Annotated in this window: 106 protein-coding genes (2 of these 106 cut by a window edge); 34 read left to right on the forward strand and 72 right to left on the reverse strand. The window is 73.5% G+C overall.

The window, feature by feature from the left end:
* The 3 genes from JOF36_RS31965 to serS all read right to left on the reverse strand — a co-directional run.
* Positions 1–1,160, reverse strand: partial view of an ATP-dependent helicase gene (locus tag JOF36_RS31965; RefSeq protein WP_210034257.1) — the start only. Its footprint begins 2,353 nt before the window's first position; the window shows 1,160 of its 3,513 coding nt (coding positions 1–1,160); it begins with the start codon at positions 1,158–1,160; the stop codon falls past the left edge of the window.
* Between the two features lie 104 nt (positions 1,161–1,264).
* On the reverse strand, positions 1,265–2,053 hold the full coding sequence (locus JOF36_RS31970) for a glycoside hydrolase family 16 protein (RefSeq protein WP_210034258.1): 789 nt from the start codon (positions 2,051–2,053) through the stop codon (positions 1,265–1,267).
* 950 nt (positions 2,054–3,003) lie between these two features.
* A complete protein-coding gene (gene serS, locus JOF36_RS31975; protein ID WP_210034259.1) occupies positions 3,004–4,254 on the reverse strand; it encodes a serine--tRNA ligase in 1,251 nt (416 codons plus the stop codon).
* Positions 4,255–4,332: 78 nt separating this feature from the next.
* Here serS and JOF36_RS31980 point away from each other — a divergent pair, with 78 nt between their 5' ends.
* Positions 4,333–5,172, forward strand: a complete 840-nt coding sequence (locus JOF36_RS31980; RefSeq protein ID WP_210034262.1) for an LLM class F420-dependent oxidoreductase — start codon at positions 4,333–4,335, stop codon at positions 5,170–5,172.
* 75 nt (positions 5,173–5,247) lie between these two features.
* Here the strand turns inward: JOF36_RS31980 and JOF36_RS31985 are convergent, their stop codons facing one another.
* A complete protein-coding gene (locus JOF36_RS31985; protein ID WP_210034264.1) occupies positions 5,248–8,700 on the reverse strand; it encodes an ATP-dependent helicase in 3,453 nt (1,150 codons plus the stop codon).
* A 64-nt stretch (positions 8,701–8,764) separates the two neighbouring features.
* Between JOF36_RS31985 and JOF36_RS31990 the strand changes: the two genes are divergently transcribed.
* On the forward strand, positions 8,765–9,046 hold the full coding sequence (locus tag JOF36_RS31990; RefSeq protein ID WP_210034266.1) for an MGMT family protein: 282 nt from the start codon (positions 8,765–8,767) through the stop codon (positions 9,044–9,046).
* Between the two features lie 39 nt (positions 9,047–9,085).
* The gene (locus JOF36_RS31995) at positions 9,086–10,567 is read left to right on the forward strand and encodes a serine hydrolase domain-containing protein (protein WP_210034275.1); all 1,482 of its coding nucleotides are present in this window, start codon (positions 9,086–9,088) and stop codon (positions 10,565–10,567) included.
* Between the two features lie 131 nt (positions 10,568–10,698).
* Here the strand turns inward: JOF36_RS31995 and JOF36_RS32000 are convergent, their stop codons facing one another.
* The 10 genes from JOF36_RS32000 to JOF36_RS32045 form a co-directional block, all read right to left on the reverse strand.
* Positions 10,699–11,463 (reverse strand): putative protein N(5)-glutamine methyltransferase, encoded by a 765-nt coding sequence (locus tag JOF36_RS32000; protein WP_210034277.1) that lies wholly within the window; start codon positions 11,461–11,463, stop codon positions 10,699–10,701.
* A gap of 20 nt (positions 11,464–11,483) precedes the next feature.
* Positions 11,484–12,206 carry a sirohydrochlorin chelatase gene (locus tag JOF36_RS32005; RefSeq protein WP_210034279.1) on the reverse strand — a complete coding sequence of 241 codons (723 nt, stop codon included), beginning with the start codon at positions 12,204–12,206 and terminating at the stop codon, positions 11,484–11,486.
* Positions 12,203–13,402: a uroporphyrinogen-III synthase gene (locus JOF36_RS32010; RefSeq protein ID WP_307862693.1), complete on the reverse strand. Its 1,200-nt coding sequence runs from the start codon at positions 13,400–13,402 to the stop codon at positions 12,203–12,205. The genes JOF36_RS32005 and JOF36_RS32010 overlap by 4 nt, the downstream gene beginning before the upstream one ends.
* 77 nt (positions 13,403–13,479) lie before the next feature.
* On the reverse strand, positions 13,480–13,860 hold the full coding sequence (nirD, locus tag JOF36_RS32015; protein WP_210034281.1) for a nitrite reductase small subunit NirD: 381 nt from the start codon (positions 13,858–13,860) through the stop codon (positions 13,480–13,482).
* Complete coding sequence (gene nirB / locus JOF36_RS32020) at positions 13,857–16,397, reverse strand: nitrite reductase large subunit NirB (protein WP_210034283.1); 2,541 nt, start codon at positions 16,395–16,397, stop codon at positions 13,857–13,859. Before nirB ends, nirD begins: the two co-directional genes overlap by 4 nt.
* Before the next feature lie 164 nt (positions 16,398–16,561).
* Positions 16,562–19,804, reverse strand: coding sequence for a DEAD/DEAH box helicase (locus JOF36_RS32025; RefSeq protein WP_210034284.1), 3,243 nt, complete (start codon positions 19,802–19,804; stop codon positions 16,562–16,564).
* A gap of 313 nt (positions 19,805–20,117) precedes the next feature.
* Positions 20,118–21,563, reverse strand: coding sequence for an FAD-dependent oxidoreductase (locus JOF36_RS32030; protein WP_210034285.1), 1,446 nt, complete (start codon positions 21,561–21,563; stop codon positions 20,118–20,120).
* A 150-nt stretch (positions 21,564–21,713) separates the two neighbouring features.
* Positions 21,714–23,852 (reverse strand): molybdopterin oxidoreductase family protein, encoded by a 2,139-nt coding sequence (locus tag JOF36_RS32035; protein ID WP_372447430.1) that lies wholly within the window; start codon positions 23,850–23,852, stop codon positions 21,714–21,716.
* Positions 23,853–23,855: 3 nt separating this feature from the next.
* On the reverse strand, positions 23,856–25,223 hold the full coding sequence (locus JOF36_RS32040) for a nitrate/nitrite transporter (protein WP_307862694.1): 1,368 nt from the start codon (positions 25,221–25,223) through the stop codon (positions 23,856–23,858).
* A 161-nt stretch (positions 25,224–25,384) separates the two neighbouring features.
* Complete coding sequence (locus tag JOF36_RS32045) at positions 25,385–26,212, reverse strand: TIGR02569 family protein (RefSeq protein ID WP_210034286.1); 828 nt, start codon at positions 26,210–26,212, stop codon at positions 25,385–25,387.
* A gap of 569 nt (positions 26,213–26,781) precedes the next feature.
* Here JOF36_RS32045 and JOF36_RS32050 point away from each other — a divergent pair.
* Complete coding sequence (locus tag JOF36_RS32050) at positions 26,782–27,150, forward strand: hypothetical protein (protein ID WP_210034287.1); 369 nt, start codon at positions 26,782–26,784, stop codon at positions 27,148–27,150.
* Between the two features lie 3,180 nt (positions 27,151–30,330).
* On the opposite strand, the gene moeZ is transcribed toward JOF36_RS32050, so the two are convergent.
* Positions 30,331–31,503 (reverse strand): adenylyltransferase/sulfurtransferase MoeZ, encoded by a 1,173-nt coding sequence (moeZ, locus tag JOF36_RS32055; protein WP_210034289.1) that lies wholly within the window; start codon positions 31,501–31,503, stop codon positions 30,331–30,333.
* A gap of 81 nt (positions 31,504–31,584) precedes the next feature.
* The gene (locus tag JOF36_RS32060; protein WP_210034291.1) at positions 31,585–32,577 is read right to left on the reverse strand and encodes an alpha/beta fold hydrolase; all 993 of its coding nucleotides are present in this window, start codon (positions 32,575–32,577) and stop codon (positions 31,585–31,587) included.
* A gap of 165 nt (positions 32,578–32,742) precedes the next feature.
* Between JOF36_RS32060 and JOF36_RS32065 the strand changes: the two genes are divergently transcribed.
* From JOF36_RS32065 to JOF36_RS32075, 3 genes are all read left to right on the forward strand, one after another.
* A complete protein-coding gene (locus JOF36_RS32065; protein WP_210034296.1) occupies positions 32,743–33,663 on the forward strand; it encodes a DUF8832 domain-containing protein in 921 nt (306 codons plus the stop codon).
* Between the two features lie 4 nt (positions 33,664–33,667).
* Positions 33,668–35,821: an HAD family hydrolase gene (locus tag JOF36_RS32070; RefSeq protein WP_210034297.1), complete on the forward strand. Its 2,154-nt coding sequence runs from the start codon at positions 33,668–33,670 to the stop codon at positions 35,819–35,821.
* Positions 35,822–35,924: 103 nt separating this feature from the next.
* Positions 35,925–36,557 carry a TetR/AcrR family transcriptional regulator gene (locus JOF36_RS32075; RefSeq protein WP_210034298.1) on the forward strand — a complete coding sequence of 211 codons (633 nt, stop codon included), beginning with the start codon at positions 35,925–35,927 and terminating at the stop codon, positions 36,555–36,557.
* A 103-nt stretch (positions 36,558–36,660) separates the two neighbouring features.
* Here JOF36_RS32075 and JOF36_RS32080 read toward each other — a convergent pair whose 3' ends face one another.
* Together JOF36_RS32080 and JOF36_RS32085 are read right to left on the reverse strand one after the other, a co-directional pair.
* On the reverse strand, positions 36,661–37,578 hold the full coding sequence (locus tag JOF36_RS32080; RefSeq protein ID WP_210034299.1) for an alpha/beta fold hydrolase: 918 nt from the start codon (positions 37,576–37,578) through the stop codon (positions 36,661–36,663).
* A gap of 20 nt (positions 37,579–37,598) precedes the next feature.
* Positions 37,599–38,534: an AurF N-oxygenase family protein gene (locus JOF36_RS32085; protein WP_210034300.1), complete on the reverse strand. Its 936-nt coding sequence runs from the start codon at positions 38,532–38,534 to the stop codon at positions 37,599–37,601.
* 55 nt (positions 38,535–38,589) lie between these two features.
* Between JOF36_RS32085 and JOF36_RS32090 the strand changes: the two genes are divergently transcribed.
* On the forward strand, positions 38,590–39,279 hold the full coding sequence (locus JOF36_RS32090; protein ID WP_210034301.1) for a TetR family transcriptional regulator: 690 nt from the start codon (positions 38,590–38,592) through the stop codon (positions 39,277–39,279).
* Positions 39,276–39,587 (forward strand): DUF4873 domain-containing protein, encoded by a 312-nt coding sequence (locus JOF36_RS32095; protein WP_210034302.1) that lies wholly within the window; start codon positions 39,276–39,278, stop codon positions 39,585–39,587. The genes JOF36_RS32090 and JOF36_RS32095 overlap by 4 nt, the downstream gene beginning before the upstream one ends.
* 78 nt (positions 39,588–39,665) lie before the next feature.
* Here the strand turns inward: JOF36_RS32095 and JOF36_RS32100 are convergent, their stop codons facing one another.
* Positions 39,666–39,896 (reverse strand): DUF3107 domain-containing protein, encoded by a 231-nt coding sequence (locus JOF36_RS32100; RefSeq protein ID WP_210034305.1) that lies wholly within the window; start codon positions 39,894–39,896, stop codon positions 39,666–39,668.
* 60 nt (positions 39,897–39,956) lie between these two features.
* Positions 39,957–40,613 carry a ferritin-like fold-containing protein gene (locus JOF36_RS32105; protein WP_210034307.1) on the reverse strand — a complete coding sequence of 219 codons (657 nt, stop codon included), beginning with the start codon at positions 40,611–40,613 and terminating at the stop codon, positions 39,957–39,959.
* A gap of 284 nt (positions 40,614–40,897) precedes the next feature.
* On the opposite strand from JOF36_RS32105, the gene JOF36_RS32110 reads away from it, so the two are divergent.
* On the forward strand, positions 40,898–42,679 hold the full coding sequence (locus JOF36_RS32110; RefSeq protein ID WP_372447432.1) for a DEAD/DEAH box helicase: 1,782 nt from the start codon (positions 40,898–40,900) through the stop codon (positions 42,677–42,679).
* Between the two features lie 48 nt (positions 42,680–42,727).
* Positions 42,728–43,948, forward strand: a complete 1,221-nt coding sequence (locus JOF36_RS32115) for an Rv3212 family protein (protein WP_443706281.1) — start codon at positions 42,728–42,730, stop codon at positions 43,946–43,948.
* Positions 43,949–43,967: 19 nt separating this feature from the next.
* Here the strand turns inward: JOF36_RS32115 and JOF36_RS32120 are convergent, their stop codons facing one another.
* The 5 genes from JOF36_RS32120 to JOF36_RS32140 all read right to left on the reverse strand — a co-directional run bounded on the left by JOF36_RS32120 (position 43,968) and on the right by JOF36_RS32140 (position 47,332).
* Positions 43,968–44,228: a hypothetical protein gene (locus JOF36_RS32120; protein WP_245351058.1), complete on the reverse strand. Its 261-nt coding sequence runs from the start codon at positions 44,226–44,228 to the stop codon at positions 43,968–43,970.
* A 476-nt stretch (positions 44,229–44,704) separates the two neighbouring features.
* Positions 44,705–45,586 (reverse strand): RecB family exonuclease, encoded by an 882-nt coding sequence (locus JOF36_RS32125; RefSeq protein ID WP_210034310.1) that lies wholly within the window; start codon positions 45,584–45,586, stop codon positions 44,705–44,707.
* 116 nt (positions 45,587–45,702) lie between these two features.
* A complete protein-coding gene (locus JOF36_RS32130; RefSeq protein WP_307862695.1) occupies positions 45,703–46,578 on the reverse strand; it encodes a PHP domain-containing protein in 876 nt (291 codons plus the stop codon).
* A gap of 52 nt (positions 46,579–46,630) precedes the next feature.
* Positions 46,631–47,185, reverse strand: a complete 555-nt coding sequence (locus tag JOF36_RS32135; RefSeq protein WP_210034312.1) for a PH domain-containing protein — start codon at positions 47,183–47,185, stop codon at positions 46,631–46,633.
* Positions 47,186–47,188: 3 nt separating this feature from the next.
* Positions 47,189–47,332: a hypothetical protein gene (locus JOF36_RS32140; RefSeq protein ID WP_210034313.1), complete on the reverse strand. Its 144-nt coding sequence runs from the start codon at positions 47,330–47,332 to the stop codon at positions 47,189–47,191.
* Between the two features lie 113 nt (positions 47,333–47,445).
* On the opposite strand from JOF36_RS32140, the gene JOF36_RS32145 reads away from it, so the two are divergent.
* On the forward strand, positions 47,446–47,853 hold the full coding sequence (locus JOF36_RS32145) for an NUDIX hydrolase (protein WP_210034314.1): 408 nt from the start codon (positions 47,446–47,448) through the stop codon (positions 47,851–47,853).
* Positions 47,854–47,989: 136 nt separating this feature from the next.
* Here JOF36_RS32145 and JOF36_RS32150 read toward each other — a convergent pair whose 3' ends face one another.
* On the reverse strand, positions 47,990–48,493 hold the full coding sequence (locus JOF36_RS32150) for a MaoC family dehydratase (RefSeq protein ID WP_210036389.1): 504 nt from the start codon (positions 48,491–48,493) through the stop codon (positions 47,990–47,992).
* Between the two features lie 372 nt (positions 48,494–48,865).
* Between JOF36_RS32150 and corA the strand changes: the two genes are divergently transcribed.
* Positions 48,866–49,975 (forward strand): magnesium/cobalt transporter CorA, encoded by a 1,110-nt coding sequence (corA, locus tag JOF36_RS32155; RefSeq protein WP_210034315.1) that lies wholly within the window; start codon positions 48,866–48,868, stop codon positions 49,973–49,975.
* Between the two features lie 27 nt (positions 49,976–50,002).
* Here corA and JOF36_RS32160 read toward each other — a convergent pair whose 3' ends face one another.
* From JOF36_RS32160 to JOF36_RS32180, 5 genes are all read right to left on the reverse strand, one after another.
* Positions 50,003–50,980: a class I SAM-dependent methyltransferase gene (locus tag JOF36_RS32160; RefSeq protein ID WP_307862696.1), complete on the reverse strand. Its 978-nt coding sequence runs from the start codon at positions 50,978–50,980 to the stop codon at positions 50,003–50,005.
* Between the two features lie 192 nt (positions 50,981–51,172).
* Entirely contained in the window at positions 51,173–51,694 is a 522-nt protein-coding gene (locus JOF36_RS32165) for a general stress protein (RefSeq protein WP_210034316.1), read from the reverse strand.
* 182 nt (positions 51,695–51,876) lie between these two features.
* On the reverse strand, positions 51,877–53,079 hold the full coding sequence (locus tag JOF36_RS32170) for an acyl-CoA dehydrogenase family protein (RefSeq protein WP_210034319.1): 1,203 nt from the start codon (positions 53,077–53,079) through the stop codon (positions 51,877–51,879).
* Positions 53,080–53,124: 45 nt separating this feature from the next.
* On the reverse strand, positions 53,125–54,099 hold the full coding sequence (locus JOF36_RS32175) for an HpcH/HpaI aldolase/citrate lyase family protein (protein ID WP_307862697.1): 975 nt from the start codon (positions 54,097–54,099) through the stop codon (positions 53,125–53,127).
* A 150-nt stretch (positions 54,100–54,249) separates the two neighbouring features.
* A complete protein-coding gene (locus tag JOF36_RS32180; RefSeq protein WP_210034321.1) occupies positions 54,250–55,200 on the reverse strand; it encodes a PhzF family phenazine biosynthesis protein in 951 nt (316 codons plus the stop codon).
* Positions 55,201–55,273: 73 nt separating this feature from the next.
* Here JOF36_RS32180 and JOF36_RS32185 point away from each other — a divergent pair, with 73 nt between their 5' ends.
* Together JOF36_RS32185 and JOF36_RS32190 are read left to right on the forward strand one after the other, a co-directional pair.
* The gene (locus JOF36_RS32185) at positions 55,274–56,572 is read left to right on the forward strand and encodes a magnesium transporter MgtE N-terminal domain-containing protein (RefSeq protein ID WP_210034323.1); all 1,299 of its coding nucleotides are present in this window, start codon (positions 55,274–55,276) and stop codon (positions 56,570–56,572) included.
* Entirely contained in the window at positions 56,565–57,119 is a 555-nt protein-coding gene (locus JOF36_RS32190) for a DUF1003 domain-containing protein (RefSeq protein WP_210034326.1), read from the forward strand. Before JOF36_RS32185 ends, JOF36_RS32190 begins: the two co-directional genes overlap by 8 nt.
* On the opposite strand, the gene JOF36_RS32195 is transcribed toward JOF36_RS32190, so the two are convergent.
* On the reverse strand, positions 57,109–57,591 hold the full coding sequence (locus JOF36_RS32195) for a MarR family winged helix-turn-helix transcriptional regulator (RefSeq protein ID WP_210034327.1): 483 nt from the start codon (positions 57,589–57,591) through the stop codon (positions 57,109–57,111). The genes JOF36_RS32190 and JOF36_RS32195 overlap by 11 nt on opposite strands.
* A 133-nt stretch (positions 57,592–57,724) precedes the next feature.
* Here JOF36_RS32195 and JOF36_RS32200 point away from each other — a divergent pair, with 133 nt between their 5' ends.
* The gene (locus tag JOF36_RS32200; RefSeq protein ID WP_210034330.1) at positions 57,725–58,873 is read left to right on the forward strand and encodes an Mrp/NBP35 family ATP-binding protein; all 1,149 of its coding nucleotides are present in this window, start codon (positions 57,725–57,727) and stop codon (positions 58,871–58,873) included.
* Positions 58,874–58,957: 84 nt separating this feature from the next.
* On the opposite strand, the gene JOF36_RS32205 is transcribed toward JOF36_RS32200, so the two are convergent.
* The 5 genes from JOF36_RS32205 to JOF36_RS32225 form a co-directional block, all read right to left on the reverse strand.
* A complete protein-coding gene (locus JOF36_RS32205) occupies positions 58,958–60,214 on the reverse strand; it encodes an aspartate aminotransferase family protein (protein ID WP_210034332.1) in 1,257 nt (418 codons plus the stop codon).
* A gap of 361 nt (positions 60,215–60,575) precedes the next feature.
* A complete protein-coding gene (locus JOF36_RS32210; RefSeq protein WP_210034334.1) occupies positions 60,576–61,505 on the reverse strand; it encodes an AEC family transporter in 930 nt (309 codons plus the stop codon).
* Between the two features lie 63 nt (positions 61,506–61,568).
* Positions 61,569–62,246, reverse strand: coding sequence for a GntR family transcriptional regulator (locus JOF36_RS32215; protein ID WP_210034336.1), 678 nt, complete (start codon positions 62,244–62,246; stop codon positions 61,569–61,571).
* Between the two features lie 5 nt (positions 62,247–62,251).
* Positions 62,252–62,980, reverse strand: coding sequence for a maleate cis-trans isomerase family protein (locus JOF36_RS32220; RefSeq protein WP_210034338.1), 729 nt, complete (start codon positions 62,978–62,980; stop codon positions 62,252–62,254).
* Positions 62,981–63,035: 55 nt separating this feature from the next.
* On the reverse strand, positions 63,036–63,536 hold the full coding sequence (locus JOF36_RS32225; RefSeq protein ID WP_210034340.1) for a DUF3830 family protein: 501 nt from the start codon (positions 63,534–63,536) through the stop codon (positions 63,036–63,038).
* A 127-nt stretch (positions 63,537–63,663) separates the two neighbouring features.
* Between JOF36_RS32225 and JOF36_RS32230 the strand changes: the two genes are divergently transcribed.
* Positions 63,664–64,650, forward strand: a complete 987-nt coding sequence (locus JOF36_RS32230) for a D-2-hydroxyacid dehydrogenase (RefSeq protein WP_210034342.1) — start codon at positions 63,664–63,666, stop codon at positions 64,648–64,650.
* Positions 64,647–66,050, forward strand: a complete 1,404-nt coding sequence (locus tag JOF36_RS32235) for an amidase (RefSeq protein WP_210034346.1) — start codon at positions 64,647–64,649, stop codon at positions 66,048–66,050. The genes JOF36_RS32230 and JOF36_RS32235 overlap by 4 nt, the downstream gene beginning before the upstream one ends.
* A 27-nt stretch (positions 66,051–66,077) precedes the next feature.
* On the opposite strand, the gene tatB is transcribed toward JOF36_RS32235, so the two are convergent.
* The 4 genes from tatB to sigE all read right to left on the reverse strand — a co-directional run bounded on the left by tatB (position 66,078) and on the right by sigE (position 69,500).
* A complete protein-coding gene (gene tatB / locus JOF36_RS32240; protein ID WP_210034347.1) occupies positions 66,078–66,524 on the reverse strand; it encodes a Sec-independent protein translocase protein TatB in 447 nt (148 codons plus the stop codon).
* 49 nt (positions 66,525–66,573) lie between these two features.
* Positions 66,574–68,121, reverse strand: coding sequence for a trypsin-like peptidase domain-containing protein (locus tag JOF36_RS32245; RefSeq protein ID WP_210034348.1), 1,548 nt, complete (start codon positions 68,119–68,121; stop codon positions 66,574–66,576).
* Between the two features lie 75 nt (positions 68,122–68,196).
* The gene (locus JOF36_RS32250) at positions 68,197–68,853 is read right to left on the reverse strand and encodes an anti-sigma factor family protein (protein ID WP_210034349.1); all 657 of its coding nucleotides are present in this window, start codon (positions 68,851–68,853) and stop codon (positions 68,197–68,199) included.
* On the reverse strand, positions 68,850–69,500 hold the full coding sequence (sigE, locus tag JOF36_RS32255; RefSeq protein WP_245351059.1) for an RNA polymerase sigma factor SigE: 651 nt from the start codon (positions 69,498–69,500) through the stop codon (positions 68,850–68,852). The genes JOF36_RS32250 and sigE overlap by 4 nt, the downstream gene beginning before the upstream one ends.
* A 169-nt stretch (positions 69,501–69,669) precedes the next feature.
* On the opposite strand from sigE, the gene JOF36_RS32260 reads away from it, so the two are divergent.
* On the forward strand, positions 69,670–70,317 hold the full coding sequence (locus tag JOF36_RS32260; protein ID WP_210034352.1) for an O-methyltransferase: 648 nt from the start codon (positions 69,670–69,672) through the stop codon (positions 70,315–70,317).
* A 27-nt stretch (positions 70,318–70,344) separates the two neighbouring features.
* Here the strand turns inward: JOF36_RS32260 and glgC are convergent, their stop codons facing one another.
* On the reverse strand, positions 70,345–71,580 hold the full coding sequence (gene glgC, locus JOF36_RS32265) for a glucose-1-phosphate adenylyltransferase (RefSeq protein ID WP_210034354.1): 1,236 nt from the start codon (positions 71,578–71,580) through the stop codon (positions 70,345–70,347).
* A 123-nt stretch (positions 71,581–71,703) separates the two neighbouring features.
* Here glgC and glgA point away from each other — a divergent pair, with 123 nt between their 5' ends.
* A complete protein-coding gene (gene glgA / locus JOF36_RS32270; protein ID WP_210034355.1) occupies positions 71,704–72,867 on the forward strand; it encodes a glycogen synthase in 1,164 nt (387 codons plus the stop codon).
* A gap of 72 nt (positions 72,868–72,939) precedes the next feature.
* Here glgA and JOF36_RS32275 read toward each other — a convergent pair whose 3' ends face one another.
* The 8 genes from JOF36_RS32275 to dapE all read right to left on the reverse strand — a co-directional run bounded on the left by JOF36_RS32275 (position 72,940) and on the right by dapE (position 78,355).
* Positions 72,940–73,107 (reverse strand): DUF3117 domain-containing protein, encoded by a 168-nt coding sequence (locus JOF36_RS32275; RefSeq protein WP_085911655.1) that lies wholly within the window; start codon positions 73,105–73,107, stop codon positions 72,940–72,942.
* Positions 73,108–73,308: 201 nt separating this feature from the next.
* Positions 73,309–73,908, reverse strand: a complete 600-nt coding sequence (locus tag JOF36_RS32280) for a DNA-3-methyladenine glycosylase I (RefSeq protein ID WP_210034356.1) — start codon at positions 73,906–73,908, stop codon at positions 73,309–73,311.
* Between the two features lie 22 nt (positions 73,909–73,930).
* Complete coding sequence (locus JOF36_RS32285) at positions 73,931–74,521, reverse strand: SRPBCC family protein (RefSeq protein WP_372447433.1); 591 nt, start codon at positions 74,519–74,521, stop codon at positions 73,931–73,933.
* Positions 74,496–74,858, reverse strand: coding sequence for a DivIVA domain-containing protein (locus JOF36_RS32290; RefSeq protein ID WP_210034357.1), 363 nt, complete (start codon positions 74,856–74,858; stop codon positions 74,496–74,498). Before JOF36_RS32290 ends, JOF36_RS32285 begins: the two co-directional genes overlap by 26 nt.
* 35 nt (positions 74,859–74,893) lie before the next feature.
* Complete coding sequence (locus tag JOF36_RS32295; RefSeq protein ID WP_210034358.1) at positions 74,894–75,901, reverse strand: glucosyl-3-phosphoglycerate synthase; 1,008 nt, start codon at positions 75,899–75,901, stop codon at positions 74,894–74,896.
* Entirely contained in the window at positions 75,898–76,473 is a 576-nt protein-coding gene (locus JOF36_RS32300; protein WP_210034362.1) for an LOG family protein, read from the reverse strand. Before JOF36_RS32300 ends, JOF36_RS32295 begins: the two co-directional genes overlap by 4 nt.
* Positions 76,473–77,243 carry an LOG family protein gene (locus JOF36_RS32305; RefSeq protein ID WP_210034363.1) on the reverse strand — a complete coding sequence of 257 codons (771 nt, stop codon included), beginning with the start codon at positions 77,241–77,243 and terminating at the stop codon, positions 76,473–76,475. Before JOF36_RS32305 ends, JOF36_RS32300 begins: the two co-directional genes overlap by 1 nt.
* Before the next feature lie 47 nt (positions 77,244–77,290).
* Complete coding sequence (gene dapE, locus JOF36_RS32310; protein WP_210036394.1) at positions 77,291–78,355, reverse strand: succinyl-diaminopimelate desuccinylase; 1,065 nt, start codon at positions 78,353–78,355, stop codon at positions 77,291–77,293.
* A gap of 413 nt (positions 78,356–78,768) precedes the next feature.
* Between dapE and JOF36_RS32315 the strand changes: the two genes are divergently transcribed.
* From JOF36_RS32315 to JOF36_RS32325, 3 genes are read left to right on the forward strand one after another with little or no spacing between them, the layout of a single operon-like run.
* Positions 78,769–79,485, forward strand: coding sequence for a helix-turn-helix transcriptional regulator (locus JOF36_RS32315; protein WP_210034364.1), 717 nt, complete (start codon positions 78,769–78,771; stop codon positions 79,483–79,485).
* Positions 79,486–79,496: 11 nt separating this feature from the next.
* Positions 79,497–80,435 (forward strand): 2,3,4,5-tetrahydropyridine-2,6-dicarboxylate N-succinyltransferase, encoded by a 939-nt coding sequence (gene dapD / locus JOF36_RS32320; RefSeq protein WP_210034365.1) that lies wholly within the window; start codon positions 79,497–79,499, stop codon positions 80,433–80,435.
* Between the two features lie 10 nt (positions 80,436–80,445).
* Positions 80,446–81,414 (forward strand): CHAD domain-containing protein, encoded by a 969-nt coding sequence (locus JOF36_RS32325; protein ID WP_210034366.1) that lies wholly within the window; start codon positions 80,446–80,448, stop codon positions 81,412–81,414.
* A gap of 1 nt (position 81,415) precedes the next feature.
* On the opposite strand, the gene JOF36_RS32330 is transcribed toward JOF36_RS32325, so the two are convergent.
* From JOF36_RS32330 to fdxA, 3 genes are all read right to left on the reverse strand, one after another.
* Positions 81,416–82,627 carry an MFS transporter gene (locus tag JOF36_RS32330; RefSeq protein ID WP_210034373.1) on the reverse strand — a complete coding sequence of 404 codons (1,212 nt, stop codon included), beginning with the start codon at positions 82,625–82,627 and terminating at the stop codon, positions 81,416–81,418.
* Between the two features lie 79 nt (positions 82,628–82,706).
* Positions 82,707–83,810, reverse strand: coding sequence for a succinyldiaminopimelate transaminase (gene dapC / locus JOF36_RS32335; RefSeq protein WP_210034375.1), 1,104 nt, complete (start codon positions 83,808–83,810; stop codon positions 82,707–82,709).
* Positions 83,807–84,133, reverse strand: a complete 327-nt coding sequence (gene fdxA, locus JOF36_RS32340) for a ferredoxin (protein WP_210034377.1) — start codon at positions 84,131–84,133, stop codon at positions 83,807–83,809. Before fdxA ends, dapC begins: the two co-directional genes overlap by 4 nt.
* Positions 84,134–84,259: 126 nt before the next feature.
* Between fdxA and JOF36_RS32345 the strand changes: the two genes are divergently transcribed.
* Complete coding sequence (locus JOF36_RS32345; RefSeq protein WP_210034379.1) at positions 84,260–85,339, forward strand: GNAT family N-acetyltransferase; 1,080 nt, start codon at positions 84,260–84,262, stop codon at positions 85,337–85,339.
* Here JOF36_RS32345 and JOF36_RS32350 read toward each other — a convergent pair.
* The 10 genes from JOF36_RS32350 to typA all read right to left on the reverse strand — a co-directional run bounded on the left by JOF36_RS32350 (position 85,330) and on the right by typA (position 98,598).
* On the reverse strand, positions 85,330–86,112 hold the full coding sequence (locus JOF36_RS32350; protein ID WP_210034380.1) for a hypothetical protein: 783 nt from the start codon (positions 86,110–86,112) through the stop codon (positions 85,330–85,332). The genes JOF36_RS32345 and JOF36_RS32350 overlap by 10 nt on opposite strands.
* Positions 86,113–86,499 carry a hypothetical protein gene (locus JOF36_RS32355; protein ID WP_210034383.1) on the reverse strand — a complete coding sequence of 129 codons (387 nt, stop codon included), beginning with the start codon at positions 86,497–86,499 and terminating at the stop codon, positions 86,113–86,115. It lies immediately after the preceding gene.
* Positions 86,496–87,389 carry an N-acetyl-1-D-myo-inositol-2-amino-2-deoxy-alpha-D-glucopyranoside deacetylase gene (mshB, locus tag JOF36_RS32360; protein ID WP_210034388.1) on the reverse strand — a complete coding sequence of 298 codons (894 nt, stop codon included), beginning with the start codon at positions 87,387–87,389 and terminating at the stop codon, positions 86,496–86,498. Before mshB ends, JOF36_RS32355 begins: the two co-directional genes overlap by 4 nt.
* A 9-nt stretch (positions 87,390–87,398) precedes the next feature.
* Positions 87,399–88,526, reverse strand: coding sequence for a tRNA (adenosine(37)-N6)-threonylcarbamoyltransferase complex transferase subunit TsaD (tsaD, locus tag JOF36_RS32365; RefSeq protein WP_372447434.1), 1,128 nt, complete (start codon positions 88,524–88,526; stop codon positions 87,399–87,401).
* Positions 88,527–88,569: 43 nt separating this feature from the next.
* Entirely contained in the window at positions 88,570–90,648 is a 2,079-nt protein-coding gene (locus tag JOF36_RS32370; RefSeq protein WP_210034391.1) for an ABC transporter ATP-binding protein, read from the reverse strand.
* A gap of 2 nt (positions 90,649–90,650) precedes the next feature.
* Complete coding sequence (locus JOF36_RS32375; protein WP_210034393.1) at positions 90,651–91,643, reverse strand: ABC transporter permease; 993 nt, start codon at positions 91,641–91,643, stop codon at positions 90,651–90,653.
* Between the two features lie 53 nt (positions 91,644–91,696).
* Positions 91,697–92,629, reverse strand: a complete 933-nt coding sequence (locus JOF36_RS32380) for an ABC transporter permease (RefSeq protein WP_210034395.1) — start codon at positions 92,627–92,629, stop codon at positions 91,697–91,699.
* Positions 92,630–92,710: 81 nt separating this feature from the next.
* Entirely contained in the window at positions 92,711–94,417 is a 1,707-nt protein-coding gene (locus JOF36_RS32385) for a peptide ABC transporter substrate-binding protein (RefSeq protein ID WP_210034398.1), read from the reverse strand.
* A gap of 318 nt (positions 94,418–94,735) precedes the next feature.
* Complete coding sequence (locus tag JOF36_RS32390; RefSeq protein ID WP_210034400.1) at positions 94,736–96,589, reverse strand: ABC transporter substrate-binding protein; 1,854 nt, start codon at positions 96,587–96,589, stop codon at positions 94,736–94,738.
* A gap of 53 nt (positions 96,590–96,642) precedes the next feature.
* A complete protein-coding gene (typA, locus tag JOF36_RS32395; RefSeq protein ID WP_372447435.1) occupies positions 96,643–98,598 on the reverse strand; it encodes a translational GTPase TypA in 1,956 nt (651 codons plus the stop codon).
* 64 nt (positions 98,599–98,662) lie between these two features.
* On the opposite strand from typA, the gene JOF36_RS32400 reads away from it, so the two are divergent.
* Positions 98,663–98,812, forward strand: a complete 150-nt coding sequence (locus JOF36_RS32400; protein WP_210034401.1) for a hypothetical protein — start codon at positions 98,663–98,665, stop codon at positions 98,810–98,812.
* 267 nt (positions 98,813–99,079) lie between these two features.
* Here the strand turns inward: JOF36_RS32400 and JOF36_RS32405 are convergent, their stop codons facing one another.
* Both JOF36_RS32405 and JOF36_RS40435 read right to left on the reverse strand, forming a co-directional pair.
* Positions 99,080–100,054, reverse strand: a complete 975-nt coding sequence (locus tag JOF36_RS32405) for a type IV toxin-antitoxin system AbiEi family antitoxin (protein WP_210034402.1) — start codon at positions 100,052–100,054, stop codon at positions 99,080–99,082.
* A gap of 448 nt (positions 100,055–100,502) precedes the next feature.
* Positions 100,503–101,327 carry an NUDIX domain-containing protein gene (locus tag JOF36_RS40435; protein ID WP_307862698.1) on the reverse strand — a complete coding sequence of 275 codons (825 nt, stop codon included), beginning with the start codon at positions 101,325–101,327 and terminating at the stop codon, positions 100,503–100,505.
* A 113-nt stretch (positions 101,328–101,440) separates the two neighbouring features.
* Between JOF36_RS40435 and JOF36_RS32415 the strand changes: the two genes are divergently transcribed.
* Genes JOF36_RS32415 through JOF36_RS32425 form a run of 3 tightly spaced genes read left to right on the forward strand, consistent with a single transcriptional unit; the run spans position 101,441 to position 103,677 of the window.
* A complete protein-coding gene (locus JOF36_RS32415; RefSeq protein WP_307862699.1) occupies positions 101,441–102,532 on the forward strand; it encodes an ABC transporter ATP-binding protein in 1,092 nt (363 codons plus the stop codon).
* Entirely contained in the window at positions 102,529–103,332 is an 804-nt protein-coding gene (locus tag JOF36_RS32420) for an ABC transporter permease (protein ID WP_210034403.1), read from the forward strand. Before JOF36_RS32415 ends, JOF36_RS32420 begins: the two co-directional genes overlap by 4 nt.
* A gap of 45 nt (positions 103,333–103,377) precedes the next feature.
* Positions 103,378–103,677 carry a 4a-hydroxytetrahydrobiopterin dehydratase gene (locus JOF36_RS32425; protein ID WP_210034407.1) on the forward strand — a complete coding sequence of 100 codons (300 nt, stop codon included), beginning with the start codon at positions 103,378–103,380 and terminating at the stop codon, positions 103,675–103,677.
* Between the two features lie 16 nt (positions 103,678–103,693).
* Here JOF36_RS32425 and JOF36_RS32430 read toward each other — a convergent pair whose 3' ends face one another.
* Entirely contained in the window at positions 103,694–104,506 is an 813-nt protein-coding gene (locus JOF36_RS32430) for a carbon-nitrogen hydrolase family protein (RefSeq protein WP_210034408.1), read from the reverse strand.
* A 230-nt stretch (positions 104,507–104,736) separates the two neighbouring features.
* Here JOF36_RS32430 and JOF36_RS32435 point away from each other — a divergent pair, with 230 nt between their 5' ends.
* The gene (locus tag JOF36_RS32435) at positions 104,737–105,807 is read left to right on the forward strand and encodes a 3-deoxy-7-phosphoheptulonate synthase (RefSeq protein WP_210034409.1); all 1,071 of its coding nucleotides are present in this window, start codon (positions 104,737–104,739) and stop codon (positions 105,805–105,807) included.
* A 117-nt stretch (positions 105,808–105,924) separates the two neighbouring features.
* The gene (gene mscL / locus JOF36_RS32440; RefSeq protein ID WP_210034410.1) at positions 105,925–106,347 is read left to right on the forward strand and encodes a large conductance mechanosensitive channel protein MscL; all 423 of its coding nucleotides are present in this window, start codon (positions 105,925–105,927) and stop codon (positions 106,345–106,347) included.
* Between the two features lie 35 nt (positions 106,348–106,382).
* On the opposite strand, the gene JOF36_RS32445 is transcribed toward mscL, so the two are convergent.
* Complete coding sequence (locus tag JOF36_RS32445; protein ID WP_210034411.1) at positions 106,383–106,814, reverse strand: YunG family protein; 432 nt, start codon at positions 106,812–106,814, stop codon at positions 106,383–106,385.
* An 81-nt stretch (positions 106,815–106,895) separates the two neighbouring features.
* Positions 106,896–107,366: a GNAT family N-acetyltransferase gene (locus JOF36_RS32450; RefSeq protein WP_210034412.1), complete on the reverse strand. Its 471-nt coding sequence runs from the start codon at positions 107,364–107,366 to the stop codon at positions 106,896–106,898.
* Between the two features lie 139 nt (positions 107,367–107,505).
* On the opposite strand from JOF36_RS32450, the gene JOF36_RS32455 reads away from it, so the two are divergent.
* Both JOF36_RS32455 and JOF36_RS32460 read left to right on the forward strand, forming a co-directional pair.
* Positions 107,506–107,682 carry a hypothetical protein gene (locus tag JOF36_RS32455; protein WP_210034414.1) on the forward strand — a complete coding sequence of 59 codons (177 nt, stop codon included), beginning with the start codon at positions 107,506–107,508 and terminating at the stop codon, positions 107,680–107,682.
* Positions 107,683–107,749: 67 nt separating this feature from the next.
* Positions 107,750–108,295, forward strand: coding sequence for a TetR/AcrR family transcriptional regulator (locus JOF36_RS32460; protein ID WP_210034416.1), 546 nt, complete (start codon positions 107,750–107,752; stop codon positions 108,293–108,295).
* 82 nt (positions 108,296–108,377) lie between these two features.
* On the opposite strand, the gene JOF36_RS32465 is transcribed toward JOF36_RS32460, so the two are convergent.
* The gene (locus JOF36_RS32465; RefSeq protein ID WP_210034418.1) at positions 108,378–109,010 is read right to left on the reverse strand and encodes a hypothetical protein; all 633 of its coding nucleotides are present in this window, start codon (positions 109,008–109,010) and stop codon (positions 108,378–108,380) included.
* Positions 109,011–109,719: 709 nt separating this feature from the next.
* Between JOF36_RS32465 and JOF36_RS32470 the strand changes: the two genes are divergently transcribed.
* Positions 109,720–110,322, forward strand: a complete 603-nt coding sequence (locus tag JOF36_RS32470) for a GNAT family N-acetyltransferase (RefSeq protein WP_210034420.1) — start codon at positions 109,720–109,722, stop codon at positions 110,320–110,322.
* A 366-nt stretch (positions 110,323–110,688) separates the two neighbouring features.
* On the opposite strand, the gene JOF36_RS32475 is transcribed toward JOF36_RS32470, so the two are convergent.
* On the reverse strand, positions 110,689–112,101 hold the full coding sequence (locus JOF36_RS32475) for an MFS transporter (RefSeq protein WP_307862700.1): 1,413 nt from the start codon (positions 112,099–112,101) through the stop codon (positions 110,689–110,691).
* Between the two features lie 270 nt (positions 112,102–112,371).
* Complete coding sequence (locus JOF36_RS32480) at positions 112,372–112,713, reverse strand: pyridoxamine 5'-phosphate oxidase family protein (RefSeq protein WP_245351060.1); 342 nt, start codon at positions 112,711–112,713, stop codon at positions 112,372–112,374.
* A 9-nt stretch (positions 112,714–112,722) separates the two neighbouring features.
* Between JOF36_RS32480 and JOF36_RS32485 the strand changes: the two genes are divergently transcribed.
* Positions 112,723–113,307, forward strand: coding sequence for a GNAT family N-acetyltransferase (locus JOF36_RS32485; RefSeq protein WP_210034423.1), 585 nt, complete (start codon positions 112,723–112,725; stop codon positions 113,305–113,307).
* A gap of 176 nt (positions 113,308–113,483) precedes the next feature.
* On the opposite strand, the gene JOF36_RS32490 is transcribed toward JOF36_RS32485, so the two are convergent.
* Positions 113,484–114,344, reverse strand: the 3' portion of a protein-coding gene (locus JOF36_RS32490) for an alpha/beta hydrolase (RefSeq protein ID WP_210034425.1). The gene runs 84 nt beyond the window's last position; only the last 861 of its 945 coding nucleotides appear in the window; the start codon falls outside the window, past its right edge; it ends in the stop codon at positions 113,484–113,486.

Genomic DNA, 114,344 nt, shown 5'->3' on the forward strand with positions numbered 1-114,344 from the left:
ACCGAGCCGGGCGCCGTCCGCAGCGGCTCGGACACCCGGTTCGCCAGTGCGAGCACCTCGGCCGGGTTGCGGAAGCTGGTGAGCAGGCCGTGCACCGGTGCCGGGTCACCCCGGTGGGCAGGGAAGTCGGTGCGGAACCGGGCCAGGTTCCCGGCGCTCGCCCCACGCCAGCCGTAGATCGACTGGCAGGGATCGCCGACGGCGGTGACCGAGCGGTGCTCCGGTTCCGGTCCCGGGTCCGGCGCGAGACCCGGCGGCACGCCGAAGAGTGCGCGCAGCAGGACCCGCTGGGCGTGCCCGGTGTCCTGGTACTCGTCGAGCAGGACCGCGCGGTACTGGCCGCGCTCGATCCGCCCGACCTCCGGATCGGCCTCGGCGATCCGGGCTGCGAGCGCCATCTGGTCGGAGAAGTCCATCGCCTGCTCGGCCTGCTTGCGGCGGGCGAACTCCGCCACCAGCGGCAGCAACTCCAGGCGCATCCGCTGCCCGGCGATGCGCGCCTTGTACCCGGCGGACGGCTCCGCCCGCTGCCGTTTTCCGGGCGGGGCGTGCTCGAGCACCGGCAGCATCCGGGCGGTGAGCCGCTCGACGTCGGCCGGTTCGACCAGGTGCTCACCCAGCTCCCCCGCGATCGCCAGCAGGTATCCGGTGACCGTCGCCGGGACCCGGTCGATCTCCAGGTCCGCGGCCCAGGTGGAGACGACCCGGTGCGCGAGCTGCCAGGCGGCGGTGGGGCTGAGCAGCCGGTTCGCCGGTTCCGCCGGCAGCCGAAGGGCGTGCTCGCCGACGAGGCGGCCGGCGTAGGCGTGGTAGGTGGAGACGGTCGGTTCCCCGGCGAGCAGCGCGGCCTTGCGGGCTCCGGTGGGATCGAGGTCGTCGAGGAGCCGGGCCCCGGCGAGGCGCCGCAACCGGGACCGGACGCGGGTGCCGAGCTGCTGGGCGGCCTTGCGGGTGAAGGTGAGGCCGAGGACCTGCTCGGGCAGCACCCGCCCGGTCGCGACCAGCCAGACGACGCGGGCGGCCATCGTCTCCGTCTTGCCCGCCCCGGCCCCCGCGACGACCAGTGCCGGACCGGCCGGGGCGGCGATCACCGCGGCCTGCTCCTCGGTCGGCGGGTGCAGGCCGAGCGCCGTGGCGAGCTCGACCGGGGTGGGGTCCATGCCCCTGTTCTACCCGGCACCGCCGACGCTTCCGGGCGCGCCCACCGGCCCGATCCGGACCGCGGTGACCATCGGCAGCGCAGTGGACCCGTGGCCGGACGGACTCAGACCGGCTCGTACACCCGCGCCCAGTCGACCTGCAGCCGCACCTCGTCCGGAGTGGTCGCGTCCGGGGCGGGGATCCACTTCACCGCGGGGCCCTGGTCGAGCTGGATGCACAGGTGCATCGGCGTCGTGGGGATGGCCCGCCGGTCGGTGACCTCCCACTTCTTCTCGCCGTCGACGTACCAGGTGATCCGGTCCGGCAGCCACTCCATCGCGAACGTGTGCCACTGCGTGAAGTCGCCGGGCGTCTCGGTGGACAGGACGTGGTTCTCCGCGCCGTAGTGCACGAACGCCGTCGCCGCGCCGCGGTCGCCGTAGGGGATCTCCATCATGTCCAGCTCACCGTCGGCCGGGAACCGCTCGGAGTCCGGCCAGAGCAGGATCGCGGGGCTGTAGCCGGTGCCCGGGTCGGTGCGCGCCCGGAACTCCCAGCGGCCGTAGGGCTGCCCGCTGTGCATGGCCATGCCACCGGACACGCCGCCGCCCGCAGCCCGCGGGCGGGCGGTGATCGTGAGCAGGCCGTCGTCCATGGAGATCGCCGACGGGCGGCGCAGACCGTTCCCGAACCCGCCGGGCGAGTTGTAGACCGTCCAGCTCGACCGGTCGACGCGGGTGCCGTCGAACTCGTCACCGCCGACCTGGCGCCACTGCTGCGGCGGAGGCGGAGGCGGTGGGGGCGGCAACTGGTTGTCGAGCGCGGACGTCGCGGTGACGCCGCCGACCTCGCCGTCCGGTGGGACGAGGACCGTCCAGATCAGGCCGGTGACGGCGACCAGCACCAGCGCCATCACACCGGCGCCGTGCGCGACCCGACGGCGGAGCCCGGTGTGCTCCCGACGGCGCTGCGAGCGCGACGCGAGGTCCGGGGCGGCGTTCGGTGCGAGATCCGGGGCGACGTGCGGGGCAAGGGTCGGAGCGACGTTTGGGGTGAGGACCGGTGCGAGATCCGGGGCGCGGTCCGGCGGGAGATCCGGGGCGCGGTCCGGCGCGAGATCCGGTGCGACGGGTCGGCGCGATGCAGCAGGGCGCGCCGGATCCCCGCCGAGATGCGCCTCACGGGTGTCCAGAGATCCACTATTCCCCCTGAGGCGCATCTCGGCGGGGTCGGCCGGAACCGCCGGGCGACGCAGCTCGGACGGGCGAGGTGGGCCTGCCGGCCGGGGCAGCTCGGACAGCCGGGACGGGCCGACCGGGCGAGGCAGGTCGGCCGGGCGAGCCGAACCAGCCGGGCGAGGCAGGTCGGCCGGGCGAGGCAGGTCGGCCGCGCGAGCCGGACCAGCCGGGGGACGCAGCTCGGCCGGGCGAGCCGAACCAGCCGGGCGGCGAGGCTCAGGCGGGCGAAATGGTTCAGTCGAGTGGGGCGAATCTGCCGGGCGAGGCAGCTCGGCACGGGCCTGACCGGGGTCCTGCTCGCCGGGCCACCCCGTGACCGGCCGTCCCGAGGCGCCGGGCTGGCGCACGACCGGTCCCGGTCGCCCGGGCGGTCCCGGCTGCTCGGACGGTCCCAGTCGCTCGGGCGGTCCCAGCTGCTCGGACGGTCCCAGCTGCTCGGACAGCCGCGCCGCACGCCGCGGCCTCGGCACGACGGGGCGCGCGCCGGGCCCGAGCCCGGATACAGGTCGCCCCGTTCCGTCCACGACTACAGAGACGCACGGACGCAAGTCCGGTTGCGCCCCGGGTCGCCCCCGTCACGGTGTGCCCGCCCGGCCGCTGCGGGTTCCCGCTCGCGGCGCGACGCTCAGGCGGGCGGGGCCCCGACGGTCGCGGGCGCCCCGTGCCGCTGCAGCACCTCGGGCACCGCGACGGTCCCGTTCGCGTCCTGGAAGTTCTCCATGATCGCCAGCATGGCGCGGGCGGTGGCGCCGGTCCCGTTGAGCGTGTGGACGTTCTCGGTCGGCGCGTTCGCCTCGCGGCGGAACCGGACGTTCAGCCGTCGTGCCTGGTAGTCGGTGGTGTTGGAGCAGGAGGTGATCTCGCGGTAGCGCTCCTGCACGGGGAACCAGGCCTCGATGTCGTACTTCTTCGCGGCCGGGTTGCCGAGGTCGCCGACGGCGATGTTCTGCACCCGGTAGGGCAGGCCGAGGTCCTGCACGATCGACTCCTCGTACGCGAGGAGCTGCTCGTGGACGTCCTGGGAGTGCTCGGGCAGGCAGTAGACGAACATCTCGACCTTGTCGAACTGGTGCACCCGGAACATGCCCTTGGTGTCCTTGCCCGCGGCACCGGCCTCGCGGCGGAAATTCGTCGAGAACGCGACGTAGCGGGCCGGCAGGTCCTCGACGCCGAGGATCTCGTCCATGTGGATGCCGGCCAGCGCGACCTCGGACGTACCAGTCAGGTACAGGCCGTCCTTCTCGAGCTGGTAGAGGTTCGACTCCTCGGTCGGCAGGAAGCCGGTGCCGTACATCGCCTTCTCGCCGGCCAGCACCGGGCCGAGCACGGGTACGAAACCCTCTCCGACCAGCTTGTCCATCACGAAACGGAACAGCGCGATCTCGAGCATCGCGACGTCACCGAACCGGTAGGCGAACCGAGACCCGGACAACCGGGCGCCGCGGGCCATGTCCACCCGCCCGGCCGGCGAGCCGAGGTCCAGGTGGTCACGCGGCTCGAAGTCGAACGACGGCCGCTCGCCCCAGGTCCGGACGGTGACCGCGTCCTCCTCGGCCATCCCGTCGGCGGCGGTCGGGTCGGGCAGGTTCGGGATCGCGGCGAGGAGAACGGTCCGCTCGGCGTCGGCCGCGGCGAGGTCCTCCTCCGCGGCGCGCAGCTCGTCCTTCTCCTTCTTGAACTGCTCCACCTGCTCGGGCGTCGGCTTGCCCTTGGGCCGCTGCTTCTGCGCGGCGCGCAGGCCGCCGACGCGGTCGGTCAGCTCCCGCCAGCGGACGTCGACCTCCAGCAGGGCGTCGAAGTCCGCGGACGCGCCGCGACGGGACAGCGCCGTGCGGAACCGGTCCGGGTCCTGTCGGGCCGCCTTGAGGTCGATCACTGGACGCCCAGCCTCTCGTATCGGGGATGCCATCGTAGAACCGGGAATGATCGCGCCCGTCCGGTGGTAGTCGACTACATGACTTCCTCACTCGGCCGATACGGCGTCTGGCGGCACGCGAGCGGTCTCACCCCCGAGCTGGCGCAGCACATCGAGTCGCTCGGCTTCGGCGCGATCTGGATCGGCGGGTCGCCTCCCGGGGATCTGAAGCTGGCCGAGTCGCTGCTCGACGCGACGTCGTCGCTGGTCGTCGCCACCGGCATCGTCAACATGTGGTCGACCCCGGCGGACGAGGTCGCCGCCTCCTACCACCGGGTCGCGGGCGGGCACCCGAACCGGTTCCTGCTCGGCGTCGGGGTGGGCCACCCCGAGGCGACCAGCGACTACACCCGCCCGTACGCGACCATCGTCGAGTACCTGGACCGGCTCGACGACGCCGGTATCCCGCTGGGCGGGCGCGCGCTCGCCGCGCTCGGGCCGAAGGTGCTGGAGCTGTCCCGGGAGCGGACCGCCGGGGCGCACCCCTACCTCACGCCGCCCGAGCACACCCGCATCGCCCGCGACAGCCTCGGCCCGGACCGGCTGCTGGCCCCGGAGCACAAGGTCGTGCTCGACACCGACCCGGAGGCCGCCCGCGCGCTCGGCAGGCCCGCCGTGCAGAAGCCCTACCTCGGACTGCGGAACTACACCACCAACCTCAAGCGTCTCGGGTGGACCGACGACGACATCGCCGACGGCGGCAGCGACGCGCTGATCGACGCGCTCGTCGCGCACGGCACGCCGGAGCAGGTCGCGGCCCGGCTGAACGAGCACCTGGCCGCCGGCGCCGACCACGTCTGCGCTCAGCTGATCACGCCGCAGATGCGGGACCCGGAGGACGGTCTGGCCCGCCTCGCCGGCGCGCTGGGCATCGGCTGACACCGGCGCCGGCCCCGGCCGCGCCACCGGTCACTCCGGGCGCGGCCGGGTCGCCCGGCGTTCCTCCGCAGGTAATCATCCGTCCACGACGGTCCGGCCCGTCTCGACGGCCGGGCAGCTGGTCCGCACCGGGCAGCGGTCGCAGTCCGGCCCGGCGCGCGCCACGAAGACCGCCCCGGCCGAGTCCTCGGCGCAGCGCATCAGCACGTCCCGCCAGTGCCCCATCTCCTCGGGCTGCAACGGTGTCTGCCGTGGCTCCTTCGCCTCCCCGCTCGCCTTCCGGTCGGCCAGGAACAGCAACCGCGCCCCGCCCGGTTCGACGCCGGCACCCACCAGCTCGTCGAACGCCCCGAGCGACGCCGCCAGCTGGTAGACGGCGAGCTGGTGGTGCTCGGCGGTGGCCCGCGCCGAGGTCGCCGTCTTGCCCGTCTTGACGTCGATGACCACCGGGCGCCCCTGGTCATCGTGCTCGAGCCGGTCCACCCGGCCGCGCAGCCGCACCCGGCGGGTGGTGGCCCCCGCGGCGTCGCCGCCGGCCCCGTCGGTGTCGAGGAGCAGCGGTTCGACGTCCGGCGGCGGATCGCCCTCGACGCCGGGTTCCTCCGGTGCCGGGTCACCGCCGAGGTCGAGCTGGATCGACTGCTCGACGGCGACCAGCCCGAGCCCCTCCGCCCGGCTGCGACGCACCCAGTCGTCGAACGCGGCCAGCATCTCCCGGACCCGCGCCAGCTCCCGGCGGCCGAACCACGGCGCTCCCGCATCCAGCCGCTTCCAGGCCGACCGCAGCGCTTCCTCCAGCTCGCCCGGGTCCGCGCCGGCGGCGCGGGCCTGCACGAGCGCGTGCACCAGCGAGCCGGTGACCGCCGACAGCGCCCCGGTCTCGTCCCCGCCGTGGCGCGACAGCACCCAGCGCAGCGGGCAGCCGGCGATCGTCTCGACGTCGGACGGGGAGATCGGCACCAGCTCGCCGTCGGCGCGCAGCGGGGCGTGGTCGGAGAGCTCGGCCAGGCCGTACCAGTCGTCGGGGTGCGCGCCGGGGACGCCGTCGGCGGCGAGCCGGGCCAGCTGGGTCGCCGCGCGCCGCCGCCGGGCCGCCCGCTCCGGGTCGCCGCGGTCCGGTGCGGTGACGGCGCGGCGCAGCTCGCCCACCAGCTCGGCCATCACCAGCGACCGTTCCGGCCGGTGCACCGGGCGGGCCTCGGCGGCATCGGCCGGGCGCGGGTCCAGCTCGTCGAGGAAGCGCGAGGGCTGCTCGTCCTCCCCCTGCACCGCGCTGACCAGCAGGGCCGATCGGGCCCGGGTGCAGGCGACGTGGAACAGCCGCCGTTCCTCGGCGAGCAGCGGCGCCGTGCGGGACACCGCGGAGCCGGGCTCCGCGACGCCGGCGACGAGATCGACGAGTTGCTCGTGGCCGAGCAGGCTGCCGCGCAACCGCAGGTCCGGCCAGACCCCCTCCTGCACGCCGGGGACGGCGACGACCGTCCACTCGCGACCGCGCGCCCCGTGCGCGGACAGGAGCTCGACCGCCCCGCCGCGCGGGGACTGCGGGGCGAGCGTCTCGCCGGGCAGCTGCTGGTCGGCGAGGTACTCGAGGAACCCGCCGACATCAGCGCCGGGCAGCCGGTCGGTGTAGCGAGCGGCCGCGTCGAACAGGGCCAGGACGGCGTCGAGATCCCGGTCGGCGGCCGCGCCACCGGGCCCGCCGCGGGCACTCGCCTCGGTCCATCGCCGGGCCAGGCCGGTGCGCCGCCACACCCGCCACAGCGTCTCCTCCACGGGGTCGCCGGCCGCGATGGAGCGGGCGGCGGTGTCGAGGAGCCTGCCGACGTCGCGCATCGGGGCGGCCTCGGCCGGGGACAGCATGGCGAGCGGGTCGGGCCGGCCGTCGACGGCCTCGCGCAGCATCTCCACCAGCAGCGGATCGCTGCTCGCGGCGGCCGGGTCCCCCTCGCCGGGCCGGGGGTCCTCGTCGTCGGGGTAGGTCCGGACGTCGTTCCCCGCGGCGGCGTGCATGCGCAGCAGGCCGCGGCGCAGCCGGCGCATCCGCATCGGGTCGCCGCCACCGAGCTGGGAGGTGAGCAGCGAGGTGGCGAGATCGGCATCGATCGACGACGGTCGCGACGCCGCCCGCAACACCAGCAGCAGCGGGACGACGGCGGGCTGACGCGGCAACGGCACCTCGTCCGGCGGGGCGGCGATCGGGACCCCGGCCGCCGCCAGCGCGCGGCGCAGCGCGGGCAGGGTACGGCGGGCCGAACGGGACAGCACCGCCATCTCCGCCCACGGGACCCCGTCGACCAGGTGCGCACGGCGCAGGCGATCGGCGATCCACCCGGCCTCCGCGGACGGGGACCCGAACACCCGGACCTGCACGGCCTCACCGGCCCCCGCCTCCACCGGGCCGGGCGGGGCATCGGTGTCGGCCTCGGGCCCGCGGCGGGACCGGGTCCGCCCGGAGCCGGGGAGCTTCTCGGCCAGCCGCAGTCCCGCCGTCCGCACCTCGGGGGTCTGGCGGTGGTCGACCGTCAGCAGTTCGGTCGGCGCGTCGATCGCGTTCAGGCCCTGCGGATCCGCCCCGCGAAAGGTCAGCACCGCCTGGTCGGGATCGCCCGCCAGCAGCGTCGACTCCGCGTCCGCCGCGAGCGTCGCGACCAGCTCCATCTGCTGCGGGTCGAGATCCTGCGCGTCGTCGACCATCAGGTGCCGGACCCGCTGCCGTTCCTGGTCGCGCAGCCCGGGGTCGGCGGCCAGCACGTCCAGCGCGGCGGCGACGAGCTCGGCGGAGTCCAGCGCGGGCGCGGTGGCCTGCGGAGCGCCGCGGCCCGCGGCACCGCGGAGCAGGGTGACCTGCTCATAGGTACGGAAGAAGCGGGCCGCGGCCACCCACTCGTCGCGGCCGTGACGCTCGCCCAGCAGTGCGAGCTCCTGCGGGCCGAGACCCCGCTCGGCGGCGCGCAGCAGCAGCTCGCGCAGCTCCGCGGCGAAACCGGGCAGGCCGAGCGCCGGATCGAGGCGCTCCGGCCAGCCCGAGCCGGGCACACTGCCGTTCCAGCTCTCGATCTCCCCCGCGAGCAGCTCACGAACCACCACGTCCTGCTCGGCGGACGCCAGCAGCCGGGGCGGCGGGTCCTCGTGCCGGGCAGCGTGCAGGCGCAGCACCCCGAACGCGTACGAGTGCACCGTCCGGACCAGCAGCTCCCGGGTGGTCCGAACGCCGAAGTCCCCGGCGAGCTCGCCACCGCCCGCCGTCAACAGTGTGGTGAGCCGCCCACGCAGCTCCTCCGCGGCGCGGCGGCTGCCGACCAGCAGCAGCACCGAGCCGGGCGGGGCGCCCTCGCGGACCCGGCGGACGACCGCGTCGAGCAGCAGGCTCGTCTTGCCGGTACCCGGTCCGCCCAGTACTCGCAGCGGCCCCCGGTCGTGGTCGAGCACCCGGGCCGCCGCACCCGTCCACACCCGCGCGGGGACGGGCGGTGGGTCCGCGCGTACCAGGCGCGGGGACGCCTGCTCCGCGGTTGCTCGGGTCATGGCTCGATTCGACCACGGACCCCCGACAGTGACGCGCCGCCCCGGCCGGGACGAGGATCCGGGTGTGGACTCCGAGACGGTGGAACGGGTGCGGGACGTCATCGCGTCGATCCCGCCCGGTCAGACGCTCAGCTACGGCGAGGTGGCCGAGCTCGCCGGCCTGCGCTCGGCCCGGCTGGTCGGGCGGATCCTCGCCGAGGACGGCGGTGACCTGCCCTGGCACCGGGTGCTGCGCTCGGACGGCCGGGCCGCCCCGCACCTCGCGGCCGAGCAAGCGGCCCGGCTGCGCGCCGAGGGGATCCTGATGGTGGACGGGCGGCTGCCCCGGGAGCACCGTCGCCGTTGACGCTTGTACGTAATTCCGTAGTTACGTACTATCGACACCATGACGGACACCGCGCGGACCGCCGCGCCTGCCATCCCGCCCGCCACACCGGCCGGGGCGCGGCGCCGGGGCGTGCTGCTCGTGTCCGCGGCGCTGGTGGGTGGTCTGTTGCTGGGCCTGGCCGTCGGACCGCACGAGCCGCGTGCCGACGAGCCGTCCGGTGATCCGGAGCTGGCCGCGGACCTCGAGCGGGCGTTCGGGGACCCGCGGGGGTTCGGCGCCGTCACCGCCGCCCGGGTGCGGGACGGCGCCGTCGCCGTCGCCGGCCTCGGGGACACCGGCGTCGTCCCCGGCCCGGACACCCGCTACGAACCCGGCTCGATCGTCAAGACCTTCACCGGGATGCTGCTGGCCGACGGCATCGAGCGCGGCGAGCTCCGGCTCACCGACCGGCTCGGGACCTGGCTCCCGGAGCTGGGCGGGTCACCCGCCGGGTCGGTGACGCTGCAGGAACTGGCCACGCACTCGTCCGGCCTACCGTCGGTCCCGCCCGCCACCGCCGCCGCGTCCGTCGGGCCGGTCCTGGCGCACGAGAACCCCTACGGCGTCCCTACAGCCCAGCTGATCGACGACGCACGCGCCACCCCGCTCGGCGAGCACGGCACCTACGCCTACTCCAACCTCGGCATGTCGCTGCTCGGGCACGCCGAGGCGCGCGCGGCAGGCGCACCGGACTGGCCCACGCTGCTGCGCACGCGGCTGCTGGACCCGCTCGGCATGACCGCGACCCGGATCACCGTCGACGGCCCCGATCCGGCCGTCGTGCCGATGCTGTCGAACGGATGGCGGGCGCCGTCCTGGTGGGGCGAGGGCTTCGCGCCGTCGGGGACGTCGGCCACCACGACCGTCACCGATCTGGCGCGGTTCGCCGAGGCGGTGCTCGCCGGGCGGGCCCCGGGTACGGCCGCTCTCGAACCGATCGCCCCGGCCGGGGGGTCCGGGGAGATCGGCCTGGCCTGGCACGTCACCGAGGTCGGCGACCGCACCGTGACCTGGCACAACGGCGGCACCGGCGGGCATCGCGCGCTGCTGGTTCTCGACCGGGAGCGCGGCGAGGCCGTCGTCGTCCTGAACAACACCGACCGCTGGGTCGACGAGCAGGGCATGGCGCTGCTGCTGGACACGTCGTCCACCACCGGCCCGGCGACCGCACCCGCGATCTGGGTGACGGCGGCGATCGGCCTGCTGATGCTCGTCGGCTCGGCCGTCTCCCTGCTGCGCACGGGCAGCCGGACACGACTGGTCGGCGCCGTACTCCTCGGCGGTTCCGCGCTGGTCCTGCTCCTGACCCAGGGGCCGTGGGCGGTGGTGCCGGGTGCGGTGTGGGCCGCTCTCGCCGCGGGATGGGTGGCCTGCGCGGTGCTGGGGCTGCGGCGGTGGCCCGTCCTGCCGGCCGGCTCCGGCGGGTGGCGCAGGATCGGTGACGGCGCGGTGGTGCTGCTGGGTGGCGCCCTGCTCGCGGCGGTGGCCTGGATGGCGTGACCGCTCCTCCCCGGGGCCGACCTGGACCGGCCGACCGCCGCCGGCGAGGGCGGTGGTGCGTCACGGTGAGCAGAGCAAAGCGACGCGAGAACGCCCCCGTCCTCCGCGGCGCGCCACGGAGTCCGCGCAGGTCAGCGCGACGCACGCCCTGCGACCCAGGTCGCGTCGCGCTCGTCGTCGGTCCCGGTCGAGGGCTCCAGCCCGTGCCGGGCGAACGCCTCCTCCAGCACGGGTGCCTGGGCACGGCTCGTCTCGATCAGCAGTGTCCCGCCGGGTGCGAGCCACGCCGACGCGCCCGCGGCGACCCGGCGGGCGGGATCGAGGCCGTCGTCGCCCCCGTCCAGAGCGCTGCGCGGTTCGTGGTCGCGGGCCTCGGGCGGCATGTCCGCGACCGCGGCGGCCGGGACGTACGGGGTGTTCGCGACGAGCACGTCGACCCGGCCGCGCAGCGACGGCGGCAGCGCGTCGAACAGGTCCCCGGTGTGCACCGTTGCGGTCCCGGCGAGGTTGGTCGCGGCACAGACGGTGGCGGCCGGGTCGACGTCGGCAGCGTGCAGCTCCACCGGGACCCGGCGGGCGATCGCAAGACCGAGCGCCCCGCAGCCGCAGCAGAGGTCGACCACGACCGCGCCGGGGTGCAGCTCGGCGACCGCCGCGTGCACGAGCCCCTCGGAGCGGCGGCGCGGGACGAACACCCCGGGCGCCACCCGCACCCGGAGACCGTCGAACGCGACCCAGCCGAGCAGGTGCTCGAGCGGTTCCCCGGCGATCCTCCGGCGGACCAGGTCGTCGCGCGCGGCTCCGGTGGCGGCTGCGGCGAGCAGCGCGGCCTCGTCCTCGGCGAACACGCAGCCGGCCGCGCGCAGCCGCGCGACCAGGTCGGCGTCGATCACCATGCGATCCTGCCGCGCACCGCTCAAGCGGCGCGTTCGATTTCCGCCGCGCCGGCGGTGTAGCGGTCCAGCAGCGCCCGCACGACGTCGTCGTGCACACCCAGCGCGTCCGCGACGACGTCCGCGCCGGATTCGCGTACCCGGTCCTGGAACACGCCGGGCGCGAGCAGCCAGGACGCCACCGCCACCCGGCCCGCCCCGGCGCCGCGCATGCCCTCGACCAGCGCGGCCACGGTCGGCGTCCCGGTTGCGGCGAACCCGACGCGGACCCGCCGCCCGACCAGCGAGGACAGCATTCCGCCGGCCTGCCGGACCTGGTCGACCGCGTACGGGTCGGAGGAGCCGGTGGCCGCCAGCACGACGGCGTCCCCGTCGCGGTACCCGGCGGTACGCAGCCGGTCCAGCGCGGCCGCCGCCAGGAGCGGGTCGGGCCCCATGGCGGGGGTCGTGCGGAACCGGAGCGGGTCGGCGCCGGCCTCGGCGAGCTGCGCGGGCAGGTCGGTGCGCACGTGGTAGCCGGCGGCGAGGAACGCCGGGACGATCACGGCGCCGTCGTGCCCGCGCTCCCGTAGCGAGCGGACGGCCTCGGCGACCGTCGGGCCGCGGACGTCGACGTAGCAGACCTCCACCTGCGGCCCGTGGGCCGCGACGGCCGAGGCCAGCGACCGGATGACGGCGTCGGCGGCGTCGGACCGCGACCCGTGCGCCACGAGCAGCAGCGGCAGCGCGGAGTCCGGACGGCTCACCGATCGTCCTCCGGGACGTCCGCGCAATGCCCGTCGTGCCCGGGCTCCAGCGCGAGCCGGTAGCCGCGGCGGACCACGGTCTGCACCAGCCCGGGGACACCGAGCGCGGCGCGCAGCCGGCCGATGGAGTTCTCGACGGCGTGCTCGTCACCGGCCCCGCCCTGGGCTGCGAGCAGCTCGGCGCGCGACACCACCCGTCCGGGGCGACGAGCCAGCACCCGCAGCAGTGCCATCGGTGTCGGCGGCAGCGGACACAACCGGCCGTCGACGACGACGGCGTGCCCGCGCAGTTCCAGCAGGTGCCCGGCGATCGGGAGCCGGCGGGCCCTGGCCGGCGCGGCCGACTCGCAGGTCCGCACCATCGCGCCGAGCCGGGAGCGCTGTGGCTGCACGGTCGGCACGTCCAGGCTCTCCAGCGGCGCCGCCGTGACCGGTCCGACGCACAGTGCCAGCACCGGTCCGCGCAGCGCGGTCAGCAGGTCCTCGCGCAGGCCCCGTTCGGCGGCGCGGGCGAGGATCCCGGCCGCGGCGGGCGCGCTGGTGAACGACAGGACGTCGATCCCGCCGGCGAGCGTGGTGTCGATCAGCCGGTCGAGCGGTCCGATGTCGACCGGCGGCGCCCACCGGTAGACCGGCACGGTGACGACCTCGGCGCCGGCCAGCTCGAGCGCCTCGACGACGTCGGGCAGCGGCTCCCCGTGCAGCTGCACGGCGATCCGCCGGCCCTCGACACCGCGTTCGAGCAGGTACTCCAGCACCTCCGCGGTGGATTCGGACTCCGGCGACCAGGTGTCGACCAGACCCGACGCCCGGATCGCACCGCGCGCCTTCGGCCCCCGGGCCAGCATCTCGGACCGGCCGAGCGCGGCGAGGAGTTCCTCACCGAGACCCCAGCCGTCGGCGGCCTCGATCCAGCCGCGATAGCCGATCCCGGTGGTGGCGACGGTGATGTCGGGTGGTGCGGCGACGAGCTCGCGGGTCCGCGTCTCCAGGCGCTCGTCGTCGGAGAGCCCGACGATCCGCAGCGCCGGGCCGTGCTGGACCACTGCTCCACGACGTTCCAGCATCGTGGCGAACTCTTCGGCGCGCCGGGCCGCGGTGATCCCGACGGTGAACCCGGCGAGCGGCGGGACGGGCTGTGTGTCGGACGCTGCACCGGTCCCGGCTGCGGTGTCCTGTGCGGCGGATCGGGTCACCCGTCCTCCGTTCCTCCGGACGGTCGCCATCGGCCGCGGGGCGGCGGGGAGCCCGGGTGCGTCGACAGCATCCGAGCTCACCGTATCCCGACCTGCACGTTCCCGCCCACGACCCGGACGGCGAACGCGGGGAGGCTCACATTCTCGTCGTCCAGACAGCGGCCGTCGCGCAGCGCGAAGACCTGCTTGTGGATCGGCGAGGCGACGGTCGGTTCCCCGGCCCGGTCGCCGACCAGCCCCCGGGACACCACGCCGGCGCCGGTGAACGGGTCGATGTTGCCGACCGCGTGCAGCGAGCCGTCGGCGAGGCGGAACAGGGCCACCTGGACGTCGCCGACCAGCGCGGCGGCGCCGCGCCCGGGCAGCAACCGCTCCACCGTGCAGACGGTCAGCCAGCCGGTGGGTTCCTCTCCGGTGCGGGCGGGCGGGCCGGCACGTACGTCCAGCTGGGCGGTCATCGCGGGGACACCTCCGGGAGGCCGATGAGGACGGGTTCGCCCGGCCGGGCGGGAGCGGGGATCGGCTGGCCCCGCTCCTGTACGAACCGGATCGCCGGGTCGGGCGTCTCGGGCGCGTTGACGAAGGAGACGAAGCGGGAGAGCTTCGCCGGGTCGTTCAGCACGCCGACCCACTCGTCGGCGTAGGACTCCACGTGCCGGTGCATCGCCGCGTCCAGCTCCGCGCAGATGCCGAGCACGTCGTCGACGATCACCGACCGCAGGTGGTCCAGGCCGCCTTCCAGGGACTCGATCCACGGCGCGGTGCGCTGCAGCCGGTCGGCGGTGCGGACGTAGAACATCAGGAACCGGTCGATGGTCCGGATCAGCGTCGCGGTGTCGACGTCGGCGACCAGCAGCTCGGCGTGCCGTGGGGTGAAGCCGCCGTTGCCGCCGACGTAGAGGTTCCAGCCGGTCTCGGTGGCGATCACCCCGAAGTCCTTCGACCGGGCCTCGGCGCACTCGCGCGCGCAGCCCGAGACACCGGACTTGAGCTTGTGCGGCGAGCGGAGCCCCCGGTAGCGCAGCTCCAGCTCGACGGCCAGCGAGACCGCGTCCTGCACCCCGTAGCGGCACCAGGTCGTCCCGACGCAGGATTTCACGGTGCGCAGCGACTTCCCGTACGCGTGCCCCGACTCGAAGCCCGCATCGACCAGGCGCCTCCAGATCGCCGGCAGGTCCTCGACCCGGGCGCCGAACATGTCGATCCGCTGGCCACCGGTGATCTTCGTGTATAGCCCGAAGTCGCGGGCGACCTCGCCGATGACGATCAGCCCCTCGGGTGTCACCTCGCCGCCGGCGATGCGTGGGACGACCGAGTAGGTGCCGTTGCGCTGCAGGTTCGCCAGGAAGTGGTCGTTGGTGTCCTGCAGCGACGCCCGCTCGCCGTCGAGGACGTGCTCGTTGTGGAGGGTGGCGAGGACCGAGGCGACGACCGGCTTGCAGATGTCGCATCCGGTGCCGCGACCGTGCCCGGCGATCAGGTCCGAGAACGACGTGATCCCGGCCCCGGCGACGATCTGGAACAGCTCGGCGCGGGAGTGGTCGAAGTGCTCGCACAGGGCCCGCGAGACCTCGACGCCCTGCTGTTCGAGGATCCGCTTCAGCGTCGGGACGCAGGATCCGCAGGTGGTTCCGGCGCGGGTGCAGGCCTTCAGCGCCGGCACGTCGTGCGCGCCGCCGTCGATCGCCGCGCAGAGGTCGCCCTTGGTGACCGCGTTGCAGGAGCAGATCTGCGCGGAGTCCGCCAATGCGGACGCATCCGGCTCGGCACCGCCCTTCGAGATCAACGTGACCGGGTCGTCCGGGAGCCGCGCGCCGACCAGCGGGCGCAACGCGCCGTACCGGGACGCGTCGCCGACCAGCACCCCGCCGAGCAGGGTAGAGGCGTCGTCGGAGACGACGAGCTTCGAATACGTCCGGGCGACCGGATCGTCGACGACGATCTCCAGCGCGCCCTCGGTGGAGGCGTGCGCGTCACCGAAGCTGGCGACGTCGACACCCAGCAGCTTGAGCCGGGTGGACATGTCGAGCTCCTCGGGCGTCATCCGCGCCGGTCCGCCGAGCAGGCGGTCCGCGACGACCTCGGCCATCGCGTACCCGGGCGCGACGAGGCCGTAGGTGCGCCCCTCCAGCGCGGCGCACTCCCCGATCGCCCACACGGCGTCGTCGACGGTGCGGCAGCGGTCGTCGACGAGCACCCCGCCGCGGTCGGCGACGGGCAGGCCGCAGTCGCGGGCGAGCCGGTCGGCGGCGCGGATGCCGGCGGAGAAGACGACGACGTCGGCGTCCAGCTCGACGCCGTCGGACAGCGTCGCGACCAGCCGGCCCCGATCTCGGGCCACCCCGGTCAGTGAGACCCCGGTGCGCACCGCGATGCCCTGGTCGGCGACGAGCGTGCGCAACAGCGCCCCGCCGCCCTCGTCGACCTGGGCCGGCATCAGCCGCGGCGCGATCTCGACGACCTGCGGCGACAGCCCGAGCGACCGCATCGCCCGCGCGGCCTCCAGCCCGAGCAGCCCGCCCCCGACGACGACCGCGGACCGCCGTCCCGGCGCGGTGGTCGCCACCGCGGCGGCGGCCGCCTCCGTGATCGCGTCGAGGTCGTCGAGGGTGCGGTAGACGAAGCACCCCGGGAGGTCGCGCCCCTCGACCGGCGGGACGAACGGGTACGAGCCGGTGGCGAGCACCAGCGCGTCGTAGTCCACGGTCCGCCCCGAGACCGTCGTGACCCGGCGGGCGTCCCGGTCGATCCGCGCGACGGCGTCGCCCAGGTGGTGGGTGACCAGCGGGTCGTCGCGCAGGTCCTCGTCGTCGAGGCGCAGCTCCTGCTCGGAGACACCGTCCACGTAGGACGACAGCGCGACCCGGTCGTAGGCGCGACGGGCCTCCTCGCCGAGGACGGTGATCTCCCAGACCCCGCCGGTGTCGCGATCGCGCAGCGCCGACACCAGCCGGTGCCCGACCATCCCGTTCCCGACGACGACCAGACGGCTCATGCGCAACCCCTTCGCAACGATCGATCGCCACGACGGTAGGAAAGCGGAGTTACGCTGGGACGGCCCTCGGTTGCATGGGCGTTACGAGGTCCTCATTCAGCAGAGACCAGGACCGTGAGTTCCGGTCCGCTCAGCATGGTCGGCCCTGCGTGACAGGTCCACCGTTACGTCGACGAGCCTTCACGGACCGGCAACATGCGAGCCGCGGTCGAGAAGTACGGGAGCGCGGACCAGCTCTGCCGGTCTCCGATCACGCACAGACACTGGCGCGCTCGGGAGACGGCCACGTTGAGCAGATTCGGGGTCTCGGCCGCCCACTTGCGCGCGCCCTCCGTACCTCCGCCGAGGACCAGAATGACGACGTCGGCCTCCGTTCCCTGCACCGAGTGGAGGGTGCCGACCTTCACCTCCTTCTGCACCCGGCTGCGGGCGTCCCGCCGCACGTCCGTGAACGGCGTGATCACCCGGATCTGCTCGGCGCCGATGCTGAGCCGCAGCAGTGCACCGACGACGGCCACCAGCTGGTCCAGCTCGGCATCGACGACATTGCCCTGCGCCTCGCCCCGAACGTCGAACCACATGCTCGGTCGAGGGAACGAGGGGTCCTTTCGAAGGGTGCCGAAGACCATCGGAGCGTGGGCGTAAGCGATCTCGTTACAGATATCGAACATCAGGCGATCGCAGCGACGGTGGACCCGCAAGGGCGCCCCGACCCAGTCGGGCCCCGGGTCCACAGCCGTCGGATCACCGGGCGGGGCCGCGGTACCGAATCGGTTGACGCGGTCGGCGGCAGTTTGCGCGGATCGCCGGTCCGGCAGCCACTGCTCGTCGACGCCGTAGTGCCGGGCGAGTGCGCGCTGCGCGGGAACGGGAAGTGACACGATCGGCTCCAGCTGCATCGGATCGCCGATGATGACGGCTCGTCGGCAGCGCGCCAGCCCGCCGACGACCGCCTGCGGTGTGGCTTGTCCCGCCTCGTCAACGAGCAGCCACCCGAGATCGTTTCGGCCGAGCCCGTGGAAGAGCCGCGGTAGCGAGGCGAACGTGGTCGATACGACCGGGACGACGAGGAACAACGCCTGCCACGCCGCACGTACGACAGGCCGTGGGAGGGATCGATCGCCGCCGAGCACCCGGCTTGCTGTCATGAGCATCCGTGTCAACTGCCGAGAGGCCGTCCGGAGAAATGCCTTGTGGAGCTTCAGTGCAGCAAGGAACAAGCGGGATCGCGCCGCATCGAGGTCCCCGTCGGCCCAGGGGGCCGTCATCTCGAAGGTGTCCTCGTCCGCAAGCGGATCCGGCGCGCGCAGCCCGCTACTGGCCAGCAGGTCCTCGTCTCGGGCGAGAGCGACCAAGCATACTTCGCGCTCCCGATCCAGGTTCGCCAGCACTTCTATAAGGCCTTGCACCGCCTCAGCTGCCCGTTCCAGCCCGCGCTCGACGCGGTCCTGCGTATCGCGTAGCTCCCGGTGGCGCGCAATCAGCTCGGCACGCTCTTCCAGCCATCGACGCCGAACTCGCCAAACGGTGAAGAGCGCATCCCAGAAACCAGGCCGTTCCGCACTCTGTCGGTCGAGATCGGCATCCAGCCGGACCAGACGCTTGCAGATCGTGTCGAAACGGGCGCGGTGGCGTTGCTCATTACCGCGTTGAACGGCCAACTCCTCGTCAACCTCTCGCCGCTCGCGCTCGATCACCTCTACTCGACTCCGGCGTACCGCAACGCGGTCGTGAGCGGCGACGATGCTGACCTGCCGACGGACCAGCTCGTCGACCTCACGGCGCGCCGAGCGGTATCGTTTCACGGAATCGGTCCAAGACAATCCCGGCTCGGACTCATCCAACCAGTTCTTGAGGCCCGTACGCCGAGGAGGGTCCGGACATCCAGCTCGTCGTGGAGGGCCGTCCCCCCAGACGACCCTGCTGGTGAACTTGCGGTTGTTCCCCCTCTTACCGAGCGCTGCAGCGACGAGTCCCCAGGTCTCCTTCTCTACCAGGTCATCGGCGAGTTCCGGGAAGTAGTCGCAGTAGGTTCGGGCGTCGAACTCGGTGGCGACAGCCGACGCGTCCGGAATCTCGTGGGTAATGTTCTGAGCAGCGTCGTTGCCGTTCGTCGCAACGACCATCTCGAATCCGGTCAGCTCCGGCCGCAACACGTGGATCCATCGCTTCCGTTCACCGTCGTCATAGGTCTCCTCGCCCGCGAACGCCTGCTCGGGACGGTCGAGGTTCGCCATGACGTCGGCCCGGTCGACGACGAGCGCGGCGACGAGGTCTCGCAGTAGGGTGGTCTTGCCGGTGCCTGGCGGCCCATTCACCGCGAACACGCCCTCGCCGCCGGTGAGGTCGTCGCGAATGGCGTCGACGGCGAACTGCTGGGCCATCACCAGCGGCTGCGAGATCTTCTCCGGCCATCGTCCCGCCGGCTTGCGTTCCGGCCGCACGGCGGCCAAGACGGTCTCACGGTCCTGGCGAACGTCGATCCGGGTCGATCGCTCGAGGCCCGCGTCGTCGGTCAGGTAGTCGAGCAGGGCCCGGCCCGCGTCACCTTCACCCACTGACCGAGCGATCCGGTCCAGATCGTCAACAAGCATGCTGTTCAGCATCGGTGGATCGATCGATCGATCGGGCTGCTCGGGCCGACGTAGCCGCAGCCAGCACTTCACCCGGATTCCGGACGGCGCGAGCGCGTCGCCGATGTCGAGTGCTGCCGCCAGGTCCTCGACGAACTCGGCCAGATGGCGAGCGGTGACGTAGTCAGCGGTCGCGTCAAGGCGAGCCGGAGTTCGCGTCGGCGTCGCCGGCTTCTCTGAGGCATCGCCGGAGCCAGTCGTTTCGGAACGGCGAAGGCTGAGGACCCTCTCGACGAACTTCCCTGCCACAGCTCCGACCACACCGCCGAACAGCGGCCCGGCCACGGCGCCAACGGCGGCCGCGGTCACGCCGGTCACGGCTGTCCCGGTTGATCTCGCTCCCTCCTCGAGCGCGTCGGTGGCTGCCGAGGAGAAGTGCCGTCCGACAACCGCAACGACGTGGCTTTCGGGCCTGCCACCTGCAGAATCGGGCTCCGACGTATCGGAACTGGGTGGTTCAGGACCACTCAACCCAGCCAACCCTCGTCGCAGAGCTTCCTGCTCGTCGTCCAGCCCGTCAAGCCAGCCACTGTCGGTCGGCCCGGGCCAGCTGAGTCGGCCGGTTGCCCAGGCAGCGCCTGACAGCACCGACGACTCTGGAGCAATGACCCCGCGGCCGTCGACGACGAAGCCTGCGACGGCGGAGAGCGTCTCCTTCTTGCGCGGGATATGGGGCGACTCCGGCCCGAGCACCCGTTCCAACTCGGTCACCACTCGCGCCGTCGGATAGAGGCCGAGGTAGACGGTGTAGCACCATTCGTACTTCGAATCCAAGGGGACGTTCCGGAGCGGATGGTCCGAGTGCCAAGGTAGTGGCCCATCCGGCTCGATGTCGACGACTCGCTCTTTGTCGCTCCAACTCGCGTCGGGAACGTCCTGCGGGTCGAAGAACTCGACCGCTCGCCAGAAACGCAGGACGTCCGAGGCTCGTCTCAGCGTGCTCAATCGATCCCCCACCGTCGTCGATCACCCTCCAGGGTATGCGATGACAGGACACTGTGGAGTTATCCAGCTAGGCCAGATGCCCATCTCGGACACCGGGTGCGTTCCGGTATGTGGAGCAGCCCGACTCTTGGCCCCTCCCCCGTCACACCGCGTCCGCCTGCCACAGGTCGACAGCGGTGGGGTCGGCGCGGCCCAGCCAGTCCCGGATCCCGCAGACGGCGTCCCGGCAGCTGCCGCAACCGGTGGTGGCACGGGTCCGGCGGGCCAGCGCGTCGACGTCGGTGGCGCCCGCACGCCATGCGGCGACCAGTGCGTTCTTGGTGACGGTGTTGCAGCGGCAGACGATCGCGGTGCCGGGCAGCCGGCCCGGGTCGGTGACCGGTGCCGCCTCGCCCGGCAGCGCCCGGCCGAGCAGCAACGCGAGCCGGTCGGACGGGGCGGGTGCACCGGAGTCGTAGAGCCCGGTGATCGTCGCGGCCGCGTCGGGCAGCCCGATGAGCACGGCGCCGGTGACCCGGTCGGCGCGCAGCGAGAGAACCCCGTAGCGGCCGCGGTACGGATCGGAGATCCGCAGCTGTTCGTCGCCCGCGTCCACGTCCCCGACGGCGGCGAGGTCGATGCCCTGGGCCTTCAGCCGGGTGACCGGGCGGGTGCCCCGGTACCGCGCGGCCGGGTCGGTCCCGGTCAGCAGGTCGGCGAGCACGGCGGCCTGCTCCCAGCCGGACTGCACGAGTCCCGGTGCGGCGCCGGGGTGCTGGGCGCAGTCGCCGATGGCGTGCACCCGGCCGTCGTCGGTCGCGAGGCGGTCGTCGACACGGATCCCGCGGTCGACCGCGAGCCCGGCGTCCGCGGCGAGCACGGTGTTCGCGCGGACCCCCGTGGCGACGACGACGGCGTCCGCGGCGATCCGGGACCCGTCGTCGCAGTCCAGGCCGGTGGCCGGGTCCCAGGCCTTGGCCCCGACGCCGCACCGGACGTCGATCCCGATCTCGCGCAGCGCGCCGGCGAGGACGTCGCCGGCCTCGGGGTCGAGCAGGCCCTCCATGAGATGCGTGCGCGGATGGACGAGGGTGACGGCGACCCCGCGCCCGGTCAGCCCGCGTGCGGCCTCCACTCCCAGCAGTCCACCGCCGACGACGGCGACCCGGGCCCCCGGCACAGCCGTGGCGAGGATGCGCTCGCAGTCGTCCAGGTCGCGGAAGACGCTCACACCGGATGCGGGGACACCGTCGGCGCCGAGCCCGTCGACCGGCGGGAGCCACGCCCGGCAGCCGGTGGCGAGCACCAGCTCGTCGTAGTGGTGGGTGGAGCCGTCGTCGGCGTGCACGACGCGTGCGGCCCGGTCGATCCCGGTCACGGCGACACCGAGGTGCACCTCGACCCCGTCGGCCGCCGGGAGCGCGACCATCCCGGGGCGCAGTCCGCCGGCGAGCACGGTGGAGAGCAGGACCCGGTTGTACGCCGGGTGCGACTCGGCGCCGAGGACGGTCAGCGACACCCGTGCACCGTCCGGATCGCGCCGGCGGACCTCCTCGGCGAACCGGGCACCGACCATCCCGTTCCCGATCACCACCACGTGCCTGCTCATGGGACCGACGGTAGGAACGGCTCGTTACGCACAGACGCCCCGCGATTGCCCCGGGGTTACAAGGTGCTCATTCCGCGCGCCCCCACCCCGTGAGCCGCCCCCGGAGGCCGGGGAGGGCGGCGGCAGCCCCGGGGGCGACGGCGGTCAGGGTCAGGGATGCGCCGGGAGTGATGTCGTCGTGCGGGTGCGGTCGGCGGCTGCCGGGGCCGCCGCCTCCAGCTTCACCGCGGCGACCTTGAACTCCGGCATCCGGCTCACCGGGTCCAGGGCCGGGTTGGTGACGTTGTTCGCCGCGCCCGGCCCGCCGAAGTGGAAGGGCAGGAACACCGTGTCCGGGCGCAGCGACGGCACGCAGCGGACCCGCGCCGTCGTCGTCCCGCGGCGGGAGGTCACGTCGGCGAGGTCCCCGTCGGCCAGTCCGTGCCGGGCGGCGGTGTCCGGGTGCACCTCGACGAACACCTCCGGCGCGGTCGCTGCCAGCTCGGTGACCCGGCGGGTCTGCGCGCCGGACTGGTAGTGCACCAGCACCCGGCCGGTGGTGAGGCGCAGCGGGTAGTCCGCGTCGACGTCCTCGTCCGGTCCGACGTGGTCGACCGGCACCATCCGGGCCCGGCCGTCGGGGTGGGCGAACCGGTCGGTGAACAGCCGCGGTGTCCCCGGATGGCCCTCGGCGGGGCAGGGCCAGTGCAGCGCCTCGCCGGCGTCCAGCCGTGCGTACGACACGCCGGTGTAGTCGGCGATCCCGCCGGACGACGCCCGGCGCAGCTCGTCGAACACGGTCCTCGGATCCGACGGGAACTCCCCCGGCGCGCCCAGCGCGGCGGCCAGCCCGGAGATCACCTCCAGGTCGGTCCGCACCCCCGGAGGCGGGGCGACCGCCCGACGGCGGCGCAGCACCCGGCCCTCGAGGTTGGTCATCGTGCCCTCCTCCTCGGCCCACTGGGCCACGGGCAGGAGCACATCGGCCCGCGACGCCGTCTCCCCGGGCAGCACGTCCGCGACGACCAGCAGGTCCAGTGCGTCCAGGCGCTCGGCGACGGCTTGGGCGTCCGGGGCGGAGACCAGCACGTTGGAGCCGAACACCAGCAACGCCTTCGGCCCACCGGGGCGGCCGAGCGCGTCGAGCAGCTCTACGGCGCTGCGTCCCGGCCCCGGGATCGACGGCTCCGGAACACCCCACACCGACGCGACGTGCGCCCGCGCCGCCGGGTCCGTGATGTGCCGGTAGCCCGGCAACTGATCGGACTTCTGGCCGTGCTCCCGCCCACCCTGCCCGTTGCCCTGGCCGGTGATCGTGCCGAATCCCGACCCCGGGCGCCCGGGCAGACCGAGCGCCAGCGACAGGTTGATCCACGCCGTCACCGTGTCCACGCCGTGCGCGTGCTGCTCGACGCCGCGCGCGGTCAGCACATAGCGCCGGCGCGTCCCGGCCAGCCACCGCACCACGGTGCGCATGTCCGTCGCGGCCACCCCGCAGACCCGCTCCGCACGTTCGGGCCACCACTGCGACACGACCCGCCAGACGTCGTCGAACCCGGTCGTGCGGTCGTCCACGTAGGACGGGTCCACATGCCCGTCGACGACGGCGGCGTGCAGCATCCCCAGTGCCAGCGCCAGATCGGTGCCGGGCCGCGGTGCCAGGTGCAGGCCCCCGGAGGCGATCGCGCGGTCCGCGGTCGGGGTGCGACGAGGGTCGATCACGACGAGCCGGGCCGCGGCCAGGTGCGCCATCAGCGGTGGCATCGTCTCGGCGACGTTCGCGCCGGCCAGGACGACGAGCTCCGCGTCGTCCAGGTCGGTCACCGGGAACGGCATCCCGCGGTCCACACCGAACGCACGGTTGCCGGCCGCGGCCGCCGAGGACATGCAGAACCGGCCGTTGTAGTCGATCTGCGACGTGCCCAGCGCGACCCGGGCGAACTTGCCGAGCAGGTAGGCCTTCTCGTTCGTGAGCCCGCCCGCGCCGAAGACCGCGACCGAGTCGGGGCCGTGCTCGGCGCGCAGTGCGGCGAGCTTTGTCGCGACCCGGGACAGCGCCGAGCCCCAGTCCGTCTCCACGAACCCGGCACCTCGCGAGGGCCTGACCAGCGGAGATGTCAGGCGGTGCGGATGGGTGAGCAGTGCAGAGGACGTCCAGCCCTTCTGGCACATCCCGCCCACACCGGACGGACTGTCCTCCTTGACGTACACGGCGCGGGCGTCCACCTCGCCGGACGGGCTGATCCACTGCCCGCACTGCAGCGCGCAGTACGGGCAGTGGGTCGCGGTCCGGTGTGCAGCGGCCTCCACGCCTCAGACCCGCGCCGGAGCCGCGCCGCCCGGGACGGCGGCCTGTACCGGTCGCAGGTACACCGCCCACGTGACGCCGATGCACGCCAGGTAGAAGGCGAGGAAGGCCCAGAACGCCGGGGTGCCCGACTGCACCGCGGAGAACGACTCCCGGAAGGCCAGGTTGATGAACAGCCCGCCCAGCGCGCCGATCGCGCCGGCGATGCCGATCACGGCACCGGAGAGCCTGCGTGCGGTCGCGAGCTCGGTCTCCCGGTCGGCACCCTCGGCGATCGCGACCCGGGCCCGCCCGCTGAAGATCGCCGGGATCATCTTGTAGGTCGAGCCGTTGCCCAGGCCGGACAGGGTGAACAGGGCGATGAAGCCGAGCGTGAACGCGGCGAGCGAGTGCGCGCCGGAGGCGGCGATGACGACCACCGTCGCGACGGCCATGCCGGCGAAGTTCCACAACGTGACCTTCGCCCCGCCGAAGCGGTCGGCCAGCGTGCCGCCGACCGGGCGGATCAGCGACCCGATCAGCGGACCGATGAAGGTGACCGCGGCGGCCTGCAGCGGGGTGCGCTCGAACTGGTTCTGCAGGACCAGGCCGAAGGCGAACGAGTAGCCGATGAACGAGCCGAAGGTGCCGATGTAGAGGAACGACATGATCCAGGTCTGGCGGTCCCGGCACGCCTCGGTGAACGCTCCGGTGTCGTTCGACATGGCGGCGATGTTGTCCATCCGCAGCCAGGCGAGGACGGCGGAGACGACGACCAGCGGGAGGTAGATCGCGATCAGCACCCGCGGCTGCCCCGCGCCCAGCAGCGCGATCACCAGCAGGCCCAGCAGCTGCACCACCGGGACGCCGAGGTTGCCGCCGCCCGCGTTCAGCCCCAGCGCCGCGCCCTTGCTCCGCTCCGGGTAGAACGCGTTGATGTTCGCCATCGACGAGGCGAAGTTGCCGCCACCGACACCGGCCACCGCGGCGACGAGCAGCAGCGTCGTGTACGAGACACCCGGCTCCATGACGATCATCGCCAGGATCAGCGGGGCGATCAGCAGCGTCGCGGAGAAGATCGTCCAGTTGCGACCACCGAACCGGGCCACGGCGAACGTGTAGGGCAGGCGCAGGATCGCCCCGACCAGTGTCGGCACCGCGACCAGGAAGAACTTCTGGGCGGCGTCGATCCCGTACTCCGGGCCCATGAACAGGACCAGGACCGACCACATGGTCCACACCGAGAATCCGATGTGCTCGGAGAAGATCGACTGCCAGAGGTTGCGGCTCGCGATCCTCCGGCCGGTGCGCTCCCAGAACCCCTCGTCCTCGGGGTCCCAGTGGTCGATCCAACGGCCGCCGATGCGGCTGCCGCGGGCAGCGGTGGTGGTCACGGATCGGTCTCCTGATCGCCGACGGTCACGTCGTCGACGACACTAGGTAGCCCCGGTTTCAGCCGGATGGCCCCGCGTGACACCCCCGCAACACTTCTCTCACACGCACCCGCGCGAGCCTGTGAGACATGTGGCGCCGGGGCGCAGGTACTTACCCGGGGTTACAGCCGGCGGCTGAGCAGCCCGGCGACCCGCTCGATCCCGGCCAGCGAGTCGCTCGTCGCGTCCGGGTGCTGGGCATGCAGCGCGAGCCGGTACAGCACCGCGCGCAGCAGCGACTGCGGCCATTCCTGCAGCTCCGACCAGCGCTCGATCAGGTCGTCGTCGGCACCGCCCCAGGCGACCGCGTCCACGACGACGACGGCGGCGGCCCACTCGGCCGGGCGCCAGAACGGCACGAGGTCGAGCACGGCGGGGCGTCCGGTCGGGTCGAACAGCATCGCGCCGAACAGCTCGCCGTGCACGACCTGCGGGGTGAGCCGGATGGTGCGCCGGTAGGCGGCCAGCTCGGAGAACAGGCTTCCACCGGTCTCCGCGTGCAGGTCCAGCTTGCGCTCACCGAACGCGGCGGCGGCCGAACGGGACAGCAGGTCGTCCCGGTCGTCGAGCAGCCGGGGCCGCAGCACGGTGGACGTCGCGGCGTGCAGGCGCAGCGACGCGGCCACGACCTCGTCGTGCCGGGGCTCGGGCGCGCCGGGCACGTAGCGGGATGCGGCCCAGCCGCCGACCACCCAGCGCCCGTCGCTGGAGCGGACCGGGCGGGCCAGCCGGACGCCGTCGACCTCGAGGTTCTCCAGGACGGTCGCCGACCAGGCCGCGACGACGTGGTCCGAGACCGGTCGCAGCAGCACGTCGCCGCACTGCCAGGCCCGCTGTCCCGCCCACACCACGGGGCGTGGGGCGGTGTCGCGCACACCGAAGGCGACACGCACGTGCTCGGGCAGGGCGCTCGCGGCCGGCGCGGTGGCGAGCGTGCGGGCTGCGGTCACGACGGCGACGGTACCCGCGTGACCGCACGCCCCCTACCGCGCCACGCCAGGAGCGTGCAGACCGGCGCCACGATCAGGTGACCGGGTGACCGCACCGTCGATTCCGGACGCGGCGTAGCAGAGCGTCGAACGTCCGGAAGCCGGCCGATCAGCGGCCTGATCACTCGCTGCCGCCCGAACCGCGGCCGCCCCGATCCCCGGAACCCGAATCACCCGATTCCCGCCCTCCGCCGTCCGACCCCCGGCGACTCGAATCGCCATCGCCCGATGCCCGCTCACCCGAGTCGCCGCCGCCCGCCGTTCCCTCGCCCGAAGCCCGGGCGCCTCGATCGCGACCGCCCGAGTCGCGGTTCCCCGAGCCCCGATCCCGCGAATCCCTGTCCCGCGACTCCCGGTCTCCCGAACCGCCGCGCGACTCCCGAGCGCCCGAGCTCGGGGCGTCAGAGCCCCGGCTGTCAGATCGCCGGCTGTTCGAGCTTCGAGTGTCCGAGCGCCGGCTGTCGGAACGGCGGCTGTCGGAGCCTCGGCTGCCGGAGCTTCGGCTGTCGGAGTTCCGGCCCGAGCTTCGGGTGTCCGAGCTGCGGCTGCCCGAGCTGCGGCTGCCCGAGCTGCGGGTGTCAGAGCTGCGGGTGTCAGAGCTGCGGGTGTCAGAGCTGCGGGTGTCGGAGGTTCGCCCGCCCTGGCCCCCGCCGGAGTCGCGGCTGCTCGCGCCGCCGCGCGCGCCGCTCCGATCGGAGCCGCTGCCGCGTGCCGTCGACTCGCCCGACCTCGACTCGCGCGACTTCGGCTCGGTCGCCTTCGACTCGGGCGACTTCGACTTCCTCGATGCCGAGTCGGTGTCCCCGGAGCTGCGCGCGCCGGACCGTCCCCGGTTCGACTGCTCGGCACCCGAGTCCGCACCGGTCGACCCGGATCCGCGCGACGTCGAGCGATCCTGACGCGATTCACGGTTGCCGCCACGACGCCGGTCCGAGGCGCGCGAGTCCGAGCCACGCGAATCTGAGGCACGCGAGTCCGAGCCACCTGAATCCGAGGCGCCCGAATCCGAGGCACGCCGACCGGTGTCGCCGGCTCCGCCCGAACGGGACGTGTCCGCACCGGACCCGTCGGAGACGTCCACCCGGGACCGCTCGCCGGAACCGGCGTTCTCGCCGCTGCGCCCTGTCGTCCGATCGGCCATCTGCTCGGCGGCCCGCCGATCGGCCTCCGCGAGCACCGAGCGGGCGGCCTCCTTCCCGATCACCGCCTCGACGTACCGCCCGGCGACCGCGCTGGCGATCCCGCCGGAACCGAAACCGGAACCGGAACCGGAACCCGGGGCACGGGCCTCGGTACCACCGTCCGCCCGGACGCCGCCCCCACGTGCCTCCGCCATCGGCTCCTGGCCACGGGTATCCGATCCGGTACCGCCGCCCCGGGCATCCGCACCGCCATCGCTGCCCCCGGTGCCCGGACCGCTGCCGGTACCGCGAGCGTCCCGCGCGATCGGGCCGCCGGCGCCGGGCCCCTGGTCACGCGCGTCGGGTAGGACGGCCTGGGAGCGATCCCGCTCCTGGCGGGCGGCCTCCGACACCCCACCACGCACCCCGCCCAAGACTTCGCGGCCGACCTCGGCCCCGTCGGCGCGGCCGCCGAGCCCCGTCTCGCCGGGTCCCGCAGAACGCTCGCGATCCGGCCCACGGCGTTCCGCGGAACGCTCGCGGCCTGTTCCACCGCGTTCCGCGGAACGCACCCCATCCGCCCCACCACGTTCCGCAGAACCCTCGCGGCCAGTCCCCCCGCGTTCCGCGGAACGCGCCCCGTCCATCTCACCGCGTTCCGCGGAACGCACTCCATCCACCCCGCCGCGTTCCGCAGAACCCTCGCGGCCTGTTCCACCGCGTTCCGCGGAACGCACTCCATCCGACTCACCGCCGCGTTCCGCGGAACGCTCGCGGCCCGTCTCGTCGGATCCCGCGGAGCGGTCACGGCCGGCCTCCGCTCCGGCGCCGGTCGTGCCGTCCTTCGTCGCGCGGTCACCGGCCGGCCGGTTCTCACCGCCGGGCCCGGTACCTGGACCAGCCCCGATGACGCCGTCCACGGTCCGGCCGAGACCCTCCGCGGCGTCACCGACCCCGCGGACGACCTGGCCGACGGGCTCAGCCGGTCGGGCTGGCGTCTCCCCCGCGTCCGCCGACGGCGCCGGCGCGGGACGCACCTCCGAGGCTGGATGGTCGCCGGGCTCGGTTGCGGCGGCGGCATCCCCGGTGCGGTCCTTCCCGGCACCACCATCGTTCCCGGTGCGAGATGCCTCGCCGCCGTTCTTCCGGCCGTCGGTCAGGGACGCCACCCCGTCGGCCGCATCGGAGACGGCACCGCCGAGTGTCCCTCCGGGACCGGCGGCGACCGCGGCGGCAGCGGGAGCCTTCGGGCCGCCGGGTGAGTCTCCCGAAGGCGTCGCACCAGCGGGGGCCTCGGATGCTCCGGATCCCTCCGATCCCTTCGGGGAAGGCGTCGCATCCGGAGCGGAGGCCGGGTTCGACGCCCCCGGAACTGACGGGTCCGGCGTTCCCGGAGCGGAGGCGGAAGCCGTCGGGTCCGGCGCATCCGGACCGGATGCCAGGACGGGCGCCTCCTGAGCGGGCGCCTGCCGGTCGGGCACCTGCGGGTCGGGTGCCTCCGGGCGGGGCGCCGTGTCGCCGGGCGGCGGGGGCGTGGCACCGGGCCGGGCTTCCGGGCCGTCGCCACCGGAAACGCCACCCGGCACGCCACCGGGAACGCTGCCGGGACCACGGGCGGAGGCACCCTCGGCCCCCTCCCCACGCGGCAGCGTCTCGTCCACCGGGCCACGCGGGTCCGGCGGGCCGCTGGTGGCGACGTCGTCGCGCTCCCGGTCGCCGCCGGGCTCCCGGCCACCGGCCAGTACCTGCGGAGGCTGCCGCGGGCGCGCCGGCCCCGGCATCTCGGGTTCCTCGCCGCGGGCGAGGGCGAGCACGTCGCCGGACACCTCCTCCGTGCCGGAGGGGTCGCCCGGCAAGGCCGCCGTCCGCGCCCGCTCGACACCCTCGTCGAGCGCCTTCAGCTCGTCGGCGCTGGCGTCCCGGCGACGGGCCCGCAGGTCACGCTGCTCCTCCAGCGAGGTGGCGGCAGCGATCTGGTCGCTGGTCCGGCGCGACGGTGGCGGCAGCTCCGCGACGATCTGTTCCATCTCGGTGAGCTGTTGCTCGGCCAGGGCCAGCTCGTCGGCGGCCGCGGGGCGGGACGCGTGGGCGCCCAGCTGGGCCTGCAGCGCGGCACGCTGCTGAGCCAGGGTGTCGCGGTGCTGCTGGAGCCGGGTCACCGCGACCGGCCGGCCGCCGTCGGCGTGCGGCGACCGCCGCCAGGCCTGCTCGCTGCGTTCCAGGGTGCCGAGCTGCTCGTCCAGCGCCCCCAGCGCGACACGGGCCTGTCCTGCCCACTCGTCCAGGGTGCGCTCCTGGGCCACCGGCCGGCCTGCGCCGGTCCCCGGCACCGTGGTCAGCACGTACGCACCCACCAGCAACGCGGTGGCGGCGACCAACGCCAGGCCGCGGCGGTGCCGGAACGGCGTCCGCGGGCCCGACGACGACGGCGGTGCGGCGTCGGCCGAACGGGACGGTCGCGGCGCCGGCTCAGGGGGCTCCGGCTCGCGCAGCCACGGCAGGGTCTCGGCGAGCCGCTCGTCGCCGGCTCGCTGTGCGGCGGCCCGGCGGGCCTGGCGCGCCGCCAGCCGGTGTGCGGCGGAGCAGTAGAGGCGTTGCGGACGACCGACCTCCGACTCGATCGGTTCCCCACACCCGTCCAGAGCGCAACCGCGCACCGGTTCCTCCACCGAGACCTCCCCCGCCAGCCCGTCCGCCGATCACCGGCGTGCACCGACAATTCGCGATGGACGGTCGAAATGTTTCGCTGTGCGAGGGAAATCCGAGGGCGAACGGTGGATCACCACCCGAGTGGCCCAGCCGGAGGCGGTGACGACCCCGAGTGGTTGCGCGGCGACACGCTGTGAACGACAGCGGCCGCCGCCCCATCGGATCGGGGCGACGGCCGGTGCCGGGACAGCGCAGACGTCAGTCCATCGGCTGCATCAGTACGTCGACTGCATCAGTACGTCGACTGCATCAGTACATCGGCTGCGAGGGGTCGATCTGCTTGATCCAGGACAGCACGCCCCCACCGACGTGGACGGCGTCGGAGAAGCCGGCTTTGTGCAGCGCGGCGAGTGCCTCGGCGGAGCGACCACCGGACTTGCAGTGCAGCACGACCGGCTTGTCCTGGGCGATCTCCGCGAGCGCCTCGCCGGACAGGATCCGGTCCTTCGGGATCAACGTCGCGCCCGGGATGCTCACGATCTCGTACTCGTGCGGCTCACGGACGTCGATCAGCTGGAAGTCCTTGCCCGCGTCGATCATCTGCTTGAGCTCGCCGACGGTGATCGTGTTGCCGGCCGCGGCGTCCTGGGCGTCCTGGGTCACGGTGCCGCAGAACGCCTCGTAGTCGATCAGCTCGGTGATCTTCGGGGTCTCGGGGTCCTTGCGGATCTTCACCTGGCGCCAGGTGGTCTCCAGGGCGTCGTAGATCACCAGACGACCGAGCAGCGGGTCGCCGATACCGGTGATCAGCTTGATCGCCTCGTTGACCATGATCGAGCCGATCGAGGCGCACAACACGCCCAGCACGCCACCCTCGGCGCAGGAGGGGACCATCCCGGGCGGCGGCGGCTCCGGGTAGAGGTCGCGGTAGTTGAGGCCCTGCCCGTCCGGGGCGTCCTCCCAGAACACCGACGCCTGGCCCTCGAACCGGAAGATCGAGCCCCAGACGTAGGGCTTGCCCAGCAGCACCGCCGCGTCGTTCACCAGGTACCGGGTGGCGAAGTTGTCGGTGCCGTCCAGGATCAGGTCGTAGTCCCGGAAGACGTCGAGGACGTTGTCGCTGGTCAGCCGTACGTCGTGGAGGCGGACCTCCACGTAGGGGTTGACCTCGAGGATCGAGTCCCGTGCCGACTCCGCCTTCGGGCGGTCCACGTCGGACTGACCGTGGATGACCTGGCGCTGCAGGTTGGACTCGTCGACGACGTCGAACTCGACGATGCCGAGCGTTCCCACGCCGGCGGCGGCGAGGTAGAGCAGTGCGGGCGAGCCGAGCCCACCGGCACCGACGACCAGGACCTTGGCGTTCTTCAGCCGCTTCTGCCCGACCATCCCGACATCCGGGATGATGAGGTGGCGGCTGTACCTCTCCACCTCTTCCTTGGTGAGCTCGGTAGCCGGCTCCACCAGCGGCGGTAGCGCCATCTCGTCCACTCCTCGCGTGTCGCGTGCGGTCTCGGGTGCCTCAACGCCCCGGATCCGCCCCATCTTCCCGTGCCGCCGCGATCAGGTCTCGTCCCACAACCCGGCGACGGCGCGGGCGACCTCCTCCGGCCTCTCGATCTGCGCCACGTGCCCCGTCCCGGGCAGCACGACCAGGCGGGAACCGGGCAGCGCGGCCGCGGTGCGGCGGGCCAGCCGCGGCGTCACGATCCGGTCCGCACCACCCCAGACCACCAGCGACGGCGCCCGCACCCGCGCCGCGCGCTGCCACAACGACCTGCCCGCCCACAACGCGAGCAGGCCACGCGTCGCGGCGTCGGACGCCTCGGCCGCCCACGGCAGCGTCGCCCGGTGCGTGTGCTCGGCGATCAGCTCCTCCAACCGGCGCTCGGAGCCACGCTGCGGGTCGGCGAAACAGACCTTCACGATCCGCTCGGCGCGCTCACGCAGCGGTTCCGCCGCCATCGCGCGCCGCGCACCGCGACCGAGCAGCGGCACCATCGCGAGCGCCATCCGCGGGTCGGAGAGCCGGCGCGGGTCCGGGCGCAGGTCCGGCATCGCCGGGGAGACCAGCGTCAGCGACCGGACGAGCTCCGGACGACGGGCGGCGATGGTCATGCCGATCAGCCCGCCCAGCGAGTTGCCGACCAGGTGCACCGGGCGACCGCGACCGGCCAGCCAGCACAGCAGCGCGTCCGCCATGCCGTCCGGCGTGAAGTCGCGGGTCGCGGTCGGTTCGGACAGCCCGAAGCCGGGCAGGTCCACCGAGAGGCCGGGCGCACGGCCCCCGAGCAGGCCCGCGAGGTCGGTCCAGTTGGTCGCCGAGCCGGCTAGCCCGTGCACGTAGACGGCCTCGGTGTCGCCGGTGCCCGGTGTCTCACGGACGTGCAGCGACACCCCGCCCGCGGTGACCGTGCGCCCCGGCCACGGCGCCTGGTCCGGACGCGGCGCCCCGGACATCACGGCGTCGGCCGGGGGTGCGCCCGCAGTCGTCCCGGGCCCCGGGCCGGGCTCGGTGACGGGGGGCTGAACGGAGAGCGACGCGCCGACGACCATCCCACCAGGATGACGTGTCGACGACGACGCCGCCGCATCCCGTGGTCCCCGCCTCCCAGGTGTGACTGTCCGTCCACATATGCCCACGGAGCGCAACGAGACCCGCGTCCGAGCGTTGTACCGGAGGGCGTCGCACCCTCGACGACACCGAGCACGGGAGGACTCATGGGGCGGATCGCGGGATCGACCGCAGCCCGGGTGATCGGATTCGGCGCCGCCTCGGTACTCGTCTTCACCGGCGCCTGGACCGCGGGCGGCGCACTCGATGCGCTCACGACCGGGGACGGCCGGGGCCCGGCGGGTGAGGAGCAGCTGCTCCCGGCCCGGCAGGCGTCGTCGGTGGCGGCGTCGGAGCCGGGCGGCGTGCTGTCCACCACCGCCGGCTACACCCTCTCCCCCGTCCGGTCGGTGTTCCCGTGGCGGGAGGCGACCGAGATCGCGTTCACCGTCACCGGCTCGGACGGTGCGCCGGTGACCCGGTTCGACGACCCCGGCGACGGAACCGGGGTGATGGACGTCGCGGTCGTCCGCCGCGACGTCGCCGGCTACACCCGGCTGCGCGCCACCCAGGGCGCGGACGGCGTGTGGCGGGCTCCGGTGACGTTCCCCGGTGAGGGGGTGTGGCGGCTCTACGCCGCGTTCACCCCGACCGGCGGGCCCCGCGTCGATCTGGGCACCGACGTCCACGTCCCCGGGCCGTACGGGGCCTTCCAGTTCCCGCGGGAGAACCGGTCCGGGCTCTGCGGCTCCGCCGACGAGCAGGTCCGGGTCGACGGCGCGCTGGTGCCGGGCGGGGAGTCACGGCTGTTCGTCACCGCGTCCCGCGACGGGGCCCCGGTCACCGATCTCGAGCCCGTCGACGGCGGCGCGTTCGGCCGGATGACCGCCGTCCGGCAGGGCGACCTGGCGCGCTTCCCCGTCCGTCCCGAGGTCACCGGCGCCGGTCCGGACGACCGGGCCGGGCCCGGGATCGCGTTCACCACGTCGGTGCCCGCCGCGGGCAGCTACCGGCTGTTCCTCGACTACCGCTCCGGGGGCGAGCTGCGGTCCTGCGAGTTCACCCTGCCGACGGCGCCGGGGAGCTGAGCCGGTGCGCCGCTCCCCGCTCACTGCTGCGGTCGCCGCCGCCGTCGCCCTGATCCTGCCGGTTCTCGGCCCGCTGCTGCCCGCCGCGGCATCCGTGGTGCCTGTCGTGGCGGTGATGCCGGTGGTGCAGATGGTGCCGGTGGTGACCGTGCTGCTGGCCGTCGCCGTCGTGGCCGGGACCGGATGGGACGGCCACCGGCGCGCCGCCCGCGCGTTGCGGGCCGGAGCGGTCACCGCGGACACGGGGGTTTCGCTGGCCACGCTGCCGACGCTCGCGTGGTCGGTGCCGGCGCTGCTCGTCCCGGCGGTGTCCCCGGCCGGCTCGGACGACGCTGCCGGACCGGTGGCGCTGCTGACCGGACCGGCGGCACTGCTGAGCGGGCCGGCGCTGCTGAGCGGGCCGGCGCTGCTGCCGGGGGTGGCGGCACTGCTGACCGTGCTGGCGATCGCCGTGCAGGACACCGGCCGGTCCGGTGCGGCTCGCGGCATCGTCGCGGGCGCCGGCGAACGGGACCAGGACCGGGGCCGGAGCAGGAGCCGGAGCCCGAATCGGGACCGGAGCCGGCTCCGGGACCAGGACCGGGGCGCCGGCGGCGCCGGGACGTCGTGGTGGCCCCGGACCCGCGCGGCGCACCACCCGGGGCAGGACGGCCTGCGGGTCGTCGCCGACCGGTGGAGCCGCCGGCTGGTCCCCACCGCCGCGCTGGCCGCGCTCGCCGTCGCGGGGTTCCGGGCGGGGCTCGGCGAGCCGTGGACCACGGCGGCGCCGGCCGGGCTGGCGGTGCTGCTCGCCGCCTGCCCGGTGGTGCTGCTGGCCGCGGTCCCGGCGGCGGTGCGCGCCGCCGACCGCGCGGGCGGACCGGACGTGCGGCTCCCGCTGCCCACGGCGGCCGGTGCAGACGGCCCGCGACCGGGGGCCTGGCACGACCCGATCGGCTGGACCGATCCGACCGGCGGTCCGCGGCCGGCGGAGCGGGTGGACACCGTCGCTCTGGCCGGCCCGGACGTACTGACCGGCGCCGTGCCCGGCGCGGTCGCCGTCCATACCGCACGCGGCGAGGACACGGCCACGGTGCTGCGCCTGGCCGGGGCGGTCGCTGCCGGGGCCCGGCCGGGTTCCGGCCTGGGCCCGCTCGCGCGGGCGCTGGCGGCCGCGGCGCCCGGACCTCTCCCGGACGTGGCCGAGGCCGACGAGCAGCCGGGAGCGGGGATGTCGGGATTGGTCGCGGAGCTGGTGGCCGGTCCCCCGGTGCCCCACGCCGCCGTCCGGCCGGGCGCGGAGGGGACCGCGGTCGAGGTGGCGGACCGGACCGGGGCGACGGTCGTCGCGCACGCGGTGCTGCTCGGCTCCCCGTGCTGGCTGCTCGCGCACGGCATCGGGCTGCCGCCGGGGATCGCGGCCGACCGCGAACGCGCCGAGGCGGCGGGTCGCGAGGTCGCCGCCGTCGCCTGGGACGGCGCCGCCCGCGCCGTCCTCGCGCTGACCCGGGCACCGCACCCGGAGGCCGCGACGGGCGTGGCGGCGCTGCGGGCGGCCGGGACCGAGCCGGTGCTGCTGACCCCGGACGACGACGGCGCCGCCCGCGCGCTCGCCGCGGCCGCCGGGCTGGACCCGGCCGACCCGGACGCCGTCCGGCCGGAGCTGGACCCCGCGGGCCGGGCGGCGGCCGTCGCCGGGCTGCGGGTGCGGGGTCGCACCGTCGCGGTCGCGGCGGATCCGGGCAGCGATCCCGCGGCGCTGGCGGGTGCCGATCTGGCGATCGAGCTGATCCCGTGGAGCGATCCCGCGGCGCCGGCGGGAGCCGATCCGGCGATCGGGATGACCCCGTGGAGCGAACCCGCAGCGCCGGCGGGAGCCGATCCGGCGATCGAGCTGGTCCCGTGGACAGACACCCGGGACGGCGCGGACCCGGTTCCCGGGCCTGGGACCGGATCGACGAGGATCGTCGTCCGGGGTGGCCCCGGCGCGGTGGCCACGGCTCTCGTACTGGCCCGCCGGGCCCGCGCGCACGCACGCGCCGGCGTCCTCGCGGCGGTGGCCGTCACGGCGTTCGGGGCACTCGTCGCGGTGGCCGGTGCGCCGGCACCGCTGGTCGCCGCGGTACCGGTTCTGGGGGCCGTCGCGGTACACGCGCGGCGGTTGCGGTTGCGCAGCTGAGACCCGGTTGCCCGGCCGGCCGGAACCCCGGTCACGCATCGTTCGAAATTCCCGGTTACCTGCGGGTAGGGTGACCCCACACCGGGTGAAAGGTAGGGGGCCGATGACCGGAACCGCCACGCCTCGGGGCGCACGACTGTCCCGTGGCGCGCGGCGCGCGCAGCTGTTGCTGGCCGCTCGCGACGTCTTCGCCGACCAGGGCTACCACGCTGCCGCGATGGACGACATCGCCGAGCGGGCCGGCGTCAGCAAGCCCGTGCTCTACCAGCACTTCCCCGGCAAGCTGGAGCTGTACCAGGCCCTGCTCACGACCTACGCCGAGGAGCTCGTCGAGCGGGTCTCCGGGGCGATCGAGCGCACCGAGAACAACAAGGAACGCGTACAGGCCGCCGTCGCCGCCTACTTCGACTTCGTGGCGGGCGAGGGCCGTGCCTACCGCCTGGTGTTCGAGTCCGATCTGCGAGGCGACGCCGAGGCCGCCGCGGTCGTCGACAGCGCCCTGGGCCGGTGCATCGACGCGGTCGCCGGGGCGGTCACCACCGACGCCGGGCTGGACCACGACCGGGCCCGGCTGCTCGCCGTGGGCCTGGTGGGGCTCAGCCAGGTCGGTGCGCAGTTCTGGCTGGACTCCGAGCAGCAGGTCCCCCGCGACGAGGCCGTCTCCCTCCTGGCCTCGCTGGCCTGGCGGGGCATCGCCGGGTTTCCCAAGCTGCCGGACAGCGCCGAACAGCTCTGAGCCAGGGCCCCGCAGCAGTCAGCTCCGTAGCAGGCAGCGCCGCAGCAGATCAGCTCCGGCGCAGGCAGCCCCGGAGCCCGCAGTCCCGGAGCCCGCGGACCGCTCAGGTCGCACGGGCCCCGGCTGCGTGGCGCACCAGCGCGGCGATCCGTGCCGTCACCCCGTCCACGCGCTCGACCGGGAGCATGTGCCCGGCGTCCGGGAACACCGTCAGGCTCGCCCGCGGGAGGCGGTCCCGGATCCGGCGGGCGTAGCGGGGCGGCGTCAGCCGGTCGCACGAGCCGACCATGATCTCGACCGGGCGGCCGTCGAACACCGCGAGGGCCTCGTCGCCCTCGTGCGCGGTCAGCGTCGGGGTGAAGCCGGAGATCGTCGTCGGACGGCAGTCGGCGATCACCTCGCAGGTCGTCCGCACCGCCAGCCGGTCCGGGCGCCGGCCCAGCAACAGCGGCTGCAGCCCCGCGCGCAGCAGCGCCGGCCGGGTGGCCAGCGACCGCCGGTCGGTCCATCGCCGGCTCGCGGTCAGCCTGTCCTTGCCGGCCAGGAACATCGTGGCGGGCAGGCCGGTCATGCCGAGCGTGGCGGCACCGCCGAGCCCGCCACTGGCCGTCGCGACGAGCGCCACCCCCGTCACCCGGGACGCGACCAGCTCCGGATGACGCTGGGCGAGCGTCATCGTCGCCATCCCGCCCATCGAGTGCCCGGCGAGCACCAGCGGCCCCTCGGGGACCAGCTGCTCGATCACCTCGGCCATGTCGTCGGCGAGGTTCTCGAGGGTCTTGGCCTCGTCCGGGGTGTCGTCGGAACGGCCGTGACCGCGGTGGTCGTAGCGCACCACCCGGGTCGCCGGGGTCCCGGCGGCAGCAGCGGTGCCGACGGCGAGGGCGTCGGCGACCGGCGCCCAGCAGCGCTCGTCGAGCGTCCAGCCGTGCGCCAGCAGCACCGTCACCGGCGCTGTTGCCGGGCCGGACTCCCGCACGTGCAGCCCGGTCCCGTCCCGGGTGACGATCCGCCTGCTCATCCGGACGAGTCTCCTCTCGATCAGATCAGGTGTGCGCGCTTCCAGAGGATCTCCGTCGACCCACCGACGATCCCCTGCTCACGCAGGAACGGCACGAGCTTGCGCGCCGACCAGCGCAGCATCTCGTGGTGGTGCGGGTTGGCCAGCGCCGCCTTCCGGCCGATGGCCGGCTCGATCCCGACGCTGCGGTACACGTCCGGATGGATCAGGTTCCGGGCGACGACGAACGCGATCCGCGCCGTCAGGTACCGCGCCCAGGCCCGCTCGGCGCGACCGGTCCTCGGCATGATCCGCTGCAGTTCCTCGCGGGCGTAGCGGACGTGCCGCGCCTCCTCGGTCACGTGGATCTTGTTGATCATCCGGGAGAGCGGCTGGACCCGCTCGTCGCGCATCCCCTCGCGCTGCAGCTGGTCGAGGATCTCCTCGACGTAGAGGGTGCCGGCGAACATCGCCGGGCCGCTGCCGATCGTCTTCATCAGCCGGCCCTGCTCGTGGGTCAGCCGCCGCGGCGCGTAGTCCGGGACGCCGTAGCGCTCGGTGGCCTTCGCGAACATCATCGAGTGCCGGCACTCGTCGGCGATCTCGACCAGCGCGTACTGGATGTGCGCACGGCGTGGGTCGCGGTCGTAGGCGTAGCGCAGCAGCATCTGCATGAGGATCATCTCGAACCACAGCCCGATCCGGGCGACGCTGCAGAACTCGTGCACGCTCAGCGTGACCCGCTGCTCCTCGGTCAGGCCCTCCCACAGCGGGGTCCCGTAGAGCGAGACGCGCTCGGGGATGATCCCGTACCCGCCCTCGACGAGCGGGGCGTCCCAGTCGATGTCGATCGCCGGGTCGTAGGACTTGGACACCGAGCTCCGCAGCAGCCGGCGCGCGGTGTCCTCCCGGTCGGCGAGGCCTGTCCTGCCGCCGGCCCGACCCGACCGGCCGACGACGTGTGCTGTTCCGGACACCGCAGCCTCCTTGCTGTTACCGCCGGTAACGGTTACCACTGGTAACGTGCCCCAGGTGCAGAGGGATGTCAAGCCGGACCCGCGTTCGCGGCGCCGGGACGAACGGCGGTCGGAGATGGTCGAGGCGGCCGTCGAGGCGATCCGCGAGCACGGACCGGGGGTGTCCGTCGCGCAGATCTCCGCCGCGGCCGGCATCACGAAGCCGGTGCTCTACCGGCACTTCGCCGACCGTGCCGACCTGCAGCGGGCCGTCGGCGAACGCGCCGCGGACATGCTGATGGAACGGATCTACCCGGTACTGGCCGTCGAGGCCGAGCCGATCGAGCACGTCGCCGCGGTGATCGACGCGTTCCTGCACGGCATCGAGGACGAGCCGCAGCTCTACCGCTTCGTCGTGGCCAACCCCGCCGAGCCGGCACCCGGCGCGGAGATCGTCGAGGACGTCCGGGGCCGGATCGCCGCCCTGCTGGCCACCCTGCTGGGCGAGCGGCTGCGCGCCGAGGGGCGCGACTCCGGCGGAGTGGAGGCCTGGGCGCACGGCCTGATCGGGATGGTCCAGTCGGCGGGCGAGTGGTGGCTGGACCGGCGCACGATGAGCCGGGACGCACTCACCAACTACCTGTCGGCGCTGATCTGGGGCGGGATCGCCGGTGTCGGCGGGATCGACTCCCCGACCGCGAACGCCGACATCCTGCGCCTGGTCCCGGATCCGCACACCCCCACCGACGCCCGGGAGTCGCGGTGAGCGGGCCGGAGGAGGGCTACCGCGGCCCGGCCACGCTCGTTGTCGGCGGCCGGACCCTCGACGTCGAGGTACTGCTGGACTCCCGGCACGAGCCGTTCGACGGCCGCCTGCACTGGTCGGGCCGGGTCCTCGCGCACCCCGCGCTGGGCGAGCTGCTCGACGCCGGCGGCGGGGCGGAGATCCGGACGCCCGGGCACACCGCCGTCGGGACGCTGTCCGACCCGGACCCGTGGGGCGGGCTCCGGATCGCGGGGACCGGGCACCCGCCGTTCCCGGTGGACGGCCCCCCGCCCCCGGAGTCCGACTGACGCCGTGGCACCCGTGGAACGCCGACGGGCCCGGTCCCCCGCGTGGGGAACCGGGCCCGTCGGCATCGTCCCGTGGGCTCAGCCGCCGAGGCCGAACCCGACCTTGCGCTCCTCAGCGGGGCCGATCTCCACGTAGGAGATCCGCCCGACCGGAACGACGAACCGGTTGCCCTGGTCGTCGGTGAGGTCCAGCAGCCCGTCGTCGGACTTCATCGCCCCGCTCACCTGCTGGGCGACCTCGTCCGGGGTGCTGTCGCTGGACACCACGAGCTCCCGCGGGGTCTCCGCGATGCCGATCTTGACCTTCACCGGTGCTCCTCCCGATCCGTCACGTCTCGCTCCTGCCCGCGCCAGGCTAGTCGACCTGGATCAGGACAGCCCGAGCCTGCCCATCCGCCTGCCGTGCGCCACCTGCACCGTCTTGATCAACCCGGCGACGCCGCCCCGCTCGCCGGAGCCCAGCACGATGAACTCGGCCAGGTCGTCGCGCTCGGCGACCACCCGCTGGGCGTGCGTGACCGCCTCGCCCAGCAGCCGCCGCCCCCACAGCGCGAGCCGGTCCCGCTGCGCCGGGTTGGCCGCGCAGCCCGCCCGCACCTCGCGCTCGGCGAACGCCGAGTGCCCGGTGTCGGCGAGCACCTTGCGGACCAGCTCCCCGGTCGCCGGGTCCACCCAGCCCGCGACCTCGCGGTAGAAGTCCGCGCCCAGCCCGTCCCCGAGATAGGCCTTGACCAGCGACTCCAGCCAGCTCCGCGGAGCCGTCGACGCGTGGTAGCTGTCGACCAGCGACACGAACGGCGCCATCGCGTCGGCGACCGCGACCCCGGCACCACCGAGATGGTCCTCGATCAGTCTGAAATGCCCGATCTCCGCGGCGGCCATGGTCGACAGCTGCGCGCGGCCGGCCAGGGTGGGCGCGGCCCGGGCGTCCTCGGCGAGCCGGTCGAACGCGGAGAGTTCGCCGTAGGCCAGCACGCCGAGGAGCTCGACGGTCACCGAACTCGGCCCGCCGGCGTCGGAGGTCATGGCGCCACCCTAACGGGGCCCGCCGCGGCGCCCCGACCACCTGACACGCCCGGGGCGAGGCATCTCACCGTGCGCCACCCGGTCGCGCACTTCGTGCGATCGGGTCACGCCAGGTACCATTCGGGAAGCGCGTCGCCTTTACCGGTCCGACGTGCCCACCGCGCGGGAACCGGGGAACGGGACGGGCGGCCCTACACCGGCCGCAGGCGTCTCACCGGGGCCCGCACCCGAACTGGTGCGCGCAGCGCCTCGGCGGCTCTCCCGCCCGGTCCTCCACGGACCCGGTGCCGGTCGAAGAGCCACGCCACGGCTCCTGTGCGCGGAGAGAGGCGATCACCCTGTCCGTTTCCGAGAGCAGCCCCGAGACCCCGCCCGAAGCCGACCCGGGCTTCGAGGCCACCGGCATCACCCCCGCCGACGCTCCGTCCGGCTCCCCGCTCCCCGCCGAGGGAGACAAGCTTCCCCCCACGTTCGCCGAGCTCGGCGTCCGCGACGAGATCGTCTCCGCACTCGCGGAGAACGACATCGTCCGCACGTTCGCGATCCAGGAGCTGACCCTTCCGCTGGCCCTGGACGGCGAGGACGTCATCGGCCAGGCCCGCACCGGCACCGGCAAGACGCTGGGCTTCGGCGTGCCGCTGCTGCAGCGGGTCGTCCCGCCGAAGGAGCAGCCGGCCGCGACCGCCGAGGGCGAGGCGGCCGACCGTTCCAAGGACGTCCCGCAGGCGCTGGTCGTCGTCCCGACCCGTGAGCTGTGCGTGCAGGTCGCGCGCGACATCGCCGCGGCCGGCAAGAACCTCGGCACACGCGTCGTCGCGATCTACGGCGGCCGCGCCTACGAGCCGCAGCTGGAGGCGCTGCGCAAGGGCGTCGACATCGTCGTCGGTACCCCGGGCCGGCTCCTCGACCTCGCCGAGCAGCGGCACCTGGTCCTCGGCCGGGTCAAGGCACTCGTCCTGGACGAGGCCGACGAGATGCTCGACCTGGGCTTCCTGCCCGACGTCGAGCGGATCCTGCGGATGCTGCCCGAGCAGCGGCACACGATGCTGTTCTCGGCCACCATGCCGGGCCCGATCGTGCAGCTGTCCCGGGCGTTCCTGACCCGCCCGACGCACATCCGCGCGGAGGAGGCCGACCAGGGCTCCATCCACGAGCGGACCAAGCAGCTCGTCTACCGCGCGCACGCGATGGACAAGGTCGAGCTGGTCACCCGCGTCCTGCAGGCCAAGGACCGCGGCCTGACGATGATCTTCGCCCGGACCAAGCGGACCGTGCAGCGGGTCGCCGACGACCTCGCCGAGCGCGGCTTCGCCGCGGCCGCGGTGCACGGTGACCTCGGCCAGGGCGCCCGCGAGCAGGCGCTGCGCGCGTTCCGCTCGCAGAAGGTCGACGTCCTGGTCGCGACCGACGTCGCCGCGCGCGGCATCGACGTCACCGACGTCACGCACGTCATCAACTACCAGTGCCCCGAGGATGCGAAAACCTACATCCACCGGATCGGCCGCACCGGGCGTGCCGGGAAGGAGGGCGTCGCCGTCACGCTGGTCGACTGGGACGAGATGCCCCGCTGGAAGCTGATCTCCGACGACCTGAACCTGGGCATCGACGAGCCGGTCGAGACGTACTCGACGTCCGACCACCTGTTCGCCGACCTGGGCATCGCGCCCGGTGCGAGCGGACGGCTGCCGCTGTCCGCGCGTACCCGGGTCGGGCTGGACGCCGAGTACATCGACGCCGAGGGCGACCACCAGGGCGCCCGCAAGCAGCGCGGCGGCCGCCCGGACCGGGGCGGCGCCCCGGCCGAGGACGACACCCGTCGCCCCCGCCGCCGCCGGGCCCGGACGCGCACCCGCGGCGGGGTCACGGTCGACGCCGAGGCTCCCGCTGCCGACGCGGGCGCCGGCTCCGGGGCCACCGCCCCGCAGAACGGCCCGGCGTCCGACGCGGGCACCGGTGAGGGCGATGCGGGCACTCCGCGCCGCCGCCGGCGCCGTGGTGGTGGTTCCCGCCGCCGCTCGGACGCCGGTGACGGATCCACCGGCGACGCCGACGCCGCCGCCAGCTGACGAGTTCGTCCCAGCGTGCTGCGGCCGCGGGACCTGCGGCTCCGATGGATGCCCTGGCCGCAGGTACCAGCCGAACGACGACACCGCGGCGACCGCATGGTCGCCGCGGTGCTCGTGTTGCTGCTGGGCGGAGCGGGGCTGCTCTACGGTGTGCAGAGCCCGGCGGCGAACACCGAGTCCGTCCCGGCGACCGCCGCTGCGACACCCCCGCCGCCGGCCGGGGCCGTGCCACCGACGTTCACCGAGCTCTGGCGGGCCCCGAGCCCGGCCACCCCGACCGTCCTCGTGGCCGGCGACGGTGTGGTCGTGGCGGAGGGGTCCCGGGTCTCCGGCCGCGACGCCGTCACCGGGGCACAGCGGTGGAGCTACACCCGTGACCTGCCGCTGTGCACCACCGGTGTCGCCGACGGCCGGGTCATGGCGCTCTACCGCAACGACCAGTACTGCTCCGAGCTGACCACACTCGGCCCCGACACCGGTGAGCGCGGCCCGACCCGGACCCTCGACGCACGCCCCGGCACCCGGCTGATCGGCCAGGACCCGGTGCTGGCGACCGGCGTGGACTATCTCGAGACCTTCCGCTCCGATCTCGTCCGCACCGCCGAGTACGGCACCGTCCGCGCGCCGGAGGAGCCCGGCGACCAGCCGCGTGCCGGATGCACCTTCCGGTCCTTCGCCACCGCCCGGGACCGGGCCGGTGTGCTCGAGCGCTGTCCCGGCGAGGCGTCCGAACGGCTGTCGGTGATCCGGCCCAGCGGCTCGGAGGGCGACCAGCCGGCCTTCGACTCGTCCGCCGAGATCGGCACCGACGGGGCACAGCTGATCGCGCTCTCCGCGGAGCGGGCCGCGGTGCTGCTCCCCGGCACCCCGCGGCTCGCGCTCTACGACCGCGGCGGGCGCAAGGTCGGCGAGTTCCCGGTCGCCGCGGGCGCCCAGATCAGCGTCCCGGCCGACGGCGTCGCCCGGACCTCGTCCGACGAGGACACCCGCTACTGGTGGACGGGAGGCGCCACCGTCGCCCTCGACAGCGCCACGCTCGAGCCCCGCTGGTCGGTTCCCGGCACGTCCGGGCCCGGAGCCCGCTACGGCGACCGTCTGCTGGTCCCGGTGCCCGGGGGCGTCGCCGACGTCGACCCGGACACCGGGGCCGTCGCCCGCACCGTGCCCGTCGACCGCGGCGCCTGGACCGGCCCGGTGCAGGTCGCGGCGCAGGGCGGTCTGCTGGTGGAGCTGCGCGGGGACGAGATCGTGGTGCTCGGCCCGGCCTGAGCGCCGGGCGCCCGGTCCGCTACAGGAACCAGCCCAGGCCGAGCACCAGGGCGGCGATCCCGACCACGCCGAGGGCGGCGAGTGTTCCGGTCCGGTCGCCGCGGCGGTCGGCCACCACCTGCCCGGCGACGGCGGCGACCGCCGCGGCGAAATGCGCCGTCAGGTCGGCCGCCCCCGGGCCGGGCACACCGTTGCGACCGGCGAACCACTCGACGACGCCGAGCCCGACCGCGAGCACGACGATGCCGCCGGCCAGCACGCCGCTCAGCCCCCGCAGCAACCGGCCGGGCCCGGAGGGCCGGACCGGTGCCGTCGGGGAACCGGCCGGGCGCGGGGGCCGTCGGGTGCCCCGGCCACCGGAGGGCGGGCGGGCCGCCGGGTGGTCGTCGTGGCGCTCCGCGCGGCCGGCGCCGGGCAGCCCGCGCCGCGAGCCCGCTCCCTCGCTCCCGTCGCGCGGACCGCCGCCGTTCGCGCCCGGCCCGCCGCTGCGACCGGGTCGGCCGCCGGGCGCAGGGCCGCCGGGCCCCGGGGCGGCACGCCGCCCACCCGGTGCGGACCGGGGCGGTCCATCCGGACGCGGGCCGTCCTGCGGACCTCCCGGTACCGCACCCCGGGTCGGCCTGGTGGGCGGTTCGGGTCCGCTACCCGGCCGGAACCCACCACCGCCGCGCGGAGCGTGCTGCGCCCTCGGCGGGCCGGGCGGACGGGCGTCCGGGGCCGGGCGTCCGCGGGGGTCGGGGCGAGGGTGATCGGTACTCACGGGGCCAACAGGTCCCACGGGCGCGGCTGGGGCACGGCGGCCCGCCCCTGCGGACAGTGCCGCCGGACCGGGCAGGTTCCGCACTGCGTACCGGTACGCACCGGGAACAGTGTCTCCGGATCCCCGCCCGCCGTGAGCGCGGTGGTCGCCGCGGCGGCCTCGTCCGCGGTCCGCTCGGCGGCCGCGACGTGCGCGGCCAGCGAGTCGTCGTCGTGCTCCCACGCGGCGACGGTGCCGGTCGGGACGTGGTGCAGCTCCACCTGCCGGCACCGGCGGCGGAAGACGTTCCCGGCGGCGACGGCGTAGAGCGCGAGCTGGCGGGAGTCGCGGGCGTCGGCGGCGGACGGGACCCGCCGGCCGGTCTTGAAGTCGACGACCCTCAGGTCGCCGCCGTCGTCGTCCAGGCGGTCGATCCGGCCCTCCACGAGCAGGCGGCCGGCCGGTGCGCTCACCCACCGCTCGACGGCGACCGGCTCGCTCCGCCCGGCGGGCCCGTCCGCGGCCGCGGCCAGCCAGTCCCGGGCCCGCTCGCGGTAGCGGGCGGCCTGCGCGGCGTCGGCGAACCCCTCGCCGGACCAGTGCCTGCCGACCAGTGCGGCGGCTGCGGCCGGGGTCCGCCGGTCCGCAGGCAGGCCCGCCAGCGCGCGCAGCGCGAGGTGCACGACGGCGCCCAGCGTGGTGTGCGCGAACGCGCCGCCCCGGGCCGGTGCCGGCCGGTCGACGTGCAGCATCCGGAAGCGCCGTGGGCAGGTGTCCCAGGTGTCGAGACGGGCGGGGGTCACCCGGTGCAGCGCGGCCGCACCGAAATCCGGATCCAGCAGGTCCAGGCCGAGCTGGCCGTCCGGACACCCGGTGGTGCGAGGCGTGGTCCGGGCCATCCGCCAACGGTACAGCGACCCCGGTCGCCCTCCGTCGATCGCCCGTCACCCGGCCACCCGGCGCACCGCCCGGCGCTCCCTGATCGGCCCGCGAGCGTGCTCCGCCACGGGCCGGTTCAGTCCCGGACGACCGCCACACCGGTGGCACGGTCGGCGATCGCCTCGAAGACCTCGGGGGCGGTGGTCTCCTCGGCGAGCGGGGTCGGCTTGTTGGTGCCGTGGTAGTCGCTCGAGCCGGTCACGATCAGCCCGTGCTCGGCGGCCAGCCCCCGCAGGAGCTCCCGGTCCTGCGCCACGTGGTTCGGGTGGTCCACCTCGACCCCGCCGAGGCCGCGCCCGGCCAGCTCGACCAGCACCGACGGCTCGACCACCCGCCCGCGGACCCGGGCCAGCGGGTGGGCGAACACCGAGACCCCACCCGCCGCGGAGATCATCTCGACTGCCGTCTCGACCGCCGTGTCGGCCCGCGGCACGTAGTACGGGCTGTCGTTGTGCAGCAGCTCGACGAACGCGGCGTCCACCGACTCGACGACGCCGGCGGCGACCAGCGCCTGTGCCAGGTGCGGCCGCCCGGCGCTGCCGCCCTCCGGCAGGTGCGCGAAGACCGTCTCGACGTCGACCGGGTACCCGTCGGCGGCCATCGCACCGATCATGCGGTGCATCCGCTGCACCCGCTCGGTGCGCAGCCGCTCCTGCTCGGCGGCGATCGCCTCGTGCCGCGGGTCGAACAGGTACCCGAGCAGGTGCACCGAGCAGCGGGGCTCGCCGTCGCGCCCGGTCGGGCTCAGGCAGGAGAACTCGGCGCCACGCACCAGCGCCAGCCCGGACGGGCGGGCCGCGACGGCCTCGTCCCACCCACCGGTGGTGTCGTGGTCGGTGATCGCGACGACGTCGAGGCCGGCCGCTGCCGCCGCCCGGACCAGCCCGGCCGGGCTGTCGGTGCCGTCGGAGGCGGTCGAGTGGGTGTGCAGGTCGATCACAGGCCGGGACACGACCGCGACCATAGCCGCCCGCCCGCGGCGAGGGATCTTGCCGGTCGGGAGGTCAGCGGCGCCAGCGCGGCTTGGCGAGCATGCCCGTCGCCCGGGTCTTGCCCTTCTCCCCGAACACCAGCTCGGAGAGCGCCTCGTAGATCTCCTCCGGGCGGGGCATGAAGTCGATCTCGTTCAGCGCCTGGATCTGACCTGCCGACTCCACGACCATCGTGCCGTAGCCGAGCAGGCGCCCGGCGAGCGTCCGGCGGAACGTGAGGTCGGTGACCTTGCCCAGGGGCATCATGCCGACGTTGTGCGTGATGATCCCCTGGGCGATCATCACGCGCTTGTCGGTGATCACGATGCGCTCGATCCACCACAGGATCGTCTGCGCGGTGAACCGCAGCACCGCGACGAGCACCAGGTAGAACGCGAGGTTGTCGATCAGCACCCCGACGCCGGCGTTCGTCGAGCCGTCCAGGAACTGCTCGACACCGACGACGACGAGGATGAACACCGCCGTCTGCAGGATGGGCTTGGCCATCACGGCCCAGTGCTGGCGCACACGGATGACGCGCCGCTCCGTGGGGAGCAGGTACTCGTCGATCTCCCGGGGCGCGAGCACAGATCAGACGAGCGAGGTGAAGAAGGTCGACATCGACTGCGCGGCGTCGTACAGGATGTTGCCGACGTTCTGGACCGAGCCCGCCGCCGCTTGCGGGGCGGTCACGATCAGGAAGATACCCAGCGCCACCGCGACCACGATCAGCATCTTGCGCACGTTAACCGTCACCCGTTCCGGCCCGTTGGAACAAACCTCGTCATTGGTACCCGAGCCCGGCGGGCGCAGGGTACCGGCACCAGTGCAGCGTACCGTTGATTCGGATGACCGACAGTAGCCGACACGTCGCCTGCGTGGGTGGAATCGTCTTTGACCCGGACGGCCGATTGCTCCTGGTACGCAGGGTGAACGAGCCGGGTCGCGGGCGCTGGTCGGTCCCCGGCGGGCGGGTCGAGCCCGGGGAGGACGACCACGCCGCCGTCGTCCGCGAGTTGTTCGAGGAGACCGGGTTGACGGTCCGTCCCGGGCGGCTGGTCGGCACCGTGACGCGCGCCCCCTACCGGATCGCGGACTACCTGTGCGACACCGCACCCGGCTCCCCGACGACCCCGCACCCCGGGGACGACGCCGACGACGCCCGCTTCGTCGACCGAGCCGCCTACGACGCACTCCCGGTGGTCGAGGGCCTGACCGAAACCCTCGCCGGCTGGAGCTGCCTCCCCCGCCGGTAGCCCCGGACACTCATGTCGCAACCACATTCCCGACCTCGCAGCCGTCGCAGCCGTTGCGACATACACGAACGGTCTGCGAGGCGGGGCATGTGGGGGACGCCGGACGGCGCGGGCGGCGGGGACCTGCGGGGGCGGCTCAGGGCTGGGGGGTGGGGCGGCCGGGCTGTTCGCCGCCTCGGGCGTCGCCGTAGGACTGCTTCGGGACCATCACCTTGCGCCGGAAGGTGCAGACGACGGTGCCGTCCTGCTTGTAGCCGCGGGTCTCCACGTACACGACGCCGCGGTCGTCCTTGGACTTCGACGGCGTCTTGTCCAGGACCTCGGTCTCGCCGTAGATCGTGTCGCCGTGGAAGGTCGGCTTGGTGTGCTTGAGCGACTCGACCTCGAGGTTGGCGATCGCCTTGCCCGAGACGTCCGGCACGGACATGCCCAGCAGCAGCGAGTAGATGTAGTTGCCGACCACGACGTTCTTGCCGAAGTCGGTCGTCTCCTCCGCGTAGTGCGCATCCATGTGCAGCGGGTGGTGGTTCATGGTGAGGAGGCAGAACAGGTGGTCGTCGTACTCGGTGACCGTCTTACCGGGCCAGTGCTTGTAGACCGCCCCGACCTCGAACTCCTCGTAGTAGCGCCCGAACTGCACCGTCCACGCTCCCATCATGTTCTCGATCCGTTGCGGGGGTAATCTATCGGGCGGCCCGCCCGGGACAGGGCGGCCCGGCTCACACGTGCCCGGTCGGACATCTCACAATCCCGACACACTCGGCCGCGTACGTGCGACGAACAGGACGGACCCGACAGCAGGGGAGGTGAGCGCGGTGTCGTCCGAGCCCCAGACACCGGCGAGCAGTATGTGCCGCCTCCCGCTGCTCCCTGCCCGGAGCGTGTTCCCGGGCTGACCCCGGCGGGAGGCGTGTCGCGCGTCAGGCGGCCGCCCCGGTGTGGCCGCACGTCCCACGGTGCAGGTGCCGCCCCGAGCAGCCCTGCGCCCGGCCGCCCACGGAGGTCCACCGTGATGCCCTCGCTCTCCCAGCTGCGCCCCGCGATCCGTTCGGCGGGCCGGACCCGCCGCAACCGGCGCGCCGCCGCCACGAACACCCCAGCCACCCGGCTGCGGGTACCGCTGTCCTCCTACGTCGTCGACTGCGCGGTCTACGTCGACGGTGAGCGGCTGCCCGGTCGCTGGACGCACGAGGAGGCGATCGCCGAGGTCCGCGAGCGCGGTGACGGCTTCGCCTGGATCGGCCTGCACGAACCCGACGAGGCGCAGATCTCCGGGGTCGCGGAGACCTACGGACTGCACCAGCTCGCCGTCGAGGACGCGGTGCACGCGCACAACCGGCCCAAGCTCGAGCGCTACGATGACACGCTGTTCATGGTGCTCAAGACGGTGCGCTACGTCGGGCACGCCGACCCGACGACGGCGAACGAGATCGTCGAGACCGGCGAGGTCATGGCGTTCGTGGGACGCGACTTCGTCGTCACCGTCCGGCACGGCCGCCACACCGGCCTGCGCGAGGTGCGGCGGCGCCTCGAGGACGACCCGGAGCAGCTGCAGCTCGGCCCCGCGGCGGTGCTGCACGCCATCGCCGACCACGTCGTCGACTCCTACATCGAGGTCGTCCGGCAGATCGAGGGCGACCTGGACGCCGTCGAGGCCGAGGTCTTCTCGCCGCGCTCGACGATGAACCCCGAGCAGATCTACGTCATGAAGCGCGAGATCCTCGACCTGCGCCGCTGCGTGATGCCGCTGGTCGGACCGATGCGCAAGCTGTCCGAGGGCTACAGCTCGCTGGTACCGCACGAGGTGCGGTCCTACTTCCGTGACGTCGACGACCACCTCGGGGGCGTCGCCGAGCAGGTCGCCGGGTTCAACGAGCTCCTGACCACGCTCGTCGACGCGGTGCTCGCGAAGATCAGCATGCGGCAGAACAACGACATGCGGAAGATCACCGCCTACGCCGGCCTGATCTCGGTGCCGACGATGATCGCCGGTGTCTACGGCATGAACTTCGACGTCATGCCCGAGCTGCACTGGGACTTCGGCTACCCGATGGTGCTGCTGCTCATCGCGACCATCTGCGGGCTGCTGTACCGCAACTTCCGGCGCAACGGCTGGCTGTAGCACCGGGTCGGACGCCCCGGCTGCCGCTCACACCTGCCGGTTCCCGGACGGCGGGGTGGGCGGCTCGGTATCGGCGTCGGGCTCGGCGTCGCCGTCCCCGCCGGTGTCCTCCCGGACCTCCTCGGGGATCTCGTCGGCGTACCCGGGATCACCGGGACCGCCCTCGTCGACCGGCTCGGAGCCGACGTCGTCCGGCTCCGGCTCCGCGCGGTCCGGCCGCCACCCGGCCGCGGCCAGCGCGGACGAGCGGGCTTGGCGCTCCCCCACCACGTCCGGCTCGTCGGGACGCCGGCCGAGGAACGTGTGCACCAGGTGCTGCTGCACCCCGCCGACGGTCTGCACCCGGACGTCGTCGAACCCGGCCCGTTCCATCCGGTGGACCATCTGCTCGGGCCCGCCGGCACCACCGACCCGCTTCATCCGGTAGCGGGCCAGGTCCGACACGCCCCAGCGCATCGACGCCATCGGCAGCAGGTAGGTCCAGTTCGCGGTCGCCCAGCGGGTCCGGCCCCGGGAGCCCCCGACGGCGTAGTCGTGCACCGCCAGCGGCGCACCGGGTGCCAGCAGCGACAGCAGCAGGCGCAGCCCGTGCTCGGCGTCGGGCAGGTTGGACACCAGGTACGAGGCGAGGATCCCGTCGAACGGACCCTCGATACCGGCCTCGGCGAGCGTCTCGAGTCTGGTGTGCACGAACGTCACGCGCGGGGACCAGTTCTTCTTCCGGGCCACCGCGAGCATCTCCGCCGACGCGTCGACCGCCACGACCTCGGCACCCTTCACCGTGGTGAGCAGTGCCTCGGTGGAGACACCGGTCCCGCAGCCGATGTCGAGCAGCCGCAGGCCCGGCCCGTCCCCCAGCCCCATCCGGGACGCCGAGACCCGCAGATGGGTCCGGTAGCCCGGGATGGAGCCGACGAACGCGTCGTACCCGCTCGCCCCGCGCCCGTAGGCGCGGTGCACCGTCGACGGGCGGATCTCGTCGCTCTGCCACGCCTCGCCGTTCACGCCGCGATCCTGCCCCGGCGAGCGCTCTCCCCGGAACCCGACGCGCCCGGTCGATCACGGCACACTGCCCGGTCGGGCGGGTCCGGGAGTCGCCGACCGGGCCTCGTACCGCCGTTCGGGACGCTCCGGCCACCCGTGCGGCGCAATGCTTCCGGGTTCAGCGGTACCGGCCGTGCCCGATCACGACGGAGGTCAGAAACCGCCGCCCGGGCCGCCCATCGCGAGCTTGGCGAGCAGCTCCCGGGCCTGCTCGGCGTTGCGCGGCTCGCACAGGACGTCGTAGCGGCCTGCGACCATCTGGCTGGCCGACTGGAAGTCGCGGCGGCCCCGGCTGGCGCCGTAGCCGACGGCGGCGAAGACCATGCCGAACACCGCACCGGAGCCCAGACCGACCAGGATCGGCAGGAAGCTGCCGTCCGGCGAGAACAGCGACAGCAGCAGACCGACGAACAGACCGAGCCAGGCGCCGGACGCGGCGCCGGAGGCCAGGACGCGGCCCCAGGTCAGCCGGCCGATGACCCGTTCGACGAGCATCAGGTCGACACCCACGATGGTCACGTCGCGCACCGGGAAGTCGGAGTCGGCGAGGTGGTCGACCGCGCGCTGCGCCTCCTCGTAGGTGGCGTAGGAGCCCACCGGCCACCCGGTCGGCGGAGTGGGCAGCTGCGGCAGGCCCGGTGCCGGGCGTGCCTGGCCGCCGAACGGGTTGGTCATGACGCTCTCCTCGTGATCTCCGGTTTCGCTACCGGTGCAACGGTCGACGGCCGCCCGGTGTGCCCGGCGAGCCTAGCGGCGTCCCGCCGGGCACGTGCCTCGTGTCCCCGGACGGGTCCCGATCCGAAACGTGCGACGGCCCCGCCCCGGGGTCTCCGGGAGCGGGGCCGTGACACCGTGAATCAGCGAAGCTTGTAGTCGCGCAGCAGGCCGCGGGAGATGATCGTCTTCTGGATCTCCGAGGTGCCCTCGCCGATCAGCAGGAACGGCGCCTCGCGCATCAGGCGCTCGATCTCGTACTCCTTGGAGTAGCCGTACCCACCGTGGATGCGGAACGACTCCTCGGTGACCTCCTTGCAGTACTCCGAGGCGAGCATCTTGGCCATGCCGGCCTCGACGTCGTTGCGCTCGCCGCGGTCCTTGAGCCGCGCGGCGTTGACCATCATCAGGTGCGCGGCCTCGACCTTGGTGGCCATCTCGGCGATCTTGAACGCGATCGCCTGGTGGTTGACGATCGGCTTGCCGAAGGTGGAGCGCTGCTGGGCGTACTCGACGCCGAGCTCGAAGGCCCGGATCGCGATGCCGCAGGCCCGGGCGGCGACGTTGACCCGGCCGACCTCGACGCCGTCCATCATGTGCGCGAAGCCCTTGCCCCGGGCGCCGCCGAGGATCTGGTCACCGGAGATCCGGTGCCCCTTGAACACCAGCTCGGTGGTGTCGACGCCCTTGTAGCCCATCTTGTCGATCTTGCCGGGGACGACCAGGCCGGGCGCGACCTCGCCGTAGCCCTCCGGCTTCTCGACCAGGAACGTGGTCAGGTTCTGGTGCGCCTTCTCCGCGCCCTCGTCGGTCTTGACCAGCACGGCGGTGAGGTTCGAGGTGCCGCCGTTGGTCAGCCACATCTTGGCGCCGTCGACGACGTAGTCACCACTGCCGTCACCCGACTCGACGGCCTTGGTCTTGATGGCCGCCACGTCCGAGCCCAGGTCCGGCTCCGACATCGAGAACGAGCCGCGGGTCTCCCCCGTGGCCATCTTCGGCAGGTAGCGCTCCTTCTGCGCCTGCGTGCCGTGCTGGCGCAGCATGTACGCCACGATGAAGTGGGTGTTGATCACGCCGGACACGCTCATCCAGCCGCGCGCGATCTCCTCCACGACCAGCGCGTAGGTGAGCAGCGACTCGCCGAGGCCGCCGTACTCCTCCGGGATCATGAGGCCGAACAGCCCCATCTCCTTCATCCCGTCGACGATGTCCTGCGGGTAGGTGTCCGCGTGCTCCAGCGCCGTGGCGTGCGGAATGATCTCCTTGTCCACGAACGAGCGGACGGTGGACAGGATCTCGGTCTGGATGTCGGTGAGACCGGCGGTCTGCGCGAGCCGGGCCATGGTGCCTCCTGGGCGTCGGTGGTCAGCGGGGGTCCGAGCGGCGGCTCAGGACTCCGGCGGGGTCCACTTGTCGGTACGGGACATCCCCGCGGCACGACCCTTGCCCGAGATCACCAGCGCCATCTTGCGGCTGGCCTCGTCGATCATCTCGTCACCGATCATCGCGGCGCCGCGCTTCCCGCCGGCCTCCGAGGTGAAGTACTCGTAGGCGTCGAGGATGTTCTCGGCGTGGTCGTAGTCGCTCTGCGCCGGCGAGAACGTCTCGTTCGCGGCGTCGATCTGGCCCGGGTGCAGCACCCACTTGCCGTCGAAGCCGAGCGCGGCCGAGCGACCGGCCACCCGGCTGAACCCGTCGACGTCCTTGATCTGCAGGAACGGGCCGTCGATGGCCTGCTTGTCGTGCGCGCGGGCGGCCATCAGGATCGACATGAGGATGTGGTGGTAGGCGTCGCCCACGTCGTAGCCGGGCGGCTGCTCGCCGACGACCAGCGACTTCATGTTGATCGAGGCCATGAAGTCGGCCGGGCCGAAGATGATCGTCTCCACCCGGGGCGAGGCGGTGGCGATCGCGTTCACGTTGGTGAGGCCCAGCGCGTTCTCGATCTGCGCCTCGATGCCGATCTTCCCGACCTCGTGGCCCATCGTCTTCTCGACCTGGGTCATCAACAGGTCCAGGGCGACGACCTGCTCCGGGGTCTGCACCTTCGGCAGCATGATCGCGTCGAGGTTCGCGCCCGCGCCCTCGACGACCTCGACCACGTCGCGGTAGGTCCACTCGGTGGTCCAGTCGTTGACCCGGACCACGCGGACCTTCTCGCCCCAACCGCCCTCGTTGAGGGCTTCGACGATCGTCGTGCGGGCGCCCGGCTTGGCCAGCGGGGCGCAGGCGTCCTCCAGGTCCAGGAAGACCTGGTCGGAGTTCAGCGTGCGCGCCTTGTCGATGAACTTCTGGCTCGAGCCCGGCACGGCCAGGCAGGAACGGCGGGCACGCTGCACTCGCGACTGGGGGGTGGTGCTCACAGGCGGGCTCCTCGTCGAGTTCGTCCTCGCCCGCCTTGCACGGCGGCGGGCCTCCGGCTGGAGGTGATGCTGGCACGACCGCCCGCGGATCGCCCCGTGCAGGTGATTGGTTTCTCAGCCGCCGGTGGTCAGCCGGGGGTTACCCGCGAGTCACCCCGGTTCGGGGGGCGGGGTCAGGGAACCACCGGCGACGGCGACGACCGTGCCGCCCACCCAGGTGCCGACGGCCTGCCCGCCCTCGGTGCGGACCCCGGCGTAGAGGGTGGACGGGCGTCCCATCTCGACCCCCTGGGTGACGACGAAGGGGTGCTCGCCGTCGTCGGGGACCAGGCCGCGGTCGGCCAGGAACACCCCCAGCGCGACGGCGGCCGACCCGGTCGCCGGGTCCTCGGCGACCCCGACCCCGGGGGCGAACATCCGCGCGCGCACCCGCTCGGCCGTGGCGTCCACCGAGGCCACCAGGACGCCCTCCCCGCCGCCACGCGCCGCGGCGATCGCGGCCGCGTCCGGACGGGCCCGGGCGACGGCGTCGGGCTGCACGAGCAGGATGGCGTAGTCGACGCCGGCTCCGGCGACACCGGGCAGCGCCGCGCCGTCGACGTCGTCGGGGCCCAGACCGACCGCGGCGGCCAGCCGGACCGCGTCCAGGTCCTCGCCGACGAACGGCCGGCCGCCCTCGACGCGGGCGCCGCTGCCGTCGACCCGGACCGGGAGCAGGCCGGCGCCGCACTCCTGGATCCGGTCGCCGTGGCCGATCACGCCGTCACGGGCCAGGACCCACGCGGTACCGACGCTCGGGTGACCGGCGAAGGGCAGCTCCCGGACCGGGGTGAAGATCCGCACCCGGTAGTCGGCGCTCTCGTCGCCGTCGCCGGTCGGCGGCAGCGGGAACGTGGTCTCCGACAGGTTGAACTCGGTCGCGATGGCCTGCATCCGGGCGGTCGAGAGGGCCTCGGCCCCGTGCACGACCGCGAGCGGGTTGCCCGCGTAGGCGCGGTCGGTGAAGACGTCGACGATGTCGAAGCGGAGGGGATCGGGCCCCGGAACGTGCCCGGCGTCGCCGGTCGGGTCGTCACGGAGGTCGCTGCTGGGCTCGCTCACGTCGGCGGAGCCTAATCACCCGCCTGCGCGTGCCGTCCGGCCCGCCCTCCCCGACCCGAATAGGCTCGGCGTCATGGCCTCGGCACGGGTGTTCGTCGCACGGATGGCGGGCCTGGCCGTCTTCGGACCGGACGGTGAGCAGATCGGGCGGGTCCGCGACGTCGTCGTGTCGCTGCGGGTCGACAGCCGGCCGCCACGCGTGCTCGGGCTGGTCGTCGACCTGTCCGCGCGGCGCAGCATCTTCGTCCCGATGCTGCGGGTCTCCGACATCGCACCGTCGGCGGCGACGCTGGCCAGCGGATCGGTGAACCTGCGCGGGTTCGACCAGCGTCCCAACGAGACCCTGGTGCTGGGCGAGCTGCTGAACTCGTCGGTGACGGTGCGCGAGTCGGGCGCCGTGGGCGTCGTCGTCGACGTCGCGATCGAGCCCACCCGCACCCGGGACTGGGCCGTCGCGAAGGTCGCCGTCCGGTTCCGCCGGGCCGGGCTGTCCCGGCGTCCGCGGGTCGAGGTGCACGGCTGGGAGTCGGTCTCCGGGCTGGACGTCGCGGCCACCCAGGGCGCCGACCGGCTGCTCGCGGTGTTCGACACGATGCGCCCCGCCGACGTCGCGGCGGCGCTGTCCCGGCTGCCGGACGGGCGCCAGCGGCAGGTCGTCGACGCCCTCGACGACGAGCGTCTCGCCGACATCTTCGAGGAGCTGTCCGAGTCCGACCAGCGTGAGCTGCTGACCTACCTCGGTGACGACCGGGCGGCGGACGTGCTGGAGGCGATGAGCCCGGACGACGCCGCCGACCTGCTCGGCGAGCTGCCCGACGACGAGGCGGGCCGGCTGCTGGAGCTCATGGAACCCGGCGAGTCCGAGCCGGTGCGCCGGCTGCTGCGCTACGAGTGGGACACCGCGGGCGGGCTGATGACACCGGAGCCGATCACGCTGTCCCCGGACGCGACGGTCGCCGAGGCACTGGCCCGGGTGCGCCATCCCGAGGTGCCACCGGCGCTGGCGTCGATGGTGTTCGTCGTCCGCCCGCCGACGGCCACCCCGACCGGTCGCTACCTGGGCGGCGTGCACGCCCAGCAGCTGCTGCGCGCGGCGCCGTTCGAGCTGGTCGCGGGCCTGGTCGACACCGAGCTGCCGCAGCTCGGCCCGGAGACCGGGCTCGGGGCGGTGACCCGCTGGTTCGCGAGCTACAACCTGGTCGCCGGCCCGGTCGTCGACACCGAGGGGCATCTGCTCGGCGCGGTGACCGTCGACGACGTGCTGGACCACCTGCTGCCGCAGGGCTGGCGGGACCGCGACCTCGCGTCCGCCGAGGTGCGGCACGGCGCCACCGACGGGCACCCGCAGGACTCGGGGGTGCGCGGTGCCTGAGGCAGGCGGAGGACGGCGGCTGGACCAGCCGCAGCTCGGGCGGCGCCGCTTCGAGTTCGACCCCGACGGCTTCGCCCGGCTGTCGGAGCGGATCGCACGGTTCCTCGGGACGGGCCGGTTCCTGGCCACCCAGACCGTGATCGTGGTGGTGTGGATCCTGCTCAACATGGTCGCCTGGTGGGGCCAGTGGGACCCGTACCCGTTCATCCTGCTCAACCTGGCGTTCTCCACCCAGGCCGCGTACGCGGCACCGCTGATCCTGCTGGCCCAGAACCGGCAGGACGACCGGGACCGGATCGCGCTGGACGAGGACCGGCGGCGGGCGGAGCGGACCAAGGCCGACACCGAGTTCCTGGCCCGCGAGCTGGCGGCGCTGCGGCTGGCCGTCGGTGAGACGGCGAGCCGGGACTACCTGCGCGGTGAACTGGAGAGGCTCTCCGAGCGGCTCGACGACGCGGTGGCCAGGGCCGCGGCGGGGACCGGCCCGGCGCCCGCCGCGGATGCGGAACGCAAGCGGTACCGGAAGAAGGAGCGGTTCAGGGGATGAGCTTGCGGGTGATCCGCTCGAGGTCGGCGAGGTCGTCGGCGTCGAGCCGGTCCGCGAAGTGCCGCCGGATCCCCCGCAGGTGCGTGGTCGCGGCGATCCGCAGCCGCTCGTAGCCCGCGTCGGTCAGCCGGGCGGTGACCCCGCGGCCGTCGGCGGCGACCTTCGCCCGGGTGACCAGGCCCACCTTCTCCAGCCGGTCCACCAGCCGGGTCACCCCGGAGCGGGAGAGCAGGACGGCCTCGGCCAGCTCGGTCATCCGCAGCTGGTGGCCCGGGACCTCGGAGAGCTGGACGAGGACGTCGTAGGCAGCCAGGGAGAGGTCCTGCTCGATCTCGAGCTCGCTCTCGAGCAGCTTCGTGATGCCCGCGTGCGCGCGCAGGAAGCTGCGCCACGAGGCGAGCTCGTCGCGGGTCGGGATCACCCGCCGTCGCCCGGGGTGCTCGCGCCCCGGGGCGCCGACCGTGTCCTCCATCGCCGGTGATGTTTCCAGACCCCGCCCGGACCGGTGACACCCTGGTGCGAGGAGGGTGCCGGGAGACACGTGGGCCGCTCCGGCGCGCCACGTAGCATGGAATCGTCACGAGCAGAAAGAGGTCATTGCGCTCATGTCCGTCACCGGCAGCACCAGCACCGTCGAAGAGGCCGTGCGCGCCGCCCTCGGCACCGTCGAGGACCCGGAGATCCACAAGCCGATCACCGAGCTGGGGATGGTCAAGAGCGTCGCTGTCTCCGCGGACGGGCTCGCGGAGGTCGGCGTCTACCTGACCGTCGCCGGCTGCCCGATGCGCGAGACGATCACCTCCCGGGTCACCGAGGCCGTCGGCAAGGTTCCGGGGATCGCCCGGGTCGAGGTCGAGCTCGACGTGATGAGCGACGAGCAGCGCACCGAGCTGCGTCGCTCGCTCCGGGGCGACTCGGACGAGCCCGAGATCCCGTTCGCCCAGCCCGGGTCGCTGACCCGCGTCTACTGCGTCGCGTCCGGCAAGGGCGGGGTCGGCAAGTCCTCGGTCACCGTCAACCTGGCCGTGTCGATGGCGCGCCGCGGGTTGAAGGTCGGCGTGGTCGACGCCGACATCTACGGCCACTCGGTGCCCCGCATGATCGGCGCGGCCGACCGGCCGACCAAGGTCGAGAACATGATCATGCCGCCCCAGTCGCACGGGGTGAAGGTCATCTCGATCGGCATGTTCACCGACGGCAACACGCCCGTCGTGTGGCGTGGCCCGATGCTGCACCGCGCGCTGCAGCAGTTCCTGGCCGACGTCTTCTGGGGCGACCTGGACGTGCTGCTGCTCGATCTGCCCCCGGGCACCGGTGACATCGCCATCTCCACCGCGCAGCTCGTCCCGAACGCCGAGCTGCTCGTCGTGACCACCCCGCAGCAGGCCGCCGCCGAGGTCGCCGAGCGGGCCGGCGCGATCTCCACCCAGACCCGTCAGCGCCTGGCCGGCGTCGTGGAGAACATGTCCTGGATGGAGATGCCCGACGGCTCGCGCAACGAGATCTTCGGCTCCGGCGGCGGGCAGATCGTGGCGGACTCGCTGAGCCGCATCCTCGGCGCCCCGGTGCCGCTGCTCGGGCAGGTGCCGCTCGATGTCGCCCTGCGCGAGGGCGGCGACGCCGGCACCCCGATCGTGCTCGGGAAGCCGGAGTCCGCGGCCGCGCAGGCCCTCGAGGGGATCGCGGAGCAGCTCACCGTGCGCTCGCGCGGCCTGGCCGGGATGAGCCTCAACATCTCCCCCGTCGGGCGCTGAGCACCGGCCACAGACAGCGGACGGCCCCGCACACCGCGTTGTCGGTGTGCGGGGCCGTCCGTTTGTGACCCCCGGGGATGGCTCTCAGCCGAGCGCGTCGTCGAGCGTCTTCGCCCAGAGCGCGAGGCCCTCGTCGATCTGCTCAGCGGTGACGACCAGCGGCGGGATCATGCGGACGACGTTGCCGTAGACGCCGCAGGTCAGCAGCAGCAGCCCCTGCGCAGCCGCGGCCGCGTGCACCTTCGCCGCGGTCGCACCGTCCGGCTTGCCCTCGGCGTCGACGAACTCGATGCCGACCATCAGGCCGCGCCCGCGGACGTCGCCGATGACCGGGTGGTGCTGCGCGGACTCGCGGACCCCGGCGATGAGCTTCTCGCCCTGCACCCGCGCGTTCTCGACGAGGTTCTCCTTCTGCACGACCTCGAGCGTGGCGAGCGCGGCGGCGCAGGCGACGGCGTTGCCGCCGTAGGTGCCGCCCTGGGAGCCCGGCCAGGCCTTCTCCATGATCGCCTTCGGTGCGGCGATGGCGGAGAGCGGGAAGCCGGACGCGAGGCCCTTCGCCGTGACGATGATGTCCGGGACGAAACCCTCGGTGTGCTGGTGGCCCCAGAACTTCCCGGTGCGGCCGTAGCCGGTCTGCACCTCGTCGGCGATCAGCAGGATGCCGTGCCGGTCGGCCCGCTCGCGCAGGCCCTGCAGGAACGCGGCCGGGGTCGGGACGTAGCCGCCCTCGCCCAGCACCGGCTCGACGATGAACGCCGCGACGTCGGCCGCCGGCGCGGTGCTGGCCAGCTGGCGGTCGAGCTCGCTCAGGGCGAACGCGACGGCCTGCTCCTCGGACCAGCCGTAGCGGTAGGCGTACGGGAACGGGGAGAACGCGACCCCGCCCATCATCGGTCCGATCCCGGCCCGGATCTTGGCTCCGGAGGTGGTGAGCGCCGCGGCACCCATCGTGCGACCGTGGAAGCCGCCGTCGAACGCGACGACGAGCTGGCGGTCGGTGGCCTGCCGGGCCAGCCGGACCGACGCCTCCACGGCCTCGGAGCCGGAGTTGGTGAAGAAGACCGAGTCGATGCCGTCGGGCAGCACCTCGCCCATCCGCTCGACGAGCCGCAGCAGCGGCTGGTGCATCACGGTCGTGTACTGGCCGTGGATCAGCGTCGCGACCTGCTCCTGTGCGGCCTGGACCACCGCCGGGTGGCAGTGCCCGGTCGAGGTGACGCCGATGCCGGCGGTGAAGTCGAGGAACCGGCGATCGTCGGTGTCGTACAGGTAGACGCCCTCACCGCGGGCGGCCTGGACCGGGGTGGCCTGCTTCAGCAGCGGGGACAGCTGTGCCATGGGTTCGCAGCTCCTGATGCGTCGGGGTGTCCGGCGTCCGGAAGGGATTCTCGGATGTCGTCTCGAGTCACCACACGGGTTGTCGAGTTGTCGACAATCCTAGGGAATCACGCGCAGGCGGCTCTGGGCAAGGGTCGGTTCTGCCTCGCTTTGCTCTGCTCACCCCTACGCACCGGGCAGCTTCGAGGCCGTACCGGGGCGGCTCCGCGGCCTCACCGCGGCCACGGCGGGCGCCCCGTGCGCACCGGTGAGCAGAGCAAAGGGGCTGCTCACCAGGGGTGGTGCGCATCGGTACGCAGAGCAAAGCGCCGGGAGAGGAGCATCCCACCAGCGGCCGTCCGGCCAGGGGACACGATCGTGGTCAGGTCAGCAGGGCCGCGACGACGAGCAGGACCGGCACCGCCGTGACGGTGGTCGCCAGTGCGGTGTCCCGGGCCAGCGTGACGGCGCGCTCGTAGCGCAGGGCGTAGCCGAAGACGTTCTGCGCCGTCGGCAGCGCGGCCAGGACCACCGCGGCCAGCAGTGCCGGGCCGCTCAGCCCGAGCACCCCGGCCGCGAACGCCCACGCGATCAGCGGGTGCGCCACGTTCTTGATCGCCACTGCGATCCACACCGAGCCGGCCGTCTCGCCCGTGCCCGGACGCCGGGTGCCGTACAGGGACAGGCCGAAGGCCAGCAGCATCGCCGGCACCGCGAGGTCCGCCAGCAGCTCCACCGGGGCCGTGACCGGCTCGGGAAGCCGCAGGCCTGTTCCCGACACGACCAGGCCTGCCGCCGTGGCGATCGCGATCGGGTTCCGCAGCGGCGCGAACACGATGCGCATCCAGCCCGGACGCTCACCGCGGCCGTCGCCGGGCAGGACGTCCAGCAGCGTCGTGAACAGCGGCGTCAGCACGGCGAGCTGGAACAGCAACACCGGCGCGACGGCCGCCGGGTCGCCGAGCACGTAGGTCGCGATCGGGATGCCGAGGTTGCCGGCGTTGACGTAGCCCGACGCCATCGACCCGATCACGGTCTCCCCCGCCGGACGGCGGCGCAGCAGCGCGACCGGCACGAAGAGCAGGCAGGCGAGCGAGCTGGCGACCGCGGTGACCAGCAGCCCGGAGGAGAAGACCGCGCCGACGTCGGCGCGGGAGAGGGTGATGAACAGCAGCGCGGGCGTCGCGACGAAGAACGCCGCGCGCGCGAGCACCCGGGACCCCTGCTCACCGAGCAGCCCGCTACGCCCGAGCATGTACCCGACACCGACGACGACGCCGATGACCAGGAAACCCTCGAGCACGCCCGTCACGTGCCGCTACTTTACCCAGGGCAACGATCAGCCGGGTCCGGAGCGCGCGGCCTCACACACCCGTCACGCGGCGCCGGGCATCGCTGCCAGGATCCGGATGACGGCGTCGTCCATGTGCGCGGCCAGACGGTCCAGCAGCAGCCCGGTGTGCCCGTCGCGCAGCGCATCGCGCAGCCGCTGGTGCTCGACGAGGAGCTCGGCCGCCGGCGGAGCCGTCTGCTGGAACGCGGCGAGGCACATCCGGGTCTCGACCAGCAGCCCCTCGGTCATCCGGCGCAACCGCGGACTCCCGGAGGCGGCGACCAGCGCGGCGTGGAAGTCGTGGTCGGCGTCCGCGAGCGCGACCGCGTCCCCGGCCGCCGCGGCCGACTCCATCGCCCCCAACGGGATTTCCAGCGCCACGACGGCCAGCTGCCGGTCGCCGGCCAGGACCTGCAGCGCGGCCGCGCGCTCGACCGCGGTCCGGGCCAGGTAGACGTCCCGGACGTCGTCCGGGCCCAGCTCACGCACGAACAACCCGCGGTGCCGCTCGCTGCGCAGCAGACCCTCGGCGACCAGCCGCTGCATCGCCTCGCGCAGCGGCCCGCGGCTGACGCCGAGCCGTGTGGCCAGGTCCACCTCGCCGAGCTGGGCGCCCGGCGCGAAGGTACCGCGCATGATCGCGGTGCGGATCCGGTCCGCGACGATCTCCGCGGTGGACCGCCGGCTGACCGGCTCCAGCTCCGAGACGTCCAGGCCCATCCGGCTCATCCCTTCCGGAACAGTGTCCCGAGCCCGGGCCGGTCGATGTCGGCGCCGGCCAGGCGCAGCCCCTGCCACATGCTGACCTGGTTGGCGGTCAGCACCGGCTTGCCGAGCCGGGCGTCGAGCGCGTCCAGGATCTCCACGGTGTGCAGCGCGGTGTCCGGCAGCAGCACCGCGTCGGCCTGCGGCGCGTCCGACGACACCGCCTCGGCGAACTCGAGCACCGTCTCCACCGGCAGCGTCCCGACCTCGGCGGCGGTGATGATGTCGCGCGCGGAGACGGTCAGCACCGAGATGTCGTGGTGGGTCAGGAACTGCACGAAGGCGCCTGCGACGTCCGGTGGGTAGGTCGCCCCGATCGCCACCGTCGACACGCCGAGCCGCCGGCAGGCGTCCACGAACGCGAACGACGTGCTCGACGCCGGCACGCCCGCCGCCCGTTCCAGGGTGGCCGCCTGCCGGGCCGCACCCTCGGGACCGAAGATGAAGCTGCCCGAGGTGCACGCCCACACGATCGCGTCGAGCGGGCCGGCCTCGGCCGCGACCCGGCGCGCTCCCTCGGCGAGGACCTCGTCGCCACCGATGTCGAGCAGCGCGTCCTCGCGGTGGGCGTCTTCCTTCATCTCCGTGTGCACCAGCGGGAGCGTGCTGCCGTCGGCCAGCAGCTTCTCGGCGCGCGGGTAATCGTCCTCGGCCGAGTAGCCGGGGTACAGGATGCCAACCGTGCTCATGTTGTCGACAATCCTACAGACCTGCGGAAGATCGCAAGCCCTTCCGGCTGCCGACTCAGCTGTCGACCCTCGAGTACACGAGCCGCTCCCCGACGCTGCCCGAGCGCCAGACGTCGTGGCAGGCCGTCGCCATCGCGTCCAGCCCGTCGACGATCGTGGCGAACACGTTGCCCGGTACCCACCCGACATCGCCGTTGAGCAGCAGGTTGTTGCGGCCGTAGAAGATCGCCAGGTCGATCCCGCCCGCCGCGGCGTCGATACCCTGGTCGTCCTTGAACGCCGCGTCGAGCATCCCGCCGTGGAAGTCGAAGTAGCAGACGTCACCCGGGATCGGGGTGACCGTCGGGTTCTCCTGACCGATCCGCGGACCGAACCGCGGGACGATCGTGTAGACCTCGTTGCGGGCGTACTTGGCATGCTGCGCGTCGCCGCCCTGCGGGCCGCCCGCGAGCGCCTCCCAGACCGCCGCGGACGTGCGCGGCGCCTCCTTCTCCAGCAGCTCGGCCGTGCAGCCGACGCCACGCTTCGCGAGTTCGATCCTGATCAGCTTGGACACTCGGACCCCCGGGGTCGATCGTGGGTGCGGGGAAACGCCTCCGCCCGGATAGGCGGATTGTTGACAATCCTAGGTGCGCTTCCTAGCGTGTCAACGCCGCCCGACCTCCCCACGACAGGATCGTGCTTTGCCGGTTTCCGCTGGTCAGGACCACAACGTCGTCACCGTGCTGCACGGCGGCGAGCATCCGCCCGGACTCGGGTCGAAGGCGGGTGACACACATCTCCGGTTCGCCTCGACGGAGAACGAGCTGGCCGAGGCGCTGCCCGGCAGCGATGTGCTGCTCACCTGGGACTTCACCTCCGACGCCGTCAAACAGGTCTGGAGCAGCGACCTGACCCGGGAGCTGCGCTGGGTGCACACGGCCAGTGCGGGCGTGGACCGGGTCGCGTTCCCCGAGCTGCTCGCCGCGCCGGTGACCCTCACGAACTCCCGCGGCGTCTTCGACCGGCCGATGGCCGAGTTCGTGCTCGGCGCCGTGATCGCGTTCGCCAAGGACACCGCACGGTCGCTGACGCTGCAGCGCGAACACCTCTGGCAGCACCGGGAGACCGAGACGGTCGCCGGCAAGGTCGTCACCGTCGTCGGCAGCGGCCCGATCGGGCACGCCATCGCGGGGCTGCTGACCGCCGTCGGGATGACCGTGCGACTGGTCGGCCGGCGCGCCGCGGACGGCGTGCACGCCTTCGACGAGCTGCCCGGCCTGCTCCCCGACTCCGACTACCTGGTGCTCGCGGCGCCGCTGACCGACGCGACCCGCGGCATGGTGCACACCGGCACGATCGCGCTGTTGCCCGAGCGGGCCCGGGTGATCAACGTCGGCCGCGGGCCGCTGATCGTGCAGGACGACCTCACCGAGGCACTGCGCGGCGGCCGCCTCGCCGGTGCCGCGCTCGACGTCTTCGAGGTCGAGCCGCTGCCGGCCGACTCCCCGCTGTGGGCGATGGAGAACGTGCTGATCTCCCCGCACATGTCCGGCGACGTCGTCGGCTGGAAGGACATGCTCGTCGAGCTGTTCGTGGACAACCTGGTGCGCTACCGGGACGGCGACGAGCTGCGCAATGTCGTGGACAAGGAACGTGGATACGTGAGCACCTCCGGAGGCAACCAGTGACGACAGCAGACCTCAGCGCGACCGAGCTGCTGGCCGGTTACCGCACCGGCGAGATCTCCCCCGTCCAGGCCACCCGGGACTCCCTGGACCGGATCGAGGCGTTCGACGGCGCCGTCAACGCGTTCTGTCTGGTCGACGCCGACCACGCGCTGGCCCAGGCCAAGGACTCCGAGGCCCGCTGGCAGGCCGGGGAACCGATCGGCCCGCTGGACGGCGTCCCGACGTCGATCAAGGACATGCTGCTGACGATCGGCTGGCCGACCCGGCGCGGCTCGACGACGACGTCGCCGGACGGTCCGTTCGAGGTCGACGGCCCGCCGGTCGCCCGGGTCCGCGCGGCGGGCGCGGTGCTGCTGGGCAAGAACACCACGCCCGAGCTGGCCTGGAAGGGTGTCACCGACTCCCCGTCCGGCGGCGTCACCACGAACCCGTGGGACCCGGCACTGACCGCCGGCGGTTCGTCGGGCGGCAGCGCGGCGGCCGTCGGGCTCGGAATGGGACAGCTGTCGCTGGGGACCGACGCCGGCGGATCGGTCCGCATCCCGGCTGCGTTCACCGGCACCGTCGCGCACAAGCCCACCTACGGCCGGATCTCGCACTACCCGGGCTCCGCCTTCGGCACCCTGGCCCACGTCGGCCCGATGACCCGCACGGTCGCCGACACGGCCCTGCTCCACGACGTCGTCTCCCAGCCCGACACCCGCGACCCGTGGGCGTTCGACGTGCCCCGCGAGTCCGCGGTCGAGCGTCTCGCCGGCGGGGCACAGGGCCTGCGGATCGCGTTCTCCCCGACCCTCGGCTACGTCGACGTCGATCCGGAGGTCGCCGCGCTGGTCGCCGAGGCCGTCGCGGTGTTCTCCCGGGAGCTGGGTGCCACCGTGGAGACCGCCGATCCCGGGTTCGTCGACCCGATCGAGCCGTTCCACACGTTGTGGTTCGCCGCGGCCGCGAAGTCCCTCGAGCCGATCGGCGCCGAGGCCCGCCGGGCCATGGACCCGGCGCTGGTGGAGATCGCCGAACAGGGTGCCGCCGTGTCCGCGCTCGACTACCTGGGCGCGATGGCCGTCCGCAACGAGCTCGGCACGCTCATGGGTGCCTTCCACCAGCAGTACGACCTGCTGCTCACCCCGACCCTGCCGATCACGGCGTTCGAGGGCGGCCGGGAGGTCCCCGACGGCTGGCCGAACCCGCGCTGGACGTCGTGGACCCCGTTCACCTACCCGTTCAACATGACCCAGCAGCCGGCCACGTCGGTGCCGTGCGGGTTCACCTCGGCCGGGCTGCCGGTCGGGCTGCAGGTGGTCGGACCGCGGCACGCCGACGCCACCGTGCTCGCCGCCGCGCACGCGTACCAGCAGGCCACCGAGCACCACCTGCGCCGGCCGGCCCTGCTCGGCTGAGCCGCACCGGCCCGGCCCCGGCGCCCGTCAGGTGGCGTCGGGGTCGACCGGGGGCTGCTCGTTCGCGGCAAGCGGCGGCTGCTGCGCGGGACGCGCCGGGGGCGGGGTGCTCGCCGCCGCCCCACCTGCGGCGCCGCCGGCGATCGCCGCACCGGCGGCCGACGCGCCGTTGGCGCCGGGGGCGAACCCGTTCGGCTTCACCGGCTCGTCCTCGGCGAACAGGCTGCGGGTGATCGCGCGGCGCGGGTTGAACGACCGCAGGCTGCGCAGGTCGTTGAGCGGCTGCTGGATCTGGTCGAACTCCGGGCCCAGTTCCTTCTTCAGATGGTTCTGGGCGCCGGTCGCGTACTCCTTGACCTTGCGCACGGCGCTGCCCAGCCAGCGCGCGGCCTCCGGGAGGCGCTCCGGGCCGAGGATGAACAGGCCCGCGACGACGAGGACCAGGATCTCCCACATGCCGATGTTCTCGAACACACCGACAGGGTACGGCGGGCTGCCGTGACCCGGTCGGGAGCCACTCCGGTCAGCGCCGACCGAGGGTTGCGGTGACGGTGAGCGGCCGGCCCTGGCGGACCAGCTCGACCGGGACCTGTGCGCCCGGGTCGTGCTCCCGGACAGCGACGACGAGCTCGTCGGCACTCGCGATGGGGCGGCCCGCGACCCGTACGACGACGTCGCCCTCGGCGACGCCGGCCGCCGCGGCGGGACCGCCCGCGACGACGTTCTGGATCTGGGCGCCGTCGGTGGCGCCGTCGGTGACCGAGCGCGCGTTCACCCCGAGGTCGGAGTGTTCGACCCGGCCGGTCCGGATCAGCTCCTCCGCGATGGCGCGGGCGTCGTCGATCGGGACGGCGAACCCGAGCCCGATCGACCCGCCCTGCCCGCCGGCCTCGGCGCTGCCGGCGCTGCGGATCGCGGTGTTGATACCGACGACGGCGCCGGTCGCGTCGACCAGCGGGCCGCCGGAGTTACCGGGGTTGATCGCGGCGTCGGTCTGCACGGCGTCGATCACCGCGTCGCCTGCGCTGCCCTCCGGGTCGAGCCGCACCGGACGGTCGACGGCGGAGACGATCCCCGTGGTGACGGTGCCGGCGAGCCCGAACGGGGACCCGATCGCGATGACGGCGTCGCCCACGGCCAGCTCGGACGACCGGCCGATCGCGGCGACGGTCGGGTTCGCCACCGGCACCTTCACCACTGCCAGGTCGGTCATCGGGTCGGTGCCGACCACGGTCGCCGGCAGCCGGGACCCGTCGGCGAACACGGCCTCGACCGTGCCCTGACCGGGCCCGGTGGCCGGGGCGACGACGTGGTCGTTGGTGAGTACGTAGCCGCCCGGGTCGATGACGACCCCGGAGCCGTTGCCCGCCTGGTTCCCGACCGTCACCTCCAGCGACACGACCGACGGCAGGACGCGACCGGCCACCTCCGGCACCGAGCCGGGCGGCCGTTCCTTCGCCTCCTCCGCGGCCGCCAGCACCGCGCCGGGGCTCGTCAGTGCGCTCGCGCCGGCCGCCGTCCAGTGCCCGACCACGCCGCCGAGCGCACCGGCACCGAGCGCCAGGACCCCCAGGATCGCCAGCGCCCGTGGCTGGACCCTCTTGCCGAAGAGCACCTCGCGGACGCTGAGCCGCGGACCGTCCTCGGGTTCCGGGGCCGGGCCCGGCTCACCGGCACCGTGCGGTGGCGCCGCGACCACCGGGGTGCCGGGATCACGCCAGGGATCCGCGGCGGAACCGCCGGGCCAGAACGGCTCCCTGCTCTGCTCACCGGGGGTGGCCATCCCGTCGGGGCCGGACGAGGGCGGGCGCTGCAGACCGGACCCCGCGGTCTCCGGGCGGCCGAAGGCCCGGGCGACGGCGGCGGTGGGTGGCCGCGTCGCGGCGAACCCGGACGTGCCGGTGTGCGACGGGGGCGGTGCGAACGACGAGTCGACGCCCTCGGGCCTGCCGAACGCGGTCCGCTCGGCGGGATCGGTGTCCGGGCGTTCCAGCGGACGCGGGCGCAGCCGGACCGGCGTCGTGCCGTCGTTCGAGCCGTCACCGTCCCGGGGATCCGGGGTATCGGTCATCGGCGCTCCATCCCCCACTGCACCGGACCAGCGTGCCCGTCCGGTGGTGAAGTCCCTGTGTCGGCGGGACCGGCCTCAGCCGGGGAAGGGCAGGCCTGCGTTGCGCACGGTCGGCGCCGGGGTGCCCGGCGCGGCGCTGCCGGTCGGTGACGCGGGAGTGCCCGGGGTGGGCATCGCCGACGTCGAGCGCTGCCGCGGCGCCGGGGTGGGGGTGGTCGCGAACCGGGCGACGGCGGCCGCACCCGGCCCCTGTCCGCCGGGGGCGGGCGCGGGGGCCTGCGACGTCGCGGCCGGGAGGCCGAACGCGAGCGCTCCGAGCGCGATCCCGGACACGGCGGCCCCGGTACCGAGTCGCATCCGGCGCGACCGCCGGGACCGGCGCTGCTCCCCGTCGAACGCGGCGGGGCGCAGGACCGAGACGAGTTCACCCTCCTGGGTGAGCGACAGGCCGGCCGGCGGCGGGGGCAGCTCGGTGTCCTGCGGGATCGAGCGCAGCGCGCTCATCAGCGACGGGGGCAGGGTCGGCGCGTCGGCTCCGCGCAGCGCGGACCGGGCGCGCCGCTGCTCGGCGACCTCGGCGACGCAGTCCGCGCACCGCTCCAGGTGCCGGGTCGCCCGGTCGTGCGGGCCGGAGGCCAGCTCGTCGTCGACGTAGGCGACGACCGCCTCGAGCGTCAGGTGGGTCTCCCCCCAGTCCGGGGGGACGACCTGGAAACGCCGTCGATCGGTCACGGAACCAACTCTGCCACCGAGCCGCGGTCCCCTGCCACCACCTCGTCGCGCTCCGCGGCCGCCGCCGCGGCGCGGTGCCGCTCCAGCGACGCCCGCAGCGCGGTCCGGCCGCGGTGGATCCGGCTGCGCACGGTGCCCAGCTTCACATCGAGCGTCGCGCCGATCTCCTCGTAGGACAGGCCCTCGACGTCACACAGCACGACCGCGACCCGGAAGTCCGGCGGCAGCTCGTCCAGCGCGGCCTGCAGGTGCGGGTCCAGGTGGTTGATCGCGAAGACGGTCTCCGGCTCGGGGCCACCGCCGGGGAGCCGGTCGGTGTCCTCGGGCAGGCCCTCCATCCGCAGCCGGGCACGGCGGCGGACCATGTCCAGGAACAGGTTCGTGGTGATGCGGTGCAGCCAGCCCTCGAACGTGCCCGGTTTGTAGGACGCCAGCGAGCGGAACACCCGGATGAACGTCTCCTGGGTGAGGTCCTCGGCGTCGTGCTGGTTGCCGGACAGCCGGTACGCGAGCCGGTAGACCCGATCGGCGTGCTCCCGGACGACCTCGTCCCAGCTGGGCGGGGTCCAGTCGGCACCCTCGCCGGGGCGGGTGCCGGCGGCGGCGTCCCGGATCGGGGCGTCGTCGTCTGTACGAGGAGCGGGCATCGGGGTAGGGCACCTCCGTGAATCGCGGTCGCCGCGTGGATCGTGGATCGACCGCGAGAGTGTCGTTCGTTGCTCTACAGGGTGCACTCGCCTGATGAGGAGGGGGTGAAACGCGTCTGAGAGAAGTCTGTGAAATCCGTTCCACCCCTGCCGTAGATAATCTTGCCTCATGAGCACACCCGCGGGGGCGGCCGCGTACGCCGACGGCTACCTCACCGAGGACCACGCGTTCGGGGACGCCCGAGCGCACGGCACGTCGGCGGACGCACATCCGATCACCCCGGCCGGCGGTGCGGCGCTGTCCGTGCTGGCCGCGACGATCTCTGCGAAGGCCGTGGTCGAGATCGGCACCGGAGCCGGTGTGAGCGGGCTGTACCTGTTGCGCGGCATGGCGTCCGACGGCGTCCTCACCACCATCGACGTCGATCCCGAGCTACAGCGCTCGGCGCGGCGCACGTTCCTGGGCGCCGGGTACGGACCCGGCAGGCTGCGGCTGATCAACGGGATGGCCCTGGACGTCCTGCCCCGGCTCACCGACGGCGGGTACGACCTCGTCGTCGCCGACGCGGTGCCGGGCGAGTACCCCGGCTACCTCGCCGAGGCGATCCGGCTGCTGCGACCGGGCGGGGTACTGGTCCTCGAGGGTGTGCTGGACGGCGGCCGGATCACCGAGGACTCCGCGGGCGACGGGCCGGGGACGGCCGCACTGCGCGAGACCGCCGACCTCGTCCGGGACGACGAGCGCCTGCTGTCCGCACTGCTGCCGGTGTCCGACGGCATGTTGTGCGCCGTCCGCCGTGACGTCCCAGCGCCGTGAGATGAGCCCCTGCCGTGAGGTGAGCTCCTACTGGGCCGTGGCGCCCTTCCCGAGCACGACGACGCCGCCGTTCGACACGGTGTAGCGGCTGCGGTCCTGGTTGAGGTCGACCCCGATCAGCGCGCCGTCGGGGACCACGACGTTCTTGTCCAGGATCGCCCGGCGCACCACGGCCCCCCGGCCGATCCGCGCGCCCGGCAGCACCACCGAGTCGGAGACCTCCGCACCGCCCTGGACCATCACGTTCGGGCTGATCACCGACCGGCGCACGATGGCCCCGGAGATGATCGTGCCGGCGCCGACGACCGAGTCCTGCGCGATGCCGCCCTCGACGAACTTGGCCGGCGGCAGCGCGGGCGTCGCCGTGCGGATCGGCCAGCGAGCGTTGTAGAGGTTGAAGATCGGGTGCACGGACACCAGATCGGTGTGCGCGTCGTAGTAGGCGTCGATCGTCCCGACGTCGCGCCAGTACCCGGCGTCGCGCTCCGTCGCCCCGGGAACGACGTTGTCGGCGAAGTCGTAGACGTGTGCCTCGCCCTTGCCCACCAGCGCCGGGATGATGTCGCCGCCCATGTCGTGGTCGGAGTCGGCGTTCGCGGCGTCGGCCCGCAGCGCGTCGAGCAGCGCCTCGGTGGTGAACACGTAGTTGCCCATCGAGGCGAACGTGACGTCCGGGTCGTCCGGCACGTGCGGCGGGTCGGACGGCTTCTCCAGGAACTCGGTGATCTTCCCGGACTCGTCGGAGGCGATACAGCCGAACGACTTGGCCTCCGCCCGCGGCACCCGGATCCCGGCGACAGTGACGCCGGCGCCGGACTCGGCGTGCTGGGCGATCATCTGCGCCGCATCCATCCGGTACACGTGGTCGGCACCGAAGACGGCGATGTACTCGGGCTCGTCGTCGTAGACCAGGTTGAGACTCTGGAAGATCGCGTCGGCGCTGCCGGTGTACCAGCGGCGGCCGAGCCGCTGTTGCGCCGGAACCGTGGTGATGTACTGGTCGAGCACCGACGACAGCCGCCACGTCGTGGTGATGTGCCGGTCCAGCGAGTGCGACTTGTACTGGGTCAGCACACAGATCCGGTCCATCCCGGCGTTCACCAAATTGGACAGCACGAAGTCGATGAGCCGGTAGTTGCCACCGAACGGCACGGCAGGCTTCGCTCGGTCCGCGGTGAGCGGCCACAACCGCTTCCCCTCACCGCCGGCCAGCACGATGCCGAGCACCCTCCCGGGAAGACGTCCGGACGCGAGCGGTCGCATGGCGTGAACACTAGTGGGCTCCCAGTGATGGGGCCACACGTTCGGGGCGGTGGGCGCGGCGGACCGGACCGGGCGCGGCGGTCACTCGCGTGCCGGCGGCCGCACGCAGTAGCGTCAGCCGCCGTGCGCGCCGGCCTCCTCACCCGTGAATATCCGCCCGCCGTCTACGGCGGTGCCGGAGTCCATGTCGGACATCTGGTCCCCGCCCTGCGGGAGCTCCTCGACGTCGACGTGCACTGCTTCGCCGAGCCGGGGATCGACGCCCCGGCCGGCGCCCGCGCGCACTCCGCCCCACCGCTGCCCGACGGCGCCAACGCCGCGCTGACCACGCTCGGTGTCGACCTGTCGATGGCGGCCGAGCTGGAGCGCTGCGACGTGCTGCACTCGCACACCTGGTACGCCAACATGGCCGGTCACATCGGCGGCCTGCTGCACGGGCGGCCGCACGTCGTCACAGCGCACTCGCTCGAGCCGCTGCGCCCGTGGAAGGCCGAGCAGCTCGGCGGCGGGTACCGGCTGTCGTCCTGGGTGGAGCGGACCGCCTACGAGGCCGCGAACGCCGTCATCGCCGTCTCCCACGGGATGCGCCGCGACGTGCTGGCCGCCTACCCGGCGATCGATCCCGAGCTCGTGCACGTGGTGCACAACGGGATCGACACGCAGTTCTACGCGCCCGACCCGGCCCGCGACACCCTGCTCGAGCACGGGGTGGACCCGGACCGGCCGATCGTGGTGTTCGTCGGGCGGATCACCCGGCAGAAGGGGCTGACGCACCTGGTCGCGGCTGCGCACCGGTTCGACCCCGCCGCGCAGGTGGTGCTCTGCGCGGGGGCGCCGGACACACCGGAGCTCGCCGCCGAGACCGAGCGGGCGGTGGCCGAGCTGTCGGAGACGCGCGACGGGGTGGTCTGGATCCAGCGGATGCTGAAGACCACGGAGGTACGCCAGCTGCTGTCGGCGGCGACGGTGTTCGTGTGCCCGTCGGTGTACGAGCCGCTGGGCATCGTCAACCTCGAGGCCATGGCCTGCGGGACCGCGGTGGTCGCGTCCGACGTCGGCGGGATCCCGGAGGTCGTCGTGGACGGCGGAACGGGACTGCTGGTCCACTACGACCCGTCCGACACCGCGACGTTCGAGGAGGCGATCGCCGACCGGGTCAACGCGTTGGTGGCGGACCCGGACCGGGCGGCGCTGATGGGCGAGCGTGGACGGGAACGTGCGGTCTCCGAGTTCACCTGGTCGGAGATGGCCCGGCGGACGGTCGAGGTCTACGAGCGCGTCGTATGAGCGCGTCGTGTGACCGGGGGACCGGTGACGGAGCCGGTCGCCCGGCCCCGTCACGTCACGGTCACCGGGGCCTCAGCCGACGGTCGCCTTCAGTGCCTCACTGAGGGCCGAGGCCTCGTCCGGGGTCATCTCGACCACCAGACGGCCACCACCCTCGAGCGGGACGCGCATCACGATGCCCCGGCCCTCCTTGGTCACTTCCAGGGGCCCGTCGCCGGTGCGGGGCTTCATCGCGGCCATTCGTCCGTCCTCCGTCAACATCCACAACAGTCGTTCCGCGGGGACGCGCTCGGGGGACGCGCCGACCGTGGAACCACATTGTCCCCCATCACCGGTGGCGAGGTGCAACCGAGGCGATCACGGCTCGGCCGCGATCATCGCGACCTTCACACAGCGCAACGACACGACGACCGTCCGACGCGCCGGGGCGGCTGTCCACGGTCAGTCGCCGCGGCCCGTCGCCCGCCAGCAGTACGCCACGTGGTCGTCGACCAGGCCGGTCGCCTGCATGAGCGCATAGCAGGTCGTCGGCCCCACGAACCGGAAACCGCGTCGCTTCAGCGCCTTCGACAGCGCCACCGATGCGGGTGTGCTGGGTGGGACGTCCGCCAACCGGGCCGGGCGCGGGTGGTCGGCCGGGTCCGGGGCGAACGAGGCGAGGAACCCGCCCAGATCGGTGCCGGCCTCGGCCAGGTCGAGCACCGCCCGGGCGTTCGACACGGTGGCCTCGATCTTCTGCCGGTTCCGGACGATGCGGGCGTCGGTGAGCAGCCGGGCGACGTCGTCCTCGCCGAAGCGGGCGACCGCCTCGGGATCGAAGTCGTGGAAGACGTCCCGGAACGCCGGTCGCTTGCGCAGGATGACGATCCAGGACAGGCCGGCCTGGAAGCCCTCGAGGGTGATCCGCTCGAACCACGCCGCGGTGCCGTGGACGGGGCGGCCCCACTCCTCGTCGTGGTAGGCGACGTAGTCGGGCGCGGACAGTGCCCAGTCGCAGCGACGCCTGGCGTCCGGTTCCTCGGGTCCCTTTGCTCTGCTCACCTCGGCGCACCACCGGTCCTGATCATCGGCCCGCCCGGTAGCGGTCCTCGGTCCGTTCGGCCATCGTCCGCAGCGACCGGGCGACACCGGCCCGGAGCGCCGGCCGCACGACCGGCCGGCCGAGCCGGCCGAGTAGGCCGAACGGTAGATCGAGCAGCTCGCTCCACACGAAACGGGACCGGCGCGGCCCGAGTTCCTCGACCGCGAACACCCCGTCGCCCCGGAGAACCGTCCCGGTGTGGGTGACGACGATCCGCCGGTCGCCGGACCCCCCGGCGGGCGGTTCGGTCCACTCGGTGACCCGCATGGTGTCCGTGATGCCCAGCGGGCCGATCCCGGTGACGGCGCGCAGCTCGGTGCCGACGGAACGACCGTCACCGCCGATGACCTCGACCCGCGTTCCGAGCATCCACTCGGACTGCCCCTCGAGGTCGGAGACGACCTCCCAGAGGACGCCGGCGGGGACGTTCACGTCGACCGGGACGGTGAGCTCCATCCGGCCTCTGCTCTGCTCACCAGTGCTGCTCTGCTCACCAGTGCTGCTCTGCTCACCGCGGCGCACCGCCCTGCTCTGCTCACCGCGGCGCTCACCACTGCCGTCGTTGCTCGTCATCCGAGCCCTCCTCGGTGCGCATCCGCGCGATGGTGGCCTCCAGCCGGGCCACCCGTTCGGTCAGCTCGTGCCGGTCGTCCCGGACCCGGTCCAGCTCGCCGGCCAGGCGGTCCAGCGCCCAGTCGACCTCGGCCATCCGGTAGCCCCGCAGGACCTGCTGGAAACGCAGGTCCTGCACATCCGACCCGGACACCTCGCGGGCCGGCAGCCGGGTCGGCGTCGCGTCCGGGGCGAGCGGGGCGAGCTCCTCGCCACGCCCGAAGACCGCGGCCGCCAGCACGAAGACCAGCGCCGCCACGACGGCGAGGACGAGCACGTACACCAGCGCGGTCCCCATGCCGCCATCACATCACGAGCCGGCGACGGCGGTACTCACCCCACGCGGACGTGCGCCCCGGGCCGCACCGGCTCGGCGGCCCCACCGGCACGGACGCCACCGGGCGGGGGACGGTCGACCTGCCGGAGCGGGTGCGTCTCGGCCCGCCACGCAGGACCGTCGGGGTCGTCCACGGGACGGAAGCCGACCAGCCCGGCGCCGGAGTCCGACACCCCGCAACGGTCCAGCGCGGTCGCGAGCACCTCGCGCGAGGTCCGCGCCAGCTCGTGCACCGGCCGGTTGCGGTGCCGCCGGACACCGAGGTCCGTCTGCGCGATCGCGTCGATCCCCCGCAGCTCCGCGACGTCGAGCAGCAGGCCGATGTCGACCCCGTAGCCGGTGGCGAACGGCAGCCGGTCGAGCACCTCCCGGGTCGCGGCGTACTCACCGCCGAGCGGCTGCCGGACATGCCCCAGGCCGGGCCGCAGTGCGGCGAGCAGCGGACGGGCCAGCAGCTCCGTGACCCGGCCGCCCTCGTGGCCCTCCGGGCCGTCCAGCGGGCGACGGTGATAGCCCTTGACGAAGGCGGTCCCGGGGCGGGTGAGGAGCGGCGCGAGCAACCGCGGGACGAGATCGGGGTGCGGGTCGACGAGATCGGCGTCGACGAAGCAGATCAGATCGGCCGGGTCGGGCTGTGTCCGCGCACCGTCCTCCCCCAGCGCGACGACCGCCCGCCACAACGCCTCCCCCTTGCCCGGGAGCACCGGGACGCCCGGTAGCGCCCGTTCCCGGGAGAGCACTCGCGCGCCGGCTGCAGCGGCGCGTTGCGCCGTGCGGTCGGTGCTACCGGAGTCGAGGACGACGAGGTCGTCCACCAGCGCGTCCGAGCCGACGGTGAACCGGAGCAGGCCCGCGACCAGGGGGCCGACCGTCGTCTCCTCGTCCAGGGCAGGCAGGACGACGACGACACGCCGGTCTCCCTTGAGCGCGGCCAGCCGGGTGGCCCGTTCCCCGCCCGGGGTGTCACGGCCGCGGGTCTCCGTCCGCGCAGGCTGTCCGCTCATCCGACGGGCCGCGCGCATGCGTCGAGTGCGGTGGCGACGGGATCGGCACCGTCGCGCACCACGCGCAGCCGCTCCATCGGCGTCCGGGAGGCGAACCCTCGACCGGTCAGCCCGCCGACCCAGTCGAGCAGACCGTCCCAGTGGCCGTCCGGATCGAGCAGGACCACCGGCTTTCCGTGCAGACCGAGGGCTCCCCCCGACCACACCTCGAACAGCTCTTCGCAGGTACCGAGGCCGCCGGGCAGGGCGAGGAACGCGTCAGCCCGGTCCTCCATGTGCTGCTTGCGTTCCCGCATGCTGTCGGTGACCATCAGCTCGTCGCTGTCGTGGTCCGCCCACTCCCGCTCGACCATGGACCTCGGGATGATCCCGACGGTGCGGCCGCCCGCCTCGCGTGCGCCGGCTGCGAGCGCGCCCATCATCGAGCGTCGGCCGCCGCCGGAGACGAGGGTCCATCCGCGCCCGGCGATCTCCCGTCCGACGGCATCGGCGAGTTCGAGGTAGCGCGGTGCGATGCCGTCGGAGCTGGCGCAGTAGACACAGACCGCGAACCCCGGCTCCGGGTCTGCCATCAGTGCGTCTCCTCCCAGGCGTGATAGGCCTCACCGACGACGTCGACGGCGTCGTCGATGTCGTCGGTGAGGTGCAGCAGGTCGAGGTCCTTCTCCGAGATCTTGCCCTCGCGCAGCACCGTCTTGGCGATCCAGTCGTAGAGCCCGCCCCAGTACTCCGTCCCGAGCAGGACCACCGGGAACTTGGTGACCTTCTTGGTCTGCACCAGGACGAGGGCCTCGAACAGCTCGTCGAGCGTGCCGAACCCACCGGGCAGGCAGACGAACGCCTGCGAGTACTTCACGAACATCGTCTTGCGGGCGAAGAAGTACCGGAAGTTGATCCCGAGGTCGACCCACGGGTTCAGGCCCTGTTCGAACGGCAGCTCGATGCCCAGCCCGACCGAGAGCCCGCCGGCCTCGGACGCACCCCGGTTGGCCGCCTCCATCGTGCCGGGCCCGCCGCCGGTGATGACGGCGAATCCGGCCCCGGCGAGCCGCGCGCCGAGCTCACGGCCCTGCTCGTACTCGGGTGAGTCGACCGGCGTGCGGGCCGAACCGAACACCGTCGCCGCGCGGGGCAGCTCGGCGAGCATGCCGAAGCCCTCGACGAACTCGGCCTGGATCCGCATGACCCGCCACGGATCGGTGTGCACCCAGTCCGCAGGCCCCCGCGAGTCGAGCAGTCGCTGGTCGGTCGTGGTGGGCTCGATACTGCGGCTGCGGCGCAGCACCACCGGACCGCGCTGCTTCTCCGGCAGCTTCTGGGGGTCGGTGTCTTGGTCGGCCATGCGGCTCACGGTATTCCGGTCGTCGCCGCCGCCATCGGCCGGATGGTTCAGGATGCGAGGTAGGCCCGTAGCGCCGCCGCGCAGGCGGTGACGGCGTCCTCGGCGACGTGCTCCTCCCGGGTGTGCGCCAGGTTCGGGTCGCCCGGTCCGTAGTTGACGGCCGGGATCCCGAGTGCGGCGAACCGGGAGACGTCGGTCCAGCCGTACTTCGCCCGTGGGGTCGCACCGCTGGCCTCGACGAACTCGGCCGCCGCCGGTGCGGACAACCCGGGGAGCGCTCCGGGCGAGAGGTCGGTGACGGTGAGCGGGAAGCCGTCGAACACCTCACGGACGTGCTCGACGGCCCGCTCGGCGGAGCGATCGGGCGCGAACCGGAAGTTGACCGTGACCACGCATTCGTCCGGCACGACGTTTCCCGCGACACCGCCCCCGATCCGGACCGCCTGCAGTCCCTCGCGGTAGACGCAGCCGTCGATCTCGACATCGCGAGGCCGGTAGGCCGCAAGCCTGGACAGGATGTCACCGGCCCGGTGGATCGCGTTGTCCCCCAACCAGGACCGTGCCGAATGCGCGCGCCGGCCCGCGGTACGGAGCTCGACCCGCAGCGTCCCCTGACAGCCCGCCTCGATGACGCCGTCGGTCGGCTCACCGAGGATCGCGAGATCGGCGTCGAGCCAGTCGCGGTGCTCGCGCTCGATCCGGCCGAGCCCGTTGCGTTCGGCCTCGATCTCCTCGCAGTCGTAGAACACGAACGTGACGTCGTGCCGCGGCTCGGGGAGCACGGCGGCGAGATGGGCGAAGACGGCGTCGCCCGACTTCATGTCGGAGGTGCCGCAGCCGTACACGAGCCCGCCGGTCCGCCGCGACGGGACGTTGTCCGCGATCGGCACCGTGTCGAGGTGCCCGGCCAGCAGCACCCGGTGCGACCGGCCCAGATTCGTCCGAGCGAGGACCGCATCGCCGGACCGCAGCACCTCCAGGTGGGGAGCCTGGGTCCGCAGTGCGCTCTCGAGCGCGTCGGCGAGCTCCCTCTCCTGCCCGGAGACGCTCGCGACGTCGACCAGCGCCGCGGTCAACGTCACCGGGTCGACCGTCAGATCCAGGGCGGGCAGCGTCCTCGTCACCGGCGCGACGGTACCGACCCCTCCCAGCTCGATCCCCGCCCGGCTTCTCCGCGCCACCGACCGGAACATGATCATCCGCCGACGCCACGGTAGGGGTCGGTCTTCCGGCGCTTTGCTCTGCACACCGATGCGCACCGCCCCGGCCGCATGCACCGCCGCGGCGCGAGAGGCTGGAGACCGGTGGGCGCGCGGCGCCTCCCGGTGAGCAGAGCAAAGCGACGCCGAAGCACCCCGTCCCAGCGCCAGCGCGATGATCATTCCGCCGGACGCCCGTAGCACGGCGCACCGACGTCGACCGGGCTGCGCCCGACTTTCGAGGGCATCCGTCCCCATGTCGTCCCACTGTCCACAGCCGCCGGATTCGCCGGTCCGACGGCCCGTGACGGCGCCAGGATCGAGCCATGAACAGCAACGACGCCGGAGACCGGCTGCCTGAGGAGCCGCCGATCGCGATCGTCGACCTCGCCGTTCCGGATGCATCGGGTCTGGTCCGTGCGGTGCGCCGGCGCGCCGATCTCTCGCAGCGCGAGCTGGCCCAGCGCACGGGCCTGTCCCGCTCGACGATCGGCCGGATCGAGAGCCGGTCGCTGGTGCCCGGCCTGGGGACGCTCGTGGCGATCCTTGCCGTGGCGGGATTGCGGCTCGTCGCGATCGACGAGGACAACCGGCGCGTGCCGCCGATGGAGGACCCGCCGGGCGACGACATGCGGGACGGTGCGGGCCGCCGTTACCCGTCCCACCTGGACACGATCGTCGATCCGGCGCCCGGGGAATGGTGGGGTGACCGGTTCGGTCTGGCTCGCCCGCCCGAGACGTTCCGGCGCGACCGGGAGATGCGGGACGTGATGCGTCGGCGCAGCGTCTGGGAGGTGCGGGTCGCGCAGTACCAGTGGGCCCACCCACCGCCCACCGTGGAGGCGTGGATCCAGCGGCAGGCCCAGTGTCGGCGATGCGGGACCCTTCCGCCGCCCGTTCGGCCACCGTTCGCTCCCGATCGGGTCGAGCGTTACCTGCGCGCCGCCGCTCAGCTCGCGAGCGCGGCGGTCGCCGCAACAGCCGCGGCGGACGTGGCCCGGCGCACTCACGGCGCTGCGCCACGGACGCCATCAGGACGGTAGGTTCGGCGCCCGTGAGCACCGAGTACCGCCGCGAAGGCGCTTCCGGAACAGGCCTGGCCACGGTCACGACCGACGGCACCGTCCTCGACGTCTGGTACCCGGCGCCCGCGCCGGCCGGAACCGAGGTGATCGACCCGTCCGAGGACCTCGCCGCGCTGGTCACGACCGACGACCTGCGCGGGGTACGGACCGAGGTCGTCCGCACCGATATCGCCTCGCTCGCCGACGCCCCGGCGGACGCCGCCGACGTCTACCTGCGCCTGCATCTGCTCAGCCACCGGCATGTCCAGCCGCACCAGGTCAACCTCGAGGGTCAGTTCGGTCTGCTGGCCAACGTCGTCTGGACCAACCACGGCCCGTGCGCCGTACCCGGCTTCGAGCTGACCCGCGCGAAGCTGCGCAGCCGCGGCCCGGTGACCGTCACGCACGTCGACAAGTTCCCGCGGATGGTCGACTACGTCGTCCCGTCGGGTATCCGCATCGGCGACGCCGACCGGGTCCGGCTCGGCGCCCACCTCGCCGAGGGCACCACCGTCATGCACGAGGGCTTCGTCAACTTCAACGCCGGCACCCTCGGTGCGTCCATGGTCGAGGGCCGGATCTCGGCCGGCGTCGTCGTCGGTGACGGTTCGGACCTGGGTGGCTCCGCATCGGTGATGGGGACGCTCTCCGGGGGCGGCAAGGAGGTCATCTCGATCGGCAGGCGCTGCCTACTCGGTGCCAATGCCGGCCTGGGGATCTCACTCGGTGACGACTGCGTCGTCGAGGCGGGCCTCTACGTCACCGCCGGCACGAAGGTCACCCTGCCGGACGGGACGACGACCGCGGCGCGCGGCCTCTCCGGCCAGGACGGGCTGCTGCTGCGGCGCAACTCGGTCACCGGTGCCGTCGAGGCACTGCCGCGTACCGGCGACGGCATCGCACTCAACGCCGCGCTGCACGCGAACTAGGACCGTGAGCATGGACGGGGCACCTCAGCCTCCCTCGAACCTGTACGGCGTGGCCGACCTCGGTGAACCGCTGAAGGCCGGGCCCGGTGAGCCGGCGGTGAACCACGTCCGGGCGCTGCTCGACAAGCGGTCGCGCGCGATGCTGCACCACGAACCGGGTGTCCGGGCCGGCGAGGACATCGAGGACCTGCACAAGATGCGGGTCTCGGTGCGCAGGATGCGTGCCGCGCTCAAGGCGGCCCGGCCCCTGCTCGAGCACACTTGGGCCGACCGCCTCCGGTCCGATCTGGGCCGCCTGGGTCGCGCGCTCGGCCCCGTCCGCGATCTCGACGTCATGATCGAACGTCTGCGGGGTGAGGTGGCGACGCTGCCGCCCGCCGAGCAGGCCGCCGGCGAGCGCCTGGTGGCCGTGCTGGAAGGCGACCGGGTGGCGGCACGCGCGGCCATGCTGGACGAGCTCGACTCGGACCGGCACGCCGCCCTGCGGCGCAGCCTGGTCGAGACGGTGTCCGCGCCGCTGCCGGAACCGCCGGACGACGTCGCCCGCCCGGCCCTGGTCGAACTGGTGCGCGTCGAGACCCGCCGGCTCACCAAGGCCGTGCGCCGGGCCGGGTCGAACCCGCCGGACATGACGCTGCACGACCTGCGGATCCGGGCCAAGCGGCTCCGCTACACCGGTGAGCTGGTCGAGCCGGCGATGCGCGACGAGAAGGGCAAGCGCACCGAGGACGCCAAGCGCGTCCGGACGATGCTCAAGGCCGCAGCGGGACTTCAGGAGGTCCTCGGCGACCACCAGGACGCCTGTGTGGCCGAGCACCGCATCCGCGCCCTGCTCGACGAGCTCGGTACCTCCCCGGACGCCCACGAGATCTTCGTCGGCGGCCGGCTCGTGGAGCGCGAGCGAGCCCGGGCCGAGGTGCTGCGCGCCCAGTGGTGGGACGCCTGGCTGGAGCTCTCCGAACGTGCCGAGGAGCTCTGAGCTACTCCGGGCGGTCGCCGATGCGCCAGATCGCGGCCGCCTGGAGCCCGGCTGCTGCGACCAGCAGGACGATCGCCGGGAAGAATCCCCCGAGATCGATCAGCAGCCCCATCACCAGGGGCCCGATCCCGGCCGCGCAGTAGCCGACGCCGAGCCCGAACCCGCTGACCGCCGCGCTGCGGGCGGGCGTCGGCGTCCGCCAGGCGATCACGGCGAGACCGAGCGGGAACCCGGCGCCGACGCCGATCCCGATCAGTACCGCCCACAACCACGGCAAGGGCGTGCCCGGGGCAGGCAGGAGCAACGCCCCCACGGTTCCGGCGATGCTGCTGAGCACGGTCAGCGACGCCCAGAACCGCCACCGCCTGTGTCGTTCCGCGATCGCCGGGAACAGCAGCGCGGCAGGAATCTGCGCGATGCTCCAGACCGCCAGCAGCAGTCCCGCGCTCTGTGCCGACCAGCCCTGCAGTTCGTAGAACGGCGAGAGCCAGGTGAGCCAGCCGTAGAAGATCGTCGACGAGCCGGCGAGGTAACAGGCGGCGCGGCGGGCGAAGGGGTCCCGCCAGATGCGCGGCTCGTCGCGCTCGGACGCACCGTCGTCGGCCGGGACCGCCGAGCGGCCTCGTCCGATCCGCGCCGCGACCGGAACCCATACCGCGACGGCCAGCACGGCCGGGACCGCCCACACCGCGAGCGACAACGACCACCCGCCGAGCGCGACGGCCAGCGGCACCGCGACCGCCGACGCGACCGTCGCACCGACCATCATCGAGACGACGTATCCGCCGGTCACCGCTCCGGCCCGGTCGGCGAGATACTCCTTGACGACCCCGGTCAGCAGAACCCCGGCGACACCGATCCCCGCTCCGACCAGCACGCTCCCGCCGATCAGCGTCGGCAGGGCGGGGACCGCGCGCAGCAGGCTCCCGGCCGCGATGATCGCGACCGCGACGCCGAGCAGACGTTCCCGCCCGATCCGGGCCGCGACGGCGGCCGCGCCGAAGGAACCGGCGGACATCATCAGCACCGCGCCGGCCTGGACGAGCCCGGCGGCACCGGCTCCGATGCCGAGATCCGCCCGCACCGTCTCCAGCAGCGGCGGGTACCCGGCCAACCCGGCCCGCAGGTTCACCGCGAGCGCGAGCACGCCGAGCAGGACCACCGCCGGCCGGACCGCCCGCGTGGTCGGCGGCGACGTGCTCGCTGACGACATCAGCAGCTCCTTCACCGGTACGAACGGTGGGCGCGGCAGGCCGCCGCGCTCAGCCGGCGGATCGACGCCCGGCGACGGGTCAGACGGCGCCGAGACGTTCGACGGCGGCGTCGATGCGCTCGTCCGCCGCGGTCAGTGCCACGCGGACGTTCCGGGCACCGGCAGGCCCGTAGAACTCGCCGGGCGCAACGAGGATCCCGAGATCCGCGAGCCGGTCCACGGTGGCCCTGCACTGCTCACCCGCGCCGGCCCACAGGTAGAGGCCGGCCTGGGAGTACTCGATCTCGAGCCCGGCCTTCTCCAGCCCGCCCCGCAGCCGGGTGCGGCGGGCGTCGTAGCGGGCAGCCTGCTCGGCGACGTGCGCGTCGTCGGAGACTGCAGCCTCCAGCGCCGCCTGGACCGGCCGCGGGACGATCATGCCGGCGTGCTTGCGCACCTCCAGCAACCCCGAGACCAGGGCCGGGTCACCGGCGACGAAACCGGCCCGGTAACCGGCCAGGTTCGAGATCTTCGACAGCGAGTGCACCGCGAGCAGACCGGTGGGGTCGCCGTCACAGACGTCGGGATGCAGCACCGAGCGCGGTGCGGGGTCGGCCTCGCCGGGCAGGCCGAGGTAGCACTCGTCCGACGCGACGACCGCGCCCCGCTCGCGGGCCCAGGTGACCACCTTCCGCAGGTGCTCGACCGGTAGGACCCGGCCGGTCGGGTTGGACGGTGAGTTCAGCCACACCAGCTTCACCCTGGCCGGGCCGGCCGCCGTCAACCCGTCGGAACGGATGTGGTCGGCGCCCGCCAGCCGCGCGCCGACCTCGTACGTCGGGTAGGCCAGCTCCGGGATGACGACGGTGTCGCCCGCCCCGAGCCCGAGCAGCGTGGGCAACCAGGCGACCAGCTCCTTGGAACCGATCGTCGGCAGCACCGCGGCCGGGTCGATGCCGGGCACCCCGAAACGCCGCTGCAGGGAGGCCACGATCGCCTCGCGCAGCGGCGCCGGGCCGTGCGTCGTCGGGTAGCCGGGTTCCGCGGCGGCCGGGCCGGACAACGCCTCCCGCAGCGGCCCGGGGACCGGGTCCACCGGGGTTCCGACCGAGAGGTCGACGATGCCACCCGGGTGCGCCGCGGCCCGCTCACGCGCGGGAAGCAGTGAATCCCACGGAAAGTCGGGCAGGTTCAGTCGGCTCACTCGTTGTGTTCCTGCGGGGGAAGGCTCTTGGCCGGCTCGACGTCGTGGTCGACCTTCCCGACCTTGGACGCGCCACCGGGCGAGCCCAGCTCGTCGAAGAAGTCGACGTTGGCCTTGGTGTAGGCGGCCCACTGGTCCGGCACATCGTCCTCGTAGTAGATCGCCTCGACGGGGCAGACCGGCTCACACGCACCGCAGTCGACGCACTCGTCGGGGTGGATGTAGAGCATCCGGCCGCCCTCGTAGATGCAGTCCACCGGGCATTCCTCGATGCACGCCTTGTCGAGCAGGTCGACGCAGGGTTCGGCGATCACGTAGGTCACTTCGGTGGTCCTCCACTCGGGCCGCGGGCCCCCGAAGATCATGTGGTGGCGGGGCGCCCGGTCAAACTGGGACTCTCGCAGGTTAACCCGCGCTCCGGCAGGGGCAGGAACGAGGTGGTCGGCGTCATGCTGGACGAGCTGCTCGGACGTCGTGTCGCGCTGCGGCGCCGGATCGCTCCCGACGACGCGACGGGCCCACGTTTCACCGACGCCGTCGGGGAGCTGAGCACCGACGGGCCGGAGGCTGTCGTCGTCCACACCCGGTCCGGCCCGGTACGGGTGGAGCGCGATGCCGTCGTGGCCGTCCGGGAGGTGCCACCGGCGCCCGCCCGCCGGGCGTCCCGGGCCGCGGTCGCCCGGCTGGAGCGGTTGCGGTCGGCCGCGTGGCCGGCTCCGGTGCGGCGTGAGCTCGGCGGCTGGCTCCTGCGCGCCGCGGGCGGATACACCAAGCGGGCGAACTCGGCGCTGGCGCTCGGTGACCCCGGTATCCTGGTCGAGGCCGCGCTGGAGCAGGTCCGGGCGTTCGCCCGCGAACACGGCGCCGCACCGCTGGTACAGGCCCCGGTCGGCTCGCCCTGGTCGAACAGGGTGCTCGACGCCGGTTGGCGAGTCCTCGCGGACGCGGGCGAGTGTCTGGTACTGGTCACTCCGCTCGATGTCGTCGCACCCTCCGCCGCACCGGTCACCGGTCTGGCCGACACACCGTCCGAGGGCTGGTGGTCGGTCTTCGACGAACCCGTCCCCGAACCCGGGTCGCCCGCCGACGCCGTGGTCGTCCCCGGCCGGACGACGCTCCCCGACGGGGTGGTGCGCCCCGGTGAGCAGAGCAAAGCGACGGCGGAGCACCCCGCGGTGCGTAGAGGTGAGCAGAGCAAAGCGACCGAGGAACCCACCCCACTCGTCGGCTTCGGGGTGATCGTTTCGGAGCGCGACGAGGCGGTCGCGGCGGTGCGGGCCGCGGTCGTCGAGGACCACGTCTACGTCTCGCGGTTGCACGTCCGACCGGAGTACCGCCGTCGTGGCCTGGCCGGCGACCTCATGACAGCCGCGCTGGCCTGGGGTGGCGCCCACGGTGCCCGGCACGCCGTGCTCGACGTCACCGCGGACAACACCGCGGCCCGGGCGCTCTACGCACGGGACGGGTGGACCGAGCACCACCGGTACCACTACCTGGAGCCCGGGCCGGCGGGGCCGGATCAGGTCTGAGCGACGAGCCCGCGCCGGTCCAGCCAGGCGCGGCCCTGCTTGGCCGCGCGCTTGAGCCCGGACCACTCGCCCAGGTACTTCCCGACGACACCGACGACCGGCAACAGCCCGATCCAGTGGTGGTAGAAGCGCCCGTTGGGCCGTTTGTCGAGCTCGTCCTCCACCGACCACAGCGCCCGGCCCAGCCGCCACACGGCGGCACCGACCTTCTTCAAGCTCGCCCGCGTGCCGGTCTCGGTCAGTTCCCCGGTGAGCTCCGACGCGCGGGCGTCGGCGGCGGCGTCCTCCTCGGCGGTCAGTGCCCGGCCGGCCAGGGTGAGCTCGCGCTGGAACAGCACCGACGACAGCAGCTCGACCAGCCGGTCCTCGTCCCGGACACCGTGCTCGCCGGCCAGGGCCACCAGCAGCAGCCCCTCCCCCGCGGCGCCGACGGCGTCGGAGACCGGCAGCGTCCGGGCCAGGACCCCGCCGAGACCGGGGATCGCGGCGATCAGCGTCGTGAACCGGCCGACCCGGTACACCCACCAGTGCGCGCGGGCGTCGACGGTCATCCGCGCCCACGCCGCCGTCCCGGGGACCTGCACGGACGCGAGCGTGTCGAGGATCTTGTCCGCGAGTGTGCGTTCCTCCGGCGACTCCGGCGACCCGTGCGCCACCCGGGCCCGCAGCCCGAACGGGTCCGACTCGCGCAGGCCGTCGAGCACCGGCCGGGTGGCCCGTACGAACGGCCGCAGCACCGTCACGATCTGCTCGTCGGTGATCCTGCCGATCATCTACCGCACCCTCTCTCCCCTGCTCCCTGCCAGGTTCTCGATCGCCCGGCGGAACGCCACCAGGCCGGCCGCGGACCCGGCGACCAACAGCAGCATGGACTGCCAGGTCCCGGGCAGCAGCACGTCACCGCCCGGCCCGAACAGGCCCAGCACCAGTACGGACACGAACCAGAGGAGCACCGGCGCGGCAGCCCCGGCCGTCGTCGCGGAGATCTCGGTGACGGTGATGTGCACCAGCCACGGCAGCGACAGGACGACGATCACGGTCCCGAGCGGCACCGGGACGGGCCCGATGTAGAACATCTGGAACATCAGCTCGAACGCCACGAGGAGCACCGAGATCATCGCCAGCAGGGCGGCGAGCGGCAGCCGGGTCGGGTCGCTCACGCGTCCACCCCGTCGAACAGGTCCGTCTCGGCCGTGCCCGCCGGGTCCGCCCCGTGCAGCACGAACTCCTCCACGCCGAGCAGCGGCTGTGCGATCCCGTTGCTCATCGCGTACGCTGCCCACCCCGGTCCGGTCCGCACGTCGATCTGCGTGGCGTGCGCTCGCATCGCGGCGATCCGCGCGTCGTCGTACGCGGTCACGTCGATCCGGGTGGTGATCGACGCGTCGTCGTGGCCGGGGTGTTCGTCGGGCTCCGGCCAGCGCAGACCTGTCCGCTCCGGGGCGCCGTCGCATGCCGCGAGCAGCTCGGTGAGGCCCACCTCCAGCACCTCGGTGGACCGCACCGCGAAGTACAGCTTGGCGACGACGTCCGGGCGTGCGGCCGCGGCGGCCGCGGTCAGTTCGTGCGCGCGGACGTGGTCCGGGTGCCCGTACGAGCCGTCGGCGGCGTAGGACACCAGTACCTGCGGCCGGATCTCGTCGACGATGTCGAGCAGCTGCGCGAGCTGCGTGCCGAAGACCTCCGGCGCCGCGAACGCGCGCGGGTGCAGCTGCGGCGGCAGCGCGGCCCGGGTGCCGTGCCCGGCTAGCACCATCCCGGTGTCGCGCCAGCGGCCCGCACCGCCCAGGTAGCGGTGCTCCGGACCGCCGAGCGCGCCGAGCGCGGCGTCCAGCTCGCGGATCCGGTACCCGCCGAGCTGGTCACCCCGGTCGGGCGCGAGCTCGGCGAACTCCGGCGGGATCACCTCGCCCTCCTCTCCGAGGGTGCAGGTCACGACGGTGACCTCGCAGTTCGGCTCGGCGGTGTAGCGGGCGATGGAGCCGCCGGTGGTCAGGGTCTCGTCGTCCGGATGGGCGTGGACGAGCAGCAGTCGGCGGGCGGGAGACACCCGTGGAGCTTAGGAGCCTCGGATCTCGCCCGTCGGTACGCCCGCTGCGACCGCGACGGAGGCCGGCAGCGGGAACTCGGCGGCGTCCCCGGCCGCGGGCGGGACCGGCACGGACGCACCCGTGAGGCTCACCGTCGGCACCGCGGTGGTCGCCAGCCCGGCCGGCTCGATGCCGCCCCGCACCAGCAGGTCACCGAGGGCGGCGATCATGGCGCCGTTGTCGGTGCACAGCCGCGGCACCGGCACCCGCAGCGTGATGCCCGCGGCCGCGCACGCCCGTTCCATCTCGGCACGCAGCACCCGGTTCGCCGCCACCCCGCCGACCATGAGCAGGGTGTCCGCGCCGCGCTCGGCGCAGGCCCGTAGCGCCTTGCGCACCAGCACGTCGACGACCGCCATCTGGAACGACGCCGCGACGTCCGCCACCGGGACCGGCCTGCCGGCGTCCTGTGCGGCCTCGACGTTGCGGGCGACGGCCGTCTTCAGACCGGAGAACGAGAAGCCGAACACGGCGTCGCGCGGCCCGGTCATCGGCCGCGGGAACGCGATCGCCGCCGGGTCCCCCTCCAGCGCGGCTCTCGACACCGACGGCCCGCCCGGGTAGGGCAGCCCGAGCAGCCGGGCGACCTTGTCGAACGCCTCGCCCGCCGCGTCGTCGACGGTGTCGCCGAGGTGCTCGACCGGATCCCGCGCGAGGTCCCCGAGTGACAGCAGCGAGGTGTGCCCACCCGAGACGATCAGGCAGACGCACCGCTGCGGCAGCGGCCCGTGCTCCAGGACGTCGACGGCGGCGTGCCCGGCCAGGTGGTGCACGCCGTACAGCGGGACGTCCAGTGCCGCCGCGTACGCCTTCGCCGCGGCGACGCCGACGTGCAGCGCGGGTGAGAGCCCCGGCCCGGCCGTGACCGCGACGGCATCCACGTCGGACAGCGACACGCCTGCCGCGTCGACGGCGGCCCGGACCATCGGCACCACTGCGCTCACGTGCGCGCGGGCCGCGACCTCCGGGACGACCCCGCCGAAGCGGGCGTGCTCGTCCGCCGACGATGCCAGGCCCTCACCGAGCAGCACCCCGTCCCGGACGAGCCCCGCTCCGGTCTCGTCGCACGACGTCTCGATCCCCAGCACCAGCGACACGCCGGTCATTCTCCCAGCCGGCGTGCCGCGGGGCCCACGAGCCCTAGCTGCGGAGGACCTCGCGTTCCTCGGCGAAGTGGCAGGCCACCCGGTGCGACGGCCCGGAGCCGATCTGCAGCAGCGGCTGCTCGTCGATGCAGCGCTGTTTGTCGGAGTCGGGCAGCTCCAGGTGCTTCCAGCACCGGGTGCGGAACCGGCAGCCCGACGGCGGGTCGGCCGGGTTCGGCACGTCCCCGGTGAGCACGATCCGCTCCCGCTCGCGCTCCACCCGCGGGTCCGGGATCGGCACCGCCGAGATCAGTGCCTGGGTGTACGGGTGCTGCGGCCGGTCGAACAGGTCGTCCCGGTCCGCGACCTCGACGACGTTGCCCAGGTACATCACCGCGACCCGGTCCGAGATGTGCCGGACCACCGACAGGTCGTGCGCGATGAACAGGTACGTCAGCCCGAAGTCGCGCTGCAGTTGCTCGAGCAGGTTCAGCACCTGCGCCTGGATCGAGACGTCCAGCGCGGAGACCGGCTCGTCGAGCACGACGAACTTCGGGTTCAGCGCGATCGCCCTGGCGATGCCGACCCGCTGCCGCTGGCCGCCGGAGAACTCGTGCGGGTAGCGCTGCGCGTACTCCGCGGACAGACCGACCGTCTCCAGCAGCTCGGCGATCGTGTTCTCGGTGAGCTCACCGCCGAGCAGCTCGTACTTCTCGGAGAGGATCGAGCGCACCGTCATCCGCGGGTTGAGCGACGCGTACGGATCCTGGAAGACGATCTGCATGTCCTCCCGGGCCGCGCGCAGGGCCTGCGGTGCGAGCGCGGTGACGTCGCGGCCGTTGACGTGCACCGTCCCGGACGTCGGTTCGTGCAGCCGCAGGATCGCCCGCGCCGCGGTGGACTTGCCGCAGCCGGACTCGCCGACCAGCGACAGCGTCTGCCCCTGCGGGATCTCCAGGTCGATCCCGTCGACCGCCTGGACGACACCGACGGTGCGCTGGATCAGCACGCCGGACCTGATCGGGAAACGCTTGGTCAGCCCGTCGGTCCGCAGCATGGGCTCACCGGTCGCGGCCTGCGGGGCCGGGACGTCGCCGACGTGTACGGCCGGCTCCCGCGGTGTGGCGACGGCGTCGGCGACCTGCTCGTGGTGCAGGCAGGCGTGCCGGTGCCCGGGCCGGTCGGTGACCCGGACGAGCTCGGGGACCTTCTCGGTGCAGGCCGCCGTGGCGAAACGGCAGCGCGGGTGGAACGCGCATCCCGACGGCACGTGCGCCAGGTTCGGCGGCTGACCGGGGATGGGCTCCAGCTTCTCCGGGCGGGACTGGTCCATCCGGGCCAGCGACGACAGCAGGCCGTAGGTGTAGGCGTGCCGCGGCTCGGCGAAGATCTCGTCGTTCGTCCCGGTCTCGACGACCTTCCCGGCGTACATGACCATGATCCGGTCGGCGTGCGCGGCGACCAGCCCGAGGTCGTGGGTGATCAGGACGATCGCCGTCTCGCGCTGGTCCTGCAGCTTCTCGAGCAGACCCATGATCTGTGCCTGGACGGTGACGTCCAGCGCCGTGGTCGGCTCGTCGGCCAGCAGCACCTTGGGGTCGTTGGCCAGCGCCATCGCGATCATCGCGCGCTGCCGCATGCCGCCGGAGAACTCGTGCGGGTACTGCACCGCCCGGGTCGCCGGGTTCGGGATGCCGACCTCGCCGAGCAGGTCGACGGCCCGGCGGCGGGCGGTGGCCCGGCCCGCCTGCCGGTCGTGCGCCCGGATCATCTCCGCGATCTGGTCGCCGACCTTGTAGACCGGGTTCAGGGCGGTCAGCGGGTCCTGGAAGATCATCGCGATGTCCTTGCCGCGCAGCTTGCGCTGCTCGGCCTCCGGCATCGTCAACAGCGACCGGCCCTCCAGCAGCACCTCACCGCTGGGGAACGTCGCCGGCGGGGCCGGGACGAGCCCCATCAGGCTCATCGCCGACACCGACTTGCCCGACCCGGACTCGCCGACGATCGCGAGGGTCTCGCCCTTGTCGACGTACCAGTCGACGCCGTCGACGGCCTTGACCACGCCGCCGTCGGTGGCGAAGTGCACCCGCAGGTCGCGGACCTCGAGCATGTGCTCGGCGGTGTTGGTCGTCATGGTCAGTTCCCCCCGCGGAGCTTCGGGTCGAGGGCGTCGCGCAGGCCGTCGCCGACGAACGCGAAGCCCAGCGTGGTGAGGGCGATGGCCAGCGACGGGAAGATCCACAGATGGGAGACACCGTCGACGGACAGGTAGTCGCGGGCGGAGGCGATCATACGGCCCCATTCCGGGACGTCCGGCGGAACGCCGACCCCGAGGAACGACAGCGAGGCCATCGCGACGACGACCACGCCGATGTTGGTCAGCGAGTAGACCAGCACGGGCGCGACGGCGTTGGGCAGGATGTGCCGGCGCAGGATCCGCCCGGTCCCCGCCCCGATCGAGCGGGCCGCCTCGACGTACTCGGCCTCGCGCAGGGCCAGCACCTGGGCGCGCATGAGCCGGGCGGTCGTCATCCAGCCGAGCGCGACGAGGGCGACCACCACCGGGATGACGCCGTCGCCGGTGGCGCGGACGATCACGATCGCGCCGACCAGGGTGGGGAACGCCAGGAAGATGTCGATGACCCGGGCGATCAGCCCGTCCACCCAGCCGCCCTTGAACCCGGCGAGCGATCCCAGGGTCAGGCCCAGTACCAGCGAGAACAGCACGACCGACAGGCCGACGAGCATCGCCAGACGGGTGCCGTAGATGACGCCGGAGTACAGGTCGCGGCCGAGCACGTCGGTGCCGAAGAAGTGCTTCGCCGACGGCGGCTGCAGTGTGTTGAGCAGGTTCTGCTCGAACGGGTCGAACGGGGTCGAGAACGGCGAGATGATCGCGACGACGGCCAGGAACGCGACGATCACCAGGCCGAGCATCGCGAGCTTGTTGCGGCGGTAGCGACGCCAGATCTCGCGGAACTGGCCGGGCCCCTGCGGGCGGCCGGCCGCGTCGCCGGACGGGACACCGGGCAGCGCGGACGTCGGGTCGCCACCGGGGCCGGTCGCCCGGGTGTCGGCCGGATCGGCCGGGGTGGTGGCCGCTGTGCTGCCGGGAGGTGGTGGGTTCATGAGGGTTCGCCTCGCGAGGGGTTCGGGATCGGTGGCCGGTGGACGCGGGCGCGTCAGCTGAGCCGGATCCGCGGGTCGAGGTAGGCGTAGAGGATGTCGACGATCATGCTCAGCAACACGTAGGCGATGACCGAGTAGACGACGATCGCCATGAGCACCGGCGAGTTGTTCGTCGCGATCGCCCGGGCCAGCAGGTAGCCGGTGCCGTTGTACTGGAAGATCGTCTCGGTGATGATCGCGCCGCCGATGTAGCTGCCGAGTGTCAGGCCGACGAACGTGACGACCGGCAGCAGCGAGTTGCGCACCGCGTGTCTGGCGAGCACCGTCCGCTCGGGCAGTCCCTTCGCCCGGGCGGTGCGCACGTAGTCCGCGCCCATGACCTCGAGGAGGGAGCCGCGCATCAGTCGCGCGACGAAGGCGGCCTCGATGATGGCGAGGCAGAACGCGGGCAGGACCACGTCGAGGTACCAGGGGACCTCGAGGGTGAAGCTGCGCGGCACCGGCGGGAACGGCCCGACGCCCGCCACGTTCGCGACCAGGAAGATCGCGATGACGAACACCGGGATGCCGATCATCAGCGTGGTGAGCACGGTGACCAGCGCATCCCAGAACGAGTACCGCTTGACCGCCGCCAGGATGCCGGCGCTGATCCCGAACAGGATCAGGAAGCCGACCGCGACCATCCCCAGGATGATCGTGTTCGGCAGGGTCTGCGCGATGAGCTCGGTGACCGGGCGGCGCTGGTCGAAGTCGACGCCCATGTCGCCGACGACGAGGTTCCCCAGGTAGTTGAGGAACTGGATGACCAGCGGCTGGTCCATGCCGAACTTCGCCCGGTTGATCGCGGCGATCTCCGGGGGCACGGACTTCTCGCCGGACGAGGCGAACGGGTCACCCAGCGCGAAGGTGGCGAGGAAGATCAGGAACGAGGCGACGACGACGACCAGGACGCCCTGGAGGACGCGCCGCGCGATGAAGCGGCCCATGTGGTGGTTTCCCGTCAGGGTGGGACCCGCGCCCGCCGCCCGCGCCCCCGGATCGCGGGGAGGCGGACGGCGGGCGTGGAATCACTTCAGGGTGATGGTGTCCAGCGTCGGGTTCTCGAGGAAGTCCATGCCGACGTTCGCGAACTGTTCGGTGTCGACCAGCCGGTACTGCTGGCGTTCCCAGAGCGGGATCAGGGCCAGCTCCTGGCCGATCGCGATCTGCTCGGCCTGCTTGTAGAGGTCGCTGCGCTGCGCCTCGTCCCGGGTGGCGGCGGCCTGGGCGAGCAGCCGGTCGAACTCCGGGTTGGAGTAGCGGCCGCGGTTGTTGCCCAGCGCGGGCTCGTTCGGCGCCGCGGCGCCGATCGACTTGGTGTCGAGCAGCGAGCCCAGGAAGTTGACCGGGGTCGGGTAGTCCGCCCCCCACGCCGCGCGGTAGATCCCGGACGCATCCGGCGACTGTTGGTTGTCCAGCTGGTCACGGAACGGGACGCCGGTGTAGTCGACCGTGATGCCCAGGTTCTGCTCGAGCTGCTGGCGGACGGCGGCGGTGTACTCCTCGTGCCCCGCGCCGGTGTTGTACTGGAAGTTCAGCACGGTGCCCGGCTGGAAGCCCGCCTCCTGGGCGAGGCGCTTGGCCTCCTCGACGTTGAACTCGCAGGCATCGCAGACCCCCGGCTGGTAGGCCCTCGGCAGCGACGGCGGCACCAGCGTGGTGGCCGGCGTCTGGCTGCCGTTGAACACGCCCTGGATGATCGCGGCTCGGTCGATCGCCATCGAGATCGCCTTGCGTGCGGCGACCGAGTCCAGCGGCGGCTTGGTGACCTGCACGGCCAGGTAGTTCATGCCGGCGGTCTTGCGCGAGAGCCACTTGCCCTGCGGTTCGAACTCGGCGCGGGCCTGCGGCTGGACCGGTGTGGGCATCCGGGCCCAGTCGAAGGTGCCGTTGCGGAAGCCGTTGTACTCGGCCTCGGCGCCCCCGTCGGCAGGCGTGATGGTGATCTCGACGGCGTCCAGGTTGGCCTTCGGACCGGCGGTGTAGTTCTCGTTGCGCACCAGACGGATGCCCTGGTTGTGCTGCCACGGCCCGTCCATCATGAACGGTCCGTTGCCGACCGGCAGGTCGTTGTAGGTCTTGTTGTCGGCCGGGCCGGCGGAGGCCGGGACCGGGGACAGTGCCGGGTGCGCGGTGCGCAGTTCGAACTCGCAGTTCGGCTCGGACAGCGTCACGCCCAGCCGGTTCGGGTCGGTCGCGTCGAGGCCGGTGAGCTCGTTCGCCGCGCCGCTCTGCATCTCGCTGAAGCCCTGCACCTGGTTGAGGTGGTAGGCCACCTCGGACGCCGACTCCTGGGCCGAGACCCGCTCCCAGGCACGCTTGAACGCCTCGGAGGTCAGCGGCTCACCGTCGGAGAACTTCTGGTCGGGCTTGAGGGTGAACGTCCACTGGGTGCAGTTCTCGTTCGGCTCCCAGGTCTCGGCCACCCCCGGGTACTCGGTGCCGTCCGGCTGCACCTGCACCAGTCCGGTGAACAGCTGTCGGGTCACGAGGAAGCCCTCGGACTCCTGCGTGTTGTACGGGTCGATCGACGTCGGCTCGGTGATACCGAGCCGGAAGACGCCACCCGGTTTGCCCGGGACCTGCTCCGGGAGCGGCGTCTCCGGCCAGCCGACCGACGGGGCACCGTCGCCCCCCGCGGTCCCGGTGTTGCTCTGCTGGCTGCAGCCGGTGAGGACCAACCCCACCACCGCGCTCAGGGCGATGGCCGAGACGGCCGCCCTTCTACCCCTCATGTGCCGTGCCTCTCGAGGTCAGCGGGCGCACGCCGGTGTGGCACCCGTCCAGGACTGGATGGACTACCGGATGTACGGCCGGTTAGCCCGTCCGGGGGCACGGTAGGAATCGCGTCCCCCTGTCGCGACGCCCGTCGCCGATCGTGACCGAAGGGAGACCTCGGACCCGATGTGACCGCCGTCGCGCCGTACCGGACGGTAACAACGGGCGTACGGGGTTCCCAGACCTCCGACACACTTCGAGACCATTTTGGTACACACGTACCACTCGACGGCCGAGGGCGGGAACGCAGCGTGTCCGCCGCGCACCCGGGTGGCTCAGTTCTCGGGTTCGCCCGCCTCGTTCGTCGACACGACCTCGCTCGAGCCCTCCGGCTCGGCCCAGGTCTCCGCCCCGGTCATCGGACCGGTCGAGATCGGGCCGGGGGTCACGCGCGTCGCGGCGTCGGTCTCCCGGTTGCTGATCACCAGGCCCTGCGTCTGGTAGAGCGGCAGCGCCGGCAGCTGGCGCCACAGCACCCGCTCTGCCTCGGCGACGACCGCCGGGTCCGCCGGGCCGGTCAGCAGCTGGTCGAGCAGCGGCTGCAGGATCGGGAAGCAGGACACGCCGGGCAGGTCGTCGGGGATGTCGTCCGGTGGGCAGCCGTACTCGGACTCCAGCCGTGGACCGACCGCCCCGTACGCCGGCCGCGGCGCGACCAGGACGTCCACCGCCACCGATCCGTCCGCACCGGGCGTCGTCGTCGGCGCCGCCGAGGTCGGGGTCGGGGTCTCGGTGGCGGTCGGGGGCGCCGTCTGCCCCGGTGCCGCCCCCGCACCGGGCGCCGGTGTGCTCGTCGGGGTCGGCGTCGTGGGCGCGACCTCGGCGTTGGTCAGCAGCTCCGGCGCGGGCGGTGCGACGACGGTCGAGCCGACTCCGCCGGCCTCGAGCTGGTCGGCGACCACCCGGGCGACCTCGACGTCCTCGGAGCGCTCGGCACCGGCGCCGACCACGACGGTCAGCGGCCGGCCGCCGAGCGACCAGCGCCCCTCGGCGTCGCGGACGTAGCCGGCCTCGGCGAACGCCGCTGCCGCGGTCGCCGGGTCGGGACGCCCGGGGGCACCGGCGGGCGCGGTCGGCACGTACGACGGGTCGGAGGGCGCGAGACCGAAGGCGTCGGCCGGGACGGCCTGCGGGCTGACCGCTTCACGGATCGCGGCGCGGTCCAGCGTCGCCGCGATGCCCTCGCGCACCCGCGGGTCGGCCAGCGGCCCGTCCTGCGTGCGGAACTCCAGCTGCTGCACCGTCGGCCGCGGCCCGCGCTGGACGGTCGGCGGCTCCGGCGAGCGGGCCAGCACGTCGAGGGCCTCGGTGATCTCGGGACGGGCGTCCGGCAGGGCGAGGTCGACGCCCTGGCTCTCCAGCGCCGTCGGCAACGTGTCCGGCGGGGTCCGCCGCAGGACGACCTCGTCGACCACCGCCGGCGTGTCCCAGTACGGGTCGTTGCGCACCAGCAGGACCTCACCGCGCAGCCGGTCGACCTGCATCAGGCGGAACGGGCCGCCCGATGCGGGGACGCCGTTCGCGAACGGTGCGGTCCAGCCGCCGGGCGCGTCCTTCAGCAGATGCGCCGGGAGCAGGTTGGTGAACAGTTCCTTCCAGTGCGGGTAGGGCTGGTCGAAGACGACGTCGACGGCCTTCCCCGCGGCCCGGGACCGCACGTCGGTGATCTCCCGGTAGCCGGCCGAGCCGATCGTGTTCGGCTGTACCCGCATCTGCTGCCAGAGGTAGACGAAGTCCTCGGCGGCGATCGGCGCGCCGGTCGACCAGCCGGCCTCGACGTTCAGCTCGTAGCTGACCGTGAACGGGTCCTGCGAGGTGACCTGGGCGCTGGTGGCGACCGTCGGGTCCAGCGCCAGGACGCCCTGGGCGTCCGGGCGGAACACCGACGGCAGCGCCATCGTCGCGATCGCCGTGGTGACCGGTGACTGGTCGGACCGCAGGTGCGGGTTGAAACCGGGCCCCAGGTCGTCCACCGCGGCCACCACCCGGGTCGGGCTGGTGACCGCCTCGGTGGGCGGAGCCGGGTCCGGCGGGGGCGCCGGCTGCGGGTCCGCGGAGCACGCGGTCAGCGCCAGCAGGCCGGCCAGCAGCAGCGCGGGGAGCGCGCGGGACGGTCGACGTGCAGTCACCCGCGCAGTATCCCCACCGGCCCCGCCGGCCCCGCCCACCGGGCGGGCCCGCATCACTTGTCGGTGTTCGCCGCGGCCTTCGCCCGCGACCGGGCGCGGGCCCGGGCGTTCGGGTCCAGCTCGATCTTGCGCATCCGCACGCTCTGCGGGGTCACCTCGACGCACTCGTCGGAGGCGCAGAACTCCAGCGACTGCTCGAGGCTCAGGATCGTCGGCGGGATCAGCTTGACCAGCACGTCGCTCGTCGAGGAGCGGATGTTGGTCAGCTTCTTCTCCCGGGTGATGTTGACCTCGAGGTCCTCGTTGCGCGTGTACTCACCGACGATCATGCCGCCGTAGACCAGCGTGGTCGGACCGACGAACAGCGTGCCGCGGTCGGCGAGCTGGTCGATCGCGTACGGGGTGACCGGGCCGGTGCGGTCGGAGATCAGCGAGCCCTTGTTGCGGGTGCGGATCTCACCGACCCAGGGGCCGTAGCCGTCGAACACGTGGCTGGCGATGCCGGCGCCACGGGTGATCGTCAGGAACTCCGTACGGAAGCCGATCAGGCCGCGCGAGGGGACGCGGAACTCCAGCCGGACCCGGCCGTCGCCGTGCACCATGTCGCCCATCTCGCCCTTGCGGGCGGCGAGCAGCTGGGTGACGGCGCCCAGGGCGTCCTCCGGGACGTCGACCGAGAGCTGCTCGAACGGCTCGTGCACCTTGCCGTCGATCGTGCGGGTGACGACCTGCGGCTTGCCGACGGTCAGCTCGAAACCCTCCCGGCGCATCGTCTCGACCAGGATGGCGAGCGCGAGCTCGCCACGGCCCTGGACCTCCCAGGTGTCCGGGCGCTCGGTCGGCAGCACGCGGACGGACACGTTGCCGATCAGCTCGGCGTCCAACCGGTTCTTGAGCAGCCGGGCGGTGAGCTTCTTGCCCGGGATCGGGTCACGGCCGGCCAGCGGCGAGGTGTTGGTGCCGATCGTCATCGAGATGGCGGGCTGGTCGACGTCGATCCGCGGGAGCGCGACCGGGTTCTCCGGGTCGGCGAGGGTGTCGCCGATGGTGACGTCGGAGATCCCGGCGACGGCGACGAGGTCACCGGCGCGGGCCTCGGTGGCCGGGACGCGGGTGAGCGCCTCGGTCATCATCAGCTCGGTGATCTTGACCCGCGGGGTGCTGCCGTCCTCCCGGCACCAGGCGACCTGCTGGCCGCGGCGCACCACGCCGCCGCGGATCCGGCAGAGCGCGATCCGGCCGAGGAAGCTGGACGCGTCGAGGTTGGTGACGTGCATCTGCAGCGGCGCGGACGGGTCGTCGGCCGGCGGCGGGACGACGTCGAGCAGCGTCTCGAACAGCGGCTCGAGGTCGTCGGCGTCGGGCAGCTCGCCGTCGCCGGGGCGGATCCGGGAGGCCTTGCCCGCCCGGCCGGAGGCGTAGACGACCGGCAGGTCGAGCAGGTTCGTGGTGACCGACTCGTCGAGCTCCAGCTCGTCGGCCAGCTCCAGCAGCAGCTCGAGGGACTCGTCGACGACCTCGGCGATCCGGGCGTCCCCACGGTCGGTCTTGTTGACGACCAGCATCACCGGCAGGCCGGCGGAGAGGGTCTTGCGGAGCACGAAACGGGTCTGCGGCAGCGGCCCCTCCGACGCGTCCACCAGGAGCACGACGCCGTCCACCATGGACAGCCCGCGCTCGACCTCGCCGCCGAAGTCGGCGTGGCCGGGGGTGTCGACGACATTGATCGTGTAGCCCTTCCACGCCACCGCGGTGTGCTTGGCGAGGATCGTGATGCCCTTCTCGCGCTCCAGGTCACCGGAGTCCATGACCCGGTCGACGAGCTCGGAGCGCTCACCGAAGGCGCCGGACTGGCGCAGCATGGCATCGACGAGAGTGGTCTTGCCGTGGTCGACGTGCGCGACGATCGCGACGTTGCGCAACTCGGGGCGGCCTGCGGAATCAGGCACGGCGTCGCTTCCGATGGCGGAGGCAGCGTCGAGGGCCGAGGCGGAACGAGGGATGGTCACACCACTACGGTATCGGCAGCAAGACCTGTTCCCCTCGCGTGGTGCAGGTTAGCCTGACCTCATCATGGGTAAGGTCAAGAAGAAGTGCTGCCGATCCAAGCCGAAGCGCTGTAAGAGCTGTCCGGTCGTGGCGATGCGGCTGCACAAGGCCGGCGCCGACGACCTCAGTGGCAAGTCCTTCCAGCGCGCCCTGAAGATCGCACGGATCTACTGAACTTTCTCGCGTCGCGCTGACCAGCGCGAAAACCGGTCCGTGGCGAAACGCGGCTGGTTCGGGTCCGACCTCCCGCCGCCCGGTCCAAGATCCGCGCGCGGTCGCTCCGCGGAGTTCTGCGCGGTGCCTCTCCGGCCCGGCGCGACCCCCGCCGGCGCGACCGGTCCGCACCCGCGACGCCCCGCAGAAGCATGTCCGAGATCACACCATCGGGCGGGTCACCGCACGTGTATGGCAGCGGACCGACGCGTCCCCGTTCCCCGCGGTTCACCTCTCCGCCCGTCCGCGACCGGGCACGGCCCCGCCCTGTCCCATCCGCTGCTCGGCCTGGTCGAATCGCAGTGCCGCGAGCGTGGCCCCGGGTCGCAGCCACGGATCGGCGGGATCGAGGACGACCACCCGCCAGCCGTTGCGCCGCAGCACCGCGCGCCGCCAGCCGGCGCCGCTGCCGTCGCCGGGCGGGATCCCGGGCCGCTCCGCGTTCTCCGCACCGGCGCCACGGATCTCCACGGCGACCCCGGCCGCCGGGAACGCCAGCCGTAGCACGACCCCGGCGACCTCGTGCTCACATCGCCAGCCCGGCACGCCGTTGCGCACCAGCAGGGCGCGGAGCCGGTGCACCGCGTGCTCGCCGGCCTGCCGCGACGCCGAGGCCAGCATCCGGCCGATCGCCACCGACCCGTGTGCACCGGCGTTGCGGGCATGCGTCGCGGTGAGCCCGGCCAGGTCCGGGACCGGTGCGGGTGCGGGTGCGGCTCCGGCTCCGGCTCCGGCTCCGGCTCCGGCTCCGGCTCCGGCTCCGGCTCCGGCTCCGGCTCCGGCGAGTGTGCGGACCAGGAGTGCCTCACCGGCCACCTGCGGATCCAGGGTCGCCTCCAGCACCGCGAGCGCCGGGGCGGCCACGGCGATCCCGGCATGCTCGGTGACGTCGGCCGGGTCGAGGCCGCGACGACGCACCTGGATGCCGGGCCGGGGCCGCGGAGCCCGGCGCCGCGGCACGGTCACGGTGACGGCGCCGGGAGCGGCACCCAGCAGGCCCCACCACCACGCGGCGGCCGCCCCGGTCAGGACGGCGCCCTCCCCCGCCCACAGCACCGCGGCCCGGATCCGGGTCTCCTCGGTGGCCGGGTACCGGGTGTCGCGGTAGACCCGCGGGTGCACCGGCACCCAGCGGCGGGCGGCGAGCCGGCGGTCGACCGAGTCCGGCGACAGGCCGAGCCGGGCCGCCTGGGCCCGGGTCACCAGACCGCCCTGGGCGGCAACCAGCTCGTCGAGCGGGCTCCGCCCGGCCGCACGGCCACGCCGGCGCCCCTTCGCCGGTCTGCCGGGGCGCTCGTGTGCGGCCGGTCCACCGGGACGCTCGTGTGCGGCCGGTCTGCGGGGGCGCTCGTGTGCGGCCGGCCTACCGGGACGCTCGTGTGCAGCCGGCCTGCCGGGTCGCTCGTGTGCGGGCGGCCTGCCGGGTCGCTCGTGTGCGGGCGGTGGGCCGGGGCGCTCGTGCGCGGCCGGGTCGTGGCCCGCGGTTGTGGACCGCATCGTGGGTGCGAGTGCGGGTGCGGGCTGTGGGCCCGCCGGCGCCGGATCGGCGAGCGGGGTGGCGGCTGTGTACGTCATGTGGCTTGGACGACGCCCGGGCCCGGACGGTTCCACCGGATTCCGGGGAATCTCCGGTTCGGCACCGTCGGCCGCGTCAGCCCCGCAGCAGCGCAGCCAGCTCCGCGACGACCGCTCGGTCGGCGTCCAGCCAGCCGAGAGCGGCGACCTCGTGCGGGCCCACCCAGCGCAACGCCCGGTGCTCGCGGGCCTCCGGTTCCGGCGATCCCGGTACGAGGTGGGCGGTGTGGATCCGCAGTACCCGGCGCCCGATCGGCAGGTCGGTCCCGAGCCGGGTGCCGACGGCGACCCGCGCCCCGAGCTCCTCCGCGCATTCGCGGACCAGGGCACCGGCCTCGGTCTCACCGGGTTCGACCCCGCCCCCCGGCAGCTCCCACCGCCCGGCCAGCTCGGCCGGGTAGGACCGCTGTGCGACCAGCAACCGCCCGGCCCGGACGATCGCCGCCCCGACGACGACCGGCGCCCGCCCGAGTTCCGCGACACGTTCCGCGAGGACGTCCCGGCGGGCACCGAGCAGCCGGCGGCCGTACCGGCTCAGCACCGGATCGGAGAGCCGGCCCGGCGCACCGAGCGGCGGCGCCCACCCGAGCTCGTCGCGGACGCGGGTGCCGTCGCCGTCCGGGACCACCTGGGTGCTGTGCCGCAGCGCCGCCACGGGGCCCGCCGCGAGTTCCGAGCACACCCCGTCGACCCCCGCCCGGACGATCCGGGTGCGGCAGGCGGCGAACCCACCGGGCAGTTCCACCCGCACCTCGTCGCCGGCGACCAGCAGGGCGACCGGAGCCGAGAGCCGGGCGCCGGTGCGGGCGACCGCGCGGGCGGCCGGCGCGGTCTCCCGGAGCACCCCCGCAACGAGCCGCGGGGGTCCGTCCACGTGGTGGTCGAGGCTCAGCACCGGCACGCCGGTGATCCTCGCAAAGGTGGTGATGCCCGGACCGCCCGCCGTCCGCCGTCCGGCAGCGCGGATCTCGCGGAATCGCCGCGCTCGCGAGCGCGTCCGTCCACGCTGGCCCCGTGCAGCAGACCCGCACCGACCAGCCGGCACTCGACGTCCCGCCCGGGCGCCCACCGGCGGTCCGCGCCATCGGCCTGGGGCGCGGCTTCGGGCCCGTCCGGGCCGTCGACGGTGTCGACCTGGACGTCCCGATGGGTGCGGTCCTCGGCCTGCTGGGACCGAACGGGGCGGGCAAGACGACCCTGCTGCGGATGCTGCTGGGCCTGCTCGCCCCGACCGAGGGCGCGGTGGAACTGCTGGGACGGCGGCTGCCCGGCCGCGCCGCGGAGGTGCTCCCGCACGTGGGCGCGATGATCGAGGGTCCCGCGGTGCACCCGCACCGCACCGGGCGGCAGAACCTGCTCCGGTACGCCGCGGCCGAGCCGCTGCTGGACACCGCACGGATCCCGGCCGCCGTCGACGCCGTCCTTCGCCGGACCGGCCTCGCCGACGTCGCCGACCGGCGGGTCCACGGCTACTCGCTCGGCATGCGGCAGCGATTGGGGCTGGCCGTTCCCATGCTGACCCGCCGGCGCCTCGTCGTGCTCGACGAACCGACCAACGGCCTGGACCCCGCCGGCACCCGCGACGTGCGGCGGCTGATCACGGAGATGAACACGGCGGGCGCCACGGTCGTGATCAGCTCCCATCTCCTCGCGGAGGTCGAGGCGACCTGCTCGCACGTCGCCGTCCTGCACCGGGGGCGCCTGGTGACCGCGGGGCCGCTGCGGGACCTGCTCGCCGACGGCCCCGGCACCCTGCTCGTGACCACACCGGACGGTGGCCGGGCGGTGCGGGCGCTGCAGGCACGCGGGATCGATGCCGAGCAGGGGCCCTACGCGCGGGTGCACGTGGCATCCGGGCCGGCGGCGCCGGAGGTCGTCGCACTGCTGGTGCACTCCGGCGTCGCGGTGCAGGAGGTGGCCCGGCCGTCGGCACGGCTGGAGGAGGTGTTCGCCCGGCTCACCGGCGACCCCGTCCCCGGCGGACCGCCGGACGCCGCGGCGCCGATGGCCCACGCCCACGCCCACACCGACCCGGCGTGGGCGCCACCGTACGGAGCAGCCCATGCCGACCCGGCGTGGGCGCCGCCGTACGGGGCGCCCCGGTGAGCGCGCCGGCCGGCACCGGCCGCACGCCCCGCGCCACCATCCGCAGGCGGTCGGCCCCGCTGCCCCGGCTGCTGCGGTCCGAACTGGAACTGGCCCTGATCCGGCCGCGGACCGCCGTCGTGCTGCTCACGGCCGCGCTGGTCCCCGTGCTCGCGGCGTTCGCCCTGGCCGGTGGACCGGATCAGCTCACCCACACGCTCGGGGTCCTGACGGTCGCGCTCTCCGAACCGGCCGCGCTCTCGCTCGGCATGCCGGTCGTGCTCGTCGCCGCGGACGCGTTCGCCGCCGAGCGACGATGCGGCACGCTGGACGGGCTGCGGCTCTCGCCGGTCGGCCCGGGCCGTCTGCTGCTGCTCAAGGCCTCGGCCGTGGTGGCGGCGTCGGTCCTGGTGGCGGTCGTCGTGGTGGGGATGTCGCTGCTCGCCGGTTCGCTGGTCCTCGGGACGGGGCCGTACGGCACCGGCTCGACGCTCGGCCGGGCGGTGCTGCTCGCCGGCTGGTCGGCCGTCCAGCTGACCGGGCTCGGGATGCTGCTGCTCGCGCTGTCCGCGGCCGTCCGCTCGTCCGCCGTCGTCGTTGTCGCCGGGCTCGCCGCGCTCACCCTGGCACCGCTCGCCGCGATCGTCTGGGGCCCGGTGGCACCGGCGCTGCCCTCCGGCCACTGGCACGAGGTGCTCGTCGCGGTGACGGCCGTGCCCGTGGAGACCGCGGCACCGTGGGCGACCACGGTGCGGGCCGCCGGGTTCGCGGTCGCCGGAGCCGGGATCACCGTGTTCCTGCTGACCCGCCGCGACGGCTGAGCGTTCCGGCGAGACGGGGCGACCGGTCTGCGCCACCATGGGCAGATGGCCAACTCCCTGCTGTCCGACACCGAGATCGCCGAAGCCCTGACGAAGCTTCCCGGGTGGGAGCGGGACGGCGAGACGATCGTCCGCACCGCGAAGCTCCCGGACTTCGGCGCCGCCGTGTCGGTGGTGGACCGGGTCGCCGAGGACGCCGAGGACGCCGACCACCACCCCGACATCGACATCCGCTACACCACACTCACCTTCCGGCTCTCCACCCATTCCGAGGGCGGCCTGACCGCCAAGGACACCGAGCTGGCCGGGCAGATCTCCGACCGGATCTCCTCCGCGGGCGGCTGACCCGGGGGCCGGCGCGTCAGAACCGGCGGTTGCGCAGCACCGGGACCTGCTCGCGGACCCGCTCGGCCGCCGCCGGATCGACGTCGACGACGAGCAGGCCCGGCTCGGCGCCCAGGGAGTCCACGATCTCGCCGCGCGGACCGGCGACGAGGCTGTACCCGATGCCCGTGGGTGCCTTGCCGTGTTCCCGGCCGAGGGTCGTCGGGTCGGCCTGGTCGCACGCGACGACGAACGAACCGGTGTCCAGTGCCCGCGCCCGGACCAGCAGCTCCCACTGTTCGCGCTTGCCCTTCCCGGCACCCCAGGACGCGGGTACGAGCAGTACCGCGGCACCGGTGTCGGCCAGCCGCTGGTACAGCCCCGGGAAGCGCACGTCGTAGCAGGTGGACAGGCCGACGGTCGTGGCACCGCTCCCGGGCCCCGCGGCATCCGGGACCTCGACGGTGACCGGGTCGGCGCCGGGCGCGACCGTGTCGGACTCGGCGAACCCGAAGGCGTCGTACATGTGGATCTTGTCGTAGTGGGTGTCCACACCGCCGCCGGTGACGAGCAGCGTGTTGCGGACCCGTCCGTCATCGGAGGGGGTGAACATCCCCGCCGCCACGGTGATGCCGGAGTCGGTGGCGAGCTCCCGGACCCGGGTCGCCCACGGACCGTCCAGCGGCTCGGCGACCGGGCCGAGCGCGACGCCGAAGCAGCACATCGTGGCCTCGGGGAACACCACCAGCCGGGCCCCGGCACCGGCGGCCGCCCGGACCTGCCGACCGACCTCGGCGAGGTTCTCCTCCGGGTCCCGGGTGGACGAGATCTGGGCGAGTGCGATCCGCATGCGTCGGTCGTACCACGTCCACCCCCTGGACACGCCGCTCGTTCCGTGGACGGCCGGTGGGGTACGGTCGTGGCGTGCAGCGCGCCTTCTACTACTGGTTTCGCCGGCCGGCCCGGGATGGGCTGGCAGGTGCCGTAGCGCGCTGACCTCCATCCCCTCGAGCCGGCATCATGGACCGGCTCGGGTGCAGTGATCCGGGGCGGTCCGCCGGGAAAGGACCGCCGCACCCGATGCGTACCACCTCCGCCCCGCTCCTCGACGCGCCACTCGACGACCGGCGCATCGAACGGATCAGTCCGCTGATCTCGCCCGCGCTGCTGCGCCACGAGCTGCCCTGCACCACCGATGTCGCCGACACCGTCACCCGCGGGCGGGCCGCCGTGACCGACGTGCTGAACGGTGCCGACGACCGGCTGCTCGTCGTCGTCGGCCCGTGCTCGGTGCACGACCCGGACGCCGCGATCGACTACGCCCACCGGCTGGCCGCCCGCGCCGACGAGCTGTCCGGCGAGCTGTGCGTGGTGATGCGGACCTACTTCGAGAAGCCGCGTACCACCGTCGGTTGGAAGGGCCTGATCAACGACCCCGGCCTGGACGGCACGTTCGACGTGAACCGCGGGTTGCGCACCGCGCGCAAGCTGCTGCTCGACATCTCCGCGCTGGGGCTCCCGGTGGGTTGCGAGTTCCTCGACCCGATCACCCCGCAGTACATCGCCGACGTCGTGACCTGGGGGTCGATCGGTGCCCGGACCGCGGAGAGCCAGGTCCACCGCCAGCTCGTGAGCGGCCTGTCGATGCCGGTCGGCATCAAGAACGCCACCGACGGCGACATCCGCGCGGCCGTCGACGGCATGCGGGCGGCAGCCGCATCGCACGTGTTCATGGGGGTCAACTCGGACGGGCTCGCCGGGCTGGTGACCACCACCGGCAACCCGGACACGCACGTCATCCTGCGGGGCGGCGCCCGGCCCAACTACTCCGCCGACGACGTCGCCACCGCCGCGACCACCGTGCGCACGGCCGGCCTGCCGGAGCGGGTGGTCGTCGACGCCAGCCACGGCAACAGCGGGAAGGACCACGTCCGCCAGGCCGTCGTCGTGAGCGAGATCGCGGAGCGGATCGCCGCGGGCGAGCGAGGCGTCACCGGGCTGATGATGGAGAGCTTCCTCGAGGCGGGGCGCCAGGAGCTCGGCCCGGACATGGTGCGCGGCCGGTCGGTCACCGACGCCTGCATGTCGTGGGACACCACCGACGAGCTGCTCGGCACCCTGGCCGCCGCGGTGCGCACCGGCCGCGGCTGAGCGCACCTGCGGCGTCGACGTCACCGGTGTCGGGTCTGTCCGTCCGCTGCGGACGGTGCCAGGCTCGGGTCCCGGCCGGTCGGTACCGCCGACCGGGACGATCCGGAGGGGACACGCATGATCAAGGGTTTCAAGGACTTCCTGATGCGCGGGAACGTCATCGATCTCGCCGTCGCAGTGGTGATCGGTGCCGCGTTCACCGCGGTGGTCACGGCGTTCACCGAGGCCTTCCTCAAGCCGCTCATCCAGCTCTTCTCCGGGGGCGGGGAGCTGGCCGGGGAGTTCCAGGTGAACGGGGTGACCTTCGACTGGGCGAGCTTCGTGAACGCGCTGATCACCTTCCTGATCACCGCAGCCGTCGTGTACTTCCTCGTGGTGCTTCCGTTGAAGTCGATCGCGGAACGGCGCAAGCGCGGCGAGGAGGCGGGCCCGGCCGAGCCGACCGAGATCGAGCTGCTGAAGGAGATCCGGGACCTGCTGCGCGAGGGCCGCGCGGACGACGCCGCCGGGCGGCACGCCGCGGGAGGTTCCACGGACTGACCGGGCGATCCCGGCGAGCAGGCCGGGCCACCGGCTCATCCCGCACCACCGGCCGCGGCCGCCGCCAGCCGGGCACGCACCCGTCGCCGCAGCAGCACGTACTGGGCGCCGCAACGCCGCGGCGGCCCGACCGGTCGCACCACCACCCGGGGCGGTTGCACGGTCTCGCCGGGACCGAACTGGTCGCCGGTCAGGTCGACCTCGGTGCCACCGGGAAGCCGGTTCCACCAGTGGTACCCCTGCAGCCGCCCGTCCGGTAGCCAGACCTCCGCGAGCAGGAGATCCCCGCCGAACAGGTCGTGCAGCACCAGCGCCGTCGCCCCGCACTGGCCGCGGGAGGGAGCTCGCGGGCTCCAGTCGGCCACGTCGGCGTCGTCGCAGGTCTCCCGATCCCAGGACGACCGCAGCGCAGCCGCCACCTCGGACAGGGTGGGTGCGGGAGCGGCAGGCCGGGCGACGGTGGTCATGGCGCGGACGCTACGACCGACCCCCGACAGTTCCGGTGTCTGCGCAGGTCCGGGCGGGTTCAGAGCATGTGGACCGCACGGTCACAAGGACGGCACGGCCCGCTCCATCCGGTGCTCGGTGATGCCGTCCGGGCGCTCGATCGGGCCGAGGTCGGCGAACCCGTGCCTGCGGTAGAGGCCGGCCGCCCGCTCGTTGCCGACCACGACGTGCAGCGCCAGACGGGTGGCACCCCAGACGGCGGCGCGGGCGAGCACCTCGATCACCAGGGCGTCGGCGGCGCCGCGACCGCGGACGTGCGGCGCGACCCAGAGCGCGATCAGGTCGGCGGTCCCGTCCTGGTCCGGCGGCACGGCGACGACCTGGCCGCAGGGCCGCCCGTCCAGCTCGGCGACCAGGTAGTGGCCGGGCGCGGTGAGCCGCTCCCGCCACTCCGGCTCCCCCGCGCCGAGCCAGTCCTCGAGCCGGCTGTGGAACGCCCCCGGCGCCTCGGCGAGCGCGGCCAGCCGCAGGTCCCGCCAGATCTGCCAACCGTCGGGACCCAGCTCCCGCACAGTGATCGTGCAAGCGGCCAACGAGCGCCTCCCGGGAACGGACGGACGGTGAACCTAACAGCGTCCGCGGCATCGGCAATCCTGATGACTCCACCCGGTACCGCGAAACGGCGCAACGGGGCACGACCGATGGACGGGCATGGTCACGCACCGACGCCGCCCGCTGCCTCGTCCCGCCGGACCCCGGATGTTCCTGATCGGCACCGTCGCCGTCCTCGCGCTGAGCGGGTTCGGCGGAGCCGCCGACCCGGCGACGGCCTCCGCTCCGCCCGCCCCGTGCGGTGCGACGTGGACACCGGTGCTCGACTGCGACTGAGCTCGATGCGTCCGATGCCGACGGTCGGTGACGGAGCCGGACGGCGGGGCCTGCGAGGATGCTCGTCATGGATCCCCGGGTCGTGCGGACGCGTGGGCGGCTGCAGGACGCGCTGCTCGCCCTGGCCCGTGACCACCCGCTGGAGTCGATCGCGGTGGCGGACGTGGCGGAGCGGGCCGGGGTCAACCGCAGCAGCTTCTACCAGCACTACACCGACAAAGAGGCGCTGCTCGCGGACGCGCTGAGCGCGCAGGCCCTCGCCGCGGGGGCAGATCTGTCCGAGCTCGTGACGACCGATGTCGGCCCGGAACCCCCGGACGCGCTCCGGCGCTGGTTCGCCCACGTCGCCGACCACGACACGCTCTACCGGCAGGCGCTCGGCGGGGCGACCGCCCCGGAGGCGGCGGCCGGGATCCAGGATTTCGTCGCCGACATCGCCCGGCGGATGGGGTTCACGGAGCTCGACGCGGGCATCCCGCTCGACGTGTTCGCCGCCGGGATGACGTGGTCGCTGCTCGGCGTCGCGGCGAGCTGGCTGGAACGCGATCCGCTGCCCGCCCCGGAGATCGCGGCCGGGTGGGCGTGGCGGATGCTGGTCCGCCGGGACTTCTGAGCAAGCCTGGTTGTTCCGGTCGGCCGTGCCGCCCGGGCCGGGTCCAGCGGCCCGGGCGGCACGTGCCTCACGCCAGGGCTGCTCAGCCCTGGACGATCCCCGAGTTGCCCTGGTCCACCGACGTGGTCGACTGCGAGACCGCGCCGCTGGAGAGGATGCCGCCGATGTTGAGCGACGGGTTCACCGCGGCGTCGATGTCGATCAGGCCGCCCTTCTGCGAGGCGTGACCGCCACCGTGGCTGCCCTCGCCGGAGCCGGACTGCAGGACACCGCTGTTGGACTCGTCGACGTCGACGGTCGACTGCTCGACCGGGCCGGAGTTCCCGATGCCGCCGATGTTGGCGGACGGGCTGACGTCGAGGCCCAGACCCACCAGGTCGTCGACCTGGACGGCCTCGCCGGCTCCGCAGCCGGACTGGACGATGCCCGAGTTGGACGCGTCGAGCTTCTTGGTGTGCTGCGAGACCGGGCCCTCGTTGAGGACGCCGCCGACGTTCAGCGCGGGGTCGACGGCGGCGTCGAGGCCGAGCAGGCCGCCTTCCTGGGAAGCGGACGACGGGCCGCAGTCGCGGTCCTTGTCCTGGCCGCCGTCGCCGTAGCCGCCGGCGAAGGCCATACCGGCGGAGCCGATCACCAGCGGCACGGACAGCGCGCCGACGGTGGCGATCCTGCGCGCGGTACGGCGGGAGGGGTTCGTCGTCTCGGGGGCGTTCATGGCGCTCCTTCTCTTCTGTGTGGCCGGCCGTCGGGTCTTAACGCTGTGTCACGGTCCGGTGCCTCGGAACGTACGTGCCCCCGGCCCGCAAAGGGACGGTGACCCTCACTTCTGCGGTGTTTTGTCCGTTTCGGTCGCCGTCGCCCGGCGACTCGTCGTTGATCAACTACACAGAGTGCTATCCAGCAGGTGTCGGATAGCTACTCTCCGTATAAGAAAGACCCCGTTGTAGTTCGTTACACAAGTCCACAGAAAAGTGACCGAGAGCACAGTGGCGCAACGCCCGTCACGGCAATGCGTCCTACTGCTCGGCAGATTCGGCGAATGCGAAAGCGATACCGCCACGCTTGATCATCGACGTGCGAGAACGAGGCGCACGGACCAACGGCCGATGGGCCGTTCCGCGAACCTCGGTCGACCGTCGGGCGCATATCGATCGCCGAACGGTGGCACCCTGAAGCCCCTCGAGAGGTCGCGATAGCCCATCGCGAACCCGAGACAGTCGGTGCGTTCGTCAATCCGGACAACGACGTGGCCCGTCTGGAGTAACGCTTCTCGCGAAGAATTACGCCATCGGCGCTACCGCGCTCGGGTGTCACCCGGATCGCCGGAGACGGCACCGTGGCCGACGACGTCCGCCCGGGACCGCGCGGGCGAGCCCACCGACGGGTTCTCGACGGCCGGACGGGCCGGGGGCTAACGTGCTGGAATGACGCTGGAACTGGTGACCGGGCGTCTGCGACTGCGCGGGTGGCGACCTGAGGACACCGATGACGCGCTGGCGATCTACGGGGTCGCCGACGTCACCGGGTGGCTGACGCCGTCCACGGACCGGATCGGCGACGCCGACGCGATGCGAGCGGTGCTGACCGCCTGGGCGGAGGCCCAGCAGAACCTCGAGGCCCCACGCGGCCGGTGGGCGATCGAGCGTCGCACCGACCGGACGGTGGTCGGCGGGCTGGCCATCCGCCTCCTGCCCCCGTACGACCAGGACCTGGAGATCGGCTTCCAGGTGCGCCCGGACGCGTGGGGGCGTGGCTACGCCACCGAAGCCGCGACCGCGTTGATCGAGTGGGCGCTGACCCAGCCGGACGTGGAGGAGCTGTTCGCCGTGGCCCGCCCGGACAACTCCCCGGCGATCGCGACCGCGAAACGACTCGGCCTCACCTGGGTCGGGGAGACCGACAAGTACTACGGCCGGACCCTGTGGGTGTACCGGATCCGGGCCGGGGACCTGGCCACCGACCCGATGATCAGGCTCCCCGATCCCGAGGGGGATCACACCGGCGACTCGGGAGAGCGGGACATCTGAGACGGGTCGCGCCGGCCCGTGGATCTGAGCCGGCTCGACCTCGTCGCTCGCCGGCTCCTGCTCGTTCGCCAGCGGCGTCACCACGATCATGTCCTGGTGGACGGGTTGGAACGACAGTGGGCGCGTACTGGCCCGAGGCGGACGTGGACGCGATGGCGCGCGATGTGCGACTCCCGGACTGCGTGGTCCTGGGTCGAGCGCTACGCCGCGGCGGCGGGCCTCGACCCCGGTCGGGCGGCAGCGTGGGTACGCCTTCGAGCACGTGGTGAGGCACTGAACGGAGCCGACCACGACGCTGCATGGGCGGCCCGGCTCCACCGCACGGCTGACCTGTTGCGGGCCTGATCCTGCGACGTGGGGCGCGGGTCACCCGGCCCGTTCGTGCAGGTCCGCAGCCGGCATCCGCCAGGCCACGACCGCGCCCACCATGAGCCCGACGGCGGCCAGCAGGGCGGTGACCAGGTACGGGTCGAGGGCGTGCCGGGCCGGGGCGAACCCGATCCCGACGCAGACCGCGACCCCGGTCGCGCCGCCGAGCTGGTCGGCCGCGCGCTGCACGCCCGACGCGATCCCCGCGTCGTCCTCGGTGACCCCGCTGACCGCGATGTACTGCAGTCCCACGATGCCGAAACCCATTCCGGCCGCGATCAGCACCATGGCCGGAACCAGCGCCACGCCACCCGCGTCGAGGGCGGAGACCATCGCGATCGTTGCCATGGCCGCCGCGGTGAACCCGATTCCGGCGAGCACACAGGAACGCGCTCCCCAGCGACCCAGCAGCCGAGGCACCAGCATGGAGAACATGATCAGTCCCAGCGCCAGCGGCACCATCATCAGGCCCGCGCCCAGCGGCCCCAGGGCAAGCCTGTCCTGCAGGTAGAAGGTGAAGAGCAGGAACGAGGTCGACAATGCCCCACTGAGCAGCATCGTGGCCAGGTTGGCCGCCACCCGCCTGCGATCGGAGAAGAAGCGCAGTGGCAGCAATGGGTTGCGCGAGCGGGCCTCGACGCGCACGAACCCGGCCCCGGCAGCCGCTGCCGCGATCAGCGCCACCGGAACGACCCACACGGGAGTGTCCGGTTCGGCCGCCTCGACCACACCGAAGATGAACAGCAGTGGGCAGGCGGTCAGCAGCAGCGCGCCGGGAAGGTCCAGCGGCGGGCTGTCCTCGTCCACAGTCCGGTGGTCGCCGACCAGGAAGACTGCTGCCAACACCACCACCAGGATGAACGGCACCGAGATGAGGAAGATCCACCGCCACCCCAGGTGGGCAGTGATGATCCCGGACAGGACGAACCCCAGCACGAGCCCGCAGCTGGCCACCGCCGCCCACACGCTCAGAGCCCGCGACCGGCACGGACCGTCAGGGAACTGGAGGACGATGACGGCCATCGCCGCCGGCAGTGCGATGGCTTCGCCGGCTCCCTGCAGCAGGCGGGCGACCACCAACAGCCAGAACTCGGGTGCCAGGCCCGCGAGCAGGGACGCAGCGCCGAACAAGCTGGTGCCGAGCACCAGCACGCGCCGCCTGCCCAGCAGGTCACCGAGCCGACCGCCGAGCATCAGCAAGCCGCCACCGGTGACCGTGTAGCCGACCACGACCCAGGTCAAGGCGTGACCGCCGACGCCGAGGTCGGCGCCGATAGAGGGCAGGGCGATGTTGACCACGGTCACGTCGACCGCGATGAAGAACTGCAGCATCGACATCGCGCACAGCACCAGCCGTGCGCGCGCCGGGGACGGGCCGTGCCCGGGTGAAGAAAGAATGCCTGAGAACACCAGGTGCTCCGTCGCTCAGAGGAGGTTCGGAGCAGCACGACAGGCCGCTCCGGTCCGACACGAAGCGGCTGGACGCTCAGGAAGAAGGTGTGAAAGCGAACGCCCCGCCGCTAGCGGAACGCCCTCGTCACCGCGGCGCAGGCGGCCGCACACGAAGCAGCAGACATGCCGAGGACGCTACCAGCGGCGGAACAGGGAACCGCCCGACATGTCACCCGTCGTGCACAGGAGCGTGCCCACGAAGGAACTGGTCCTCGTCGGATGAGAACCTCAGAACACGTAGCGGTGCACGGTCTCCGGGTGGAGGACGACGCGGACCTGGTCCTCGTCCAGGATCGCGGCGAGATCGTCGGCCCGGTCCTCGAGGTCCCAGTAGCGGGCGGCGAGGCGGGAGACCAGGTCGCGCTCTCCGCCGGTCTCCACCGCGGTGCGGCCGGCGACGGCCACCCAGCGCTCACGGTCGCCCGCCGGGGCCGCGACGACGAGCGAGGCACGCGGCCGCTCCGGCGACCGCGTCAGAGCCGACGGCCCATGGAGCCGCGAGATGGTGTGACGCCCCGAGCAGGCGGGCCCCTGAGCCGAGGCGATCAGGTCGTCGGTCCAGGGTGGCATCGTGAGCACATGGACGTACGCCCGGCGACCGTGTTCGACGACGTCCGCGCCGTCATCGGGCCGAAGAACCCCGGCTCCAACGTCTGCTGGTGCCTGAGCTACCGGATCCCGTCCAGGCTGAACAACGAGCTCCGCGGCCCGGCACGGGGTGCGCTCGTCGAGGAGCTCTGCGCCGCCACCCCGCCGCCGGGCGTGCTCGCCTACGACGGCGACGAGCCGGTGGGCTGGGCGGCGATCGCCCCGCGCAGCGAGACGACCTTCGCCCGCAACCGGAAGATCCCGCAGCTCGACGACCTGCCGGTGTGGTCACTGTGGTGCATCCGGGTGCGTCCCGGGCACCGCGGACGGGGCATCTCGCACGCACTGATCGACGGCGCCGTCGAGTTCGCCCGAGCGAACGGGGCGCCGATGGTCGAGGCCTACCCGCTCGACAACCGGGGCGCCGCGGTCGACCGGACGATGGCCTACGCCGGCATCCGCAGGAACTTCGAGGCGGCCGGCTTCACCCACGCCGCCGATACGACCTCGACGCTCGCCGGTCACCCGCGCGTCCTGATGCGGCTCGATCTGCGCGAGGACCGCCGCGCGCCGTAGCCCTGGCGGACCACGCGGGCGCCTCCTGGCCACCGCCCACGGACTGGCGGCCACGCGGAATCCACAGTCGACGCCCGGGCGTGGTGCTCAGTGACGCTCCGCGATCTCCTCGGCCTGCCGGTGCACGGCCGGCGGCAGACCCACGGGGGTTACGCGCTGCCACGCCCGTCTCACAGTCAATGGCAGCGGCGCATGGCGGGGAGTTGGACCGCGTATCCGATCTGCCCGCGAAGCCATTCGTCGATCGACTCAAGTGCTGCTCCTGCCATCGAGGTTGCGTGCGCCGTGAAGGCATGCGGCGACGCGGGATAGACGCGCAGGTCAACCTCGACACCGGCTGCGAGAAGCCTCGCCGTCATGGCGAGATTGTCGTCAAAGAGAACATCGTCTTCGCCGATCACCATCAGGATCGGCGGCAGGCCCTTCAACTCCGCGAAGACGGGGGAGATGTCCGGGTCAGTGCGGTCTGACGCGTCGCCGGCGTATGCAGCGAGAAAGTACTCGTCAGCGATGAGGCGCCCAGCCGGCGTCTGCGCGGAGAGGTCGAACGTCCCGCATTGAACTACAGCGCCACTGAATGCATGAACCCCGCGATCGCGGAGCCGTATCAGCGCAGTGGTCACCAGCGTGGAGCCTGCGGAGAATCCGCTCATGGCCAGTCGTGTCGTGCCGAACCGTGCTACGGCGTTCTCGGCAAGCCACAGCGTTGCTGTCTCGCAATCGTCGGGCGCTGCCGGCCATGGGTTCTCAGGGGCAAGTCGATAGTCCACGCTCACTACGGCGATGCCGAGCGCATCGACGAGCCGCCGATTCCGGACATCGCTCCCCGCGGCAGAGCCTAGATAGAAGCCACCGGTGTGAATCTCCAACAGCACACCATGGGCAGACTGCTCCGTCGGCGTGTGAATTCGCACAGCCACGCTTCGCCCTCCAGCGCTCACCGTCTCCAGTGACGGAGATGGCTCGCACTCAGCGGGCGCGGGCATCGCTTCACGGACGGCGAGGAGCTCACTCCTGCTCTTCGGTCCGTGGCCAGA

This window comes from Pseudonocardia parietis (assembly GCF_017876315.1).
GTDB lineage: Bacteria > Actinomycetota > Actinomycetes > Mycobacteriales > Pseudonocardiaceae > Pseudonocardia > Pseudonocardia parietis.

Bases quoted from the DNA above. Each gene is read 5' to 3' on its own strand.
- JOF36_RS32165 (WP_210034316.1), bottom strand. From the start codon at position 51,694: ATGACCAACCCGTTCGGCGGCCAGGCACGCCCGGCACCGGGCCTGCCG.
- JOF36_RS32170 (WP_210034319.1), bottom strand. From the start codon at position 53,079: ATGGCCCGGCTCGCGCAGACCGCCGGTCTCACCGACATCCAGACCGAG.
- JOF36_RS32430 (WP_210034408.1), bottom strand. From the start codon at position 104,506: ATGCGGATCGCACTCGCCCAGATCTCGTCCACCCGGGACCCGGAGGAG.
- JOF36_RS32315 (WP_210034364.1), top strand. From the start codon at position 78,769: ATGAACAGCAACGACGCCGGAGACCGGCTGCCTGAGGAGCCGCCGATC.
- JOF36_RS32290 (WP_210034357.1), bottom strand. From the start codon at position 74,858: ATGGGGACCGCGCTGGTGTACGTGCTCGTCCTCGCCGTCGTGGCGGCG.
- JOF36_RS32350 (WP_210034380.1), bottom strand. From the start codon at position 86,112: ATGATCGGCAGGATCACCGACGAGCAGATCGTGACGGTGCTGCGGCCG.
- JOF36_RS32425 (WP_210034407.1), top strand. From the start codon at position 103,378: ATGGCCAACTCCCTGCTGTCCGACACCGAGATCGCCGAAGCCCTGACG.
- JOF36_RS32330 (WP_210034373.1), bottom strand. From the start codon at position 82,627: ATGTCGTCAGCGAGCACGTCGCCGCCGACCACGCGGGCGGTCCGGCCG.
- JOF36_RS32455 (WP_210034414.1), top strand. From the start codon at position 107,506: ATGGTCACGCACCGACGCCGCCCGCTGCCTCGTCCCGCCGGACCCCGG.
- JOF36_RS32300 (WP_210034362.1), bottom strand. From the start codon at position 76,473: ATGGCAGACCCGGAGCCGGGGTTCGCGGTCTGTGTCTACTGCGCCAGC.
- JOF36_RS32145 (WP_210034314.1), top strand. From the start codon at position 47,446: ATGACCGACAGTAGCCGACACGTCGCCTGCGTGGGTGGAATCGTCTTT.
- JOF36_RS32460 (WP_210034416.1), top strand. From the start codon at position 107,750: ATGGATCCCCGGGTCGTGCGGACGCGTGGGCGGCTGCAGGACGCGCTG.
- JOF36_RS32065 (WP_210034296.1), top strand. From the start codon at position 32,743: ATGGGGCGGATCGCGGGATCGACCGCAGCCCGGGTGATCGGATTCGGC.
- JOF36_RS32345 (WP_210034379.1), top strand. From the start codon at position 84,260: ATGCTGGACGAGCTGCTCGGACGTCGTGTCGCGCTGCGGCGCCGGATC.
- JOF36_RS32205 (WP_210034332.1), bottom strand. From the start codon at position 60,214: ATGGCACAGCTGTCCCCGCTGCTGAAGCAGGCCACCCCGGTCCAGGCC.
- JOF36_RS32400 (WP_210034401.1), top strand. From the start codon at position 98,663: ATGGGTAAGGTCAAGAAGAAGTGCTGCCGATCCAAGCCGAAGCGCTGT.
- JOF36_RS32445 (WP_210034411.1), bottom strand. From the start codon at position 106,814: ATGACCACCGTCGCCCGGCCTGCCGCTCCCGCACCCACCCTGTCCGAG.
- JOF36_RS32030 (WP_210034285.1), bottom strand. From the start codon at position 21,563: ATGAGCAGGCACGTGGTGGTGATCGGGAACGGGATGGTCGGTGCCCGG.
- JOF36_RS32285 (WP_372447433.1), bottom strand. From the start codon at position 74,521: ATGACGAGCAACGACGGCAGTGGTGAGCGCCGCGGTGAGCAGAGCAGG.
- JOF36_RS32275 (WP_085911655.1), bottom strand. From the start codon at position 73,107: ATGGCCGCGATGAAGCCCCGCACCGGCGACGGGCCCCTGGAAGTGACC.
- glgC (WP_210034354.1), bottom strand. From the start codon at position 71,580: ATGCGACCGCTCGCGTCCGGACGTCTTCCCGGGAGGGTGCTCGGCATC.
- JOF36_RS32115 (WP_443706281.1), top strand. From the start codon at position 42,728: ATGCCCTGGCCGCAGGTACCAGCCGAACGACGACACCGCGGCGACCGC.
- JOF36_RS32370 (WP_210034391.1), bottom strand. From the start codon at position 90,648: ATGACGACCAACACCGCCGAGCACATGCTCGAGGTCCGCGACCTGCGG.
- JOF36_RS32000 (WP_210034277.1), bottom strand. From the start codon at position 11,463: ATGGTGATCGACGCCGACCTGGTCGCGCGGCTGCGCGCGGCCGGCTGC.
- JOF36_RS32060 (WP_210034291.1), bottom strand. From the start codon at position 32,577: ATGGTCGTCGGCGCGTCGCTCTCCGTTCAGCCCCCCGTCACCGAGCCC.
- JOF36_RS32465 (WP_210034418.1), bottom strand. From the start codon at position 109,010: ATGAACGCCCCCGAGACGACGAACCCCTCCCGCCGTACCGCGCGCAGG.
- JOF36_RS32305 (WP_210034363.1), bottom strand. From the start codon at position 77,243: ATGGCCGACCAAGACACCGACCCCCAGAAGCTGCCGGAGAAGCAGCGC.
- nirB (WP_210034283.1), bottom strand. From the start codon at position 16,397: ATGAGCCGTCTGGTCGTCGTCGGGAACGGGATGGTCGGGCACCGGCTG.
- JOF36_RS31980 (WP_210034262.1), top strand. From the start codon at position 4,333: ATGACTTCCTCACTCGGCCGATACGGCGTCTGGCGGCACGCGAGCGGT.
- JOF36_RS32195 (WP_210034327.1), bottom strand. From the start codon at position 57,591: ATGGAGGACACGGTCGGCGCCCCGGGGCGCGAGCACCCCGGGCGACGG.
- JOF36_RS32295 (WP_210034358.1), bottom strand. From the start codon at position 75,901: ATGAGCGGACAGCCTGCGCGGACGGAGACCCGCGGCCGTGACACCCCG.
- moeZ (WP_210034289.1), bottom strand. From the start codon at position 31,503: ATGGCGCTACCGCCGCTGGTGGAGCCGGCTACCGAGCTCACCAAGGAA.
- JOF36_RS32470 (WP_210034420.1), top strand. From the start codon at position 109,720: ATGACGCTGGAACTGGTGACCGGGCGTCTGCGACTGCGCGGGTGGCGA.
- sigE (WP_245351059.1), bottom strand. From the start codon at position 69,500: ATGCCCGCTCCTCGTACAGACGACGACGCCCCGATCCGGGACGCCGCC.
- mscL (WP_210034410.1), top strand. From the start codon at position 105,925: ATGATCAAGGGTTTCAAGGACTTCCTGATGCGCGGGAACGTCATCGAT.
- nirD (WP_210034281.1), bottom strand. From the start codon at position 13,860: ATGACCGCCCAGCTGGACGTACGTGCCGGCCCGCCCGCCCGCACCGGA.
- corA (WP_210034315.1), top strand. From the start codon at position 48,866: ATGCCCTCGCTCTCCCAGCTGCGCCCCGCGATCCGTTCGGCGGGCCGG.
- JOF36_RS32260 (WP_210034352.1), top strand. From the start codon at position 69,670: ATGAGCACACCCGCGGGGGCGGCCGCGTACGCCGACGGCTACCTCACC.
- JOF36_RS32485 (WP_210034423.1), top strand. From the start codon at position 112,723: ATGGACGTACGCCCGGCGACCGTGTTCGACGACGTCCGCGCCGTCATC.
- JOF36_RS32380 (WP_210034395.1), bottom strand. From the start codon at position 92,629: ATGGGCCGCTTCATCGCGCGGCGCGTCCTCCAGGGCGTCCTGGTCGTC.
- JOF36_RS32200 (WP_210034330.1), top strand. From the start codon at position 57,725: ATGTCCGTCACCGGCAGCACCAGCACCGTCGAAGAGGCCGTGCGCGCC.
- JOF36_RS32480 (WP_245351060.1), bottom strand. From the start codon at position 112,713: ATGCCACCCTGGACCGACGACCTGATCGCCTCGGCTCAGGGGCCCGCC.
- JOF36_RS32140 (WP_210034313.1), bottom strand. From the start codon at position 47,332: ATGCTGATCGTGGTCGCGGTGGCGCTGGGTATCTTCCTGATCGTGACC.
- JOF36_RS32215 (WP_210034336.1), bottom strand. From the start codon at position 62,246: ATGGGCCTGGACGTCTCGGAGCTGGAGCCGGTCAGCCGGCGGTCCACC.
- JOF36_RS32435 (WP_210034409.1), top strand. From the start codon at position 104,737: ATGCGTACCACCTCCGCCCCGCTCCTCGACGCGCCACTCGACGACCGG.
- JOF36_RS31970 (WP_210034258.1), bottom strand. From the start codon at position 2,053: ATGGCGCTGGTGCTGGTCGCCGTCACCGGCCTGATCTGGACGGTCCTC.
- JOF36_RS32385 (WP_210034398.1), bottom strand. From the start codon at position 94,417: ATGAGGGGTAGAAGGGCGGCCGTCTCGGCCATCGCCCTGAGCGCGGTG.
- JOF36_RS32105 (WP_210034307.1), bottom strand. From the start codon at position 40,613: ATGACCTCCGACGCCGGCGGGCCGAGTTCGGTGACCGTCGAGCTCCTC.
- JOF36_RS32125 (WP_210034310.1), bottom strand. From the start codon at position 45,586: ATGGCCCGGACCACGCCTCGCACCACCGGGTGTCCGGACGGCCAGCTC.
- JOF36_RS32220 (WP_210034338.1), bottom strand. From the start codon at position 62,980: ATGAGCACGGTTGGCATCCTGTACCCCGGCTACTCGGCCGAGGACGAT.
- JOF36_RS32245 (WP_210034348.1), bottom strand. From the start codon at position 68,121: ATGACCGATACCCCGGATCCCCGGGACGGTGACGGCTCGAACGACGGC.
- JOF36_RS32075 (WP_210034298.1), top strand. From the start codon at position 35,925: ATGACCGGAACCGCCACGCCTCGGGGCGCACGACTGTCCCGTGGCGCG.
- JOF36_RS32325 (WP_210034366.1), top strand. From the start codon at position 80,446: ATGGACGGGGCACCTCAGCCTCCCTCGAACCTGTACGGCGTGGCCGAC.
- JOF36_RS31995 (WP_210034275.1), top strand. From the start codon at position 9,086: ATGACGGACACCGCGCGGACCGCCGCGCCTGCCATCCCGCCCGCCACA.
- JOF36_RS32375 (WP_210034393.1), bottom strand. From the start codon at position 91,643: ATGAACCCACCACCTCCCGGCAGCACAGCGGCCACCACCCCGGCCGAT.
- JOF36_RS32080 (WP_210034299.1), bottom strand. From the start codon at position 37,578: ATGAGCAGGCGGATCGTCACCCGGGACGGGACCGGGCTGCACGTGCGG.
- JOF36_RS32185 (WP_210034323.1), top strand. From the start codon at position 55,274: ATGGCCTCGGCACGGGTGTTCGTCGCACGGATGGCGGGCCTGGCCGTC.
- JOF36_RS31985 (WP_210034264.1), bottom strand. From the start codon at position 8,700: ATGACCCGAGCAACCGCGGAGCAGGCGTCCCCGCGCCTGGTACGCGCG.